The organism is Nocardia carnea, assembly GCF_029868855.1.
GTDB classification, from domain to species: Bacteria; Actinomycetota; Actinomycetes; order Mycobacteriales; family Mycobacteriaceae; genus Nocardia; species Nocardia carnea_A.
In genome coordinates this window covers 57672-161461 of record NZ_JARWOV010000194.1, presented here as the reverse complement: position 1 = coordinate 161461, position 103790 = coordinate 57672, and the positions used below count along the sequence as shown (strand labels likewise).

Below are 103790 nucleotides of genomic sequence, written 5' to 3'. Positions count from 1 at the left end.
TATCCTGCTGGGGTTGCCGGGTTTTGCTTTTGTTGTGTGCGTTCCGCGGGCGGGGGGGGCGGGGGGCCCCGCCCCCCGGCCGGGTATTCGTGAGGTCGGCGGGATGTGGGATGTCCGCGACCTCTGTGGGATCCGCCGAGGCCGAACGTTGCTGCCGGGCGATTGCCGCACTCGCTTTTCGCAGATTTACTGTTGTCGGTACTGCATCGGCGGTATCAGGTCCACAGCGTCGCGATCAGCACATTGACGATCGCGAGTCCACCGGCCGCATCGGGCATCCACGCCGCATCCCTGCCGCGTTTCGCATCGGCACGTGCCATCTCCGCGAACGCGGCCACCAGTACCGAGATCACCAGTTTGATCCCGATTTTCACCATGTTCAGGTCTTTGTCCAGCGAGGACACCGATTCGGCCAGGCCGACCAGGACCACACCCGTGATCAGTTGGGCCCGTGCGCCCCAGACCATCACCTCATTGACCGCCGGGCGCCCGGCCGCGTATCCGCCGACGACGGCCGCCATCCCGAGCAGATGGGTGACGACCACAACGTTGTAGACGAGTTCCATGATCGGAACGCTACTCGATCTACGCGCGGGCTACTACGCAGAGTCGTAAATCGGTGCCGGCATCCGATTACCACGGACCGCACAGGCCCCGACGCTCCCTCGCTGTGCCCGGCCGGACAGGCCGTTACCGCACCGGCGGACGGATCAACCGACGAACTCCGCGGCCCGGCCGGCCATGTCCAGCAGCGGTTGTGGCGCGATACCCAGAACCAGTGTGACCACGCCGGCGACCGCGATCGACGCCATCGTGGCCGGCGGCCTGACCACGATCGGTGCATCGACGGGTGGGTCGGTGAAGAACATCAGCACGATCACCCGGATATAGAAGAAGGCCGCCACCGCACTGGCCAGCACACCCACGATCACGAGCAGCCCCGCATCGCCGGCGGCCGCCGCCTGGAAAACCGCGAACTTCGCGACGAACCCCGCGGTGACCGGGATCCCGGCGAACGACAGCAGCAGCAGGGCGAACACCGACGCGAGCCACGGCGCACGCCGGCCGAGGCCGGCCCAGCGCGACAGTGCGGTGGCTTCGGTCCCGTCGGGTTCGCGCACCATACTCACGACCGCGAACGCGCCGAGCGTGCCCAATCCGTACACGAACAGGTAGAACAGCGTCGACGAGATACCGCGGTCGTTGGCCGCGACCAGCGCGGTCAGCAGGAAACCGGTATGCGCGATCGAGGAATACGCGAGCATACGTTTCATATCGGTCTGGGTGATCGCCAGTACTGCACCGACCACCATCGTTGCCACGGCAACGGCGGCCAGCACCGGCCGCCAATCATCGGCGATCTCGGCGACACCGACGTGCAGCACCCGCAGCAGGGCGCCGATCGCCGCGATCTTGGTGGCCGCCGCCATGAAGGCGGTGATCGGTGTGGGCGCGCCCTGGTACACATCGGGCACCCAGGCCTGGAACGGGACCGCACCGATCTTGAACAGCAGACCCACCGCCAGCATGGCGACACCGAGCAATGCGAGCGTGGGCGCACCGGATTCGGCCGCGAGCGCCTCGGCGATACCGGTCAGCCGGACGGTTCCGGCCTGTCCGTAGAGCAGCGCCACTCCGTACAGGAAGAACGCCGACGAGAACGCGCCGAGCAGGAAGTATTTCAGCGCTGCTTCCTGCGAGAGCAACCGGCGCCGCCGCGCCAGCCCGCACAGCAGGTACAGCGGCAGCGAGAGCACCTCGAGCGCGACGAACATGGTGAGTAGATCGTTGGCCGCCGGGAACAGCAGCAATCCGCCCAGCGCCAGGAGCAGCAGCGGGAACACTTCGGTGGGTGTGAGACCCGCTGTTGCCGCGGACCGTTCGGCGCCGCTCCCGGGCACCGCGGACGCCTGCGGGGTGAACGCGTCCATTCCGTAGTCGGGTACGGCGGCGGCCCGGCTCCACGTACCGGGGCCCGAGCGCGGGCGGGGCAGCGGTCCGCGTTCGGCGACGAAAAGCACCGCCAGGATTCCGACGACCAGCAGCGTGCCCTGGAGGAACAGGGTCACCCCGTCGACGGCGACCGCGTCGGCGACGGCGGTCATCCTGGTTCCGGACAGGAGCACCACCGCGATCAACGCGGCGACCAGAGCGGTGAGGGTGAGCACCAACTGGGCGGGATACCGGCGGGACCGCGGGACGAAGGCGTCCATCAGGACGCCCAGGACAGCGGCCCCGAAAACGATCAGAATCGGTGCCAGTGCGTGGTATTCGATACTCGGCGTGGGTATCGAGGCGGCCAGGATTCCACTGCCGTGCGGATCAGCGCTCATGGGGCACACCTCCGGTATTCGCCGCTTCCGGTTGTACCGGGACCGGCGGTGGGGGATCGACACTGCCGATGGTGGTGAGGGTCTGATGTACCGCGGGATCGATGAAATCGAGAACCGGCTTCGGATACACCCCGAGGAAGATCAGGGCACCGACCAGCGGCACCACCACGACCAGTTCTCGAGGCACCAGATCGCGGATACCCTCGTTGCCCTCGGCCACGGGCCCGGTCATCATCCGCTGGTAGAGCCACAGCACATAGATCGCGGCCAACACCAGGGCCCCGGTGGCGAGGATCGCGGCCACCTGGTAGCGGCTGAATGTGCCGACGAGAACCAGGAATTCGCTGACGAACGGCGCGAGACCGGGTAGCGACAGCGTGGCCAGGCCGGCGACGAAGAACGTTCCGGCCAGGACCGGCGCCACCTTCTGCACCCCGCCGTAGTCGGCGATGAGCCGGCTGCCCCGGCGCGACACCAGGAACCCGGCCACGAGGAACAACGCCGCCGTGGAAATTCCGTGGTTCACCATGTACAGGGTCGCCCCGGTCTGGCTCTGGCTGGTCATCGCGAAGATGCCGAGCACGATGAAACCGAAATGCGAGATCGACGTGTAGGCGATCAGTCGCATGACATCGGTCTGCCCGATGGCCAGCAGCGCACCATAGAGGATGCCGATGACGGCGAGGGCGATCACCAACGGTGCGTAGGTATCCGAGGCGGCCGGGAACAGCAGCAGGCAGTAGCGCAGCATGCCGAAGGTACCGACCTTGTCCACCACGGCCATCATCAGCACCGCGCTGGCCGGTGTCGCGGAGACCGCGGCATCCGGCAGCCAGGTGTGCAGTGGCCACAGCGGCGCCTTCACGGCGAACGCGAACATGAAGCCCAGGAACAGGGCATTGAGCACCGCCGGTCCGGCGCCGAGCTCGCCGGCGTTCGCGGCTGCCACCACCGCGCGCAGATCGAAAGTACCCGCCCCGTCCACGCCGAGATCCTGCTGGACGGTGAGTACGTATAGACCGACCACCGCCGCCAGCATGATCAACCCACCGAGCAGGTTGTACAGCAGGAATTTCACCGCGGCACGCGAACGCTGCTGCCGGACGGCCGCGCTGTCGGTGCGCGGCCCGAATCCGCCGATGAGGAAATACATCGGAATGAGCATGGCCTCGAAGAACACGTAGAACAGCAAGATATCGAGGGCCAGGAACGAGACCAGCACCATTCCCTCGACGAGCAGGGTGAGGGCGATATAGATATGTGCCACGCGTTTCCCGGAGCCCACCTCGCGGTCGTCGTGCCAGCCCGCGACGATCAGCAGCGGCACCAGTCCGGCGGTGAGCAGCGTCAGCACCAGCGCGATCCCGTCGACGCCGAGGGTGTAGCCCGCGCCGAACGCCGGTATCCAGGTGTGCGATTCGACGAACTGGAATTGTTCCCCGCCCGGCTGGAAGGCCATGGCGACGCCGAGTGCCACGGTCAGTGTCGCCACCGCGAACACAAGCCCGGTCCAGCGGGCCACGTTCGGCCGGGTGGTGGGCAGTAGAAGCACGACTGCCGCACCCACCACGGGAAGCAGCCAGAGCACGGTCAACCAGGGCACGGCGCTCACCAGATCCTTACGGCCAGCAGGGCGGCGGCCACCAGGGCCGCGCCGGTGAACATGGACAGGGCATACGAACGGACGAACCCGGTCTGCACCCGGCGCGCCCGCGCGGACAGTCCGCCGATGAAGGCGGCGCAACCGTTGACGAGTCCGTCGATACCGCGGTTGTCGAGGAAAACCAGGGCCCGGGTGAGATGCCGGCCGGGCCGCATGAACGCCGCCTCGTTGACCGCGTCCCCGTAGAGGTCACGGCGAGCGGCCACGGTCAAGGCAGACACTGGCGCCGGCGCGGTGGCGGGAACCGTCGCGCGGCCGTACTGCCGGTAGGCGAGCCCGAAACCGATCGCGACCACCCCGAGCGCGAGTGCGGTGATCACGGGCACCGGCAAGGCGGGTTCGCCGTGGTGTTCGCCGACGACCGGGGCCAGCCAGTGCTGCAGAGAGGAGCCCCAGACGAATACCGCACCGGCGCCGACGGAACCGAGCGCCAGCAGAATCATCGGGCCGGTCATCACGCCGGGGGATTCGTGCGGGTGGGTATCGGGTTTCCAGCGGCGCTCACCGAAGAACGTGAGCAGCATGACCCGGGTCATGTAGAAGGCAGTGAGTCCGGCGCCGATCAGGGTGACAGTGCCCAGAATCGGCCCCGCGATACCCTCTGCGGCGAACGCGGCCTCGATGATGCGGTCCTTGGAGAAGAACCCGGCGAACGGCGGTACGCCGATGATCGCGAGATACCCCAGTCCGAAGGTGACATAGGTGATCGGCAGCAGGGTGCGCAGACCGCCGTAGCGGCGCATATCGGTTTCGTCGTCCATGGCGTGCATCACCGACCCGGCGCCCAGGAACAGGCCGGCTTTGAAGAAGCCGTGGGTCAGCAGATGCATGATGGCCACCGCGTAACCGGCGGGTCCGAGGCCGACGGCCAGGACCATATAGCCGATCTGGCTCATGGTCGACGCGGCGAGCGCCTTCTTGATGTCGTCCTTTGCGCAGCCGATGATCGCGCCGAACAGCAGGGTCACCGCACCGACCAGCACCACCGCGACCTGCGCGGTGGGTGCGAGATTGTAGATCGGATTGGACCGGGCGATCAGGTACACACCGGCGGTGACCATGGTCGCCGCGTGGATGAGCGCCGACACCGGGGTGGGGCCCTCCATCGCATCCCCGAGCCAGGACTGCAGCGGAACCTGCGCGGATTTACCACAGGCGGCCAGCAGCAGGAGCAGCCCGATCACGGTGAGGGTGCCATCGCTCGCGGCGGAGGCCGACCCGAACACCGCGTCGAAATCGACCGAGCCGAAGGTGGCGAACATGACCATCATGGCCAGCGCCAGCCCCATGTCGCCGACCCGGTTCACCACGAATGCCTTCTTGGCCGCCGTCGCCGCGGTCGGTTTGTGATACCAGAAGCCGATCAGCAGGTACGAGGCGAGACCGACGCCTTCCCAGCCCAGGTACAGCACCAGGTAGTTGTTCGCCAGCACCAGCAGCAGCATGGCCGCGAGGAACAGGTTGAGATAGGCGAAGAAGCGCCGACGGCCGGGGTCTTCGCTCATATAACCGACCGAGTAGATGTGGATCAGCGAGCCGACGCCGGTGATGAGCAGGGCGAAACAGATCGACAACTGGTCCAGTGCCAGCCCGAAATCGACCTGCAGCCCGGCCACCGGAACCCAGCTGAACAGATCCGCCGCCACCGCGCGGTCCGGATCGGCGCGGCCCAGCATCCCCACGAAGCCCACGATCGCGACGGCGAAGGAGGCGAGCGCGGCGAAGGTCGCGAGCAGATGGCCCCAGGTATCGGCGCGACGGCCGGCGAGCAGCAGTACGGCGGCGCCGGCGAGAGGCAGGGCGGGCAGCAGCCACAGCGTTGCGGTATCCACGTCAGTGTCCTTTCGACCTGTTCGGGAGCGCTGCGTGGTGACACTGCGCTACCGCCTGCGCGTTCGATCCGAACATGTCAGAACTTCAGGAGGTTGGCGTCGTCGACCGAGGTCGAGCGGCGGGCGCGGAAAATGGTGATGATGATGGCCAGCCCGACCACGACCTCGGCCGCGGCCACCACCATCGTGAAGAACGCGAAAACCTGACCGTCGAGATTCGCGTGCATCCGGGCGAAGGTCACGAACGCGAGATTGACCGCGTTGAGCATGAGCTCGATGCACATGAACACGATGATGGCGTTGCTACGCAACAACACTCCCGCGGCGCCGATCGTGAACAACAGCGCGGACAGGAACAGATAGTTCTCGGGATTCACCGGGTACCTTCCTCGTCGGCCGGGCGAGCGGTGGAGTGGCCCGCGCCGGGCGGCGCGGTACCCCCGGCGCCGGGGGGCGCGGTATCACCGATGGTGCTGTCCGTCGCCGGGGTCCCGACGGACAGGACGGCCGCATCGGTGAGCGCCCGGGTGCGGCGATGCCGCAGGATGGTGGAAACGGATAATTCCTCGAAAGAGCCGTCCGGGAGCCGGGCGGGGATATCGACGGCATTGTGCCGGGCGTAGACACCGGGCGTCGGTAGCGGTGTCGGCCGGTGCCCGGCGTCGCGGAACCGCCGCCGGGACAGTTCGCGCTGGCCGAGTTTCGGGCCGAACTGTTCGCGGTGCGCCAGCAGCATGGCGCCGATGGTGGCGGCGATGAGCAGGGCTCCGGTGAGCTCGAACGCCCACACATAACGCACGAAGATCAACTCCGCGAGCGCGCCGATCACATCCTGTCCCGGGAAACCAGTGGCGGGGAAGGCGATATCGGAACGCCGGATACCGTGCGCGATCCCGGTGCACAGCAGGATGCCGAATCCGATTCCCACCACGGCGGCGGCGATCCGCTGCCCCCGCAGGGGCTCCCGCAGGGATTCCGCGGAATCGACACCTACCAGCATGAGCACGAACAGGAACAGCATCATGACGGCACCGGTGTACACGACGATCTGGACGACACCGAGGAACAGTGCGTCCTGGGCGATATAGAAAACCGCCAGGCTGATCATGGTGGCGGCCAGGCAGATCGCCGAATGTACGGCCTTGGCGGCGAAGACCATACCGAGTGCGCCGAGTACTGCCAGCGGCGCCAGGATCCAGAACTGTACGGCCTCGCCGGTTCCCGTCTCGGTCAGAGGTGCGGCGGCCAGGAGTGCGGTCGCGGGGCTCATCGGGTGCCTCCCTGCCCCGCTCCGGCGACAGGTCGTGCGGTGTCGCCGTGTACCCGGCCGAGGTAGTAGTCCGCCTCCGTGGTGCCCGGTTGCATGGCGTGCGGCGGGGCCTGCATATCGGGTGCCAAGGGCGCGAGGAGCCGGTCTTTCTCGTAGATGAGATCGGCCCGGTTGTCGTCGGTGAGCTCGTAGTCGTTGGTCATCGTCAGGGCCCGGGTGGGGCAGGCCTCGATGCACAGACCGCATCCGATACAGCGCAGATAGTTGATCTGATACACGCGGCCGTAGCGTTCACCGGGAGAGAAGCGTTCCTCCTCGGTGTTGTCGGCGCCCTCGACGTAGATCGCGTCGGCCGGGCAGGCCCAGGCGCACAGTTCGCAGCCGATACATTTCTCCAGCCCGTCCGGGTGCCGGTTGAGCTGGTGCCGGCCGTGATATCGCGGCGCGGTGGGCACCTTCTCCTCGGGATAGAACTCGGTATTCGGCTTCTTGAACATGGTGCCGGCGGTGACCGCGAAACCCGCCAGCGGTTCGAAGAGCCCGGGGGAGGAGGTGATGGTGGAGGTCCGCGCCGGAAGTGGCGGGGTCGGGAAGCCGAGGAAAACTTCGGAACCGCTCGGCCGCCCCGCGGCCGATGCGGCGATATCGTCCTCCGGCGGAAATTCCGGAGCCGGCGCGGGAGTACGGCCGGCGCGGAGGAACAACCCGACCAACAGCGCGGTGACCAGCAGTCCGGCGATCACCAGGATCGGCGTGGCCGCCGAATAACCTTCCAGATCGAGGACGCGGGCGGTGGCCACGACCATCACCCACGCCAGCGAGGTCGGAATCAGCAGCTTCCAGCCGAGGTTCATGAACTGGTCGTAGCGCAGCCGCGGGAGGGTGCCGCGCAACCAGATGAAGACGAACAGGAACATCCACACCTTGGCGGTGAACCAGAGCAGCGGCCACCAGCCCGAATTCGCGCCCTCCCAGAGGTTGATCGGGAACGGCGCGCGCCAGCCACCCAGGAACATGGTGGTCGCCAGCGCGGAGACCGTCGCCATGTTCACGTACTCGGCGAGCATGAACATGGCGAACTTCAGCGACGAGTACTCGGTGTGGAAGCCGCCGACGAGCTCGCCTTCCGCTTCGGGAAGGTCGAACGGCGCACGGTTGGTCTCGCCGACCATGGAGATGCAGTAGATCAGGAACGACGGCAGCAGCAGGAACACATACCAGGTGGGCTGCTGGGCGGCGATGATCCCCGAGGTCGCCATGGTGCCGCCGAGCAGGAACACGGCCGCGAAACACAGTGCCATGGCGATCTCGTAGGAGATCACCTGAGCAGTGGAGCGCAGGCCGCCGAGCAGCGGGTAGGTCGAACCGGAGGCCCAGCCGGCCAGCACGATTCCGTATACCCCGATCGAGGTGATCGCCAGGATATAGAGCACGCCCACAGGCAGGTCGGTGAGCTGGAGGGCGGTGTTGTTCCCGAGGATCGATACCTCCGGTCCGAACGGGATCACCGCGAATGCCATGACCGCGGCGATCACCGAGATTATCGGGGCGAGCACGAAAATGGGTTTGTCGACGATCGCGGGGACGATGTCTTCCTTGAACGCCATCTTCACCCCGTCGGCCGCGCTCTGCAGCAGGCCCTTGGGGCCGACCCGGTTGGGTCCCACCCGCATCTGCATCCAGGCGACGACCTTGCGTTCGACCAGCACCCCGAACAGGACGGTCAGCAGCAGGAACACGAAAATGGCGACGGCTTTGGCGGCGACCAGCCACAGCGGGTCGAGGCCGAAGAGAGAAAGATCAGTCATGGTCGGAGGCCTCCGTCCGTTCGGCGCGCCGCACGGTGACGACACTGCCCGGTCCGGCGCCCAGATCGGTGTGAACCGAACAGCCGGGTGAATTCATCGGCAGCCACACCACCCGGTCGGGCATGGGCGTGACCACCAATGGCAGGGTGACGGCGCCCTGTTCGGTGGCGACCGTCACCGGGTCACCGTCGGCCGCGCCCGCTTCCGCGGCGGTGGCCGCCGACATGCGGGCGACCGGTGCCCGGGCGATACCCGCGAGATTCGGCTCACCGTCCTGTAACCGGCCGCGGTCGAGCAACATCCGCCAGCCGGCCAGCACCGCGGTCCCGGCCGCGGGTTCGGTCACCCGGCCGGCCGGATACGCGGGCGCGGTGAGGGTGGTTCCGGACCAGCCCGCGAACCGGTCGAGCTCGGCGCGGGCGGCGGCGGTATCGGGCAGGCCCAGCGCTACACCGAGTTCCGCGGCGAGGCTGTGCAGTACCCGCAGGTCCGACATCGGCGCCGCGGTGCGCCGCACCGTACTGTCGGTCAGTGCCGCGGTGAACGGCCGCGGGCGCCCCTCCCAGGTGCGGTAGGTTCCGGATTTCTCCATCGCCGTCGCCACCGGGAACACCACATCGGCGTATGCGGTCACCTCGCTGTGCCGTTGCTCCAGGGAGATCACGAAATCCGCGCGCGCGAGCGCGGCCCGGGCCGTGGCCGGATCGGGAAGGTCGGCGAGTTCGACACCGCCGACGACGAGGCTGCCGACCTCGCCGGTGCCGTCGAGAACCGAACCCGTATCGCGTCCCGGAGTCTTCGGCAGTTCGTCGATATTCCAGACCTCGCAGACCTGCCGCCGCGCTTCCGCGTCGGTGACCGGACGACCGCCCGGGAGCAGACCGGGCAGGGCACCCGCTTCCACGGCGCCGCGTTCCCCGGCCCGCCGTGGCACCCACGCCAGCGCGGCACCGGTATCGGCGGCCAGCCGGAGCACCGCCGACAGCGCGCCGGGGGCGGCGGCCAATCGTTCGCCCGCCAGGATCACCGCGCCGGGTTCACGCAGCAGCCGGGCCAGGTTCGCCGAAACAGGCTCCGGTACAGCCGAGGGTGCCGGCCCGCCGACTTCGCCGAGCGCGGCGAGGGCCTGTGCTTCGGCACCCGGCACCGTCGGAAGCAGGGTGCCCGACATCCGTTCCAGACCGCGGGAGGAGTACGCGGCGACGGAGTAGACGGGCAGGGCGCGAGTGCGCGCCTGCTTGCGCAGCCGCAGGTAGACGATGGGCGATTCCTCTTCCGGCTCGAAACCCGCGAGCAGCACCACCGGCGCCGTGTCCAGGCTGTCGTAGGTGACGGAGTCGGGATGGCCGGCGACCCACGCGCCGAGGAACTCGGCTTCCTCCGCGGAATGGGCGCGGGCGCGGAAATCGATATCGTTCGTGCCCAGCACCACCCGAGCGAACTTGGCGTAGGCGTAGGCCTCCTCCTCGGTGATCCGCCCGCCCGGCAGTACCGCCGTGTTCCCCGCTCCGGTGCGCAGCCCACGCGCGGCGGCGGCCAGTGCCTCCGACCACGAACACGGCGCCAGTTCGCCGTCGGAACCACGCAGTAGCGGGCTGGTGATCCGGTCCCGTTCGGTGGCGTAGGCAAAGGCCCAGCGGCCCTTGTCGCAGTTCCATTCCTCGTTGACCTGCGGGTCGTCACCCGCCAGCCGGCGCATCACCTTCCCGCGCCGGTGATCGGTGCGTTGTGCGCACCCCGAGGCGCAGTGTTCGCAGACACTGGGGCTGGACACCAGATCGAAGGGACGGGCCCGGAAGCGGTAGCTGGTCCCGGTGAGGGCGCCGACCGGGCAGATCTGCACCGTGTTGCCGGAGAAGTACGAATCGAGCGGTTCGTGCTCGGCGGTGCCGACCTGTTGCAACGCACCGCGGTCGAGTAGTTCGATGAACGGATCCCCGGCGATCTGCTGCGAGAAACGGGTGCAGCGTGCGCACAGCACACAGCGTTCCCGATCCAGCAGTACCGCGCTCGACAGCGGAATCGGTTTGGGGAAGGTACGTTTCACGCCTTCGAATCGGGTTTCGGTACGCCCGGTGGACATGGCCTGGTTCTGCAGCGGGCATTCGCCGCCCTTATCGCACACCGGGCAGTCCAGCGGATGGTTGATCAGCAGCAGTTCCATCACACCCTGCTGTGCCTTCTCCGCGGCCGGTGAACTCAACTGGGTGCGGGCCACCATGCCCTCGGTGACCGCCATGGTGCAGGACGCCACCGGTTTGCGCTGGCCCTCCACTTCCACCAGGCATTGCCGGCAGGCGCCCACGGGCGCGAGCAACGGGTGGTCGCAGAATCGCGGGATCTGGACGCCGATCAGTTCGGCGGCCCGGATGAGCAGCGTCCCGGCCGGGACGCTCACGGTGGTGCCGTCGATGGTGAGGGTGACCAGGTCGGCGTGCTGCAGATCGGCGGAATCGGAACGGACGGTAGCTGTCATCGGATTACCTCTCCGGCCGCGGTCGGGGCCCAGGCGGTGGCGCGCGCGGGGTCGAAGGGGCAGCCACCTCGTTCCAGATGGGCGATGTACTCGTCGCGGAAGTACTTCATGGAGGACACGATCGGGCTGGCAGCACCGTCGCCGAGCGCGCAGAACGACTTACCGTTGATGTTGTCGGCGATATCCAGGAGTTTGTCCAGATCGGCGGGTGTGCCGAGACCGGCTTCGAGCCGGGTGAGCAGCTGCACCAGCCAGTAGGTGCCTTCCCGGCACGGCGTGCATTTGCCGCATGATTCGTGCGCATAGAACTCCGTCCAGCGCAGCACGGCCCGCACCACACAGGTGGTGTCGTCGAAGATCTGCAGGGCTTTCGTGCCCAGCATCGACCCGTGCGCCATCACATTCTCGTAATCCAGTGGTACATCGAGATGTTCGGCGGTGAACAGTGGGGTCGAGGAGCCGCCCGGTGTCCAGAACTTCAGCTGATGGCCCGCCCGGACGCCATCCGCGTAGCCGAGTAGCTCCCGCAGGGTCACGCCGAGCGGCGCTTCGTACTGACCCGGCCGGGTGACGTGTCCGGACAGCGAGTACAGCGTGAAGCCCGGCGATTTCTCGGTGCCCATGGCGCGGAACCAGCCCGGCCCGTTGCGGAGTATCGGCGGCACGCTGGCGATCGACTCGACATTGTTGACCACGGTCGGGCTGGCGTAGAGCCCGGCGACCGCGGGAAACGGCGGCCGCAGCCGGGGCTGGCCGCGGCGGCCCTCCAGTGAATCCAGAAGCGCGGTTTCCTCACCACAGATATAGGCGCCGGCGCCCGCGTGGACGGTGAGTTCGAGGTCGTATCCCGACCCCAGGATATCGGATCCCAGCAGCCCGGCGGCATAGGCCTCGGTGACGGCGGCCTGTAGTCGGCGCAGCACCGGCACCACTTCACCGCGTAGGTAGATGAACGCATGCGCGGCCCGGATGGCATAGGCCGCGATGATCACACCTTCGACGAGCGAATGCGGGGACGCGAGCATCAAGGGGATGTCCTTGCAGGTGCCCGGTTCGGATTCGTCGGCGTTGACCACCAGATAGTGCGGTTTCACCGTGCCGTCGGGTTCCGGCCCCTGCGGGATGAATCCCCATTTCATCCCGGTGGGGAAGCCCGCTCCGCCACGACCGCGCAGCCCGGCGTCCTTGACCGTGGCGATGACGTCGTCGGGCGTCATGGCGAACGCGATCGACAGTGCTTCGTATCCCTGGTGCGCGCGGTAGGTGTCGAGAGTCCAGGAGTTCGGCAGATTCCAATACCTGCTCAGTACCGGAGTCAAGCTCATCGGGCACCGTCCTCACCGGTTTCCGGGATCTCGGGGGCACGCATTCCCTGTTCGCGTGCGAGATCCAGACCTGCCAGCGTGGGACCGCCCGGGTCGCCGTCGAGCACGCCGGGGCGGGTATCGGGGAATCCGGCCAGTACGCGTGCGGTCTCGCGGAAGGTGCACAGTGGCGCTCCCCGGGTCGGCCGGACCGATTGCCCGTCGCGGAGGTCGTCGACCAGGGTCTTCGCCGATTCGGGCGTCTGATTGTCGAAGAATTCCCAGTTCACCATGACGACCGGCGCGTAATCACAGGCCGCGTTGCATTCGATGTGCTCGAGGGTGATCTTGCCGTCGGCGGTGGTCTCCCCGTGCGCGATGCCCAGATGCTCGCGCAGTGTCGCGAGGATGGAGTCGCCGCCCAGAACCGCGCACAGCGTGTTCGTGCAGACACCGACGTGGTAATCCCCGGTCGGGGTGCGCCGGTACATGGAGTAGAAGGTCGCCACCGCCGTCACCTCGGCACCGGTGAGGCCCAGCAGTTCGGCGCAGAACTCGATACCGGTACTGCTCACGAAGCCCTCTTCCGACTGCACCAGATGCAGCAGCGGCAGCAGGGCCGACCGCGGCTGCGGGTACCGGCCGATGATCTCCTTCGCATCCGGTTCCAGCCGGGCCCGGACCTCGTCCGGATAGGGTTGTGGCCGGGTACTCAGGCGCAGCAGGATCTCGGTCATGGAGCCTCCTTCGAAGCCGTGGCACGCCGTCGGCGGCCGGCGAGCCGGCAGGGGGATCGCATCATCGGTCCACCCCGCCCATCACCGGGTCGATACTGGCCACGGCGGCGATCACATCGGCGACCATGCCGCCCTCGCACATCGCGGCCACCGCCTGCAGATTGGTGAACGACGGATCGCGGTAGTGCACGCGATACGGCCGGGTACCGCCGTCGCTGACCATATGCACGCCCAGTTCCCCGCGCGGTGATTCCACTGCGGCGTAGACCTGTCCCGGCGGCACCCGGATACCCTCGGTGACCAGTTTGAAATGGTGGATGAGACCCTCCATGGAGGTGCCCATGATCTTGCCGATATGCCGCGGCGAGTTTCCGAGGCCGTCCTCCCCGAGGGTGAGATCAGCGGGCCAGGCGATCTTCTTGTCCGAGATCATCACAGGGCCGGGACGCAGCCGGTCCAGGCACTGTTCCACGATCTTCAGCGACTCCTTCATCTCCTCGATCCGGATGAGGTAGCGGCCGTAGCAGTCACACGTATCGGTGGTGGGGATATCGAATTCGTAGTTCTCGTATCCGCAGTAGGGCATGGCCTTGCGCAGATCGTGCGGGAGCCCGGTGGAGCGCAGCACCGGGCCGGTGACACCGAGGGCGATACATCCGGTGAGGTCCAGATAGCCGATGCCCTGGGTGCGGGCCTTGAAGATCGGATTGTGGGTGAGCAGATGCTCCATATCGCGGAGCCGTTTCGGCATCAGCTCGAGCAGTTCCCGCACCTTCGTGACCCCGTCGTCGGGCAGGTCCTGGGCGATACCGCCGGGCCGGATATAGGCGTGGTTCATCCGCAGGCCGGTGATGGCTTCGAAAACATCCAGAATCAGTTCCCGTTCCCGGAAACCGAACAGCATGGGAGTGAGCGCACCGAGCTCCATACCTCCGGTGGCGAGAGCCACAAGGTGCGAGGAGATGCGGTTGAGTTCCATGAGCAGTACCCGGATCACGGTGGCGCGCTCGGGGATATCGTCGGTGATCCCGAGGAGCCGTTCCACGCCGAGGCAGAAGGCCGTCTCGTTGTAGAACGGAGCCAGATAGTCCATCCGGGTGACGAAGGTGACGCCCTGGGCCCAGGTCCGGAACTCCAGATTCTTCTCGATCCCGGTGTGCAGGTAGCCGATTCCGCAGCGGGCCTCCACCACGGTTTCGCCCTCGATCTCCAGAATGAGCCGAAGCACGCCGTGCGTGGAGGGATGCTGCGGCCCCATATTGACGACGATGCGTTCCTCGCCGGCGCCGCGCAGCGCATCGGCGACTTCGTCCCAGTCCTGACCCGCGACCGTCACCACCTGCTGACCGGAATCCGTACCCGGTGCGGCCGGGGTGGTACCGGTACCGGAGTCGTCGTGGTCCGGCCCGCCGGAAACGCCGGGCCGGATATCGATTTCACTCATCAGCTGTAGGCCCTCCGCTCATCGGGCGGCGGGATGCGCGCGCCCTTGTATTCGACCGGTATCCCGCCGAGCGGGTAGTCCTTGCGCTGTGGGTGACCGCGCCAGTCGTCGGGCATGGTGATACGGGTCAGCGAGGGATGCCCGTCGAACCGGATACCGAAGAAGTCGTAGGTTTCCCGTTCGTGCCAGTCGCAGGTGGGGTACACGCGGTACAGCGACGGGATATGCGGATCCGCATCGGGTGCCGCCACCTCGAGCCGCAGCCGCCGGCCGTGCGTGATCGAGTTCAGGTGGTAGACGGTGTGCAATTCGCGTCCGGTCTCGTCGGGGTAGTGCACGCCGCTCACTCCGAGGCACAGTTCGAAACGCAGGGCGGGATCGTCACGTAAGGCCCGCGCCACTGCCACCAGATGGTCCCGGCGCACATGCAGGGTGAGTTCGTCGCGGTCCACGACCACTTTCTCGATCGCCGCGTCGAATCCGGCGCCGGTGCTCAGGGCGGTGCGCAGCAGGTCGACCACCGTATCGAAATAACCCCCATAGGGCGGGGGAGTGCCGCCGGGCAGGGCGATCTCGTGGACGAGGCGCCCGTACCCGGAGGTGTCACCGCTGCCGGAGATGCCGAACATGCCGCGGCGTCGGCCGATCACCTCGTCGTGGGGCCCGATGGGCTGTTCCGGTTCGACGGCTCGGCTGTCGGTGGATTCGGGACGATCGGTGCTCATCGCAGCAATCCCTCCATCCGGATCGTCGGGGTGGCGGCGAGGGCGGCTTGCTCCGCCGCCCGGATCGCCTCGGCGCGATTCACGCCCATCGGGGTGTGCTGGATCTTGTCGTGCAGGGCGATGATCGCGTTCAGCAGCATTTCCGGTCGCGGGGGGCAGCCGGGCAGGTAGATATCGACCGGCACCACATGGTCCACGCCCTGCACGATCGCGTAGTTGTTGAACATTCCGCCCGACGACGCGCAGACCCCCATGGCCAGTACCCATTTCGGCTCGGTCATCTGGTCGTAGACCTGCCGCAGCACCGGCGCCATCTTCTGGCTGACCCGTCCGGCGACGATCATCAGATCGGCCTGCCGTGGTGAGGCGCGGAAGACCTCCATACCGAAACGGGCCGAATCGAATCGGCCGCCGCCGGTGGCCATCATCTCGATGGCGCAGCAGGCCAGGCCGAAGGTGGCCGGCCACAGCGACCCCTTGCGCATGTACCCCGCCATGGCCTCGACCGTGCTGAGCACGAAACCGCTGGGCAGTTTCTCTTCCAAACCCATATCCGACTACTCCCTGGGCTATGGGCCCGCGCCGGAGCGCGGGCCGCGGCTGATCGGAGGTGCGCGACTCAGTCCCAGCCGAGGCCGCCGCGCCGCCATTCGTAGGCGTAGGCGACCGAGACATTGACGATGAACAGTGCCATCGCGACCAGGCCGAACACCCCGAGCGCATCGATATGGACCGCCCACGGGTAGAGGAACACGATCTCGATATCGAAAATGATGAACAGCATCGCGGTGAGGTAGTACTTCACCGGAAAACGTTGCCCGGTAGTGCTTCCCGCGCCTCCGGCCACCGCGTGCGGGGTCGGTTCGATACCGCATTCGTAGGCTTGTAGTTTCGCGCGGTTGTAGCGTTTCGGGCCGATGAGGCCGGCGATCAGGATCGAGATGATCGCGAACGCGGCGGCAACCGCGCCGAGGACCAGTATCGGCAATTCGGTGTTCACGACTGCGCTTCCCCTCCTTGCGAACTCCGGACCCGGCGGTTGTGCCGCCGGGCCCGCGAACGGGGTCGGGCGGTCGATGGGTACGGCCCGCGCCGCCGGCTCGCCCCCGGAATCGAGAATGGGCTGGGAGGCGGATTTCGGCGTCGCGGGTTATATATCATCTCCCGCGCTCATGTGAGCTAAAGCACAGCCTACAACTGTCGCGGCAGCATGAACGCGGATTCACAGACCGGTTTGATCGAATTCGGGACTGAGATTTATGAGCGAATGAACCTAATCAGCTCGAGGCTGTTCCCATCCCGCCTGAGTGCGAGTCCTACCGTGGTCACGCTGCGCTACCGCCTTCGGGCCGGACGCGCTCAGGCGGCCGGGCGGCGCCGCAGCAGATCGACCACGATCTCGGTGAGCCGCAGCGGGTCGATCGGGTGCGCAGCGACGGCCTCGGCCCGTGACCAGTTCGCCAGCCACGCATCATCGGCACGGCCGGTGAGCACGATCAGCGGCGGGCATTCGGCGAGCTCGTCCTTGAGCTGCTTGGCCAGGCCCATACCGCCGACGGGGGCGGATTCACCGTCCAGAACAGCGAGATCGGCCGCGCCGGCGTCCATCCGCTCCAGTACCACCGGTGCGGTCGCGACCTCGAGGTACTCGAGCGGCGGTAGGTCCGGATGCGGGCGGCGCCCGAGCGCAAGCATCACCTGACTCCGGGTGTCGGCGTCGTTGCTGTAGACCAGGACCCGCAGCACGGCGGGAGGATTCGCATCGGCCACGTCCGCATGGTACGTCCGCGACCGCGCGGTTGGGGGCAGCTTGGCCGAGATGGTCCGCGCGCGGTGCTGGTCTAAGCTGCCGGCGTGACGGACGAAATGGTCGGCGAACTCATCGATACGGTCGCCTGGGTGCTGATCGTGGACGGGCGGATCCTGTGTGCCCGCCCGGCGGGTAAGGAGATCTTCTACATCCCGGGCGGCAAACGCGAAGCGGGCGAATCCGATGAACAGACCCTGGTGCGCGAGATCGCCGAAGAGCTCACCGTCGCGCTGATCACCGAAACCGTCGAACCGGTCGGCGTCTACGAGGCCGTCGACGGTACGGCCCGGGTCCGGATGAGCTGTTACCGCGCCGACTACCGCGGGCAGCTGACCGCGAGCAGTGAAATCGCCGAACTGGCCTGGTTCGGCTACGCCGACCGCCCGCACGTACCCCCGGTGGACCAGCTGCTGTTCGACGAACTGCATACCGCGGGCGCCCTGCGCTGAGTAGCGGCTGTGTCTGTTGCGCCTGAGCGCGGGCCCTGCGTGGTTACGCTGCGCTACCGCCTCCGGGCCTGACGCGCTCAGGCGGAGCCGGCGAGCGGCTCCGCCCGGCGGATCAGCCGGGGTTGGCCGTCAGGTCGGTCCGGGTCGCCCGGTCGATCAGATACTCGATCAAACTGAGCAGCACATTCTTCGCCGAAACCCGATCACGAGCATCGCACAGCATCACCGGCATCGAGCCGTCGAGATCGAGGGCGTCCCGGACCTCGTCGACGGTGTAGCGGGGTGCGCCGTCGAAACAGTTGACCGCCACGAGGAACGGCAGTCCGCGGCGTTCGAAATAGTCGATGGCGGCGAACGAGTTGCCGAGCCTGCGGGTATCGGCCAGGACCACCGCCCCCAGTGCACCCCGCGCCAATTCGTCCCACAGGAACCAGAAACGGTCCTGTCCGGGCGTGCCGAAGAGATACAGGACCAGGTCCTTGTCGATGGTGATCCGGCCGAAGTCCAGGGCCACCGTCGTCGTGGTCTTCGATTCGACACCGGACAGATCGTCGATCCCCGTACTGAGTTCGGTGATCATCTCCTCGGTCCGCAGCGGCGGAATCTCACTGATCGAGGCCACCATGGTGGTTTTGCCGACGCCGAAGCCGCCGGCGATGAGGACCTTGACCGACGCGGCCAGGGCCGGCGCCGCGGGGTCCATCCGGGCAGGGTCAAATTTTTCGGATTCCATCCAGTACCGCTCGCAATATGTTGAAGTCGCCGGGTCCGGACTCCATCTGCACCGGAGTCCGGAAGATCAGATGGCTGTCACCGATCAGATCTCCGACGAGAATCTTGGTCACCGCCAGCGGCAGTTTCAAGGCGGCTGCCACCTCCGCCACTGTCTGTGGTTCCGTGCACAACTGCACGATATCGAGATATTCGGGTTCGGTACGACGTAGTGGCGGGGCTCCGCGGGCTCTGACCACGATCGTGAGCATATCCAGATCGTGTCCGGCACCGACGGTCCGGCCCCGGGTGATCGCATACGGCCGCACCAGTGGCCCGGCGTCGTCGTCGAACCAGGAATCCCGTGTACCGGTCATCGCCGTATCGCTGTTCTCACGGTTGCTGTGGTCGGTCCCCGGTTCCGCTGCGGGAACTGGTCGAGAGATGGGTACCGACCCGCTGCACGGTCAGATTCATCTCGTAGGCCACCATGCCGAGGTTGGCGTCCGCGGCGGCCTGGACCGCGATACAAGCGTTGTCGCCGGCGGAGGTCACGAACAGCACGGCCCGATCGAGTTCGATCACCGCCTGCCGGACGTTACCGCCCTCGAACCGTGCGCCCGCGCTACGGGCCAAGCCGTGCAGGGTCGACGACATGGCCGCGAAATGCTCGGCCTCGGTGCGGTCCATTTTCGAGGAGTGGCCGAGCAGCATTCCGTCGGTGGACAGCACGACCGCCAGCCGGACCCCCGCGAGTCGCTCGACGAGATCATCGAGCAGCCAGTTCAGGTCACCTTGAGTGGAAGTTGACACTTAGCCTTCCTGTTCATCCGGGGATGCGCCGTCCGGCGCCGGGTTCGCGGCGCCGGAATCCGTGGCGGGCAGAGGCCTGCGGCCCTGCCGGGTACCGTTCTCGATCGCCGCCATCAGATCTCGGGCTTGTTCGGCCGAGCGCGGCCGCGCCGTTGCGGCCTGCTGGGCGCCCGAATCTTCCGGTCGCGGTGCGACTTTAGCCTGCCTGGTACGGCGTGGTAAAGCCGGACGACCGTCGGGCAGGACCTCCGGTTCGGCGGCGGTCGCGCCGGTCTCCGCCGCCTGGGTGTCCGGCGGCGCCGGATCGGGGTGTCCGGCGGGCCGCGGGCGGTCCTCGACGAGGGTGGCCGCCGGAGCTTCGGCGCGCTCTTCGGTCGCCGGGACCGGTACCGGCGCCGCCGGGCGCGTCAACCCGGTCAGCGGCGCGGTCTCCTCCGCGGGGTCGGTGAGCAGGGCAGACGGAATGATCACCACCGCGCGCACGCCGCCGTACTCCGATTCCCACAGGCGTACCGAGATGCCGTGCCGGTGGGCCAGCTGCGCGACCACGAAGATTCCCAGCCGCGAATCCCGCTGCAGCGAAGCGACCTCGAAGTCGGGCGGATTCTGCAGGATCTCGTTGAGCCGGTCGCGGCTGTCCGCCGGGATCCCCATGCCCTGATCGGTGATCTCGACGGCCACCCCCTTGCCGATGACCGACCCGGTCACCTGGACCCGCGACTGCGGCGGTGAGAACGAGGTCGCGTTGTCGACGAGTTCGGCGAGCAGATGGATGAGATCACCGACCGCGCTACCCGCCACCCGCAACTCGGGCAGCCGGGCCAGCCGCACCCGCGGATAGTCCTGGGTTTCGCCGACGGCGCTGCGCACCAGGTCCACCAGCGGTACCGGGGTGCGCCACTGACGTCCCGGTTTGCCACCGCCGAGCACGATGAGGTTCTCCGCGTTACGGCGTTCGCGGGTGGCCAGATGGTCGAGTTTGAACAACACGTCCAGCATCGCCGGATCCTCTTCGCGCCGCTCGGCCTCGTCGAGGATCTCCAGCTGTTTGTGGACTACGATCTGGCTTCGGTGCGCAATGTTCAGGAAGATCGATTTGACGCCTTCCCGGTTGCGCGCCTCGGTGACCGCGGCCGTGACGGCCACCGCGTGTGCATGCTCGAAGGCCGTGGCCACCGCGCCGAGTTCGTCGTGGCCGAAGTCGAGTTTCGCCGCGGCCGCGGTGTCGTCGATGTCCTCCCCGGCGCGGAGCCGGTCGAGCATATCCGGCAACCGCTCGTCGGCCAGGGCGAGCGTATGGTCGCGCAACCGCACCAGGCGGTGGATGAACCGGTTGGCCAATACCAGGGAGATACCGAACGCTGCCGCGGAGATCACCAGGACGGCGAGGCCGATCAGCAGGGACTGCGTTGTGGTGCGGGCCGCGGCGTCGAGCGAGGCCTGCTGCATGACCACGTTCTGCTCGTCCCATAGTTCGAGCATTTCGTGATCGAGATGGTCGGCCGCGTCCTGCCAGGCGGCGAGCTGGGCGGGCGGCAGCGCCGAGGAGTCGTCGCCGTCCGTGCCCGGGAGGCTGCGGGCGATGAGGGTGCTCTCGGTGCGGGTCAGCAGCTGCCACTGCGGACTGCTGAGCAGATTGTTCAGCCGCTCGCCGAGCTCGGGGTCGAGCTCGCGCGCCAGCAGCGCTGTTTCGGTGTGGTAGAAGCCGGTCTGCTGGATGTACTCGTCGGGCAGCGCCACCGGCCGGCCGGACCGCAACGCCGCTCCGGCCAGCGCATGGCTGCGGGAGGTGGACTCCAGCATGTGCATGATGCGGGTGGCGAGGGTGAGCTGGGTGGCCGAATGCGCATCCGGGGCGAAAGACTGCGAGACCTGCGCACCGATCGCCAGTGCGTCGAGCAGACGGGCGTAGAACGTGTAGGCGTCGCCCGCGGAGACCGAGCGGCTGTCCACCGCCCCTCGGATATTGCCCAGCTGCTGAGTGAGCGTGGCGAACGAGCCGACATCATCGGTGATCTGATCGGGTTGCAGGCTGCGCAGCTCCTGGGAGGCGTCGAGGAGTCCGCGTAGCGCCTGTTCACTGTCGGGCCGCACGGCGGCCAGCGCATCGGCCGCGGCCGAATCACCGGCGAGGTAGGCGAGAGTGAGCCGGCGCTCGTTCTGCACGATTTCGTATACCGTGCGGGTAGGGCCGGCCGCCGCTCGCATCGCCTCGGTCACCTGGCGGTCGTGCTGGCCCTGGTCGATCAGATAGCCGGTCGCGCCCACACCGACCACCAACAGGGTCAAACTCGGGATGAGCGCGATCGCCAGGATCCGGGCGCGGACACCGAGCCTCGCTCTGAACATCGCCACAAAGTAACCTTTCGACCCGCTTCCGGCACATCGGATCCCATTGAACAGGACTCCCTTCGACCTCGCGACCGGCGGCGGTATCGGCCGCATGCCCGCATCGAGGGCGCCGAGTGGGTAGATTCGTCCACATCGTGTGGAATACCGACCAGGTAGGAGGCACCGATGCCCGCCCCGGATACCGCGGTCTTCGACCGCTTGAGCGCATTGGCCGCGATCGACGACACCGAGGTACGCGCTCGGCGCACGATCGATGAGGTTTTCACGGGGAACCCGTTGGGCTCGGTGCCGGTGGGGACAGCAACGGATGTGGAAACCGCGGTAACGCGGGCCCGGGCCGCGCAAACCCACTGGGCGGCCCGCCCGGCCGCGGAACGTGCCCGGGTGCTGCACCGTTTCCGGGAACTGGTCGTCGCACAGCGAGCGGCGCTGATGGACGTCATCCAGGCAGAAACCGGTAAGGCCCGGTGGGCTGCGCAGGAAGAGGTCATGGGGCTGATGTTCGCGGCCCGCTATTTCGCGCGAATCGCGCCCCGGTTGCTGGACGAGCAGCAGGTGGCCGGCGCTTTTCCGATCCTCAACCGGGCCCGGGTCGGTGTTCGGCCCACCGGGGTCGTCGCGGTGATCTCACCGTGGAACTACCCGCTCGTGTTATCGCTCGGCGATGCGATACCGGCACTGCTGGCCGGTAACGCGGTGCTACTGAAACCGGACAGCCGGACGCCGTTCTCCGCGCTCGCGGGAGCCGAACTGCTCTACCGCGCGGGCCTGCCCCGGGACCTGCTGGCGATCGTTCCCGGTCCCGGCCCGGTGGTGGGCGAGGCCATGGTGGCCCGCTGCGACTACCTGATGTTCACCGGCTCCACGGAGACCGGCCGGGCACTCGCGCAGCAGTGCGGTGCGCGGTTGATCGGATTCTCCGCGGAACTGGGCGGTAAGAATCCGATGATCGTCACCGCGGGGGCGAATATCGGCCGTGCCGCCCGCGCGGCGGTGCGGGCGTGCTTCTCCAACGCCGGGCAGCTGTGTATCTCCATCGAACGGATCTATGTCGAGAAAGCCGTTGCCGACGAGTTCACCGAGAAGTTCACGGCCGCCGCCGAGGCAGCGAAACTGGGTGCCGCCTACGATAATTCGGCCGATATCGGTTCGCTCATCTCGAAGCCGCAGCTGGAAACCGTCACCGCCCATCTCACCGATGCCGTCGCCCGGGGCGCGCGGGTACTCACCGGTGGCAATCCCCGGCCCGATATCGGGCCGCTGTTCTTCGAACCGACCGTGCTCGCGGGGGTCACCGACGAGATGATCTGTGGCCGCAACGAAACCTTCGGACCACTGGTGGCCGTCTACCCCGTCGAATCCGTGGGCGAGGCGGTCGCGGCGGCCAACGATACCGACTACGGGCTCAACGCCAGTGTGTGGGCCGCCACGCCGGCCGAGGGCGAGCGAATCGCCCGCCGGCTGCGGACCGGCACGGTCTGCGTGAACGAGGGCTACGCCCCGGCCTGGGGGACCACCGCCGCCCCGATGGGCGGTATGGGAGCGTCCGGGGTCGGCCGCCGGCACGGTCCCGGCGGACTGTTGAAATTCACCGAGCCACAGTCGGTGGTGACCACCCGGTTCCTGAATCTGGATGCGCCGCCGCTGATCCAGCAGGAGCTGTGGCAGCGGATCCTGATGACCATCGCGCGCGGGCTGAAATACCTGCCCGGCCGGTGAGCGCGAAGATCGAGCGGTTCAGCCCCGGCTGCGTCTGCGGGTTTCGAACGCAGCGGCCTCGGCGGCGCTGAGCCGGCGGGCGCGCAGCAGGAAAACCGCGGTATCCGCGTCCGGTTCGTCACCGCGCGCCGGTGGCCCGGCGTCGGCGGGGACGTCCACGGTCAGGTGGTCGCGTTCGAAATGTTTGTACGCCTGCTCACTCATCCACAGTTCGGTATGCCAGGCCAGCCGCCCGAAGAGGGTATCGCCCTCGGCCGCGCGGAAATCGCGGATGGGCAGCCAGTCGGGCGCCGGTTCGCCCGTCTCGTGATGGGGCAGGTAGAGCAGGATGGGGCCGTGCTGTTCGATCAATTCGCGTAGTGCGTTGCGGGCCCTGTCGGTCACCGCCACCCGGTCGCTGCGATACGCCATCAGGAACTCCGCGCCACGCCGGGGCACCGCGTCGCTACCGATCCGATCCGATGAAACATTGCGCGCTCCTTGCACCTAGTTTCCGGCGCCGGCACCGGCCGGGCACACCGATTCCGGCTCGCCGTAGCCCGGTATCCGGATTGCTACTTCGCCAGCACTTTTGCGAACACATTCTTGCGTATCGCGTTTTCCGGGGCGAGGGGGTGTCGATGGCCCGGCGAAAACGCTTGTGGTATAAGGGCATATGCTCGCGCAGGAGCGATCGGCGACCCGCTCTTCCGGCGCCGGCGAGGGCAGTCGCGGCGGCCGGTTATTTCCGGATGAAGATGCCCGCCAGATCGGCCCGCTCGATGGGGGTATCGGCGTTGGCCTGCACGGTGCACAGGCCGTCGACGGCGGCCATGGACAGATCCACATTCGTACCGGTCGGCGCCTGTCCGTGCTGTTCTTCCAGGAACTTGGTGATGGTGACGCGTTTGGTTTTCGGATCCTGCGCGATGTACTCGCGGCAGGGTGTATCCCCGCCCTTGTTCAGTGCCTGCTCGATCTCGGTGCACCCGGCCAGTGCGAGCGCGGCGGCCGCGATCAACAGGCCGTACCGGGCTTTCGTGGCGTTCATCGACAATCCTCCTGGTGGCTCGGACCGGCGCCGCGCCTGCCCGGAACGAGTACCCACCCTATGTCCGGTGACTCGCCGGTGCCGAGGCGGCGCGGGGAAGTCGTGCGGAGTATGCAGAAGGTATGAGCTCACCGACGGAATTCCGGTTCGGCGTCAACATGGTGGTGCCGCATTCGCGCGACGAATGGGTACGCAAATGCCGGCGGGCCGAAGAACTGGGGTACGACGTGATCGGCGTAGCGGACCATCTCGGCCTCGCGCCGCCGTTCCCGGCGCTGGTACTGGCGGCCGAGAACACCGAACGGGTGCGCCTGAACACGTTCGTCCTCAATGTGCCCTTCTACAATCCGGTGTTGCTGGCCAGGGAGATCGCCGGGACGGACCGATTCGTCGAGGGCCGGTTGGAACTGGGCCTGGGCGCGGGCTATGTCCGCGACGAATTCGACAGCGCCGGTATCCCGTTCGGTACCGGGGCGAGCCGGGTGGCGTATGTCGAGCAGACCGTGCGGACGCTGCGTGATCTGTTCGCCGACCCCGGCTATCGGCCGCAGCCCGCGCGGCCGGGCGGCCCGCCGCTGCTCATCGGCGGATGGGGTGATCGGATGCTCACCCTGGCCGCCCGCCATGCCTCCGTCGTGGCGCTGACGGGTGCCGCCGCCACCACTGCGGGCCGGCTGCGGTTGGCCGGGCCGGCGGAAATCGATGAGCGGGTCCGGTTCGTCCGCGCTGCGCTGGGGGAGCGTGCCCCGGAGGTGGAGTTGAACATTCTGGTCCAGTCGGTGGTGCCCTCCGGGCAGCGGGCCGAATTCCTCGACAGGTACGGCTCGGCCGTCGAGCCCGAGGTGCTGGCCGCAGTGGACGAACTGCCCACCGTGCTGCTGGGCAGTTCCCGGGAGATCGCCGACCGGCTGCGGCTGAACCGGGAACGGTTCGGCTTCGGCTACATCACCGTGCTCGAACCCGATCTGGAGGCTTTCGCGCCGGTCATCGCCGAATTCCGGTGATCATTGCCGGGGATTGCGCGGCGCCGGTGGCGGACCTTTATAGAAAGAAGGAAAAATTGAGGTAAATATCACGGTGATCGAGGTGATGGCCGGGTGGACAGGACGTGCTTCCCGGTCGGATGCGTGGGGTGTGCCCCGGCTCGCACTGATGTCAGATACTCTCGGTTACAGGTAAAAGGTGCGTCTGTCATGATCGACGACGAACCCGGCACGAGCAGACGAGGAACGCAATGACGCGGCATGTCGACGTACTGATCATCGGAGCCGGTCTGTCCGGTATCGATGTGGCCTGTCACCTGGAGAAGGAGAACACCGGGCGCAGCTACGCGATCCTGGAGCGGCGGACCGCCATCGGCGGAACCTGGGACCTCTTCCGGTATCCGGGGATCCGATCGGATTCCGATATGTACTCCTTCGGCTACGGTTTCCGGCCCTGGCGCGGAACGAAGATGCTCGCCGACGGCGCGGGTATCCGCCGCTATATCGAGGAGACCGCCGACGAGTACGGGGTCACCCCGCATATCCACTTCGGCCGGAAGGTGGTCTCGGCGAGCTGGTCCAGCCCGGACAACCGGTGGACCGTCCGGGTCGTCGAGGAAGCGAGCGGCGCCGAGGAAGTGTGGACCGCCGGCTTCCTGGTCGGCTGTACCGGCTATTACGACTACGACAAGGGCTACCGGCCGTCGTTCCCGGGGGAAGAGAACTTCACCGGGCAGATCGTCCACCCCCAGCACTGGCCCGAGGACCTCGACTACCGGGGGAAGAAGGTCGTGGTGATCGGCAGCGGGGCCACCGCGATCACCCTGGTGCCGTCGATGGTCGCCGATGCCGGACACGTGACGATGCTGCAGCGTTCGCCTACCTATATCGCCTCGATCCCGGCCGATGACCCGGTCGCGATCGGCCTGACGAAGGTCAAGTCCCCGGCCGGCCTCACCTATCACGTCGGTCGCGCGCGCAATATCGCCGTCCAGCAGGCCAGCTATCAGCTCTCGCGCAAACAACCGGCCCTGGCGCGGAAATTGTTCCTGAACTGGGTCCGGATGGCGGTCGGATCCGGTATCGATATGCGGCATTTCAGCCCGGACTACGCACCCTGGGACCAGCGGCTGTGCGTGGTGCCCGACGGCGACCTGTTCAAGGCGCTGCGCCGCGGGCAGGCAACGATCGTCACCGACACCATCGACACATTCACCGAGAACGGTATCCGCCTCTCCTCGGGTACCGAGATCGAAGCCGATATCGTCGTTACCGCCACCGGCCTGACCATCCAGATCCTGGGCGGCGCCGAACTGGAAGTCGACGGGGAACCGGTGGTGACCCGAGAGCGGGTCATGTACAAGGGCTCGCTGCTCGACGGCGTACCGAACGCGCTGATGGTTCTCGGATACACCAACGCCTCGTGGACCCTGAAAGCCGACCTCGCCGCGGAGTACTTCTGCAAGGTGCTGAATCGGATGCGGGACCGCGGCTACACGCGGTTCGTGGTGAACGCGCGTGACAGCGACCGCTCCGAGGTGTCGGTGATGGGCGGGGCGCTCAGCTCCGGCTATATCCAGCGCGGCGACGCGGTGATGCCGCGACAGGGCACCGGCGGCCCGTGGAAGGTGGTCAACAGCTATTTCCGCGACCGTGCCTATCTGCGTAAGAGCCCGATCGAAGACGGCATCCTGACCTTCACCGACAGTGAAGGCCGGCCGACCACCGGCTCACCCCGCCCCACCCGCACGGCCATGGACAGGCTCCCGCTGATCGGTTCACGCACCGCCTGACGCGCTGTGCCACCGGATATCCGGCAGCGGGTGAGTGGCGCGACGGTCCATGCCCGGTGGTACGGGGCGCGGGGGTTGCCGGTCGTATCGTGGGGAACCACCGCCGACTGGGTAGGTTGATCATATGACCGAGCGGTTGGTGATCGTCGGCGGTGACGCGGCCGGCATGTCGGCGGCCGCGCAGGCACGCCGGTACCGGGAGGCCGGCGACCTCGAGATCGTGGTGTTCGAACGCGGGCATTTCACCTCGTATTCCGCCTGCGGGATCCCGTACTGGGTCGGCGGGCAGGTCGGCGACAGAGACCAGTTGATCGCGCGCACACCGGCCGAGCACCGGGCGCGGGCGATCGACGTGCGGTTGCGCAGCGAGGTCGTCGAACTCGATATCGCGGGCGGCCGCGTGCGCAGCCGCGATCTCGCGACGGGTGTCGAAACCTGGACCGGTTACGACCAGCTCGTGCTCGCGACCGGCGCCCGGCCGATCCGTCCGCCGCTGCCCGGTATCGACGCACCCGGTGTGCACGGGGTACAGACCCTGGACGACGGCGAAGCGCTCATCGCGGCCCTGGCCGCCACCGGCGGTCGCCGCGCCGTGGTGGTCGGTGCGGGATATATCGGGGTCGAAATGGCGGAGGCCTTGATCCGCCGGGGTTTCGAGGTCACCATCGTGCACCGCGGGGCCGAGCCGATGTCGACGCTGGACCCCGATATGGGCGCCCTGGTTCGTGACGCACTGGGCGGGCTGGACGTCGTAGTGGCCGGCGACCGGGAGGTCACCGGGATTCGGACCGGAGCCGACGGCCGCGCCCGCGCAGTGGTCTCGGGTAGCGGCGAATACCCCGCCGATATCGTGGTGCTCGGGATCGGTGTCGCCCCCGAGACCGAGCTGGCCCGCGCGGCGGGATTACCGATCGGCGGACACGGGGGGATCCTGACCGATACCGCCCTGCGGGTACTCGGGTACGACAACATCTGGGCCGGTGGCGATTGCGTGGAGGTGCTCGATCTCGTCTCCGGGATGCGCCGCCATATTCCCCTGGGCACCCATGCCAACAAACACGGCCAGATCATCGGCGCCAATATCGGTGGGGGTTACGCGACCTTTCCCGGTGTGGTCGGCACCGCGGTCAGCAAGGTGTGCGATCTCGAGGTGGCGCGAACCGGGCTACGGGAGAAGGACGCCCGCACCGCCGGGCTGCAGTACGTCACGGCGACGATCGAATCCACCAGTCGTGCCGGTTATTATCCGGACCCCGCCCCGATGACGGTCAAGATGCTGGCCGAACGTCTCACCGGACGCCTCCTCGGTGTGCAGATCGTCGGCCGGGAAGGTGCCGGTAAACGGGTCGATATCGCGGCGGTCGCGCTGACCGCGGGAATGACCGTGGCGCAGATGACCACACTCGATCTGGGATACGCCCCACCGTTCTCGCCGGTCTGGGATCCGGTGCTGGTGGCGGCCCGCAAAGCCGTTCGCGCGGTTGGGGAGCGCGGATGAACGCGCCCACCCGGCCACCGCGTACTATCTTCGATCGTCAGAACGGAACGGGTCCAACGAAGGGGGGCGGTGTGCGGACTCGCGGTATCCGGGTCGGGGGGCGCCGGGAACTACTCGAGAGTGTGGTGGCCGGATGAACGCGGAGACCAACGCCGGGGGCGCCGAACCGGGCGACATCCTGGACGCGGTGACCGAACCCATGCCGGCGGTCCGCGATACCTTGGACACTCGCCGCCGGGCCGCGGCCGCGGAACGGACAGTTCCGCGCCAGGCGGTCACCCCGGGAATCCACCGCGTCGCGCTGCCGGACGACGGTCTGGCGGAAGTGGTCTGCGTGCACTGCGGGACCCAGGGTCATGGCCCGCGTTGCCCCGCCTGTGATCATCCGCATCGGCTGCAGGATCGGTTCGAGGCCGATCTCGGGGTGGCCGGGCTGGTCACCGATCGCGGAATCGTGCACGCGCGCAACGAGGACGCGGTGGCCGCGGCGGTGGTACCCGACGACAGCGGGCAACCGGAAACCCTTGTGCTGGTGGTGTGCGACGGTGTTTCCTCCTCGCCGGACCCGCAGGCCGCCTCCGGGACCGCCGTCCGCACCGGCGTGGATGCCTGCCTTGCCGCGCTCGCCGAGAACCGGACGGCCGAGGAGGCCACGGCCGCGGGTATGGCGGCCGCGTCGGAGGCGGTGCGCAATCTGGTCGGGCCGGACGGGGACGCACCGTCGTGCACCTATGTTTCGGCGATCGTGCGCACCGAGGCCGACGGCCGGGTTTCGGTCACCGTATCGAATATCGGTGACAGCCGTGCCTACTGGCTGGCCGCCGGGGACCGGGTTTCCGAGCACCCGGCGCGTCCGGGCCATCCCGGTCCGCTCACCGGGCCGCAGAAACTGACGGTCGACGATTCGTGGGCGCAGACGCTGGTCGAAGCGGGTGCGATGGACGAGCAGGCGGCCATGGCCGATCCCCGGGCGCATACGCTGATGCGCTGGCTGGGCGCGGACGCCGGTCAGCAGCCTTGGTCGGGCGACAGTATCCGATCCTATTACGTGGAGGGCCCGGGTTCGCTGCTGCTGTGCACCGACGGCCTGTGGAATTATCTGCCCGGGCCGGTCGAGCTGTCGCAACGGGCACTCGGGATGCCGACGAGCGACGGCGCGCGGGCGCTCGTCGACTACGCGGTCGTCTGCGGGGGCAGCGATAACATCACGGTGGCTCTGGCTCCGATTTCCGGCGGTAGGTGACCGTTTTCCCATCTCGGCGAACCCCCGGCAAACCCGAGGTACCGCTGGAGCCGGGGTTTTCGGCCGCCGGTTCGGCGGTGCGGACACGCAGGACATCTGCCTGTCCGGTGTGTTTGCAAGAGTGCGAAGTCGGGTACAAGTCCGGAAAGCCGGTGTGACCACCGAGGGTTGCACGGTGAGCACGTACGCACCTACCGCAAGGAGGTTCGTCATGAAGGGTGGCCTTTCCGCCGCTCCCGGAACAACCATGGTCACCACGAATCATGAGATCATCCGCCAGTGGGCTCAGCGGCGCGGTGCTAATCCGGCGACGACGCCCGGCAGTCAGTACGACGGCGAGGTGGGGGTCCTGCGCCTGGACTTCCCGCACTACGGCGGCGCGGTACTCCAGCCCGTCAGCTGGGCCGACTGGTTCGCAACCTTCGACGCACGCAAACTGAGCTTCCGTTATCAGGAACTCCGCGCCGACGGCACCCCGAGCAATTTCTTTCGTTTGGAGCATGCGCGCGACATCTGACAGTGAGGCATTTCACTTCGGGGGTTTACTTCGCAGGCATTGCGGCTACTCGTATAACCGGAAGGTTGCTCGAGTAAAACTGAGTAGCGGGCTGTCGCGTCGGTTTGGGGATGCGAAACCCGCGCCGCGGCACGCCACGTGCGTCTGCAAGGGATTGAAAATTGAGCGCGAACCTGATGATCGTGGAAGACGACGACCGGGTCCGGGGTGCGTTACGCCTGGCCATGGAGGACGAAGGCTACGACGTCGCAGAGGCCGAGGAAGCCGAGGCCGCGCTCACCCATCTGCGCACGATCGGCGTACCCGATGTGATGATCGTCGATCTGATGCTGGGCGGAATGGACGGATTCACCTGTATCCGGGAGATCCGCCGCGAGCACGATGTGCCGATCATCGTGGTGAGCGCACGTGACGATACCCATGATGTGGTGGCAGCCCTGGAGGCCGGCGCCGACGATTTCGTCACCAAACCGTTCGAAATCAAGGAGATCACCGCGCGGATGCGTGCGCTGCGGCGCCGTGCGCGGCTGTCGGTGGAACGCGAGACGGCGCCCATCGAGGTCGTCCTGGACGCCGACCCCGCCGCGCCACTGATCCTCTCGCCGGAAGGTGGCGCCGTCCGCCGCGGCGAGGAGCCGATCAACCTCACCATCACCGAATTCCGGCTGCTGTGCGAACTCGCCGATGCGCCGGGCCGGGTCTTGAGCCGTGATGTCCTGCTGGAGCGCGTCTGGGATCGGGGGTTCTTCGGTGACGAGCGAATTGTGGATGTGCATATGCGCAGGTTGCGCACCAAAATCGAGCGCGACCCCTCCGATCCGCAGATCGTGGTCACCGTCCGTGGCCTCGGTTACCGGCTGGACGTGCAGCGCTGAACGATGGTCGGTATAACGAACGCGGTCCGGGTCGAACGCGACGCGGGGCGCTGGAGTCTGCGCAGCCGGGTGACGACCGCGTTCGCGGCGTCCTCCGGATTGATGGCGCTGGTCCTCGTCTTGGCGGTGTTCGCCGTGGTCAGCGAAGAAAGCCGCACTTTCAGCGAACGGCTGCATCACCGTCCGGCACTGCTGGTGGGGTGTGCCCTCGCCGCGGCGCTTGTCGGCGCCGCTGTCGGGGTCGGGGTGAGCCGGCGGATGCTCAAGCCGCTACGCGACGTCGCCGAGGCGGCGGCTCTCATCGCCTCCGGCGAACTGGGTACCCGCCTGCCGGACAGCAACGACCAGGACCTCTCGAGTACGGTCGCGTCGTTCAACCGGATGGTCGATTCGCTACAGCGCCGGATCGATCGCGAACACCGGCTCTTCGGTGATGTGAGCCATGAACTGCGCACCCCGATGACCACCTTGACGACGGCGGTGGGCGTGCTGGAGCGCTCACGTGCGGAACTTCCGCCGCGGTCGCAGCAAGCTCTGGACCTGGTGAGCGCCGAGGTGGCCCATCTGCGCCGGCTGCTCGACGATCTACTCGCCCTGGCGCGGGTGGAGGCAGGTATGCATCACGGTGATGCGGATCCCGTTTCGGTGGGAGATCTGCTGGTACACACCTTGCGCGACAGTCACCGGCCTGCCGAACTTCTCACAGTGGCCGACCCCGTCACGGTGCTGGGCCGTAAACTGGAGCTGGAGCGCGCCCTGCTGAATGTGCTGAAGAATGCCGACCGGCACGGCGGGGGAGCGGTGGCGGTGACAGTGCGCCGCGACGGCGCGGATGCCGTCATCGAGGTGGACGACGCCGGCCCCGGGGGCGCGGCGGCCGACCGCGACCGAATTTTCGAACGTTTCGCGACTTCCCGTAACAGCCGCCGGTCCACCACCGGTGGCACCGGAATCGGTCTGGCGCTCGTCGCGGAGACCGTGGCCACCCACCGTGGCCGGGTCGAATGTACGGAACGCCCCGGTGGGGGCGCCCGGTTCGTCATCCGGCTTCCTGCTATCGATCGAGAGGGGCGTCATCAGCCTGTAACACAATCGTAAAGAACTCGACCAGGCCACCTCAAAGTTGATTCGTAAGCCTGGGAAAGTACTGCAAGCAGACATCGGAGTTGTATGTCTTTACACACTGAGTCCACGCAGATTGCCGGTTCGACCGGCACGCAGACCGCCGGTCCGACCGGCACCGGCTCGACCACTTCGTCCACCGCGACCGATGCGGAGCCCGCCAGTACCGGCGTGCGCTTGCGCGCACCGCGGATCACGGATGCCGCGCGATTGTGGCAGATCGCCGACGAGTCGCAGGTCCTGGACGTCAATTCGAGCTATGCCTATCTTCTGTGGTGCCGAGATTTCGCCGCCACCTCGGTGGTGGCCGAGAGCGACGGCCGCGTCGTCGGTTTCGTCACCGGCTACCTGAGACCCGATGCGCCCGGCACCCTGTTCGTCTGGCAGGTTGCCGTGGACGCCGACCAGCGTGGTCGCGGAACCGGGGTCGCCATGCTGGACTGGTTGGTCGCCACCGTCACCGCGCCGGACCATCCGGCCGGCGGTGCCGTCGATGCGCTGGAGACCACCGTGTCCCCCGATAATCCCGCCTCGATTGCCATGTTCGCCTCGCTGGCTCGCCGCCGCGGTGCCGAAATGGTGCGCAGCGAACTGTTCGAACCGGACGTGTTCCCGGACAGTCACGCCGCCGAGGACCTCTACACCATCTCCCCGATCGCCCGTAAAAACGAAAGGGATCACTGATGATTACCCCTGAAACGACGATCTTCGACGATCTGGAATCCAATGTCCGCGGCTACTGCCGCTCCTGGCCCGCGGTGTTCGAGACCGCCCAGGGCGCCTGGCTCCGCGACGAGAACGGCCGGGATTTCCTCGATTTCTTCGCCGGAGCGGGCGCGCTGAACTACGGCCACAACAACCCGCTGCTCAAGACGGCGCTGATCGACTATCTGTCCGGTGACGGGATAACCCATGGTCTGGACATGTCCACTGTCGCCAAGCGCAAACTGCTGGAGACCATCCGGGATACCCTGCTGGCGCCGCGCGGCCTGGACTACAAGGTCCAGTTCCCCGGCCCGACCGGCGCGAACGCGGTGGAAGCCGCGCTGAAGCTGGCCCGCAAGGTCACCGGTCGTCAGACCATTCTCAGCTTCACCAACGCATTCCACGGGATGACCCTGGGCGCGCTGTCGGTGACCGGTAACGCCATGAAGCGCGCCGGTGCCGGTGTTCCGCTCAATCACGCGACACCGATGCCCTACGACGGCTACTTCGACGGCACCACCGCGGACTTCCAGTGGATGGAGCGGGTGCTCGACGATTCCTCGTCCGGCCTGGACCGGCCGGCCGCCGTGATCGTGGAAACCGTGCAGGGTGAGGGCGGGGTGAACCTGGCCCGCGCCGAATGGCTGCGGCACCTGGCCTCGCTGTGCTCCGCTCGCGGCATCCTGCTCATCGTCGACGACGTGCAGATGGGCTGCGGTCGCACCGGCCCGTTCTTCTCCTTCGAGGCGGCCGGAATCACTCCCGATATCGTCACCCTGTCGAAGTCGATCGGCGGTTACGGCCTGCCGATGGCGCTGGTGCTGTTCAAGCCGGAGCACGATGTGTGGTCACCGGGTGAACACAACGGCACCTTCCGGGGTAACAATCCGTCCTTCGTGACCGCGCAGGTGGCGCTCGAGCATTATTGGTCCGATGATGTATTGGAGAAGTCCACCGGCGCCAAGGGTAAGCGGGTGGCCGCGGCGTTGAACGATATCGCCGTGGCCGCACCGGGAATCTCGACCCGGGGCCGCGGCTTGGTGCACGGCCTGGTCTTCGACGACGCCTCGCAGGCCGGAAAGGTTTGCCAGGTCGCGTTCGAACGTGGCCTGCTGGCCGAGACCTCCGGAGCGTCGGATGAAGTTGTAAAACTGCTGCCGCCGTTGACCATCGCCGACGACGAACTGGACCACGGTCTTCGCATCCTGGGCGATGCCGTCGAAACCGTCTGCAGCTGAGAGGAACTACAGAATGATCGTGCGCACCACCGACGAGATCACCGGCACCCACCGCGATGTCGGTGCGGAGGGCTGGCGTAGCAAACGGATCGTGCTGGGCGGTGATGGGGTGGGGTTCTCGTTCCACGAGACCACCATCGAGGCCGGCACCACCCACGTCTTCCACTATCAGAACCATGTGGAAGCGGTCTGGTTGGTCGAGGGTGAAGGCACCCTCACCGATCTGACGAACGACCGCACCTACGATCTCGCGCCGGGCACCATGTACCTGCTCGACGGGCACGAGAAGCACGAGGTGCGGACACGGACACGGATGCGGATGCTGTGCGTGTTCAACCCTCCTGTCACGGGGCAGGAGGTGCACGACGAGAACGGCGTTTATCCGTTGATCGCCGTTCCGGCCGACTGAGAGGAAGGACGAACGACGTTGTTTGACAATCGGATCGATCGCTATCCGACCAGAACCGCCGAGCGGTTGCCGCTGCAGGAGCGACACGACGCGACGGTGTGGGGCCGGATCGACAACGCGGAGCTGGCTGCGTTCGATACCGACGGTTACGCGATTCTGGATCGTTTGCTCAGCCCCGAGGAGGTGGCCGAGTTCGCCGCCGAGATCGATCGGCTGGCAAACGATCCGGATTTGCGGGGTGACGACCGGCTCATCGTGGAGAAGACGTCGCAGCAGGTGCGCTCGGTTTTCGATGTGCATTCGCTGAGCCCGGCAGTGAAAGAGCTGGTGCGCGAATCCCGGGTCGTGGAGCTGGCCCGACAGGTTCTGGGTTCGGATGTGTACATCCACCAGAGCCGGGTCAATTACCTTCCCGGATTCGGTACCGGTTTCTACTGGCATTCCGATTTCGAGACCTGGCACGCCGAAGACGGAATGCCGACGCCGCGGGCGGTGAGTCTGTCCATCGCGTTGACGGACAACTATCCGTACAACGGCAGTCTGATGGTAATGCCCGGATCGCATCGAACTTTCGTCCCCTGCGTGGGCGAAACACCGGCGGATCACTACCGCGAATCACTGCGTGAGCAGGAGATCGGGGTACCGAGCCAGGCCGATATCACCGAACTGGCCCATAAGTACGGAATCGAGCAGTTCACCGGTCCGGCCGGGTCGGCGCTGCTGTTCGATTCGAACATCATGCACGCGTCGGCGAACAACATCACGCCGTTCCCGCGGTCGAATATCTTCCTCGTGTTCAACAGTGTGGAGAACACTCTGGAAGAGCCGTTCGCCGCACCGGCGCGCCGACCGGCATATATCGCGAGTCGCGACTTCACGGCGGTGTAGAAGGGACATCTCGCCCATGGCGACGGGGACGAATCCCGGCGGGTTCGTCCCCGTCGTCGTGTCCGGGTCAGCGGCGTCGGCGGGTAGCGGGCCGGTCGAGTTCCGGGGAGGCTGCTCCGTACAGCCGCTGGTACAGGGTGAGCCATGCGGCCGGCGGAACCAGCCCCACCGGCAGGTCGGTCGCGATACCGGCCGCCGCGCAAGCCCGGATCACCGCCCGAGCCGAATGTGTGCGCCGGAGTGAGGCGGCCAGTGATCCGCCGACTCCCGAGAAGCCCAGGTCCACCATTCGCCGGTAGTCGTCGCGGGCATCGGCCGGTAGAAGCGGGACCGGCCGGCGCACGATCCGCAGTATCGCGCCGTCGACCCGGGGGACGGGGAAGAATTCCTCGCGGCCGATCCGGTCTCCCATAGCCGGTACCCAATCCGGCCAGTGGATAATGGTCGATTTTGTCCAGCGGCCGTAATCGCCGCTGTATTTACGGGCGAATTCGTATTGGGTGAGCAAGGTGGCCGCGGTGAGCCGGTGCGCGGTCAGACACCAGCGCAGGATCTCGGTGCTCGCACCGAACGGGATATTGCCGACAACGGCGAACGGCTGCTCCGGCGGTTCGGTGAAACGGAAATCCTTGTGTACGACGCGGACTCGTTCGTCAGCGGCATAACGTACGGCGAGCCGGTGGGCATAATGCCGATCTTTTTCGTAGGCCACCACCCGCCCCGCGTGACGGATCAGATGACGGGTGAGCATCCCGTCGCCGGGCCCGATCTCCAGGACGAGATCGGCTCGGCCGACGCCGGCGGCCGCCACGATGCGGTGGGCGGTGGCGGGCTCGGTCAGGAAATTCTGGGACAGCCTTTTACGGGTCGCGGACATACGGGTACGCGAGCGGGCCATGGGGGTCCTCCGGAGGAGTGGGCCGAATCGATGTGCGCAGATTCGCCCGGACCCATGCCGGTGCTGTACGCGGCGCCGAAGCGCCGGATGATCGCGACGGGATATCGGTCGGGGGGGACCGGTATCACCTACGGCCGGGTGCTCCCGTCGGTGGGACGACCCGGCGGCGTCAGCGGAGTGTGGGGTGCGCCGGCAGAGTCCGAGCTGCCGTGCGCAGGCGGATGTAGTACGCGCCCGCGCACACTCCGCTGGTGCACAAAGTTCCCATGCCGGCCACCTTAGGTCGATCCGTCGAAATCCGTCCAACGATTTTCCGGATATGACACGAGGTCACCGGCCGTCGATCGGGTGACGCCCCGTTCCGGGGTTTCACCGCACCCCGGCGGTTTCGCATCCCGTCGGGTCACACCGTTCGCCCGGGATCAGGGCGGAGAGTTCGGCATCGAGATCGGCCCGGTCGGCAAGCGGTATGCCGGTTCCGGCGGAGTTCGCGGCGTCCTCGAGGACAGCGAACTCCGGATCGTCCACCTCCGGAACCGGCACCGGATCCTCGACGCTCGGGCCGTTCGTACGGTAGCTGCGGCTCAGGTGCCGGTAATGCTTGCTGCCGAGTGCGTAACCGGTGAACAGCACGCCGAGCACACCGAGCAGGACGAACACCAGCGCCATACCGCGGGCCTCCCCGGTGCCGAACCAGCCGCCGATCCAGCGGGCGCCCGACCCGTCGGTCATGAACGGGATGAAGAAGAACTGCGCCAGCGGGCTGATCAAGAAAGCCGTCAGCGGAGAGGCGGCCTGTTCCACGCTCTGTGCGAAACCGAAGACCCGGCCTTGCCTTTCGTACGGGACGACCTTCTGCAGGACGGTCTGTTCGGCGGCCTCCGCGAACGGCATCAGCACCATGAACACTGCCATGCCGCCCACCAGCAGCAGCACCGAATCCCGTAGCGGGAATACCAGCATCACCGCCCACAGCGCCAGGTTGATCAACAGGATCAACCGCACCGGATTCGACGAGGTACCGGTTCTGGCCACGAGCAGGCCCCCGACGATCATCACCGCGCTCAACGCGCCCCAGATGATGCCCCAGGCCTGTACCGACATCATCGACAGTGCATAGGGGTCCATCAGCGCCATCAACCCGCCGAAAAGCAGATTGTTCAACGCCGCGAAGGCGATCAGCGGGATCATGCCCGGAATCCCGCGGATGATCCGCACCGTCCCGCGCAGGTCGACCCGTTTGGGTTCGCCCGCGGCCGCGGCCCGGGACAGCGTGTCCGGGAGAGCGAGCCGCCGCAGGTGCAGGACGGCTCCCGCGAGGACGATGACGGCCATCACCAGCACACCGAGCATCCCGTTCCAGCCGACGAGCAGCGCACTGGCAACCGATGTCGCCAGTTGCGATATACCGGTGGTCGTGCCGACCAGGCCGTTGGCCCTATCCCGGACCCGGGCGTCGAACATGGCGGTGACGACGGTCGGCAGCGCGATCGTACGCAGCCCGCCGGCGATCACGCCGGCCATCACCAGCAAAATGAGCACCCACAGGCGGATACCGGCCGGATCGCGCCATTCCTCGGCCGGAGTGACCAGGTAGAACGCCAGCGCGATCGCGTAGATCGCGAGGGACACCAGCGCCGACGCCTGCATCACGGACTTCTTGCGGTGGTGGTCGACGATACTGCCGAACCAGACGCCGGTGCCGGCCATTGCGACCAGGAAGATCCCGGCGATCATTCCGGTGGCGAAAACGGACCGGGTCTCCAGGTAGACGAAGAACGTGATGCCGAACCAGACCGTGAAATTGATGAACGAGACGAGCAGCACGTTCACCAGCAGCTGCGCGAACATCCGGACGGTGGGGTCGGCGAGGTCGAGGCGGGTACCGGTCGCGCCGGCAGGCCGATTCGGGGCTTCCATACTCATGAACTCAACAACCTCGACAATGGTTCAGGTCAAGTGGCGACCGGTGGGCATATCACCACCTTGGACCGCCGCCGAGCCCGAAACTCATCGGAGCCGGTGCCGCGTGTCACCGCACGACAACCTCGCCGGGGTTGCGGCGGCCATCGTGTCCGTCGCTGCCGCGGTGGGTGGACGGTCGTCGAACGGTGACGAGGTCGACCGGCGACTTGGACGCCAATCCTGTTCCGGAGCGGCCGGGCCGACGGCGGGATCCGTCGCGGGAGATCGACAGTGGTGGTCCTGCCGTCGGCCGGTGCCGGGCCGCTACGCACCGGTCGGCCGGCGTCGCGCGATCCGGCGGATGTATCCATGATGGTCGCGATATCGTCGTCGAAGCTCGGCTGCCGTTTCAAATGATTTTCCGGCCGGAACGGTCCCCGTCTTCCCTCAGCGCATACCGGTGAGTGTTTCGCCACCGGCCGGGCGTCGGGTCGCGGTGGCGATCACCTCTTCGGCAACGGCCTGGGTACGCCACATCCGGGCCTCCGCCAGGGCACCGCGTTGTTCCAGGAGCGTTGCCAGTTCGGCCATGGCGGGGATCATCCGCCGGCCGGCCGCGGCCCGCCACCACCGCTCCGCGGCCCCGGGATCGTCGCGGCGCAACGACAGCGCGCCGAGATCGTAGATGGCGCCGAGATGCCCGGCCCGGGCGGCGCGGGTCCACAGCAGGTGTGCGCGATCGTCGTCACCCTGGGCGTGCGCTACCGCACCGAGCGAATGGAGCCGTGCGGGGTCCACCTCGTCGTCCACGGGCAGTTGATCGACCGGCCGCACGGGCGCGAGCGAATCGTCGGCGAGGGTGTCGACGAGCGAATGGTCGTCGCGCGTCGTGAATTCCGGGGCCGCTGCGTCTCCGGCGAGGAGCGGCGTGCGGTAACGGGAGGTGGTAGCGGCGGCATCGGTCGCTGCCGGCCGGGGCGGCTCCGGACCGTAGTCGGTGAACCCGGCATCGCGGATGACCGGCACGAGGCCGGTCAGTTCCGGACTCTCGGCCCATCCGTGCCGCCCGATGGCCGGATACGATTCTCCGGCCGTGTCATCCGGGACTCGGCGATCCGCGCCCGTCCCGGTGAGCGGGTCGTCGTAGCCGTCGAAATCATCCACCGGAATGCGATGCGGTGCGGTGGCTTCCAGGGCCCCGCTGTCGTCCGATTCGTCTTCGTACGCTGGTGCGGAGAGCTGAATATCGGCGAAACTGCAGGGATAGCCTTGTATCTCGGCATCGTCTCCGGCGGATTTCGGCACGGAATCCGGTGCGGCGGCTGCCATCGTAGTTCCGCTTTCGCGGGATTCGGCCGGGTGGCCGGCGGTGGCGGGTGCTGTCGCGTCATCGCCCGAGTTCGCCGCCAGAGGAGATTTGTGCGTCGTCGTTGCCGACTGCGCGCCGCGGGTGGTTACAGCGAGGGAACCCTGATCTGTGGGCATGGTGGTGGCCACCGCAGTGCACACAGGCCGAACCTCGGCCGGGATGGGGTCCGGTGCGAGTTCGTGTGCCGGAGGTTCGCCCGTGGTGGGTGATGTCGCAGAGTCGGCTGTGGTCAGCGCCGGCGGGGAGTCGTAGCCAGTGGGTTCGCTGGTGAAGGTGTACGTGGTCGGCGGCCGGATGGTGGGTACGGACAGGGCGCCGGCTGCGGTAGGCGCGAGTGCGGGTTCGTGTGCGACCGTTGCGGATTCGCGTGTGGCGGATGCCGTTACGGGGTCGTCTGTGACCGGTGCCGAGGTGGAGTCGTCTGCAACCGGTGGCGTGCGGGATTCGATTGCGGTCGGCTCCGCCGCGGGTTCGTCGAGGTGTGGTGTCTCCGGGGAGTCGTCCACGGCGCGTTCGTAATGCGCTGTCCACGGGTCGAGTTCGAGGGCATCGTCCGGGGCGGGCTCATCGGGTTCCACCCAGTGGTGCCGATTGCCCCGGCGCTGCGAGGGTGTGGGCGTGGAGATGGTGGGGATGGTCCCGGACGTGAAGAGGTGCGGGTGCGGATCCAGCGGAGTGCTCCGCACCTCGATCACCAGGTCGGCGAAATGGGGTGGGCCTTCGCCCATACTGCACCACAGGACGGTGCGGCCCATCTCCGTGCGCTCGACGACGATTCCGTAATTGCCGGACCACGATTGGGGCTCTCCCGCCGCGTTCGACCAGACCGGTGTGAGCGCGAACAGAGCGTCCGGTGAGTCCGCGGCCAGATCGAAGGTGATTCCGCGTTCGAGTGCGTCGCGCCAGATATCGACCCCGGCCAGGTGCCGGTCGTCGAGATCGATATAGCCGTCGATCACCGACAGGCCGATACCGACGGCGGCCAGCCCCGCCGGCGGCGTCGCCGAGAGCAGGGTCATGGTCAGTGCCGACGCCGGGGTCGGCAACTGCTCGCTGTACATGGGATATACCGTGGCGCCGTCGAGATCGATGGGATCGGCGCTGCGATATCGGGCGGCGAGCGTGCGGCGCTGCGGTGCCGGTTCGGCGCTGTGCCGCGGTCCGGATGACGGTCGTGGTACACCCGTCAGCAACGGTGTGGCATCGCGGTATCCGCCGCGTAGATACCTGGGCAGCTGACCGGCTCCCGAAACCGGTGCGGACCTGTCGGCCTGCGACGGAATGAATCCGATACCCGGCGATCCCGGATCGTGCATATCCTGTGCCCCGCCTTTCCCACCGCTTCGATTCACCCCGCAGCAATGCGGTGGCTATACCGTACTCGCCGAATCCACGGCGTGTGGGGCGATTCCGTGGGCCACCACACGTTCGAGTGCGGCGATATCGCTTTCGAGGGTCCGGAAGAGCAGATATACGACCGCGAACGCGAGTGCGCTGCCCAGCAGCAGCACCCGCAATGCCGGCAGGACCTCCACCACATCGGCGGCCGGCAGGAACGTCGCACCGGCCGCACCGAGCAACGGGACCGCCGCGGCGAGCAGGAGAAAGTAGGTACTGCGCCGATCCAGTGCGCGCAACTGTTCCACATCGCTGCCGAACGCACCACCCAGCGGCAGGAACGCCGGATACAGCGATCGCACCGCATAGCTTCCGACCAGGAAGTACGGATAGGCCATTGCCATCGCGCCACAAATGATCTGGGTCCCGAAGAAATGCGCCGAGGCCGCGGCCCCCAGCGTGCTGCCGGACGCCTGCACCGTGACCGGGACCGCGATTCCGGTGATCGCCCAGAGCAGGAAACAGGCCAGCACGGTACGACTGCTCAGCAACAGGGTGTCGCGGCGGGCACGGGCCAGCGTGGCGGTCTCGTAGCCGCGACCGTCCCGACCGCTCCCGCCGCGGCGGAGCCCGCGCAGCACCGATCCCAGATGTGCGGTGAGCACGGTGGTGACGACGAAGCCGGCGAGGAACGCGAGGCCGTAGGTGATCGGCGCGACTCGCTGGAAGATCTCGTGCGCTCCGGTATCGAGGCCGTCGATGATGAGGACCCGGTTGTGGTAGTAGCTGTACCAGATGGCGAGGGCGTTCGGCACCGCGATGGACAGGAACATGATCGGATGCAGCAGGGCACGGGCCCGCCGCCGGAGACTGCTCCGTGGCGGGTCCACCAGATCTCGTGCGCGGGGGTCGAGGCAGATCCGCAGCTGTCGCGCCATATCGGCTCCGTGGGCCCAGCGCCGGTCCGGATCCGGATCGAGGGCGCGCACCAGCGTGCGGCGCAGAGCGTCGGGACAGTCCGGCGGTAGATCGCGATAGGGGAGAGCCCGGGCGCCACGGCGGCGCAGCGAGAGCATGGCCTCCAGGGTGGTCCGGTCTCCGGGTGCCGGCTGTGGTGGTTCCGTGGTCACGGAGGCGGCCGGTGTGTGCGGCGGTCCGGCCGCGGTGTCGTCGCGGGTGGCCGAGATCGGTGGTCGTGTGTCGGGTTTTGCCGCGGCGTCGGCGGTGACTTCCGGGCGGCCTGTTGCGGGACCGGTGGCGGTGGCGGTGTCGTCGAACGGCCGGCGCCCGGTGAGCAGTTCCCACAGCACCACCGCGAGCGCGTAGAGATCGCTGCGGGTGTCCAGATCGGCGGCGGTACCCGGTAGGCCGGGGTGGATGACGGCGAGTTGTTCGGGCGACATGTAGGCAAGGGACCCGCCGAAATACGCCACCGGGCTCGAACCGGCGACGTTCGCCCCGAAACTGATGTTGAAGTCCGCGAGTTTCGGTACCGCGTCCGCCGTGAGCAGGACATTTGCCGGTTTCACGTCGCGATGCAGTACCCCCGCCCGGTCGGCGTGATCCAGCGCCCGGGCCAGCCGGGTACCCAGCCAGGCAACGGTTTCCGGCCAGGTCAGCGCCGAGATCGTGGTGCGGGCAGCCGATTCGGCGGGGCGGATCTCACCCTTGTCGTCGAGGACCTCGTCGATCGATTCGAGTAGCAGTGCGCCGGTGCGTTCCGTCGGCCGGGTGTCGCGGACCTTGTCGAGTACGGTGAGCAGGGTTCCACCGGGGACGTACTGCATGTACAGGAGTCGCAGGCGTGGCTCTGGCAGAATGTGCCGGTCGAAGACCCGCACGATGTAATCGTGGTCGAGTTGGGCGAGTGTCTGCGGTTCGGTGCCGGAGTCGGCGGAGATCTTCACCGCGACCAGTCGCTGCATCGTGCGTTGCCGGGCCAGGAAGACTTTGGCGAAAGCACCGCGTCCGAGCAGAGTGAGCAGATCGAAATCGTCGATACGGGTACCCGCATCGATATCGTCCACGGTGGCCGGTTTCTCATCGGCCCGGTTCCCGAACAGCGTGCTCCGGTACTCGCCGGTGGCCAGGAGTTCGGACAGTTCTGCGGCCTGACCGGGGAACTCGGCCGTGTATTCGCCGGGATCGACCGGCTGGCCGGCGCGACGCCGCTGGTGGTATTCCTCGTAGATCAGGTCCGGGGGCAGTGGCCGATCGCCCAGTTCCGGGAACTCGGCCACATAATCGGCGAGTCGTTTGCTCTGCCCCGTATATCGTCGGCGGTGGACGAGATCGATCTTGATCAGCTCGATGAGCGCCACCCGCCGGAGCGCGGCCGACCCGGGCAGATACCGGGAGAGATCAGGTGGCGGGGGCGAATCCTGCCACGCCGCGGTGAACAGGCGCAGGGTTTCCGCGAGCTGATCGCCGTGCGATCGCCCGAGGGTGTCCGCGCGTGGTGTGGCGGGTTGCCCCATCTGCGCATGGTAACGCCGCGCGGTGTCGAGAAACGACCGGATTGCCGAGGGCTCCGGCTTTCCAATTTATCTGTAACCGCCGGTTACAGATAAATCGGTTCTGTGGGAAGAGTTCGCCGAACGGCAATTGGCGTCAGCGTACACCACGCAACCTCGGCCGGTCGAACGTGGCTACCTACCTGATGACCATGCAGCCTTCGCCCGACGACAGAGAGCACAGCAGCCGGTTCAACTCCATGAGCAGGGCCTGCACCGGGTTGGACGGGACAACGGCCGGAGTGATCATCGGTAACCTCCGCGGTCGGATCGGTGAACTGGTCTACCGGGATGATCGGCCACGCGGTGCCGGGCGTTAGGGGACCGGCGTCCCGGCCCCACCGGCAATGCTCGTCCGATGGCCATCACGGTGTCATCCGGCGGCCACGGGGTTGTCAGCCGGGTGCGGGATCCCTTGATGATGGACACCACGCGCAGGCGATTCCTCGGACGGGGCGCCGCGGCGGCTGCGGCGCTGCTCGTGGGCACCGGCGCGGCGGCCGCAGGACGGTTCCGGGCACCGCGCTGTCTGGATGATCCCTTCACCCTGGGGGTCGCCTCGGGCGACCCCACCTCGGACGGAGTGGTGTTGTGGACCAGGCTTGCGCCGGATCCGCTCGCTCCGGACGGGTTCGGCGGGATGGGCCGGGATCCGGTCACCGTGGACTACGAGGTCGCCGCCGACTCCGCATTCCGCCGGGTGGTGCGGCGCGGGTCGGCGGTTGCCGATCGAGCGCTCGGCCATTCGGTCCATCCGGAAGTACGCGGACTGGAACCGGATCGCTGGTACTTCTACCGCTTCCGGGCGGGGACGGCGATCTCACCGACCGGGCGCACCCGCACGGCTCCGGCGCCCGGCGTTTCCGTGCGCCGGCTCCGGTTCGCGTTCGCTTCGTGCCAGAACTGGAGCGACGGCTGGTACACCGCCTACGACCATATCTGTAACGAGGATCTGGACCTGCTCGTTCATCTCGGCGACTATCTGTACGAGTACCCGGTCACCGGCGCGGTGCGGGGAGTGCGGGCGGATTCGTGGCTGCGGCACGAACCGCGTGACCTCAACGGGTACCGCGTGCATTACGGCTGGTACAAGTCGGATCCGGAATTGCGGCGGGCACACGCGTCCTTCCCGTGGCTGGTCACCATGGACGATCACGAACTCGCCGACGACTGGGCGGGCGATCGTGCCCAGAACCGGGCCGACCTCGATCTGCTCGCGCCGATGTTCCGGGCCCGGCGGGCGGCGGCCTTCCAGGCGATGTACGAACACCAGCCGTTACGCCTGGCGCAGCTGCCGGCGGGTCCGCGGATACGCCTGCACCGCCGCTACCGCTTCGGTGCACTCGCCGATATCACCATGCTGGATACGCGGCAGTACCGCCGTGGGGGTTCGATTCTGGGTGCGCGGCAACGGGAATGGCTGGTGGACGGATTCGCGACATCATCGGCGCGCTGGCAGATCATCGGCAATCAGGTGGTGCTCGGCCGGACGGATCACGACGCCGGGGCCGGTGCGGCGCTGTCCGCCGATGCGTGGGACGGCTTTCCCGCCGAGCGGGCCGCCGTACTGTCCGCCGCCGCTGCGCGTGCCGTGCCGAACCTCGTGGTGATCACCGGTGATCGGCACGAGAACTACGCCGCCGACCTGCGCGCGGATCCGGCGGACCCGAGTAGCCCGGTGGTGGCCGCGGAATTCACCGGTACCTCCCTCACCAGCGGCGGCGACGGCGTGGACACCTACGCGCGCGGCGCCGAACTGCTGGCAGCCAACCCGGACCTGAAATTCTTCAACGCGCAACGCGGCTACGTCCGGGTCGAAGTGGATCGGCAGCTCTGGCGCACGGATTTCCGGGTGGTGCCCTATGTGAGCCGTCCCGGTGCCCCGGTGTTCACCCGTGCGTCGTATGTAGTCGCGCACGGCGTGCCGGGGGTCGTCCCGGCCGGGGAGGATCGGATCCGCCGGGACGACTCGCCACCGCCTTCGACCCTGGGTGCGGCCCCTGGCGGGGAGATCGGTGCGGTGGGCTGAACCCTGTGCGGTGTCGCAGGGTTCGTTACCGCTGATCAGCCGACGGGCATTCCCGGTGTGGGCGGGAATCGGACCGGGAGCGCGATGAGTGCGCGATGGAACGGACCCGGCCGCCAGATCGTTCGATCCGGGTCGAATGCGGGAGTCAGATCGGGTAGCGCGTCGAGCAACTGATCGACGGCTTCCTCGGCGAGCAGACGGGATATCGTCCGGGCATGCGCCGGGCACGCGTGTGGTCCGCGGCCCCAGGCCAGGTTCCGGTCCTCAGGAGAAACAGGTGTAGTCGACCGGTCCAGGTCCCCGTGGCAGGCGGCCGCGCCGATGAGTACCGGCTGATCTGAGGGCAGCAGGACATCGCCGACCATGACGGGAAGCGGGGGATAGCTGATGCTGTGATTCGCCAGCGGCGGGTCGCCGGCCAGCACTTCGTCGAGTGCGTCGCGGGCCGGTGGCGCGAACCCGGTCTGATTACTGGTGAACCGCGGATCGGTGAGGATCAGCAGCAGCGTGTTGGCGATCAGGTTGCGCGGCGGTTCGACCCCGGTCCAGTACAGGCCCAGCAGTTGGTGAACGAGCTCCTCGTCGGACAGGTCCGCCGGATGCCGGATCAGCCGGCTGGTGACATCGTCGCCGGGTTCGGCTCGTTTACGGTCGATCAGCTCGGCGAGCAGCCGCTGGATCCGGGCCTCGGAATCGTCGTCGCCGGCCCCGTCGATTATTTCGGTGAGCCCGATACGCAGCAGGTCACCGAGTTCGGGCGGACAACCGAGAATATGGTCCATCGTCCGGAACACCAGCGGCACCACATACCGGTCGAGCAGATCGGCGGCACCCTCGGAGCAGAAGCCGTTGATGAGCCCCATGGCGATTCGCGAAATGATGGTGTGCAACGAATTCGGGTCCACACCGGCCAGCGCCTCCACGGTGGCGGCGCGGTAGCGATCGTGGTCGGGGCCGTGGCTGCGCAGTGGGTTGGGCCGCCACTGCATCATCGGCACGATCGGCAGTCCGGCCGGTGCCTTCTGCTGCCAGGCGCGGGGGTCGGCGGGGAAATGGGCGGGGTCGTCCAGGATTCGCCGTGCCGTCCGGTCATCCACCACGAGGGTGGCGGGGATACCGGGCGCGAGATCCACCGGGACCAGCGCGCCGAATCGCCGTCGCATCCATTGATAGAACCCGTGGGGGTCGGTCGCGAATTCGCGAGAGTAGAGCGGGATGCGGGAGCCGGTGGAATCCGCCGGTGTGACGGTACTATCGCTACGGCGAGTGGACGCCGGCCGGGACTGCCCTGGCACTGGTACCCCCTGCGGTCGTGCGCCGGGACACTCCGGGCGCAGTCCGGAACGGCCGGAACGACCTGCTCGAAAGGGTTCGGCCGGTACACGTTTCGTGTACGGCCGGAAATGATACCCACGCGCGAGGCAGTCGTGCGGGACCCCGTCGCATTGTGGGGCGCCGCGGGAGCTCAGCGTTCCCGGCGTACCGGGGCCGGTGCCTGCCGGAGTTCGATTGCGACGAGTAGTTCGACGAGATCGGTGACGGTGCGGATGTTGCGGCCGGTCAGCTGCTGGATCCGGCGCAGCCGGTACTTGGCGGTGTTGTGGTGGATCCGCAGGGCGTCGGCGGCTTCGCGCAGGTTCGTATCGGCGGCGATGAACGCCCGGATGGTGTCGGCGAGTACCCCGCCCTTGGCCTGGTCGTCGGCGAGTGTGCGGGCGATCCGCGGGTCGACGAGGCTGCGCGCCGTCTCGTCCGAGCTCAGGACCAGATACCGGAACGGGGTGAGCTCGGGGAGCGCCAGGACGCCACCGCCGTCGGGCAGCAGGTCCAGCGCCGAGAGTGCTTCCTGCCGGCCGCGCGGGAGCCGGCCGACCCCGGTGATCACCGTGCTGATCCCGAACGCGGTGGTGATTCCCTCTGTGAGGAGGGCCTCGCGGGTACGTCGCAGCCGGGTGCACAGCTCGCCGGCGGTGGCGCGGCCGAGCCCGGCGACGGCGACGATATCGGTATCGCGGACGACGGCCGGAGTGCGGTGCCCGTTGACCCCGGTGCGTGCCAGCGCGGAGGAAACGATATGCGGCGCGTCGATCTCGGAATGTCCGCCGGTATCGCGCTCGCTGCTGCTGTCCAGGACGGTGGCCGCGATGACGACGAGGCGTTCCCCGGGGGCGGGACCGATACCGTGGGCGGCCGCGGCCGCCAGGAGTGGTCCACGGTCGGGGAGCGTGCCGCCGAGCAGCGCTTCGATCAGATCGTGGTCGTCGCGACCGGCTTCGGCCGATTGATGCTGCTGGAAATCCAGATACGCGTGGGTGGCCTGGGTGCTGATCAGATCGCAGTAGCGGGTGAGCGGCAGCACCATCGACAGTGTCGCCTCCCGGGCGGTGGGCGAATCGTCGGCATGCACCATCAGGTTCTTCCAGAAAGTTTGCTGGCCGAGCCGGAACGCGGTGATGTAGTCGGCCAGCGGTAGCCCGGATCGGGCCCGCCGCACCGCCGCCCGGCGGGTGTGGGCGAGATCCGCCGCGGAGACCCGGCGCTGGGCCAACAGCGCACCCAGGCCGGTGCGGCAGAGGCGGGCCACCTGATCGTGGACATCCGCACGGAATTCGCTGTCGCGGCCGGCGTAGCCGGGGACCTGGGCGAGGATGGCGGCGCTGCCCTGTTCGGCGATCTCCTCGGTGCGGTCGTAGACGACACCGGCGATCCTGGTGCGCGCGAGTTGTACCGGTTCGGAGAGTGACGCGGTGACCGTATGTGATCCAGCGGACATAGTCGGATGGTCCACGCACTCCGAGGCAAAGTCAACATTCGCCCGCTTATGTATCAAATTATGCCCTGCTCGCTTGTCCTTCGAGGACAAATCCGGCGCCGATAATTGGGACGAAAGGGCTGATGTGTTTCAATCCTATCGCTCTTACGCTGGCCTGACCCATAGCCGATGTGACGGACTGTGTGCTGTCCCACAGTGTTTCGCCGCAACCCCCGACCCGGAGGATTCATGCTCGAGATATCCGGTCTGACCGTCCGATTCGGCGGTATCACGGCCCTCGACGATGTCGGATTCGCCGTGCCGTCCGGCGAAATGACGGGTCTCATCGGCCCCAACGGGGCGGGTAAGACCACGCTGTTCAACTGTCTGACGAGGCGGTGCGCCCCCACCGCCGGCACACTGCGCTATCTCGGAACCGACCTGCTGGCCGTACGGCCCGATCTCATGGCCCGGCTCGGTATCGCGCGGACATTCCAGAATCTCGGCCTGTTCACCCGTATGTCCGTCCGGGACAACGTACTCGTCGGTGCCCACCACCGGGCGCGCGCAGGGTTTCTCGCTGCAAGTCTTTTCCTGCCGCCGGTCCACGCCGAGGAACGCCGGCTCCGTACGCAGGTCGACGGCTTGCTCGAACGCCTCGAGCTGGCCGATATCGCCGACCACCCGGCGGCCGGCCTGCCGTTCGGGACGCTGAAACGGATCGAACTGGCGCGGGCACTGGCCTCCGGTCCACGGCTGCTGCTGCTCGACGAGCCGGTCAACGGGCTCAGCCACGGGGAAGTCGGCGAATTCGCGGAACTCCTCGCCGGCCTGCGGGTGGATTTCGATCTGACCGTGGTCGTGGTCGAACACCATATGGGCTTCGTCATGAGCCTCTGCGACCGCGTGATCTGCCTGGAATTCGGCCGGGTCATCGCCGATGGAGCACCCGAAGAAGTCCAGCGCGACCCCGCCGTCGTCGAGGCCTATCTGGGGACGCCGGCATGACCCGCCACCTACCCAGCGGCGAACCCCTTCTCGCCGTATCCGGTCTCACCGCGGGTTACGGCGCGGGTGAGGTGCTGCACGGGATCGATTTCTCCGTGGCCACCGGTGAGATATGCGCCGTGCTCGGCCCCAATGGTGCCGGTAAGACGACACTGCTGCGGGCGCTCAGCGGTCTGATCCGGGTACGCGGATCGGTCACTCTGGCCGGCGCCGGAATCGGCGGGCGCTCACCGGAGAAGATCGCCCGGAGAGGGGTCGCGCATGTTCCGGAGGGACGCGGCACCTTCGCGCCGCTGACCGTCGAGGAGAACCTCCGCCTGGGCGCCTACTCCCGCGGCCGTGCGGAGTTCCGGCGCGGCGGTCTCGATACCGACCTGCGTCGCGTCTACGGCTACTTCCCGGTCCTGCGGGACAAACTGCACGAAAAGGCGGGCCGCCTCTCCGGCGGGCAGCAGCAGATGCTGGCGCTGGGCCGGGCGCTCATGTCCCGGCCGCGACTGCTGCTCCTGGACGAACCGTCCTTGGGCCTCGCACCGCTGGTCACCCGGGAACTCTTCCGCATCGTGCACACCATCAACTCGGAGGAACGCACCACCGTGATCGTTGTCGAGCAGAACGCTCAGCTGGCGTTGCGCACCGCGCATCGGGCGCATGTTCTGGAAAGCGGGCGGATCGTCCTGTCCGGCGCCGCGGCCGATATCGCCGCCGACGAACAGGTCGCCCGGTCCTATCTCGGATACCGGGTGTGACCGTGTCCGGATTCGCGCAGCAGATCATCGAAGGCCTCAGCGCCGGCGCGCTCTACGCGGGTATGGCACTAGCCCTCGTCCTCATCTACCGGTTCACCGGGATCGTCAACTTCGCGCAGGGTGAGCTGGCCATGTTCTCGGCGTTCCTGGCCTGGCAGCTGGTACAGAGCGGGACACCGTTCTGGCTGGCACTTCCGGTCACCCTCGCCATCTCCTTCGCGGGCGGCATGCTGATCGAACGGATCGTGATCCGGCCGGTCGAAGGGGCCCCGGAACTCACGCTGGTCATCGTCACCGTGGGATTGTTCTTCTTCGTCAACGCCGCCGCGGGCTGGATCTGGTCGTATCAGCTGAAGAGTTTCCCCAACCCGTTCCCGGAAGGTGCGTTGCGGGCCGGTGGCGTCACCGCCGGATACGGCAATCTGGGCATCCTCGCCGTGGTGACGGTGGTGATGGCGCTTTTGTATCTGCTGTTCCGTTACACCCGGACGGGTTTGGCGATGCGCGCGGTCGCCGCGAACCCGCAGTCGGCCCGGTTGGTGGGTATCGGTGTCGGCACCGTGCTCGCCCTCGGCTGGGGACTTGCCGCCGCCGTCGGTGCCGTCTCCGGGGTGCTGTCGGCGCCGCTGCTGTTCCTGGAACCCAACATGATGGGCGGCGTTCTCATCTACGCCTTCGCGGCGGCCACCCTGGGCGGTTTCGACAGTCCCGGCGGGGCGGTGGCCGGGGGGCTGATCGTCGGCGTCACGGAAACCCTGGCCGGGGCGTATCTCGATGTCATCGGCACCGAACTGAAGATCGGTGTGCCACTGGTGATCATCCTCGGCGTACTGCTGATCCGGCCGCAGGGCCTCTTCGGCACGCCGGCGGTGGAAAGGGTATGAGCGATATGGGAATCCCGAACACCGCGGTGGCCCCGGAGGACTACCTTCCCGCGGCCGAATCGACCCGGCCGCGGGCCAGGTTCCGGCGGATCGGCAGGCCGTGGGTCGCGGTGGCCGCGCTGCTGGTGGTGGCCTGCTGGGCGCCGTTCGAACTGGCCCCTTTCCACACCTTTCAGCTGTCGCTGGCGATGATCTACGCGGTCGCACTGCTCGGACTGAACCTGCTGGTGGGGCATACCGGGCAGATATCTCTCGGACACGGGGCCTTCTTCGCGGTGGGTGCCTACACCACGGCGATCATGATGGACCGCTGGGAGGCGCCCTACCCGGTGACCCTGCCGGTCGCGGCGGCGGTCGCGTTCGTGCTCGGAATCGGCCTGGGCATCCCGGCACTGCGATTACGCGGACTCTATCTCGCACTGGTCACCTTGGCCATCGCGATATTCCTGGTGCCCTTGCTGAAACGCTTCGAATCGGTCACCGGTGGCTCGATGGGCCTGACCCTGGACAAACCGCAGCCACCGGCGTGGACCGGGCTGGCCGAAGACCAGTGGTTGTACTTCCTGGTTCTCGCGGTCACCGCGGTGAGCTATCTGCTCGTCGCCGGGCTGCTGCGGTCGCGGGTGGGGCGGGCGCTGCACGCGGTGCGGGACAACGAGACCGCCGCCGAGGTCACCGGAGTGCGGCCGGCGTTCTACAAGACACTGGCGTTCGCCTGGGGCGCCATGTTCGCCGGAGCCGCCGGCTGCGTCTACATCTGGGTGATCGGGTACGTATCCCCGGACTCCTTCACGCTCACCTTCTCCATAACCCTGCTGGCCGGACTGGTCGTCGGAGGACTCGGCGGGCAGTGGGGCCCGCTGCTGGGGGGTCTGTTCGTCATGTACGTGCCGACCGTCGCCCAGGACATCAATCAAGCCGCGCCGGGGGTCGTCTTCGGGCTCCTCATCATCGCGGTCATGTACCTCGCGCCGAATGGATTGGCCGGACTCGTCGGCCGGGCGGCGCACTGGCTCGGACACCGGGCCCGGAAAGGAAGAACCGATGCGCACTAGAGCGATACAGGCGGCGCTCGCCGCCGCGATCGTCATCGCCGTCGCCGGCTGCGGGGGTCGTGACGACACCACCGGCGAGACGGCCTCCGGCGACTGCCAAGGCCAGCAGACGACGGGACTCACCGACAGCACCGTGAAACTGGGCGGTGTATTCCCGCTGTCCGGCCCGGCCTCCGCCTATGCCGAACTCCCGAAGGGCATCCAGGCCTACTTCGAGTACGTGAACAACGAACAGGGCGGTATCGACGGCCGCAAGGTCGAATACCTGCTGCGCGACGACGGCTATCAGCCCCCGAAAACCGTGGAGGAGACCCGGCGGCTGGTCGAACAGGACCAGGTCTTCGCTGTCCTGTCCACGCTCGGTACCCCCACCTCGGCGGCGGTCTGGGACTACCTGAATCAGCGCGAGGTGCCACAGATCTTCGTCGCCGGCGGGGCGACCCAGTGGGGTGTCGGCGACGGGCATCCGTGGACCATCGGCTGGCAGCCCAGCTACCGGGCCGAGGGCCAGGTGTTCGCCCGGTACGTCACCGAGCAGAAGCCCGACGCGACCGTCGCGGTCCTGTACCAGAACGACGATTTCGGCAAGGATCTGCTGGCCAGTTTCACCGAGGCCACCGCGGGCAGCGGGGTGCGGGTGATCGCCGAACAGAGCTACGAGGTCACCGACCCGACCGTAGACCCCCAGCTGCGTAACCTGGCGAACTCGAAAGCCGATGTGCTGCTGAACTTCGCCACCCCGAAGTTCGCGGCGCAGACCCTCGCGGCGGACGCGCGCAACCCCGAATGGAATCCGCTGCACATCCTCACCCAGGTCTCCAGCACCATGAGCGTGCTCGCGCCGGTCGGGTTCCCGAATGTGCAGAACGTCGTCACCTCGGTCTTCGTGAAGGACCCGGCCGATCCGCAGTGGGCCGAGGACCCCGGGATGAAGCTCTACCGCGACAAACTCGCCCAGTACGTACCCGGTGCCGATCCTGCCGACGGATACACCCTCGTGGGCTGGGCCATGGCCCAGAGTTTCCACAGAACCTTCGCCGCGGCGGCGTGCAAAACCCGTGAGGGCCTCCGTGATTCGATGCGCTCGCTCGACGATGTCGAGATCGATCTGCTATTGCCCGGGATCACCCTGCAGACCGGCGAAGGCGACGGCTTTCCGATGGAGGCCATGCAGATTCAGCGCTTCCAAGGCGACCGCTGGGTGCTGGCCGGTGACCTGATCGACACATCCGGCCGGTGACCACCCCGAAAAAACGTCCGTGGCGCATTCCGGCGCCGACGGCCGCCTCGATATCAACCGATGAGGACACAACCATGAAACTCCGAACCAGTGTCGCCGCCGCGGCTCTCGCGGTAGCGGCCCTCGGCGCCACCGCCGCCCCGGTCTCCGCGCAACCCGCGCCTGCCCCGCGGGAACTCACCTACGAGATCACGCACTCCGGTGCCGGCGCCGTGGTGAAGACGAACGGGAAATGGCAGGTGGCGGGCGATCAGCTCATCCTGCAGGCCATCGACGACACCCTGCTCACCACGGTGCCGCTCACCTACCGCAAGGACAATATCGCCTTCCCCATCGCCGCGAAGATCGACGGCGGCACGGCAGTGCTCACCCCACAGCGCGAAGGTGGTGTGCCGGTCGCACCGGTGAGCGCACCTGTGGTCACGCCCGAACAGGCGGGCAAGGAGGTGGCCGAACAATTCACGCCCCGCGATATGCAGGCGTTGGGTGTGTTCACCCAGCGGGCGACGATGAGTGCGGCGATCGCCGGTGCGATCGGCGCCGTGATCGGCGGCAGCCTGGGCTGTGTGCTCGGCGCGGCGACCGGTGCGCTCGTCTCCAGCCCCATCGCCCTGTTGCTGGTGCCGTTCGTCGGCGCCACGATCGGCGGCTGTGTCGCCGGTGCCGCGACGCTGGGTGCGGCGGGCGGCATCATCGGCGCGTTCCTGATCGGTGGCCCGGTCGCAGTTTTCGCAGCCTTCCAGTACTTCTCGACCATCTTGTCCCCGTGCCCGCCGGAACATCCGGCGTGCCGGCCGACGACCCCGTAGTCCGAACGACACTCCGCCCGTCCCGGCCCGCCGGGACGGGCAGAGCTTTGTGCGAAGGTTCGATCCGGCGAAAGGTGTCGACAGGCCGTGCCCCCGGGGCGCATCCAGGTAGGAAGCGATCCGATCGGGCGGACTGTCCGGGACACACGTGGCATGCTGTCGGCTATGTCCGATATTCGCCTCGCTGTTTCCGGTTCCGTTGCCACCATCACCCTTGATCGCCCGGCTCAGCTCAATGCTTTCACCACCGCTATGGGTGAGGAGTTGATCGAGGCATTCGACACCTGCGATCGCGACGACCGGGTGCGCGCGGTCGTCGTCACCGGCGCCGGCCGGGCCTTCTGTGCCGGCGCGGACCTGTCCGCCGGCGCGGACACCTTCGCCGCGCCCGAGGACGGGGAACCGGAATCCTTCCGCGACGGCGGTGGCGAGGTCGTGCTGCGCATGTTCGAATCGCGTAAACCCATCATTGCCGCCATCAACGGTCCGGCCGTGGGGGTCGGTATCACCATGACCCTCGCCGCCGATTTCCGGCTGGCGGTGGAGGGCGCCCGGATCGGGTTCGTCTTCAACCGGCGCGGTATCGTCCCCGAATCCTGTTCCAGCTGGTTCCTGCCGCGGCTGGTGTCGATGCAGAAGGCGCTGGACTGGGTGTACTCCGGCCGGCTCGTGGAGGCGTCCGAAGCGTACGAGGCGGGGTTGTTCTACGGGGTGTATCCACCGGAAAGCCTGCTGGACGAGGCCGATGCGCTGGCTCGGCGGCTCACCGAGCATTCGGCGCCGGTGTCGGTGGGGTTGTCGCGGCAGATGCTGTGGCGCGGGCTGGGCGCGGATCATCCGATGATCGCGCACCGGGTCGAATCGCGGGGTATCCGCATCCGTGGGGCCGGCGCCGATGCGCAAGAAGGTGTTTCGTCGTTTCTGGAGAAGCGGCCCGCGCAGTTCCCCGGCAGTGTGCTGCGCGATACCCCGGATATCTTCGGCGCGGATCTGCCGGTACCGCCGTTCCGGGAATGACCGGAAATGCCAGGGCGAGTGTACTTTCGGTACCAGTTAACTCCGGAATAGTGAGTTCGCAAAAGTGCGCGGACCCGGTGTCTGTTGTCTAGGATCTGTGGCACAACGATTTTCGGAGGTGCTGCATGCCGGACGACGTCCTGGCGCCCAATATCGAGCTCTTCTCCCGCAACGGTTTCGCAGGCCCGAACACCACCATCGTCCGGGCCCAGTACCGGCCTCGGTTCCTGCGGGCCCGCGGCGAATACCTACCGCGTCGTTTCCACACCTGGGATCTACCGGACCAGGTGTTCGCCGAACCGAAAGCCCTTCCGGTAGCGATCCTGGAGGGCGAGGGTATCGGTTTCGAACTGAGCCGCCGCACCGCCGCCATGACCTTCGGCTACGTCAACGTCTGGGCCGACGAACTGCACTACATCGTCTCCGGTCGCGGCCGGCTCGATACCGAAGTCGGCACACTCGACGTCCGCGCGGGCGATTTCGTGCTCATCCCGCGTGCCGTCACCTACCGGTGGGGCGAAATCGCCGAAGAGATCAACGAATTCATCGTGGTCACCACCAGCGAGCTACGCCTGGACCCCGAGGGCGCACCCGCGACCTTCAATCCCGACCTCCACCTGGATCGCCCGGTCCCGCACGGCCGGCCGGGGGACCCCGTGGACGACGAGTACGAGATCGTGGTCCGCACCGGCGACAAGTTCACGTCCTACTTCTACGATGTCGACCCGATCCCGTGCCTCGATGTCATCGGCGCTCCGCTGGTGGTTCGGTTCAATATCGAGAATGTGCAGGGGCTCGGTGTCGCCGCGGGGGGATTGGCGCCCGCCCAGCTGATGAGCAGCACCTCCGGCCGCGATTTCGTGTTCGGCGTCGGCAGCCGGCACAGCGCCCGGCCCCCGGTACATCACAACGCCGATTTCGACGAGGTCATCTGCTACGGCATGGGCCCCTCGCCGTGGGGTTCCGTCGATACGCCCGGAACGATCACCTGGACCCCGAAGGGCATCCTGCACCAGGGACCGGAAGAGAACGTCCAGCCCGGCTACCGGGCCTGGCTGCTGGAAACCCGGTCCTCGCTGACGATGACCCCGGCCGGCCGGGATATCGCGCATCTGATGGAAACCGACCAATACGGGGTTCATCCGGCCGAAGGGCAACCGGCCGCCGCACGCTGACTTCGGTTTCCGCCGGGCGAAGTCGCGGTATCTCCGGGCCGGGCGCCGCGTTCCCGGTAGTGCGCACCTAGCCGTTGCGCGCCGTCCGGTCGAGCCAGTCGAGCAGCGAGTCGATCCCGGCCCGGAAACCGGGCGAATCGGGTCGGTCGAGGAAACCGTGCCGGGTACCGGCGACGACGCGGTGTTCGGCCGGCACCCCGGCCTCGGTGAGTTCACCGGCGAAGGCGGTACTCGACGCGCTCAGGGTGTCGTAGGCGGCATCGAGCAGCAGTACCGGCGGCAGCCCGGCGAGTTTACCGCCGCCCGGGAAGACCTCCGGATCCGTGAGCAGTTCCGGCGACCCCACATAGTTGGTGTTCATCCGGCGGATCATCTGCGGCGTGTAGGTGGCGATCCGGCGCCGCCCCCGCACCCGGGCCCGGACGGAATCGGGCAGCGGCGGCAGTTCGGCGTGCAGGGTCGCGTAGGCGAGGATCATGCCGACCGGCACCTCCGCGGACCGGTCCCGCAGGCGCAGCGCGGCAGAGGCAGCGAGGCAGGCCCCCGCGCTGGCGCCGCCGATCACGATCCGCTGCCCCTCCGCCATGAGGTCGGTGGCGGCGGTGAGAACATCGTCCAACGGCGCCGGGTAGCGGTTGTCCGACGGCCGCAGTACCGGCGGACCCCAGATCCGGAACCGCGGAACCAGCGCATAGTCCACGGTGCGTACCCGCCGGCCGGCCGCGGCCACCCGCAACGCCACCGCATGTGACTCGTGCTGATCGAGCCCGCCGGAGACGAACGCGCCACCGTGGATCCACAGCAGTGGTTCTGCGGCCGGATCGGGGTCCGGGGGCAGGTACTCCCGGATCTGGACCGCGCCGCGGCGTCCGTCGAGGGTCCGGTCCCGGACCTGTGGGTCGTTCATCCGCCGTCCTCATCTGTGGCGTGCCGCTCGAGCTTCGGGTGGTACGGAAGTCCCCCGGCTGTTCGCCGACGGGAGCGCCGGAACTTCATTGGCCACGGCGATCGTATCGTCCGGACCGCCGGGCCGAATGCCAGGTCGGTGGGCGAACTCACAGCGCGGATGAGGAAACCTGCCCGCGGACCACCTGTTGCACCGAAGCGTGACTTCTACCGCTACCGGCACAGCCACGACCCCGGGACCCACGGCTCGCACCAGCTGGCATATCCCGGCGATGCTGGCGCTGGCGCTGGGCGGATTCGGGATCGGTACCACCGAATTCGTGACGATGGGGCTGCTGCCCGATATCGCGGACGCGTTCACCGTGTCCGAGCCCACCGCCGGGCACGCCGTCTCGGCCTATGCGCTCGGGGTGGTGGTCGGGGCGCCGGTGATCGCGGCGGCCTGCGCGTCGGTGGCGCGCAAACGTCTCCTGATCGTCCTCATGGTGGCGTTCACGGTCGGCAATCTGGCCTCGGCTTTCGCGCCGAATTTCGCGACCCTCGTCGCGGCGCGTTTCGTGGCCGGTCTGCCGCACGGCGCGTACTTCGGCGTCGCGTCGCTGGCCGCGGCCACGCTGGCGCCGGCGGGGCAGCGGGCCAAGGCGGTCGCGGCGGTGATGCTCGGGCTGAGCACCGCGAATGTCGTCGGGGTCCCGGCCGCGACCTGGCTGGGGCAACATCTCGGCTGGCGCAGTGCCTTCGTCCTGGTCGGGGCGATCGGAGCGGCCACTGTCGCGGCCCTGTTGCGCTATGTACCGGCGTTGACGGGGATCGCCATCACCAACCCGCTCACCGAATTGGGGGCACTGCGCCGCCCGCAGGTGCTGCTCACCCTCGCGGTGGGCGCCATCGGGTTCGGTGGCATGTTCGCGGTCTACACGTATGTGAGCACGACGCTCACCGATGTGGCCGGGATGAGCACGGGCCTGGTGCCGTTGGTGCTGATGCTGTTCGGGGTGGGCATGGTGCTGGGCAATATCGTCGGTGGTGTCCTCGCCGATCGCGGGGTGGATCGGTCGATCTTCCTGGCCATGGGCGCGATGATGGTGATCTTGACGGTGTTCGTGGCGGCTGCGCACCATCCGGTCACCGCCGGGATCGGTGCCCTGCTGGTCGGGGCGGCGGGGGCCGCTCTCGCGCCCGGTCTGCAGACCCGGCTCATGGATGTGGCCGCCGACGCGCAGACTCTGGCTGCGGCGCTCAACCACGCCGCCCTGAACATCGCGAACGCGGCCGGTGCCTGGCTCGGCGGGCTGGTGATCGCCGCGGGCTACGGCTATACGGCGCCCGCAGTGGTCGGGGCAGGACTCGCTCTCCTGGGTGTTCTGCTCTTCACCGTCACAGTGTGGGCGGCGCGGCGCGCCTGACGGCGGACCGGTCGACCAGTCCCGGGACCGGTGGGCGGTTCGGTCGGTGCTCGTCGTCCCCTGTGCCGTCGCGGCTGCGGCAATCAGGGAAGGCCGGCATATGTGATGCCCGGCCGGTCATCGTGTCCGTTCGTACGGCACGCCCGCACAACCGCTCCGGTTGGCCCGCGAATCCATACCTGTACGGCATCATCGGTCATGAGCGTCGGCGAATGATCTGCGGTGTCACTCGGTAACGGGTAAGCGGAGAGGTCGTGTGGATGGCCCAGCAACAAGCGCCGGTACGAGCGGCGAAGGTTACGGTTCTCACTCTCACGGCGATGGTCGTCGGGTCGATGGTGGGCGCCGGCGTGTTCTCGTTGCCGCGGCGGTTCGCGCAGGAAACCGGTGTCGGTGGTGCACTCATCGCCTGGACGATCGCCGGTACCGGCATGCTCATGCTGGCGCTGGTGTTCCAGCGGCTCGCCGTCCGCAAGCCCGGCCTGGATGCCGGTGTCTACGCCTATGCCAAGGCCGGGTTCGGCGAATTCACCGGATTCTTCTCGGCCGCCGGCTACTGGGCCAGCGCCTGCGTCGGAAACGTCACCTACTGGGTGCTGATCATGAGCACGCTGGGCGAATGGATTCCAGCGCTCGGCAAAGGGGACACGCTGATCGCGGTCATCCTTTCCTCGTTCGGTCTATGGGGTTTCTTCTTCCTGATCCGGCGTGGCACGAAAGAGGCCGCCGCCATAAACCGGATCGTCACCGTCGCCAAACTCGTCCCGATCCTGGTGTTCGTACTGCTCGCCGTTTTCCTGCTGGATCCGGCGGTTTTCGCGGACAATTTCCGCGGCGCGGACTACGCGGGTTCACTGTTCGAGCAGGTGAGCGACACCATGCTGGTGACGGTATTCGTATTCCTCGGGGTCGAGGGTGCGAGCGTGTACTCCCGGCACGCCCGGCGCCGCGAGGACGTCGGACGGGCCACGATCCTCGGATTTCTCGGTGTGCTCGCGATCTTCGCCTCGGTGACCGTGGTGTCCTACGGCATCATGCCCAGCGCGCAGATCGCCGAACTGCGCCAGCCGTCGATGGCGGGGGTGCTGGACACGGCGGTCGGTTCCTGGGGTACCGCATTCGTCAGCGCGGGGTTGATCGTGTCGGTGCTCGGCGCCTATCTGGCCTGGGCGCTGATGGCCGCGGAAGTGCTGTTCGTGGCGGCCGGGGATGCCGATATGCCGGCGTTCCTGGCGCGCTCCACCGACAGCGATGTCCCGATCAACGCGTTGCTGCTGAGTACCTCGCTGTCGCAGCTGGTCCTGATCATCACCATGTTCTCGCAGGACGCCTTCGATTTCGCACTCGATCTGACCGCCTCCCTCACGCTGATCCCGTTCCTGCTCGCCGCGCTCTACGCGGTGAAACTCTGCCTGACCCGCGAAACCTATGCCGATGCCCGGCCCGCGACCTGGCGCGGTGATCTCACGATCGCGATCCTGGCCACTCTCTACACCGCATTCCTGTTGTACGCGGCGGGCCCGAAGTTCGTGCTCGTCTCGCTGATCTTCTACGCGCCCGCGACCGTACTGTTCGTCCTCGCCCGCCGCGAACAGGGCCGCCGGGTCTTTGCGCCCCCCGAGGCCGCGCTGTTCGGGCTGGTGACCGTGGGAGCGGCGATCGGCATCGTCGCCCTCGCGGCGGGCTGGGTGACCTTGTGACCGCGTCCCACTCGCCCCGGAACCCCGGTTCAGAGACGGAAGGTAGCGCAATGACCGTGAACGCTCCCCGCATCCGGCACGGCGTCCATTCGGAGGTCGGGCAGTTACGCAAAGTGCTCGTCTGCTCACCCGGTCTGGCACACGAACGGCTGACCCCCACCAATTCCGACGAACTGCTGTTCGACGATGTGATGTGGATCGAGGCCGCCCAGCGCGATCACCTCGATTTCGTCAACAAACTGACCAACCGTGGGGTAGAGGTGGTCGAACTACACGATCTGCTGGCCGAAACCATGGCCGTTCCCGAGGCCCGCACCTGGCTGCTGGACCGCAAGATCATCGCGAACCGGGTCGGGCTGGGGCTGCTCGACGCCACTCGGGACTATCTCGATTCCCTGACACCGCGCGAGTTGTCCCGATTCCTCATCGGCGGTCTGTCGACCAGGGACCTGCCTGCCGACTATCGCAGCCCCTACCTCGCGCTGGTCCGCGAATCGCTCGGCACCCCCGAATATCTGATGCCGCCCCTGCCCAATACCCTCTACACCCGGGACACCACCTGCTGGGTCTACGGTGGCCTGACCCTCAATCCGCTGTACTGGCCGGCCCGCCACGACGAAACGCTGTTGATGAAAGCGATCTACCGGTTCCATCCCGGCTACTCCGATTCCACCGTGTGGTGGGGTGATCCCGAAAACGACTGGGGGCAAGCCACTCTCGAAGGTGGCGATGTGATGCCCGTCGGTAACGGCGCGGTGCTGGTGGGAATGAGCGAACGGACCTCCCGTCAGGCGATCACTCAGTTCGCGAAGGCATTGTTCGAGGCCCAGGCCGCCGACACCGTAGTCGTGGCCGGTATGCCCAAGCTGCGGGCCGCGATGCACCTGGATACGGTGTTCACCTTCGCCGACCGCGACCTCGTCACCGTCCATCCCGGAATCGTCGACGGTATCCACCCGTTCACTCTCCGGCCGGCCGACAAGGCGCCGGGCGTGGAAGTCACCGACGAACAAGGGACGCCGTTCGTGGATGTGGTCGCCCGGGCGCTCGGGTTCCCGGCGCTGCGGGTCGTCGAAACCGCCGGCGATATCTACGCCTCCGAACGTCAACAGTGGGATTCGGGTAACAACGCGGTCGCGCTCGCCCCCGGGGTGGTGTTCACCTACGACCGCAACACCCAGACCAATGCCGCACTACGCCGCGCGGGGGTCGAGGTCATCACGATCGTGGGCGCCGAACTCGGCCGCGGCCGCGGAGGTGGTCACTGTATGACCTGCCCGATCGCCCGCGACCCCATCGACTGAGGCCCACGTGCACGCGCCCTGGACCACGCCGGTCCGGGGCGGCCTGCGTCGGCGGACGTATCCTTCGTGAGTCCGCGAGAGGCGGTCAGTCTGTGGCTACGGCTTGTTCTTCCAGGCGCTGCAGAAGCTGCCGGGCGCCTTCGATCGCATGGAAGTCCTCGACATGCTTGCGTTTGTCTTCCGCGGAGGAAAAGAACGACCGCAGGGTGACTCGTGTCCGGTCGCCGAGTGCCTCGAGGTCGACGATGGATTGAAAAGCGGCCAGACCGAATTGTTTCGAACCGATATTGGTGTACACGAGTTGTGTGGGCGGCACGACGCGATCGAAGAGATAGATATTCGGGTAGTCGGTTCCATCGGGCCCGTGCATGACCACATCGAATCGTCCACCGGCGCGCACATCCAATTCATTCACAGTGCTGTGAAAATCGCTTGGACCCCACCATTTCGCCATCTTCCGGGGATCGTGCCACGCGTCCCATACCCGCGCTATCGGTGCGCCGATGACCCGGGTTGTTTCCAGGGCGAGGGAATCACTCATTCAGTTGCTCCAGGACTCGAGGGTTTCCGATGGGTGTTCCTACTCGTTATTACCAGTGATCCCGTCCGTCTCGGCTACCGCTGTCTCCTGCAGGGCCAGCCAGTGAAAGGAACGCCCCGGATTCACTCGGAGAACCGCGGTCGTACGCCGGTACTCCGGCTCGCCATTGCCGCGCTGGCACTCGACGAAGCGGACCACGGCGGTATCCCCGGTGGCACATAAAGTTTCGACTTCGGATATTTCGATCACCAGACCGGGCCGGCCGTTGCGCGCGCGGTGCAACCCGGACAGCAGTTCACGTTTGCGGATCACCGTGCCCGCGGTCGTCACCATCGAGAAATCCTCGTCGTGGGCGGCGGCGAAGGCGTCCAGCACCCGTGGCGACGCGGCCGAACCCAGCCAGGCCGCCAGCAGATCGTGGACCCGCTCGATTTCGGCCGCGATATCGATATCACCGGTGCGGCCGGGTGACCGGGGAGATTCCGTCATCCGAGCAGGATAGTGCTGCGACGGCCGGGTACGGACCACCGAGCCGGTTTCCGCGCGGCGGTCGGCGGGTGGGGCTTGCCCCGGAGGGCCGCGGCGGCACACGGTCGCCGCCGCAGGTGACACCAACTGCTTGCGCTGGACCGCCCCGCACCGGCGGCCCAGCGCAGCGAGCGCCTACCGCAGGTTCGCTGTCGGCGTGCTCGAAGCGACCGTCCGGGGCTCGGTCGCGGCATCGGCGGCGGCCAAGCCGAAGACGAGTGCGGGGGCGATCCCGCCGGCATAGGCATGGTCGTAGAGACCGCCGGTATCGGACCCCGCTGCGAAAAGCCCGGGAATCGTGCCGCCGGCCGCGGACAGGACCCGTGCGGTGGCGTCGATGCGGATGCCGTGGAACGGGAAGGTCAGCGCCGGGCAGGTTTCGATGAGGTAGTACGGGCCGGTGTCCAGCAGCTGGGAATCGTGCGTCCTGGTGGGCCGGACCGCGGCACCGGCGGCATCGACCTGCCGGATCTGCTCGGCGACGGCCGCCCCGTCGTAACCCCACTCCGGCGGCAGATAGGCGAAGTCCTCGAGGGTTTCCGCGACACCGCAGCGGCCCCCGCGGCGCTGGGTGAGCTCGAACTTGTCCACCGCGACCGCTCCCTCGACATAGCTGCCGAGAACCCATTCCCGGTACACCCGTTCGTCGGCTACCAGCAATCCGCGGGATTCCGGCTGGTCGAGCAGATACATGGCGGTGAGGTGATCACCCTGGGTTTCATCGGTGAATCGGCGGTTGTCGAGGTTGAACAGCAGCGCGTGCTCGCTGTAGTACAGCGACAGGGCCACGAAGTCGGCAGGGTCACGGAACGAAACCTGCGTCGGCACCAGATGCCCGTAGAAGCCGGAGCGCGAGGTCCCGGTCGCGGCGCCCACGCTTTCGGCCAGGCGCAGCCCGGCCCCCGCGCTCACCGGGTTGGAGCGCACCTGCATCTCGGTGGCGCGGGGATGGATGTGCTCGGCGACGAGCGCACTGTCGGCCTGGAAACCGCCGGTGGCCAGGACTACCGCAGTACTGGATACCTCGATTTCGGTGCCGTCGGGTAAGCGCACTCGGGCACCGGTCACCGCACCGTCGGCGGTGCGCAGGGCCAGAGTGTCGGTGCCGGTGAACAGCTGTCCGCCGACGCTCACCCGGCGCCGGCATTCGTCGATGTACTGGTTGGTGTCGAATTGGTGGCCGCGGCCGTAGCGCAGGATCGGCACCGCATCGGCGCAGTGCACGCCGAGCGCCCGGATCCATGCGATACCGTCGGCGAAACCGTCGACGAGGGCGTTGCGCAGCGCCGGGTCGCCGTTCGGATTCACCTCGTCCATCACCGCCCGATCGGGTGCGGTCCAGGCGTAGCCGGCGAAGCGCGCCGACCCTCCGACGGTATCGGCCTTCTCGACCACCACGACCGAAGCGCCGCGGTCGAGCGAGCGAACCGCCGCGGTGAGGCCGGCCATACCCGCGCCGATCACCAGGACGTCGGTTTCTATCCTCTGCATTCTTGCTCCTTTGTTGCTCGATCCGGCGGTTCAGACCGTGAACCGGCCACCGTTGCTCAACAGCACGGCGCCCACGACATTGGCGGCGGCCGGTGCGGCGAGGTACAGGATGTTGTCGGCCAGCTCCTCGGCGGTGGCGTAACCGCGGGTGGTGCCTTCGGCCATGGCCGCCCGCAGATGCGGCGGAGTACGCCGGGCCATCCCCGTATCGACCGGCCCCGGTGCGACGGTGTTCACCCGGATCCCGAATTGAGCTACTTCTTTCGCCACCGACTGGCTGAGTGCGTGCACACCGGCTTTGGACGCGGCGTAGTGCGGATAGCCGGCCAGGGTGTCGAATGCCGCGGACGACCCCACAGTGACGATCGCACCGCCGCCGGTTCCTTTCATCGCGCGTACCGCGGCGCGCAGGACATGGAAGGTGCCGTCCAGGTTGATCGAGAGAATGCGCCGCCAGTCGGTGTCCTCCAGATGGGCGAGCACGTCCGGTGGGCGGTGTTCGGCGGCGGCTTCGTAGATGCGCTGTTTACTGCGCGGATCGTCGACACCGGCCGCGTGGACGACGATATCGACGCGACCGTGTTCGGCGAGCACAGTGGCGAAGGCCCGGTCGACCTGCGCCGAATCGGCCACATCCAGTTCCACCGCGGTGCCGCCCGTGATGTCCGCCGCCACCTGAGCAGCGGCCTGCCGATCGATATCGCAGATGTGGACCGCCGTAGCACCGCGCTGCGCGAGCAGTCGCGCGGTGGCGGCCCCGATGCCCGACCCGGCGCCGGTCACCAGCGCCACCTTCCCGGTGAACTGCTGTGCCGGCGCGACTGTTTCCTCCTGTGGTGTGGGTGTCTCGGTGCTCACTGGAAGATGTCCTCCCAGTCGTTGCGGTACTTCTCGGCGCCTTCGCCGATGGTCACCGCGAGGTTCTGGCCGGGAACGTCCTGCGCCACCGCCAGCGCGCCTTCGATACCGGGCAGGACCGACCCGTAACCCGGCGAGGTCGCCCGTTGGCCGGGGCGGCTCACCATGAAATCGGCGAGCACCTGCGCTGCATTGGGGTGGGGTGCGGAGCCGAGCGCCAGCCCGTACCAGCGCGCGCCCCATACGTGCGGTCCCGCGGTCCAGTCGACAGGTGCACCCGCGGAGCGTTCCGGCAGCATCGGGTTGCACATCAGCGCGGCCACGATCTCCCCGGAGGCGAGTGCCTGCCCGAGTGGTTGTGAGCTCGGGTAGATGCGCGGTTCGTTCTGCGCGAGCTTTTCGAGGAATCCGCGGCCGCCGTAATGCTCCTCGATATGGTCGTAGTAGTCGATATAGGTCGGCGAGGTGGCCGGTGTGACGATGCCGATCCTGCCTTTCAGTGCGGGGTCGAGCAGATCCGCGGCCGTCCGGATGCCCTGGGGGTATGTGCCGGTGTTCCAGCCGAAACCGAGGATCACCGCGCCCTCGAGAAAGAACCTCCCGCCGACGATGCTGTCGGCGCGCCGGTATTCGGGCGCGTCGAACGCGGGGCCGATCACCTCCACTGCCCGGTCGGTGTCCGCGGCCGTCTGCATCCAGGCGACATCGGTGATCACCGCGATATCGCCGGCGCCCTTGCCCGTCCGGGCCTCGGCGTCGATCCGGGACAGCAGATCGGCATCCACGCCCCGGACCACGTTCAGGTCGATTCGTGGATAGGCCGTTTCGAAGGCATTCTCCAGATCCGCGAGCACCGGTTGCGCCTGAGTGGAATAGATCGTGACGGCACCTTCTTTGTTCGCCGCCGCCACCACCCCGTCCCAAGACCCCGAAACCGGCCGGGAGACCGCGGTGGAACCACCGCATCCGGCCAGCGTCAGGGTGAGCGCACCCAGCACCGCTGCCGTTCCGAGAGCCTTCGTTCGAAGGGTTTTCCGCATGTGTACCTCATTCTTTTCCATGGCGTGCGGGGCCGGGCCCGATACCTCCGCGGCCCGGGCTGCTCGCCTGTCACGCCGGTACCGGCGCGGTTTTGTGGCGTCCCCTCACTCCACCGCCGCGGGCATCGGCCGCGCGCTGCCGATAATCGTTTCGGCGGCCGCGTATCCCTCGGCGACGGCGTGCGATACCCGCCGGGGGACGAGGGCGTCGCCGATGATCTGCACCCTCGCCCGCGGCAGCCGCTCCGGAAATGACCGCCACTCGGTGGCAACCCGCTCACCGGCGACCACCACGCGGTCGCAGGCCAGCTCACGCGACTGCCCGGACAACACGTTTCGGTAGCTCACGCCGGTGTCAGGTCCGTCGCCGCGTATCTCGACCGGCGCGGCCTGGACGACGAAATCCACCGGGCGGCCGGCCAGCCGGCGCAGCAACTGCACCCGGCTCTCCGCCGGGATCCCCGCCGCGATCGCCGGGGCCGGGGTGAGCACGGTGACCAGGCCGGCGCCTCCGGTGAGCGCCGCTTCCACGGCGCCGAGTGCGGGCCAGTAGCCGAACCCGTCGTCGACCACCACCACGCGATGGCCGGGCCAGATCTGCCGCGGATCGGTCAGGACCGAGGTGGCGGTCAGGGCGCCGGGGGTTTCGGATTCGGTGGCCCCGGTCGCCACGACGACCTCGGCGAAATCGGTGAGATCCGCCGGTGATACCCGGTGTCCGAGTTCTGTCCGGACGCCGTCCAGGTTGTCCTGGTAGAAGCGGAGCAGCGCCGGCCAGCCCGAACGGTTCGGTGCCTGCGCGGCGGTGCGCAGCTGGCCACCGATCCAGGAACTCGCGTCGAAGAGGGTGACGTCGTGCGACGGTGCCAGCCGGAAGGCGGCTTCCAGGCCCGCTGGTCCGGCGCCGACGACGGCAACCCGCCCCGTTCGGTAGCGGGACCGGCCGAAGCGCAAAGGCCGCGCCGGACGGGCCGAGTGGCCGGGCGGCGCCAAAGCCGGATTCACCGAGCACAGCAGCACCGGGGTGAACGAACGGCAGTCCTCGTTGCAGGACACGCACGGCCGGATCCGGGAATCGGCGCCGCGGAGCAGTTTCGCCGCGATATCCGGGTCGGCGATGAAGGGCCGTGCCATCCCGATCAGATCGGCACCGGCGGCGAGGGCGCCCTCGATATCCGGCCGCGACCGGAACGCCTGGGAAACCAGCAACGGGCGGGTGGTCGCTGCGCGCAGCCGGCCGAGCAGGGGGAGCAATGGAGGACCGGCAGTCGCCATATCGCGGACGTAGGTGGTGCGCACACCGGCCGTGACGTTGAGGTAGTCGAACATGTCCAGCAGTGGCAGCAGTTCGCACAAACCTTCGGCGTCCAGTCCGGCTTCCTCCGCTCCGTCGAGCGAAACCCGCACTCCGACAACCAGTCCGGGGCAGGCCGCGGTGATTGCGGTGTGCAGCCGGTGCAGGATCGCCACCCGCCCGGCGGGGGTTGCGGCATCGGCTCGGGTGTTCGTGACGGGGGACAGGAACTGCGCCAGCAGGTATCCGTGGGCGGCGTGTAGTTCCACGGCGGCGAAACCCGCTTCGGCGGCGTGGCGGGAACTGAGTACGAAATCGGCGATCACCCGGTCGATATCGGGGTCCGACATCACCCGCGCGCGGACCGGTTCGCGCGGGGACCGGACGGCCGACGGTGCGATCGGATGTTCCCAGATCTCGGCGCCCAGGGTCTCGCGCCCGAGATGCACGAGCTGGCAGACCGGTACGGCGCCGCCCTCGCTGATCGCCCGGGCGCGCCGGCGCAGTCCGGGAACCGCATCGGGCAGGGAGGCATCGGTGATGTTTCCTGTCCGGTTGCCGGAGTCCGATCCGACCACCGTCCCGCCCGCGATCACCATGGCTGCGCCCCCGGCGGCGCAGCGTCGCCAGTAGTCGTCGTCGCCGGGCTGGGCGGTGCCTTTGCTGACCACACCGGAGCCGTGTGCGGTCGCGACCAGGCGATTACGCAGCTCGAGGCCGCCTATCCGTAGTGGTGACGACAGGAGCGGGGAGACCAAAGTTCCTCCTTGAACTGGATTCACTTCATATTATTGCCACAAGGTGATTGACACCACAATGGGTATGGCATAGTTTCAAACTGACATCAGTTCAGTTCTGCGGGATGTGGGTATTCGCACTATGAAGTTGCTGTTCCAGGCCACGGCGGCCGCCGCGGCCCTCGCTGTCACTTCGGTCCTCGCCGCCTGTGGGGCGAGCCCCGGAACGACGGCGCCGGTATCGGGCACATGGGACGACGTGGTCGCCGCCGCCGAAAACGAAGGCAGCGTTCTGCTCTACTCGAGCCAGAAACCGGCCAATCTCGAGCGGCTGGAAAAGGCGTTCGAATCGTCGTATCCCCGCATCGATCTGGAATTCGTCCGGGGCACCGACGCCGATATCAATCCGCGCGTGGAGACCGAGAACCGTACCGGTCGCGGTACCGCGGACGTCCATATGCTCACCGATGCCACCTGGATCGGCAATGCGGCTCAATCGGGGAACTATTCGACCGAGCTCGCCGGCCCCAATGTGCGGGCACCGGAATACCGGCCGGAGACCAGCGTGCTGGAAAACCGGTTCGCACTCAGCAGCGCGGCCGTCTTCGCTCTGGGCTGGAACACCGAGGCAGTGCCCGGCGGCCTGAGTTCACCGCGCGACATCCTCGACCCCAAGTACACCGGCAAGATCGGCATCGTCAACCCGACCGGTATCGCCTCGTATGTCGATCTCTACCGCTACTACGCCGCGACTTACGGCGCCGACTACTGGGACCGGATGGCCGAGCTGAAACCCCGCATATATCCGAGCGCACTCGGTATCGCGCAGGCACTCACCTCGGGCGAGATCGCGGTGACCCCCTCGGTACAACCGCTGGTTACCGAAGTTGCCGCGGGCGCCCCGGTCGACTGGGCTCTCCCGCCACAACCATGGGGAACACCCTGGTACAGCCACGTGGTGAGTGTGGCGCCGCATCCGAACGCGGCTCAGCTACTGGTCGATTTCATGGCGACCCGTGAAGGGCAGACGGCGCTCAACGACGGCTACGCAGCGGCGCTGCCCGATATCCCCGGCGCGGTGGTCCAGGCGCAGGATATTGCCGCACCGGACACCCGCGATCTGACACCGGACAAGGTCGCGCAGTACTCCCAGGAATGGGCCAGGCGTTTCCAGAGCTGATCCGGCTCCACCGTTCCCTATACATCGACGAAGGACAGGTATGGACGAGACGGCCGAGCCCTGGCACGGCACCCACGTACTGGTGACCGGGGCATCCGGGGGGATTGGCGGGGCGACCGCCGAACTGTTCGTCGCGAAGGGCGCGACGGTCTACCTCACCGATATCGACGATATCGCCGGCCGGAAACGGGCGCTGGCGCTGGGCCCGCGCGCCCACTACCACTCTCTCGATGTCACCGACGAAGCCGGCTGGCATGCCGTGGCCACCGCGATGGAGCAGTCCGGTCATCGGATGAACGTACTGGTCAACAGTGCTGGAACCGCAATGAAAGCGACGCTGGCGCAGACCACGCTCGACGACTTCCGCCGGATGGTCGACCAGCATCTGGTCGGGACGTTCCTCGGATTGCGGACCGCGGCAGCGGCGATGACCGATGGCGGGTCGGTCGTGAACATCTCGTCGCTGCGCGGTGTGCTCGCCACCGCCGAACTCGGCGCCTACGGTGCCGCGAAATCCGGCGTGCGGGCGCTGACCAAGGTCGCCGCGCTGGAACTGGCCGAACAGGGTGTCCGGGTGAATTCGGTATGCCCCGGCAGTATCACCACCGAGATCACCGCGGCACCGGGTTTCGCCGCCGACGATGTAGCGGCGTATGTCCGCAGCATTCCGATGCAGCGCCGGGGCGCCCCCGCCGAAGTGGCGTCGGTGATCGCATTCCTGGCGGGTGCCGAGAGCAGCTATGTCACCGGAACCGATCTCCTCGTCGACGGCGGAATCGCCGCCGGCGTACGCACTCCGAAACTTTCGACCCAGAAGGCATGAGATGACGTCGCAATTCACCGTTTCCGGCCTGACCAAGACCTATGGCAGCAACGTTGTGGTCGACCGGCTCGACCTCACCATCGAGGAGGGGGAATTCCTGGTTCTGCTCGGGCCGAGCGGGTGCGGGAAGACGACGACATTGCGCTGTCTGGCCGGGCTGGAAACACCCCAGGGCGGTGCGATCGCGTTCAAGGACCGGCCCGTTTTCGACGCCGACGCCCGCCTGAACGTGCCTGCTCACAAACGCAATATCGGGATGGTGTTCCAGTCGTACGCGCTGTGGCCGCATATGACCGTCCGCAACAATATCCGCTACCCGCTGAAGGTGCGGAAGATGAAAGAGGCCGTTGCCGAGGGCGCGGTGGAAGCCGCCGCCGAAATGGTCGATTGCGGACAGTTGCTCGACCGGTATCCCGCACAGCTCAGCGGTGGGCAGCAACAGCGGGTCGCGGTCGCCCGCGGTCTGGTGGCACGTCCCGATCTGGTGCTGTTCGACGAACCGTTGAGCAATCTCGATGCCAGGTTGCGTGATCAGGTGCGCACCCAGATCCACCAGTTGCACCAGAAACTCGGATTCACGGCCGTATTCGTCACCCACGACCAGTCCGAGGCCTTCGCGCTGGGCGACCGGCTGGCCATCATGAAGGCGGGCAAGATCGAACAGTACGACGCCCCCGAAGAGGTCTTCGAGAACCCGGTATCGGACTATGTCGCCGCCTTCATCGGGATGAGCAACCGCCTGTCGCTGCGGCGCGGACACGACGGCTGGGAGACCTCCGCCGGCGACCCGATCGACCTCACCCACGCCGTGGTACGCGATTCCGCCGACCGGCACACCGCCGCGATCGCCCGGTTGCGCCCCGACGATGTGCTGCTGCACGCCACGGCCGACGAGGTGCCGCTGGGCAATGTGGCCGTGCACGCCGAACTGGTGACCTACGAATACGGTGGCCGGTACTTCGATGTCACCGTCGAAACCGGCGGTGAACAACTGATCCTGCGGGCACCGGCCGCGCAGCACAGTGCGGCGCTGCGCGGCAGCCGGCCCGGTGCGCCGCTGGTCGTGAGTTTCTCCCCGGCGAGCCTGCGTGTTTTCGCGGTGCACGGGGACGATACCGCCGCCCCGGCGCCGGTCGCCGTCGCTGCGGGAGGGCACGCCTGATGGCCACCGTAACCACCGCCGTGAACCGCTCTTTCGCGATGCCGGCGCAATGGCGGACCCGGCTCGGGTACTTCGCCCTGCTGGCCGTGCTGGCCTATCTCGTGGTGCTGCCGATGGTGCAGTTGCAGTCGCTGGCCTTCGAAGACGGCGCCCGCGGCTACCGGGCGCAGTACACCCGCTTCGATATCGCCGAAACCATCCGGACCACCGTCGCGCTCGCGCTGGGTTCGCTGGTGATCGCCATGGTGCTCGGTACGCTGCTCGCTTTCGCGGCGAGCCGGCTACCGCAACGCTTCGGGTTCCTGCGGATCATCCCGATCCTGCCGATCGTGATGCCCGCGGTCGCCAATGTCGTGGGCTGGGCGTTCCTGCTCTCACCCGGGCCGGGCTACCTGAATGTGCTGCTCCGGAAGCTGCCCTGGTGGAGTGGTTCGGATTCCGGGCCGATCGATGTGTACACGGTTCCGTGGATCATCATCCTCACCGGTTTCGGGCTCACCTCGTTCGTGTACCTGTTCGTCAGCGCCGGAATGCAGAACATCGGCGCCGAACATATCGAGGCCGCGCAGATCAGCGGATCCTCCACCGTCGGGGTGTTCTTCCGGGTCGTGCTACCGCTGCTGCGGCCGTCACTGATCTACGGCGGCGGTATCGCACTACTGCTGGGGCTGGGCCAGTTCACGGGTCCGTTGCTGCTCGGCCAGAACTACGGCGTGAAAGTACTGACGACCGAAATGTATCGCCGGGTCTCGGAATCGCCGTCGGATTTCGCCGCGGCGGCCGCCGCCGGTTCGCCGCTGGTGATCTTCGGACTGGTGCTGGTACTGATCCAGAAAGGACTGCTGGGCAACCAATCCCGTTTCGTCACCCACGGCGGGAAGTCCTTCGCGCCGGCGGCGGGCCGTTCGCTGTGGGCCACGGTGACCATCGTCGTCTACGCCCTGTTCGCACTGATCATCCCGCTGCTCGGGCTGGTCATCGTCGCCCTGACCCCGTACTGGTCCGGGTCGCTGTCCTGGGATCTGCTCACCCTGGACAACTTCCGTACCCTGGCCGCCGACAGCGCCATCGTGAGTTCTGTGCTCACCAGTGTGTCGACCTCGCTGGCCGCCGTGCTGATCTGCGTACCGCTGGGCTATCTGATGGCCACCTTGCTGGTCCGCGGCCGGCAGTTCAAGATCATGGCGTTACTGGCCGATCTGATCACCGCGCTGCCCCTGGGCATTCCGGCGGTCATCTTCGGCGTCGGCTTCCTGCTCACCTATACCGAGCCGCCGCTCATCCTGTACGGGACCAAGACCGTGATCATCCTGGTCTACATCGTGCTGATGCTGCCGTACGCGACCCGGATGCAGATGACCGCCATGCTTTCGCTCGGTAACACCTACAGCGAGGCGTCGGCCACCAGCGGTGCGTCGCCGCTGGTGACGAATCTGCGGGTCATGCTGCCGCTGATGCGGCCCACGATTCTCAGCGCCGTCGCGCTGATGTTCATCCTGCTGACCCATGAATTCGCCGCGTCCCTGCTGGTGCGCGCCTCGACCACCCAGGTGATGGGCACCTTGCTGTTCGATCTCTGGCAGAACGGCTCGTATCCGCTGGTTGCGGCGATGGCGCTGCTGATGACCGCGGTCACCACCGCAGGTGTCGGTGTCGCGATGCTCGTCGGCGGCCGGAACGTGCTGAACAAGCTGTGAACCGCGGCCCGTCCGCAGTTCTTCCCTCGAATCAGAAAGGCCTGCCATGTCTACGGGTCCGTCGCGGTTGACCGGCAAAGTTGTCCTGGTGACCGGTTCGGCCGGCGGTATCGGGGTCGAGATCGTGCGCCGGTTCGCAGCGGAAGGCGCGGTGCTCGTGGTGACCGACCTCGGCGAGGCGGCCTGCGCCGAACTCGTCGCCACCCTGGACCACCCGGACCGGCACCTCGTCCGCGCCCTCGATATCGCCCGGGAAGAGGAATGGGGTGCCACGGTGAGCGCGGTGCGCGACCGGTACGGACGCTTGGACGCCCTGGTCAACAACGGCGCGATCGGCAGCCTGGCTTCGGTGGTCGACGAAGACCTCGACCGCTACAACCGGGTGATCGAGGTGAGCCAGACCGGAACCTGGCTGGGTATGAAACATGCCGGCGCCCTGATCGAGCAGAGCGGTGGTGGTGCGATCGTCAACCTCTGCTCGATTCTCGGCACCGTCGGGGGATTGGGGAACAGCCTCGCCTACGCCGCCGCCAAGGGCGCGGTGCGGACGATGACGAAGAATGCCGCCCTGCATTGGGCGGCGAAAGGTGTGCGGGTCAACTCGATCCACCCGGGCTTCATCGAAACCGAACAGCTTCTCGAACGCTACGAAGGCACGGAACGGCATCGCGCGATGCTCGCGAACACTCCGATGGACCGGCTCGGCCGCGCCGAAGAAGTAGCCGCCGCGGTGGCGTTCCTGGCCGGGGACGACTCGACATTCGTCACCGGTACCGAACTCTATGTGGACGGCGGCTGGACCTGCGCCTGACGGCGTGGAAACGGGGCTGTCTACACCGGATGAGGGTGGAGACAGCCCCGTTCGCCGGACAGCCGGCGATTGCCGGCCCGGTCGGCCGGTACGGACACCACCGCGATTCGCGCGGGCTCCTGCTGAGGAAGGTGCGGCGCCGGACGAGGGGTGGACTACTCGACACCCCGACACCGGTCGAGCCGGGCGAGGAGGTCCGCGTACAACAGACTTCGCCGAAACCCATGGGATGCGCATCAAAATCGCATACAGCCAGGATGGGGCGTGCATCGAGTACGCATGCATACAGCGGCCCAGCGATCGGGGCTGACTCGATCTAGGGGCTGATCCCACGGACCGTCTCGAGCCAAGGTTTCGAGACGGCATCCGGCGCGCTCGGCCTCTGTGGCAAGTCGCAGGTCGCGCCGAGCCGAGTCGGGTGGGCCGGGTCAGCGCCTGGATATTCCTGTGATCAGCGTTTTCCCGTGTTGGGTGGTGGTGGTGATCTTTTGTCCGTAGCGGATCGGTTCGGGGTCGTCGGGCCATTGCTCCTGCAGCTCGACGTCCCATACCGTGTTGCTCTTGTCTGCTGCGGTGATGTACACGCAGTACCGGACACCGTCGGGTTGGGAGTCGATCCCGGCTTGGATCGTCGCCCGGTCGGGCACCTTCGCATCGGGTGTGGTGAAGGTGCGGGCCAGGGCTGCGTCGCGTTCGACGTAGTAGCTCCATTCGAACCCGAGGATCGCTTGCTGCGGGCTGCTGTGGTCACCGGGGTCGGCTCCGATAGTGATCGAGCCTGATCTGGTGCGGGTACACCCTGCGGTGGCGTGTGCCCAGCTCGCCGGCAATGCCGTGGTGCTCGCCGGGGCCGCTGCCGTCGGTGCGGAACCTGCAGTGCCGGCGGCGGGAGGTGAATCGCGCGTGGTTGCCCGGAAATTCAAGGCGACTACTGCACCGATCGCGGCGACGGAGGCGGCGACGGTTGTGGTCCAGACAGCGGTCCGCCACCACCATCGCCGGCTGATGGAATCTCGATCGTCCGGGTCCGGGTGTGGTCGCACGCCGAGGCCACCGCGCTGCTCCCGCAGTGTGGGTGGTGCGGGTTCGTCGTCGATATAGGCCGGCAGCTCGTCCTCGGATATCTCGTCGTCTGCGTCGGTTTCTGCTGACCCTGAGCGGGCCGCGCGGCGATGGGGGGAATCGAGCCATTGCGACCATTCGCCGGAGTAGCGGCTGCGGCGGCGTTTATCGCGGCCGGTTTCCTCGGGCGCTGCGGGTGGGGCCAGGCTCGCGTAGGCGGGCAGACCGGCCAGCACGAACGGATTGCCTGCGGGCTGGGGGTCTGCAGGGCGGTCCTCGGCACCGGCGTCGACTTCGGCAGCACCGGCGTCGTGTTCGGTCATGACGTTTCCAGGACCACCCCGGCCTGTCCTGGTCGCCGGGGTCGAGGGTTCTCCTGGTCCTGCCCGGCACCTGGCCGGGTCGCCGGCGGAACCAGTGCGCCCGTCGTCCCCGGCTGGTCACCCGGTCCGGTCTGGGACGGCGTACCGGGTTCCGGGGTGGGCGGTTCCGGTTCTTGTTGCGGTTCAGGGAAAGCGATCACGGGTGGGGCTGTACCGCCGTTTGTGGTGCCGTCGTCTTTCTTGGTGGCCGGTGGATTTTGGGTGGGTGCGCCGCCGTGCCCACCGAACAGCAGGGTCCCCGGACCCGGTTTGTCGCCGGTGCCCGCGGGTGCGGTGGTGGTACCGCCGGGCGATCCCGGCGGGGTGCCCTGGTCACCGGACCCGTCGGCGCCGGCTGCCAGGGTCGATATGGCCTGTTCGGCCAGCTTCGCTCCGGTGTCGATACCGTGTGTGGCTACCTGCACCACTCCGTCGATGACTTTCGATCCGACCTCGACTCCGGCGTCGAGCGCGACCGTACCCAGTTGTATGCCGGCGGCCAGCGCGGCCTGCTGCAGTGCGAGCTGCGCGACCTGATGCGGATCCAAGCCTGCCGGGATCCCGGTGCCGCCGCCGAGCGCGGCCCGCACCGAGGGGTCCGCGGCGAAACCGTCGGGCACGGTCACCGTCGCCGCGCCGGGGCCCCGGTCCAGCGCCCGGGTGCGGCGGGTGTGATCGTCCATCTCGTCGCGGGCGTAGCCGACCTCGGTCACACCGTCGCGGATGGTCTGCGCGGCGAGGTCGAGTACCGCGTCGATGTCGCTTTGTGATTGCGCGGCGGCCAGCATCGGCCCTGCTTTCGCGCGGAAGTCCTCGATCACCGAGTCGAGGCGGCTCGCAGCGGTATCGCGGGTGGCGTAGGCGTCGTTCAGCAGCGTCGCCAACGCCGAGTGGTGATCGGCCAGCGCAACGGTCTCGCCCTCGGTGCGTGCGGCTACCGGCACCGCGGCCGGGGCAGTATTCGTGGATTCCAGCAGATACCGACCACTACGACCCGGCGCTTCGGCTGCCGCAGTGTTGTCGGCTGCCGCCGACAACGCCGCCAACACCTCGGTCGGGGGGCTGCCGTCACCGAGTGCGGCGCGTAGATCCAGCAGTGGTGCCAGCAACACCTTCAACAGCGGATGTTCGGTGGCTTCCCCGGTTTTCGTGGCCGGCCGCATCACTGCTCCCCGGTGTCGCCGGCCACCGCAACCGCGGCCGCGTTCTCGGTATCGGTGGCAGTCAGCGCTTGCCCCTGCGCGACCACGGTCTGCCCGTATGCGCCGAAAAGAGCGCCGGCGGTCCGGATCGTCGCTGCCTGGGTCTGCGCAGCCGCGGCGAACGCCGCCGCGAATTCCGCGCCGAACACACCCAAACCACTCAGCGGTGTCGCCGCGGCGGTATCGGCGTGCCCGGCCGCGGCATCGAGCAGGCCGGCCACCGCCGCGGCGGCATCCGCGAACCCCGCCGCAGCTTCCGAATCATGAGAAATAGCTTCAGGCATCAGCACAACCCCTGGTCTCGACGCAAGTGCAGCTCACACATTACGGCCGCATCGCCAGCGCTGCGAACCACAGCCGTCAGGCGGCGTCGCAGGTCCGCGGCTCGCAGGCCAACCTCCCGGGGTGCCCCGTTCAGCGATGGGTCCAACAACTACGTTCCAGTGCTCCGGGCCAATACCTGCCCACGACCCCAACGAGCGAGCGGAAGAGCCGGTGTCGTAAAACGATCTTGGGCTCAATCGGTCAGTGCATCACCGCGTGGATGATCATGTCGGCGTGGAGGGTTCGGTGCGGGGTTACGGGTTGTCACCTGCTGGTCAGGACGAGTTGTGGGGACGGTGGCGGGCAGGTGAGTCGCTCAGTTCGATGTCACGGTCGCTCGGGATGCCGCTGCAGCACGTGCGCCGGTTCCTGGCGCAGACCGGAGGAGTCCGAAGACCGCCTCGAGCTCGGCAGAGTCGGCATGTGACACTCACCGAGCGTGAGGAGATCTCGCGGGGCCGACCATGGGCTGCTCAGCGCGAATGATCGCGGTGTCGCTGGGTCGCTCACCATCGACGATCTCACGTGAGATCGCCCGCAACGGCGGCCACGCCACCTGCCGAGCCGCGGCCGCTGACCAGCTGGCCTATCAGCGAGCGCGGCGACCGAAACCAGCCGAGCTCGCGGCCTGCCCACCCTTGCGGGCGATGGTGGAGGACAAGCTCAAATCTTTGTGGTCGCCCGAGCAGATCGCCGGGTGGCTGCGTCAGCACTTCCCCGACGACCCGGCCATGCGGGTCTCGCACGAAGCGATCTATCTGGCGCTGTTCGACCCGCGACGTAAGGCGGATCGATCGCACCTTGACGCAGCGGTTGCGCACCGGACGCCCGATGCGAAGCCCGAAACGGGCCCGCAAACCTGACGGGCGAGGCGTGATCCGGGAACTCGTGCCGATCAGTGAGCGTCCGGTCGAGGTCGAATCCCGGCAGATCGCCGGCCATTGGGAGGGTGATCTGGTGATGGGCTCGCGGCCGTCGGCGATCGCCACGCTGGTGGAGCGGCCCAGCCGGTTCACGGCCCTGGTGGCATTGCCCGACGGGATCAAAGCCGAGCAGGTGACACCGCACCTGACACGTTTCCTGCTCGGATTGCCCGCGCCGATGCGCCGGACGCTGACTTGGGATCGGGGCCGCGAGATCGCCGGCCACCAAGCCACCACCGCGGCAACGCAGACACCGATCTACCTCTGCAAACCCCGCAGCCCCTGGCAACGCGGCACCAACGAGAACACCAACAGGCTGCTGCGCCAATATCTACCCAAGAGCGCCGACCTGCGTCGATTCCATCAGGCCGACCTCGACGCCATCGCCTGCGAACTCAACCACCGCCCCCGCAGGATCCACGGATACCGTAGCGCTGCTGAGGTTTACGCTGAACACCTGAACACCTGAACAGCGGTGATGCACTTACCCTTTGAGATCGCCATCGTTACCTTGACGCGCCCGGACGGCTCGATCTGCAGTCGAGCACGCCCCTGTCCCAAGGTGAACTGGCCCAAGAGGGGGTGGCCTGGTTCAGGCGAAACCCACGCAGCCGCTCTTGGATACGGCAATGATCGTCACCACGACTGCGAGGCCGACCAGGACCAGCGTCAGCCGAGTGCGCCGTAGCACGGCGGCGACGATGAAGGGGGCAACCCAGATAAGTCCGATGACGATGATCCCGGTGGCATGGTCGGCCGTTTTGGAGCTGGTCCATGTCGCCCTGACGTCGCAGCCCGCGGAAAACGCGTTGATCGTGACGAGGACCAAGCCGGCAAAGCCCCACACGATGGTAATCGCGACAGCGGCGATCGCCTTCAGCGCCCGTTTCCAGCCGGGCCGCCACCGAGGTGGTTGAGTAGTTGTCATATGCCGATCATCGCCGAGTGCGGCGGCCATCTCGTCATCGGCGCGAGAACGCCGACACTTCCCACCGCGAGTCACAGGCATGGGAACGCCCAGGTCGGCCGAAACCGGCGACTGTTCAAAGAACATGTCGTAATGTCCATTTGTTCAACAACAGACGATCACCCATTTATGTACGATTGCCGGGTGGCGGACACCGATGTGCTCGAACCGCTTTCCCTCGACGGCGATGCCCTGGACCCGATCGGAGGAGGAGCGCTGATCGGGTACGCCCGCGTCTCGACGCGCGACCGGAATCTGGACCGGCAGACCCGGGCGCTGAAGGCGGCCGGGTGCAAGAAGACCTTCACCGACAAGAAATCTGGGAAGAACGTCGAACGGGAGCAGTTGTCGGCATGCCTGGACTACATGCGCGCCGGCGACACCCTCGTGGTCGCCTCCCTCGACCGGCTCGGCCGGTCCCTGCAGGACCTGATCTCGATCGTGGCCGACCTGCGGCGCCGCGGTATCGGATTCCGGTCCCTGCACGAAGCGCTCGACACCACCACCCCCGGCGGGCGGCTGGTGTTCCATGTCTTCGCCGCGCTGGCCGAGTTCATCCGCGAGCTCATCGTCGACGGTACCCACGAGGGCCTCGCCGCCGCACGAGCCCGCGGGCAGCGCCTCGGCCGGCCACCGGCCATGAGCGACGAACAAGTCCGCCAGGCTCGTGCCCTGCTGACCCGGCCGGATGAGTCGGTGTCCTCGATCGCGCGGCTGCTGGGGGTCTCGCGGACCACGCTGTATAAATACGTTCCGGAGTTGACCAGCAAGCAGTAGTGATCGGTATTCGCTCTTCCGCACGCGCACAACGGCTTTGCGTACCGCCAGGTCTTCACCTGCCCGCAGTTCGCCACGACCCGAGCACTACCGAACGGGGGCCGGTGTGCGCCTACGAGTTCGCCGATTCCACTGCGACGACGCTGTCACCGGTCCTGACCGATATGGCGCCCGGAGCCGCCCACGGATCCGAACTGGCCCATCTGTTCGGACTGCGTTCCGGCGGGCCGTGGGTCCGGGAATGACACCGCAGCCGTTGTCCGCGGCACAACGGCAGCTGTCCGGCGAAATGATCCGTGTGTGGACGGAATTCGTGCGTTTCCGGTCGGCCGAATTCGGAGATCTGGCCGGAATTCACCAGTGCCCGCCCGCACCTCCACACATCCGGCGGACCTGCCGAGCCTGATGTGTATGCGGCGCACCACTGCGACCTGTGGGATCGGCTCGCCCGCCGATGGGCGCGGCAACGGTGGCCGAGACGCGGTGGATCAGCGAGCGGGCACGAAAATGTCCACGCCGGAATCGTTGTCGGCGGCCAGTACATCCCGGGCGGTCAGAACGTCGAGGTGCGCCATTGTTTCGCAGGTGGCGACCATCTGGTTGAACGTATCGAGGGTCGTGAACGGGCGGTCGCGGCGGGTCCAGGTCAGTGCCTGGGCGACCTCGAGACCGGTGCAGGGTGCGAGTTCGGTGACGGCGGCGCGGATCTGCTCGAAACGCCGGTCGTGATGATCCAGCAGGTCCCGGGCGCGCCGGCCGGCGGTGCCGCCGTCGGGACCGTGGGCGGGCAGCATGGTGTGATCGTCGTCGTCGCGGAGCAGAACGAGCGAATTCAGGAAGTTGTCGAGCGGTAGTTCCCAGGTGCCGAGTTCGAAGCCGATGGAGGGTGTGATGGTCGGCAGCAGATGGTCGCCGGTGAACAGCAGGCGCCGGGCACGATCCTGGAAGACCAGATGGCCCTTGGTATGCCCGGGTGTCGCGCGGACCTCGAGCTCGCACCCGCCGAGGGTGAGTGTTCCGGGCTCCAGCCACCGATCGGGGTCCGCCCAGTCGGCGACGTCGAAGGGTTCGCCGAAACTGTCGGCGTATACGCGCGCAGCGATACCGGTGGCTCCGGCGCGGCGCAGCTCGCGCAGGGAACTGGTGGGCACATTGTTGCCGAGTTCGCGGATCGCCGTGAGCCCGGCGGATTCGCCGGCGCCGAGGTGGACGCGGCAGCCGTGGCGGCGCCGCAGTTCCACCGCGAACGTGTAGTGGTCGCGGTGGATATGGGTGACCAGGACATCGTGGATATCGTCAGGGGAGCGGCCGATCCGCGCGAGCCCGGCGGTGAGCTCGCGGTAGGTATCCGGGCGATGCCAGCCGCCGTCGATCAGGACGAGCCCGGTATCGGTTTCCAGCGCATAGACGTTCACCGCGCGCAGGCCGTCCTGCGGTAGTTGCAGCGGAATACGGTGGATGCCGTCGGCAACCGGATAGCAGCCGGGCTCGGCCCACTGCGTGCTCATTCGCCGCTGCCGGCGCGGGGCACCATGATCTGTTCTTCGCCGAACCAGATCATGCGGCGGCCGCGCATCGCGCCCACATGCTGGACGGCGGTTTTCCATTCAGGGCTCGCCAGGGCAGCGTCGAGCGCCTCCCGGGATTCGAAACTGAGGATCGACAGGCCGTCCCAGCCGGCGGATTTGTCGTCGAAGGTGTCGAGGAGTTCGGTGTGCTGCCAGCGCAGCAGGCCGGGCAGCGGGTAGGTCACCTCGGCATGCTCGCCGCGCCACCACTCGATGAACTGTTCGTGTGACCACTCGCTGGGCCGGGATGCCAGCACGATGAGGTTGTACACGCCATCTCCTAACTGAATTCTGTTCTGTTTCGTAGGGCAGTCGCCGGGGCCGGTCGGTCGAGCCGCCCCGGAGGTCAGGGGTAGTCGCGCCCTCGTCCCGGGCCGTACGGAATCTGCGGCCCGGCGTCGTGGGGGTGTCACCGTCAGGCGCGCACCATCCGCACCGCGGTATCGGTGACGGTTTCGGTGATCTCGGCCAAGGTCAGCGTTCCGTCCGGGCGATACCAGCGCCAGACGCTGATCACCACGGCCAGCACCATCCGGCCGAGGATCTTGGGATCACCGCCGGTGAATACGCCCGATTCGATACCCCGCTCGATCAGTTCGGTCCAGTTCTGTTCGATTTCCTGGACCAGTTCGCGCGACCGCAGCCGTTCGGCTTCCTCTTTCTCCGATTGGCGTGGCTGGGCCAACAGGTCCATATGGTTCTGCAGAATGCGGCGCTGCAGGGCATCGATCGGTTCGGCGCGCAGCGCGGCGGCCACGGCGGCACGCAGGGCTTTCTCGGGATCCGGCTCGTTCTCTGTCGCCGAGACGAAGCGGTCGACGGAATCGGCGAGTTCCAGGCGCATGATCGTCAGCAGGCAGTGTGCCTTCGATTCGAAGTAGTGATAGAGGGCGGTCTGGCCGATCCCGACCTCGTCGGCGATGGAGGCCCATTTCGTATGCTCGTAACCGATTCGCCCGAACTGTTCGATGGCGGCCGTCAGAATGCTGCCGCGTTTCGACCGCGGGCTTTCCCGCCGGGCTCCGGTGTCAACGGTCATGAGTTGCGTGCCCCCAAATATCGACTGTGTGTGGATCGGTCAACTCTACTACCCAACCTGAGATGAATTCGAGTCAGCTGCGGCGAGTCGGGTGGCGAGTTCGATCGCGTCCGGGCGGGACAGTTTCCCGACCCGGTTCTGCGGTAGGTCGGCGACCGGGAAAAGGTATTCCGGCCATTTGAACTTGGGAAAGCCCGCCGCGGCAAGTCGGTCGGTGATGCCGGCGAGTGAGGGTTCGGCGCCGTCTGCGACGACCAGGGCGGCCGCCCGCTCACCCAGCAGTTCGTCGGGAACCGGCACCACGCAGACCTGCACGATCCCGGGCAGCGCCGCGATCGCCGACTCCATCTCGTTGATATCGATATTGCGACCGCCCCGGATGATGATCTGTTTCTGCCGCCCCATCACCCGGATGGAACCGTCCGCGGCCACCTCTACGAGATCCCCGGTGGGCAGGAACCCGTCCGCGGTGAGATCGGGCTGGATCGGGACCCCACCACGGGCGTAGCCGACGAACATCGAAGGCCCCTTCACCTGGGCGTCGCCGATCGCGCCGGCGGGTAGCCGGGTGCCCGATTCGTCGACCGCGCGGACAACGGTGCCCGGGAAGGGCCGGCCGTCGCGGCCCAGCCGGATTTCCGGAGGGTCGTCCGGCCGCGGGGTGGTATGTCCGAGACATTCCGACATCCCGAAGACCCGGAGAAAGGTGGTGCCCAGCTTGGTCTCGGCCTCGGCCAGGGCGCGCTGGTTCATCGGGCCGCCACCCACGGTCATGGCCCGCATCCCGGCCAGTCGCCCGGCGCTGTCGCCGGTGACCGAGAGCTGCAGGGCCATGGTCGGCACCAGCATCGTCCACGCGACCCGATGCTCGGCCATGGCGTCGAGCGCCGCCGCCGGAGTCCATCTGCCGATGGTGACCATGGTGCCGCCCAGAAAGGCCGGGAGATACATACCGAAGCAGAACGCGGCCACCGACGACAGCGGTACGAACGCCCCGACCGATTCGCCCGGCCGCAGGCCGACGGCCTCGATGGTGCTTCGGCAGGCGTAGCGGATGGCGTCCTCGGATTGGACCACGCATTTGGGCCGTCCGGTCGAGCCGGAGGTCATGGCGATGGCACTGCCGCCGCGCCACCGCTGCACCGGGCCGAACGGCGCGGTGCGCGACCGCAGCAGGTGGTCGCCGAAGGCGGTGACCACCGCGGGGAACTCCGTCGCGGACACGTCCCATCGAGTCAGCGCCGCGGGTTCGCCGATCACCAGATCGGGGTCGATATCCTCGAGCGCGAGCCGGAATTCCGTTTCGGTGGCGTGCGGGCTGAACACGGCCACCACTCCGCCCCGCAGGCCGACGGCCAGTGCCGCGGCCAGTGTGCGCCAGGTGTTGTCGGCCTGGATGATCACCGTCGGGCCTCGTTCGTCGATGGCCGCGATACGTTCGGCGAGCGCGTCGGCCGTCGCCATGATCTCGCCGAGAGTGTGCTGTCCGAGCTCGTCGATCACGGCGATCTCCGCCGGAGCCCGCCGGGCCCGCTCGAGCATCTCCTGCGCCAGTGCTTTCATCTACCCGTTCCTCGTGCCGGTGTGCTCTCTGTTTACTCGTTGCCGGGGTTCCGCGGGGAGGTTTGCGCCGGTCACGGCGGCGGAACCAGAACCGCGCGGCCGGTGATCGCGCCCGACCGCAGCTGCCGGTAGACCTCGACCGCCGCGGTGAGCGGGTAGGTCTGCGCGGTGACGTGCAGCGCGCCCCGCCGCGCCATATCGACGACCGCCGCCAGATCCGCATGGGGGCCCCAGAACGGGGCCGTGATCCCCCAACCGGCCGCCAGCCCTACGTCCTTACCGGCCTCGATACGTCCACCGGCGCTGCCGACCACCGACAACCGCCCGCCGGGGGCCAGCGCGGCGGCGGCCGGCGCGACCGTATCCGGTGCACCGGCGAAATCCAGGATCAGATCCGCGCCCTCGCCCAACGCTCCGGTTGCCGAACCGATATCGCCGAACACGGCATCGGCTCCCAACTGCCGAGCCATATCGCGCGCTTCCGAGCGGGTGTCGACCGCGACGATGCGCCCGGCGCCGAACTCGCGCAGGACCTGAATCGCCAGATGACCCAGGCCACCGACCCCGATCACGACGCAGATGGTCTCCGAGTCGAGGAGATCGCGGTGTTCGCGGACCGCGTGGTAGGCGGTCAGACCGGCATCGGCGAGCGGTGCGCAGAACACCGGATCGACCCCGGTCGAACGCACCAGGAAACGGGCCGCGGGCACGATCACTGCTTCGGCCAGCCCGCCCGGGTATCCGAGCCCGTTGCCGATCGGTGCGCCGCGGCCGTCGCGCGGGCGCAGGCGCAGGCAGTAGTTCTCCCGGCCCCGCAGGCAGTTACGGCAGCCGCCGCAGCCCCAGATGCCGTGCACCACAACCTGTTCCCCCAGCCAAGCCCGGTCAGCCGCCGGGCCCGCGTCCATCACGGTCCCGGCCACTTCGTGGCCGAGGGTGAGTGGCAGGGGATAGTCGAAACTGCCCGCCGCGGCATCCATGACGTGGAGGTCCGAACGGCACAGACCGGCCGCCGTCACCCGGACCAGCAATTCCTCGCCGCGTGGCCGGGGCGTGGGGATTTCGCGGAGCTCGGGTTCGGCGCCCCAGGCGGTGAGTTGAACGGCCAGCATCAGCGTGCGGTCCAGCCGCCGTCGACAACGAGCGTCTGCCCGGTCATATACGAGGAGGCGTCGGAAGCGAGGAAGACCACGGCCCCGTCCACCTCCCCGGCCCGGCCGCCCCGGCCCAGCATGGTGTTACGCCGCACCCAGCCTGCCGATTTCTCGTTGGTGAACAACCCGTCGGTCATCTCGGTATCGAACCAGCCGGGCACCACGGCGTTCACCCGGATACCCCGGCGGCCCCACTGACCGGCCAGCTCGCGGGTCAATCCCAGGAGTCCGGCTTTGGACGCGGCATAGCTCGCGCCACCGATCGGCGCGGTCGACACGAGGCCGATCACCGAGGAGATATTGATATACGACGCGCGTTCCCCTTCGGGGAGCCGGGACGCCGCACAGGTCGCGAGGTGGAAACCGGAGAGCAGGTTCAGGTCCAGGATGGCACGGAACTCCGCGTCGGTTTCCTGCTCCGCGTTCGGCGGTCCGGGCCGGCCCGCATTGTTGACCAGGACGTCGAGGCGTCCGCACTGCTCGTAGCAGCGGTCCACCAGTTCGGCGCGGTCGCCGGGGTCGGTGACATCGCAGCGTACCGGGACGATCCGCGGTTCGTCCGCGGCGAGTTGCTGTAGCCGGTCCACCCGGCGGGCGGCCGCGTAGACGGTCGCTCCTGCCCCGGCGAGCGCCCGCGCGAAACCGGACCCGAGGCCGGAGGACGCTCCGGTGACAACGGCGACCCGGCCGTCCAGCCCGAACAGATCCCGCAATTCCGGTGTATTCATCTGCGCCGCCTCTCAGTACACCGCGGTACGGCCGCCGTCGACCGGGATCAGTGCACCTGTCGTATAGCCGGCCGCGTCGCTCGCGAGATGGGTCACCAGGCCGGCGATCTCGGCCGGATCGCCGAGCCGTCCGGCGGGCAGCCGGTCGATGATCTTGCCGACGAATTCGTCGTCCCAGTGCTCGGACATATCGGTGGCGAATCCGCCCGGCAGCACACAGTTCACCCGGACCGACGGTGCGTATTCCTGGGCGAAGGCCATGGTCAGCGCGTTGAGTCCGTTCTTGGCCGCGGCGTACATCGCCTCCGGCGGGCTCGGCCGCACCGCGCCGATACTGGAGATATTGATGATCGAGCCGCCGCCGCCGGCGGCCATCCTGGCCCCGGCCACCGCCATGAGGCGGAACGGGCCCTTCAGATTCACTTCGATCGTCTTGTCCCACAGGCCCTCGGTGACCGACTCCAGATTGTCGGCCAGTGGGGCGATACCGGCGTTGTTGACCAGGATGTCGAGACTGCCGAAGCGGTCGATGATTGCGTCGACCGCGGGTTCGAGGGTGTCCCATCGGCCCACGTGCAACTCCAGCGGGTGGGCGCTGCCGGGGCCGTCGCCGAGCGTGGCGATCGCCGCTTCGCAGGCCGCGAGTTTGCGGCTGGAGACGATCACGGTGGCGCCGGCGTCGCGCAGTCCGCGCGCGATGGCCAGGCCCAGTCCGCGGCTGGCGCCGGTCACCAGCGCGATCTTGCCGCTCAAATCCGTTGTGCTCATTTGTATTTCTTCACCTCGAGGCGCGCGATGGTGCGCAGATGTACTTCGTTGGGGCCGTCGGCGATCTGCAGTGCCCGGGTGATGGCGTGCATCCGCGCAAGGACCGTGTCGTTGCTGACCCCCGCCGCGCCGAAGGTCTGGACCGCGCGGTCGACCACTGTATGGGCGACCTCCATCGCCGCGACCTTGATGGCCGCGACCTCCGAGCGTGCCGCGGCGTTGCCCTTCGTATCCATCAGCCAGGATGCCTGCAGGGTCAGCAGCCGGATCTGATCGATCTCCATCCGGCTGCGCGCGATCCATTCCCGCACCACCCCGCGGTCGGCCAGTGGCCCGCCGAACGCGGTCCGTTCCAGCGACCTCCGGCACATGAGTTCCAGTGCGCGCTCGGCCATTCCGATGGCGCGCATGGCGTAATGCATCCGCCCCGGCCCGAGCCGGCCCTGGGCGATCGCGAAACCGTCGCCCTCGGCGCCGAGCATATTCTCCGCCGGGACGCATACATCGGTGAACTGCACCTCACCGTGACCCAGCCGGTCGTGGAAACCGAACATCGGCAGATCCCGCAGCACCTCGACACCCGGTGCGTCGGCCGGTACCAGGATCATGCTCTGCCGGCGGTAGGAGGGGGCGTCCGGATCGGATTTGCCCATGAAGATGATCAGTTTGCAGTCCGGATCGAGGATGCCGGAGATGTACCATTTGCGGCCGTTGAGGACGTAGTGTTCTCCGTCGCGGCGGATGGTCGAGGTGATGTTCGTGGCGTCGGAGCTGGCGACGGCGGGTTCGGTCATGGCGAAGGCCGAGCGGATCTCGCAGTTCAGCAGCGGTTTCAGCCACCGCTCTTTCTGCTGTTCGGTGCCGAACATGGCGAGGATTTCCATATTGCCGGTATCGGGCGCCGAACAGTTGATCGTCTCGTTGCCGATGATCGACCGGCCGACGAGTTCGGCCAGCGGGGCGTATTCGAGATTGGTGAGCCCGGCGCCGAGACCGTCGTGGGTCATGAACAGATTCCACAGGCCCTGCCGGCGCGCCTCGGCCTGCAGTTCCCGCATGATCGGCGGCTGTTCGTGCGGGTTGTCCGCGGCGGCGATCTGTTCGTCGTAGACCCGCTCGGCGGGATAGACGTGGTGCTCCATGAACTGTTCGAGCCGGACGAGCAGCTCTCGGGTGCGGGTGGAGTAGGAGAAATCCACGGTGCGGCTCCTGGATCGGGGGAGAGGACCTCAACCGGCGAACAGCGCGGTTCCGGTCTCGATGAGTCGGTGGATGGTGGCGGGCAGCTTTTCCTGGTCCGGGTCGTGGTGCCGGCCTTCCCGGTGCCGCCGCAGGTTGTGGCCCATGATGGCGGCCATCTTGAGCCGTCCGAGTGCGTCGAACCAGGACAGCTCGGGCAGCTCCGGCCCGCCCGCGCGGTAGCGGTCCACGACTTCGGCGGAATCGGGCAGGCCCGGGACCGTGCGGCCAACTTCCGGGAAGTTGGTGCCGTCGGCGAACACCAGGAACCAGCCGAGTTCCACGCGCGGGTCGCCCGCGCTCCAGATCTCCCAGTCGATCAGCGCGACCGGTTCGGTACCGGCGGCGATGATATTGCCGAGCCGATAGTCACCGTGCACGAGCGTGGGCGTGACGGGGTCGGGGATCCGCCGGCCCAGCAGGTCGAGCAGCCGGTCTCCGCCCGCGACCAGCTCGGGCGGCACCGCGCCCAGCGTGCGGGCCCAGCGTGCGAGCTCATCGGCCGGTGTCAGGGCTGTTTCGGCGCCCGGCACCGAGTCCGGGTCGATCGCGTGCAGTCTGGGCAGCACCTCGGCGGCCCGCCGCATCCGCGCCGCCGCCAGGCCGGGTTCGACGGCCGGGTCGTCGAGGACCGGCTCGAGTGATTCGCCGGTCACGAATTCCATGGCGAACCAGGCCGGTTCGTCCCCGTCGACGGCCACGATCCGGGGCACCGGCACATCGGTATCGGCCAATGCCCGCATCACCCGGGCCTGCCGCAGCATATCGTGGCGGCCGATCGGCTTGCGGCCCTCGGGCACCGCCTTCACCACGAACGCGGGGCCGGTGGTGGTGACCCGGTAGGTGAGTCCCGAGTGGCCACCGGGAAGTCGTTCGAATCCGGTGACCTCGATATCCAGGCCGGTGCGCAACCGGTCGCGCACACGCTGTTCCAGCGTCATGGCCGCGGCTCCTTGGGTAGGCCGAGCACCCGCTCGGCGATGATGTTGTGCTGGATCTCGTCGGTACCGCCGGCGATCCGGTACCCGGGCGCGCCGAGGACGTGTTCGGTCCAGGCGTAGGCGCCCCAGCGTCCGGAATCCGCCGTGAGTTCCCGCCCGAGCAGTAGCCGCGCAACCTCGGAGGTCCGGGCCATGGTGTCGGTGGCGAGTAATTTGCCGACCGACGCCTCCGGTCCGGGATCGCTGCCCGCGACCACCGCCGCGGCCACCCGCATCCCCGCGATCCGCTGTACATAACTGCGGGTCACCAGATCCGCGACCCGGTCGCGTTCGAGCTCGGTCAGCTCGCGGCCCAGGTTGTGGGCCAGTACCACCGCCCGGTCCGCATTCGCCAGTCCGAGCCCGGCGCCGTCGAGCCGTTCGGCGGCGAGCACGGTGAGCGCCACCGGCCAGCCCTTGCCGACCGGTCCGAGTCGCAACCCGTCGTCGAGCACCACACCGTCGAGGTACACCTCGTTGAACGAACTGCCGCCGGTCATCTGCCGGATCGGCCGGACGGTCACCCCCGGTGCATCCATCGGTACGAGAAAAACGGTGAGTCCCGCGTGTTTCGGCGCCGCGGGGTCGGTGCGGCAGACCGCTACCCCGAGATCGGCGACCCGGGCCCCGGAGGTCCACACCTTGTGACCGTCGAGCGTCCACGTGCCGTCGGAGTTGCGGGTGGCCCGGGTGCGCACCGCGGCCAGATCCGATCCGGCCTCCGTTTCGGAGAAGAGCTGACAGGCGATGAGATCGGTGCGCAGCATCGCCCGCACATAGCGTTCCCGTTGCGCCTCGGTACCCCACTGCTCGATCGTCGGGGCCACCAATTGCTGGGTGACCGAGAACATTTCGGTCCGCCGCGGTACCTCGAACTCTTCCTCGGCGCGGCGGAAGGCCAGCGCGTAGGACATCGGCAGCCCCCGGCCGCCGTACTCGGGCGGCCAGGTCAGCGCACCCCAGCCCGCGTCGAATTTGTCCTGTTCGTAGGCGCGGATGAGGTCGGTGTGCCGCCGTTCTTCCGTGGCGGTCCAGTTCTCGAAGACCGCGACCGAATCGTCGCCGTGGCCCCAGGCGGATTCGGTTCGTGGTGCCGCCCGCCCGGCGAGCCAGGCACGGGCCTGCGCGGTGAATTCGGCAAGGTCGGGATGCTGCTGTGTGCTCACTGTGTCCACCTCAGACCGACAGAATCGTGCAGGCGCTGATACCGGGGGCGCCGTAGACATGGGTGAAACCGGTTTTCGGCGCACCCGGGACCTGACGGCCGCCGGCCTCGCCGCGCAGCTGGGTCACGATCTCGTGCACCTGCCGCAGGCCCGACGCCCCGATGGGTTCGCCGTTGGCGATACAGCCGCCGTCGGTGTTGATCGGCAGTCGGCCGTCGATCTCGGTGACGCCCGCCGCGATCATCTCCTCCTGCGCACCGGGTGCACAGAACCCGCATTCGGCCATATGCATGATCTCCGCGCCGCTTTCGGTGTCCTGAAGTTGCGCGACCCCGATCTCGTCCGGCCCGATCCCGGCCTGCTCGAACGCCGCCGAGGCGGCATCCGCACTGACACTGGTCGGCTCACCGGCACCTTGGACAGCGGGGCTGAACACCTCGAAGGACCCGAATCGGCGGGTGCGGTGGGTGATCGCACGCAACCGCACCGGCCGGCCGCCGAGGCGGCGCACGGCGGCCTCGCCCGCGACGACCACGGCCGCACCGCCCTCGCCCGGCGAGCAGAACATGAACTTGGTGAGCGGGTCGTTCACCATATCGGCCGCCAGAATCTGCTCGGCCGAAATGGCTTCGCGGCGCCAGGCATTCGGGTTGCGACTGCCGTTGCGGTAGGCCTTCTCGGCGACCTTGGCCAGCGTGGCCGTGGAGATCCCGTGCTCACGCATATAGCGGCCGATCTTGGCGCCGAAGAACTGCGTCGTCACCATCAGTCCGGCCGAACCGTAGCCCGCGGGCAGGCCCCAGTCGGCCGGGTCCGGATCGAACGCGCCCCGCGGGTGTTTGTCGAAACCGACGGCCAGCGCGATCTCCGCGGCGCCGGAGCGGACCGCGTTGACCGCCGAGAACAGCGCACTGCCGCCCGTGGCGCACCCGTTCTTGACATTGGTGAACGGGATTCCGGTGAAACCGAGTTCGGCCACCAGGGTGTCGGCCAATCCCGACCCGTCGCTGCCGCCGTAGGCGACCTGGATATCGGGCCAGGTCAAACCCGCGTCGGCGAGTGCGTTACCGATCGCCTGTAGTGCGAGCTGGCGCCCGCTGACCCCGGGCTGCCGGCCGAAGCGGGACAGCCCGCTGCCGATGATCGAAACCTGCTGGGTCACCGGACCTCACTCTGCTGACGGGTCGGGATGGCGAAGCGTGGCACCGGCGTCACGGCGACGAGGTGCACCGGTGCCCGGTCCAGATCGGCGAAATCGTCGCAATCGAGAATCGCCTCGACCTTGATTCCCTCGGGCAGTTCGACATAGCCGACCGCGTAGGGCGTGAATCCCTCGGCAGGAACGACATACGGCGGCGATTTCGGTGCGAACCGTTGCACGGTGTGCGCCCACACCACGCCTTCGGTGCTCAGCGCCAGCGGTTCGGCGGTCGGTGCGGCACAGCGCGCGCAGTTCGCGCTCACCGGATAACCGACCGTGCCGCATACCGTGCACCTACTGCCTTCCAGTACCGGTCTCACCTGCTCACCCATGTCGTCCCTTCCGATTCGTTCGCCGCTATCCGGAATTCAGCGCCCCACCCACTTCGGTTCACGCTTCTCGAGGAAGGCGTTCACGCCCTCGCGCGCGTCCTCGGACTGCAGGGCATTGCCGACGGCGAGGTGCTCCATCACCATCAGGGATTGGATATCGGCGTCCAGGCCGCGGTCGATGGTCATCTTGGTGAGCTTCATGGCGAACGGGCTCTTGTCCACGATCGGCGCGATGAAATCGGCGACGAGCCGGTCCAGTTCCGCGGCGGGGGCGGAGGCGTTGATCAGATCGAAGTCGGCGGCTTCGCGGCCGCTGAGCAGTTTGCCGGTGAGCATCAGTTCCTTGGTCTTGCGGATGCCGATCATCCGGGGGAGCCGGTAGATCGGGCCGGCGCCGCCGAACAGGGCTCGCCGGATGTGGAAGTCGCCGATCTTGGCGTCGTCGGCGGCGACCGCGAAATCGCAGGAGATCATGAGTTCGAACCCGCCCGCGGTGACGTAACCCTCGAGTACCGCGACCGACGGGGTGTTCATCGAGTACAGCCGGTCGCAGACCTTCGCGGAGAGCACCGCGACATCCATGGCGTTGGTTTTGCCGACGTAGTTCTCGCGCAGTTCGTCGAGGTCGAAACCGGAGCAGAAGGTGTTGTCGCGTCCGCGCAGCACCAGAACCTTCAGTTCGGGATCATTGTCGACCTCGACGATGATCTCGTCGAGCCGGTGCAGCAGCTCCACGGTGACCGCGTTCTTCTTGTGCGGGCGGTTGAGCCAGACGCGGGCGATCTCGCCGTCTTTCTCCAGGACGATGTGGTCGGTGTCGATCATCGGAGCCTCTTTCGCTATGGTTCCTGAACTGGATTCAATTCAGTTTTACTCGACGCGGCGGGGCGCGTCAATACGGATTTCCGGGAAGCGTCGCGGCCGGTCACACGCCGATCAGTGCCGCGATCCGGGCGCGGTGGGAACGTGCATCACCCTGTGCGGCTTCGTTTCCCAGCGCCCGGCGGAAATAGGAATGCGCCGGATGTTCCCAGGTGAACCCCACCCCGCCGTGCAGCTGCACGGCTTCGGCGGCCGCCTGTACAGCGGCGTCGGTGCATACCGCGCCCGCCACAGCGACGGCCAGCCGGGCCGAGTCGGGGTCCTCGGCATAGAGTGCGGCCGCGTACCGCGACGCCGAACGTGCGCGCTCCAGTGATACCAGCAGATCGGCCAGTCGATGTTTGACCGCCTGGAACGAGCCGATCGTCCGGCCGAACTGCTGCCGGGTGCCGACGTAGTCCACGGTCATTTCCAGGAGGCGCTCGACGATTCCGGTGTTCTCGCACGCGAGGGCGAGAGTCGCCAGGTCGCGCAGCCGTGTGCACGCCGTGTCGGTGGTATCCGGTGCGGTCAGTGCGACGGCCGGGCAGTCGCGGACGGTCAGAGTGGCCTGTCGCCGGGTAGGGTCGAGTACGGGGAGTTCCCGGCGCACCGCGTCCTTCGGTGGGCGCAGCGCGAACAGTATCGGGCCACTGGCAGTTTCGGCCGGGGCGATGACGATATCGGCGCTTCCCCCGCCGATCAGGTGGCTGATCGTACCGCCGACCCGCCATCCCTGCGGACCCGGCGTGGACCGGAGGTCGTCGGTGGCCGGATCGAGCGAACTCACCGTGGCAACGAGGTTCCCGGCGAGTACTTCCGGAAGTGGGTTGCCCTCGGCTTCCGGCGCCACCAGCAGTGCGTATGTGCCGAGGACTGCCGAGCTGTAGACGGGTTCGCAGACCAGTGCCCGTCCGCATTCTTCGAGGACGACAGCCAGTTCGGCCGTTCCGTAGCCGAGGCCGCCGTAGTGCTCCGGTACGGCCAGGCTGGTCACCGACATATCGTCGACGAGTATCCGCCACAGTCGCGGTGAGTAGCCGGGGCCGGTGGCCGCGGCTGTCCGGACCTGTTCGATATCGCTGTACTTGCCCAGCAAACCCCGAAGCGATTCGCGCAGCTGAACCTGTTCGGGATCTGGGGTGAGTCCCGGCGGTTCCGAGCGCGGCCAGGGGTGTTCGGCGACGGCTGCCGAGGTCGGAGACATTTTCTCCCCTTGAGTTGAGTTCAATTCGATAATATCGAGCCTAGCGGCTGCCGCCCTCGACAAGAAGAGGTTGGCTGAACTAAGTTCATTTCATGACCCACGTGATCGAGGACTACTACGCGACGGTGGACAGCGGGAGACTGCGCGATGCGACGGCCATGCTGGCCGAGGACGTCGAATTCGCGATGGTCCTGCCGACGGGAGTCAACCGGGACCGCGGTCGCGCGGCCATGTACGACTACCTGAACGGCCGGCCGAAGGTGAACCGCAAACACCGGCTACTGCGGGTCGCCGTCGACGGCGATATGCAGTTCGCGCACGGTGCGGTCACCGAGAACGATTCCGTGACCACCGGCTGGTTCGTTGCCGCCGTGCATATCGGTGCCGACGGTCGCATCGACCGGTATCAGGTTTCGTTCAGCGCGGATTTCGCGCTTCTACCGGCAGAGTCCTCGACCGAAGGAGCGCGCGCATGACCACGGCGGTACCGGTACTCACCCGTTGGTTCGGCTACATGGATTCCGACGACCCGGACCGGGTGCTCGGCATGATCGCCGACGATTTCACCATGTCCGTGCAGTTCTCCAAAGGATCCGGGCAGAGTGCCGAATTCGTCGGTGACCGAGCAGGCTTGGTCGCCTACCTGGCGCAGCGGGAAAAGAGCACGCTGATCCACCACATCGATGTCGGTGCGGTGGCCGGGGACTACGAGCTGGTCGTCGGCCGCACCACCCGCACCGGGGCGTTCGAGGCGTCCTTCAACGCGACAGCTCAACTCGACTCCACCGGGGCCGTCCGCCGCCTGCTCATCGCCCGGACCCCCGAGGTCGCGTTCGTCCGCTGAAGCCCGCCAACCGCAGCGGAAAGGAACCAACCGTTGAATCGTCACGTGCGGCTGGCACGTCGCCCGGCCGGGAAACTGACCGCCGAAGACCTCGAGCTGGTCGAGGCCCCGATCCCGGAGCCGGATCCGGGCGAGGTACTGGTCCGCAACACCTGGTTGTCGATAGACCCGTCGATTCGGATCCGGCTCGCCGAAACCACTCCGAACGGATATCTGCCATCCTTGCGGCCCGGCGACGAGCTGTCCGGACTCGCCCTCGGCACCGTGGTCGAATCCCGGCATCCGGATTTCGCTATCGGTGACCTGGTCTCCCATACGCTCGGTTACCGGGAGTACGCGCTGATCGGAGCCCGGGCGCAAACCATCGGCGGTTACGGCGCCGCATCCAGGATCGACGCCGCCGGCCTTCCGGACCAGTGGTTTCTCGGTCCGCTCGGTAGCGCCGGACTCACCGCCTATACCGGACTGTTCGAGATCCTGGACCTCGATACGGCCGATACGCTGTGGGTATCGTCCGCCGCGGGCGCCGTCGGGGTGCTGGCCGCGCAACTCGCGAAGATCCGCGGCGCCACGGTGATCGGTTCCGCCGGTAGTCCGGCGAAGGTCGCGTTCCTGCGGGACGAACTCGGTATCCCCGCCTTCGATTACCACGACGGCCCGCTGCCGGAATCGCTGGCCGAGCTCGCGCCGAGCGGTATCGACGCATACTTCGACAATGTCGGCGGCGACCACCTCACCGCGGCGCTGGACGCCCTCCGCCCGTCCGGCCGGATCGCGCTGTGCGGAGCGGTCTCCGGTTATGACGGTGCCGCACCGCCGGGACCGCCGAACCTGTTCACCATGGTGTCGAAAGGTTTGCGTATGCGCGGTTTCCGCGCCGGATCGTTCCTGCACCTCCAGGAATCGATGCGCCGGGAAGTGGGTGGCTACCTCGCGGACGGGCGGTTGGTCTATCGGGAAACCGTTTTCGACGGAATCGAGTCGGCGAGCGCGGCGCTGCCGGCCATGCTGTCCGGTCGCACCATGGGGAAAACTCTCTGCCGGCTCGCCTTCTGACGATTTCGCGGTCCGGTATTCAGTGGCCGCGTTCCGCGCGATCCGCCTTGCGTTCACGTTCCCGCTCGGCGGCGGTGGCGAGATAGTCACCGAGTTCGCGTGCGAGAGTCGCGTCGAGTGAACGTGCCAGGCTGCTGTGCACGGCGGCGACGCCGAGCTCGCGCATGGTGTTGAGCATACGGGTGGTTTCGGCGATTTCCGCATTGGTGTCGGGCAGCCATCCGGGCCCGTGTTCGTCGACGATATGTTTCTTCGCGGCGCGGATGAGAATACCGCTGATATCGTCGATCCGGGTCGCTACCTCGGCGTACACCGAGATCAGCGTGCCCAGATCGATCCCGTATTCGTGCAGCTCGGTGAACGAGGTGAGCAGCTGGGTATCGGTGATCGTCACGGTATCGCCGTCGATGCGGACCAGGTCCATCCGGCGCAGTTTCTCCACCAGCTCCTCGGACCGGGCGCCCAAAATGGTGGTGAGCAGTTCCCGGGAGACCTCGAACGGTTCCTCCTGCGACCAATTGGCGGTGACCGCGTGCTGTAGACCGAGTACTTCGGTGAGGTCCTTACCCGTTTCCCAGCTGGTGATGAAATCGGAGATATGCGCGGTGGTGAAACCGCGTTGCAGCAGCGCGTCGATGAGCCGCAGTCGTTCGAGGTGGGAATCGTCGTAGATACTGGCGCGACCGTCCTTGGCCGCGGGCGGCGGGAGCAGGCCGCGCTCCTGGTAGGCGCGGACATTGCGGGAGGTGGTGCCCGCGGCGCGGGCGAGATCGTCGATCCGATATCTCGGCATAGTCGCCGCACCTCCTCGCCCGCCTGCCGCCCGGTTGCCCCCGGCTCGAGAGATCGAGTCTAGCCGCCGCTCAGGACGCCGGGACCCACGTCGGCCGAATGCCCGATCCGGGCGGTCGTCAGCGTGTAGTCGTCCAGATCGACGTCGCGTAACTGGTGGCGGTACTGGGTGGCGAACCCCGGGTACATGGTCGGATTGAAACCGTCCTCGGTGAGGTACCAGCTGCGGCAGCCCGAATTCCAGGTGGTCGCGCCCAGTCGGCGCTGGATCTCCGCGTTGTAGCGTTCCTGACGGTCCGGGCGCACATCGAGCATTGTCAGGTCGCGGTCCAGGATGATCCGGACGGCGCGGACCAGATAGTCGATCTGCGATTCCATGTACACCAGCGCCGAATTGTGACCAGGACCGGAATTGGGACCGAAGGTGAGGAACAGATTCGGGTAGCCCGATACCGTCACGCTGCGGTACGCGAACGCGCCGCGCCGCCATTCGTCGGCGAGGACCCGGCCGTCGCGTCCCGTGACCGGGATCGGCGTGCCTTTTTTGGAGACGTCGAAACCGGTGGCGAACACGATGCAGTCGGCCCGGTGCTCGATGCCCTCGGCCGTGCGGATACCGCCCGGGGCTATCCGCGCGATCGGCCAGGTGATCAGCTTGCAGTTGTCGCGTTGCAGCGCCGGATAGTAGTCGTCGGACATGAGCAGGCGTTTGCAGCCGGCCCGGAATTCCGGGGTGAGCTGGCGGCGCAGCCAGGGATCGCGCACCTGGCGCCGCAACTGCGCCCGCCCGACCAGTTCGACCACGCGAGTGAGGGGTGTATTCCAGACAACACCCAGCGCCACCGATTCGTGGCCGTAGAACCAGGCCTGCCGGGCCAGCGTTTCCGCGCCGGGAACCTGCCGGTAGATCTCCTTCGCCAGCGTGCCGGTGCGGCGGTTGACCCGGGGCAGCACCCAGCCCGGCGTGCGCTGGAAAACCTTGACCGCCTCGGCCTTCCGAACCAATTCGGGAATGATCTGGACCGCGCTCGCGCCGGTACCGATCACCGCGACCCGTTTGCCGGTGAAGTCGTAGTCGTGGTCCCACCGCGCGCTGTGGATCTTGTGACCGGTGAAGGTGTCGATCCCCGGAATATCGGGGAAGCCGGGTTCGGTGAGCGGGCCCGATGCCAGCACCACCGCGCGCGCCCGGACCGGCTCGCGGCCCTCGAACGCGATATCCCACAACCCGGCGTCTTCGTCGAACGACATGCCGGTGACGTTGTGCTGCAGGCGAATTTTCCGGGTAATCCCGGACTTCGCCGCGATCGACTCGATATACCCGAGTATTTCGGCGCTACCGGAGTAGGTGTGCGACCACTCCGGATTGGGCGCGAAACTGTAGGAGTACAGTCGCGACGGAATATCGCAGGCAGCGCCGGGGTAGGTGTTGTCGCGCCAGGTACCGCCGATCGCGGATCCTCGTTCGAAGACGGCGAAATTTCCGATACCGCGCTGGCGTAGCCGAATCGCGGTGCCGATTCCGGCGAATCCGGCCCCGATCACGGCGACGTCGAGTGGCGCCGCATTGTCAGTGGTCATGGTGTCCTCGTTCACGCGGCGGGGGTGTAGGTCAGTTCTTTCGACCAGGTCGGGTCCTTGCGCAGCAGTTGCCGCGGGATGGCCCCGGTGATCTTCACCAGCGCGTCGGCGAGGAGATGGTACGGGTGGCCGCGGTCGACGACCCAGTTCGCCTGCAGTTTCACGATCTGGTACATCGGGAGTCGGCGCACGAATTCGCTACGCTCGCCTACCTTGCGGTAGCGCTCCATGGCCGTGTAGAGCTTTTGCTCGTCCACACCCATCGCGACGATATTGTCGCGCATCTTGTTCAGCAACGGCACATAGCTGAGCACCCCGACGAGGAAGGTCGGTTTCACCCAGCCGCCGACCAATTCGATGAGAAGTTTGCGCAGTTCTGCGTGTCCGAGCACATCCATCACCGCGAAATCCACGGCGAGATGGCGGGATTCGTCGGCATTGATACGACGGAACGTTTCCTGGCACACCGGGTCGTCTATTTCATCCATGATGAACTTGACCAGGGCGCCGTCCAACGCGACCTCGAGCATCGGGATCACGGTGCCCAGGAACGACAGCGACATATCGTCGGAGTATTTGTCCAGGAAGTCGATCACGAGTTTGACGTTGATATTCGGCTGCGGGATCTCGTCACCGTCGAGCATCCCCCAGCGTCGCATCAGGGCGAGTTCGGCATTGGCGTGCCGCTGCTCCTCGGCGTGGAACCAGCGGTAGATCTCCCGGAGGGTTTCGGTGGGCGCTTTTTTCGCCATCGCCGCGAAACCGCGTGCACCCACGTTCTCGATCCACATCAGATCCGCCATGAACGGCTTCAGGCGGGCGTGCTGTTCGGGGGTGAGGGTCTCCGCGCCCGGTGCGTCCCAATCGATATCGGCCAGCGCCCACTGCCGGTCCTTGATTTTGCCGAGCATATCCTCGAAGTCCATGGTCGCCATCTCAGACTCCTGTTCTTTCCGGGGTGGTGGACGCTGCCGCTTCCTCGTCGGGCAGCAGTCGCGCGAGCAGTCCGGCCACGGCGGTGTACTGGCCGGGGAACAGCCGTTTCAGCAACCAGAGGAGCTGTGCGTCGGGCTGGGGGACGACGTGTAACCGGCCGCGGTCGTGTGCGTCGAGGGTGGTGCGGGCGATATTCTCCGGGGAGAAGCCCGTCCAGCGCATGAGGGTGTCGGCGAGTTCGCGCGGCCCCGCGGGGACCGGGGCGTCGCGCGCGATATTCGTGCGGACGAAGGTCGGGCACAGCACGGTCACCGCGATATCGGTACCGCCGAATTCCGCGGCCAACGTCTCCGAGAGCGCGAGCACCCCGGCTTTACCGGTGTTGTACGCGGCCATCCGCGGTGCGGTGCCGAACGCGGCGGCCGAGGCGACATTGATGATTCCGCCGTGGCCGGCCTCCCGCAGCCGCGGCGCGAAGATTTCGCATCCGTGGATCACACCCCACAGGTTGATGCCCAGGGTGCGCTCCCATTCGGCGAAGCCGATCTCGCCGACGGGCAGTCCACCCGACCCGACCCCGGCATTGTTGATCACCATGGTCGCGGGCCCGTCGAAAACGGATTCCGCATAGCGAGCCAGCACCTCGACATCGTCGCGTTTCGCGACATCGCAGCGGAACGGGTACGCGACGCCTGGATACGCCCGTCCGATCGAGGCCACCGTTTCGGCCGCGCGCTCCTCGTCGATATCGGCGCAGACGATCCGGCCGCCACGAGCGGCCAGTTCATGGGCGAACGCCCGGCCGATACCGCTGCCGGCGCCGGTGACCACGGCCCTGGCGCCGCGGCTGCGCGGGGGCGGGCCGAACGGCCGGAAGAAATCGAGTCCCAGCATGTCAGCCCACCTTCCGTGGCGTGGACACCGGCGGTGAGGTCTTCGTCGACCTGTTCATACGTGTAAGAATCATTCATGAATGTGCCATTTGTCAATGGCGGATTATGGGCGTCAGCGACTCCAGTTGCCGGGCCGGTCGCTCCAACGACACGACGATTGAGCAAGCCTGAGCCCCCGGATCTGCGGCACCGCACGGTCGATGCAGGTCAGTTCATGGCCGAACAGGATCCAGCGCTGGTCGCCACGGAGATCCGCGCCGATCACTCGCTGATCGATTGCGGTAACACGGCCGCGCGACTGGGAGTGGTGCCGAACAGACGACGGTACTCCCGGCTGAACTGTGAGGGGCCGTCGTAGCCGACACGATGGGCCAGGTCGTCGACACGAAACGGCTGGTAGCGCTCCCGAATCCAGCGCACCTCCCGGCCGATGGTGTCCAGGCCGCTCTCGGCCGGCCCGAGCTGACGCACACGCACAGCATGGCTGCGCAGAATGCTGATCGGGGCGTGAGGAGCAGTGGCGCGGGGTTCGTGGGAGGCGGCTGTTGGCAGAAATCAGCGGTGGGGAAGGGCTCGGGGGAGCCCGAACCGCGGGAATACGCTGTTGTCGAAACGGGTCACGGCACTGATCCCTTCGCCGGCAAGCGTGAGGACGAGAAGTCCGGTACCGCGCCGGATACCGTCGGTTGCCGAGCGCAAATAGGTCCCGAATGCCGGTTGGCCGTTGGCCCGCGTCGGCACCATGTGGTACGTCCGGTCGGCGGTCATGAGCGCGGCGTAGAAGCCGGCGACGGCGTCGCGGCCGACATATTCGAGCGGCATAGGCGGCATGGAGATGTGAACGTCGTCGGTGAGTAGGGCGACCAAGGCACCTATATCACCGGATTCGTAGGCCCGGGCGAACCTCGCTACGAGTGCCTGTTCGGCGGGTGAGGCGGGCGCGGGCGGCGAATCGGCATCCGTACTCGACGGGAGTCGCCGTTGCAGCGTGGCGCGTGCTCGTTTGAGGGCGCTGTTGACCGATTCGACCGTCGCGTCGAGCATATCCGCGACCTCGGCTGCCGGGTATCCGAGCACCTCGCGCAGGATCAACACGGCGCGCTGGCGCGCGGGGAGGATCTGCAGCGCGGTGATGAAAGCCAACGAGATGGACTCGGCCTGCTCATAGCGGGCTTCCGGGCCGAGCGGCATGGCGATCGCAGGAGCGAGGAGCGCGTCGGGATACGGCTCGAGCCACACCACCTCGCCACGCCGGGTCGGCTCCGGGGGTTCGATCTCGGGCACATCCCACTCCTTCACCGGGCGCCGGGCGGCCGAGCGGAGCGCGTTGAGACATTGATTGGTGGCGATCCGATACAGCCAGGTGCGGATCGAGGAACGCCCTTGGAACCGGTCGAGACCGCGCCACGCCGCGAGCAGCGTGTCCTGGAGCACGTCCTCGGCGTCCTGGAACGAGCCGAGCATCCGATAGCAGTGTCGGTGCAGCTCCCGGCGGTGCGGCTCGGTCAGCTGCCGGAACGCCTCGTCGTCCCCGGCCCGCGCCCTTGCGATCAGGTCGCTCACGGTCACGTGTCATCACCCCTACCTGGTCAGGCTCGCCGCTGTCGGTCTTCTCTGTGTGGTGACACTGCCCGGGCCGCAAACTGGGCGCTCCATGCCCGCCCATTCTCTCGGGGTCGGAGGGTCTGCACCATCGACGGTTCATATTCGCCCGATAGGAGCACACATGACTCTCGCGGACAAAACGGTTCTGGTGACCGGAGCCAACCGAGGCCTCGGACGGGCTTTGGTCGACGAAGCCCTGAGCAGGGGCGCCACACGGGTCTACGCAGGCACACGGCAGCCCCTGACTCACCCCGACGAGCGCGTCACGCCCCTGATCCTGGACGTGACCGACGCCGAACAGATCGCGGCCGCCGGCGAGGCCGTTGCTTCGCTCGATGTCCTCGTAAACAATGCGGGCCTGGGCGGCTACGAAGACCTCGCTGATCGCGCCGCCCTGGAGCAGTATCTCGCGGTCAACCTCTTCGGCCCGTACGGCGTCACACAGGCCTTCCTGCCCCGGCTCATCGAGTCGCGGGGCGCGATCGTCAACGTGGTGTCGATGGCGGCGTTGGCGGCACTGCCGGTCAGTCCCGGCTACTCGATCTCCAAGGCCGCCGCGTTCTCCATGACACAGTCCCTGCGTGCCACCCTCGCCGGTCAGGGCGTACATGTCCACGCCGTGCCGGCCGGCCCCGTGGACACCGATATGGTGCGCGATCTCCCGATCCCGAAGGCCTCACCATCGTCAGTTGCCCGAGCCATCTTCGACGGAGTGGAGAAGGGGCACGACGAAATCTTCCCCGACCCCTTCTCGCAGGCGTTCGCCGACGGCTGGAACGGCGGCACGGTCAAGGCGCTCGAACACGAGAACGCGGCGCTGATTTCCGCGGCACAGAACCCGTAACGGAAAGGGCGGACACATGAGCACGAATTTGCTGCTCGAGAACAAGAACGCCGTCATCTACGGAGCCGGCGGCGCCGTTGGCCACGCCGTCGCCCGTACGTTCGCGCGCGAGGGGGCCCGGGTCTTTCTCGCCGGACGTACCGCCTCGAGGGTGGAGACAGTGGCCGAGGAGATCGCCGCCGGAGGCGGCGCGGCCGAGGCGACGCAGGTCGACGCTCTCGACGAGACGGCTGTGGCAGAACACCTCGACGCGGTGATCGAGAAGGCGGGCGGTGTGGACATCTCGTTCAACGCCGTCGGGCTGCGCAACACCACGCTGCAGGGCGTACCGCTCGCCGATCTCGCGGTCGAGGACTTCATGCGGCCCATCACCGAGCACGTGCGCGCCAACTTCCTGACCGCGCGCCTTGCCGGCCGGCACATGACGGCCAAAGGCTCGGGCGTGATCATGACGGTGACCTCGATCCCCTCGCGCATCGCCAATCCCCTTATGGGCGGTGTGGCCGTGGCCATGGCGGCCGAGGAGGCACTGATCAGGGACCTCTCGGTCGAGTTTGCGCCGCACGGCGTCCGCGTGGCGGGCGTCCGGACGCAGGGCATGCCCGACAGCGGCACGATCGAAGAGGTCTTCGGCATTCATGCCGAGGCGCATGGCATCACCCGCGAGCAGTTCCAGCACATGGTCGCGGAGCGAACTCACCGCAAGCGCCTGCCAACTCTCCAGGAGATGGCCGAGGTCGTGGCGTTCATCGCCTCGGATCGGGCAAGCGGCATCGCCGGGACCATAGCCAACATGAGTCTCGGAGCCATTCCTGACTAGCCCGACCAGAAAGAAGCGGAACACCGAAAGCCGCAGCCCGTGCCTGCGCAACCCCAGCGCTGTCGCCGCGCGGCCGACCCGTCGTCTCGACGATCAGCGCCGACCGAGACATTCGCTATTCGTGTACAGCGATGCGGTCGGGGGCAGTGGCCGATGCGTTCACGGAGCGGGCCAGCAGCTCGAGACTGTCCGCTGCGCCGGATCCCGCGGAGGTGGTGACGATCACCAGGGACTGCTCCGGCGAGCGCGCCGGGGTGAGGACCTGCTGGGTGACGGTGAGCGTGCCCACCAGTGGATGCCGCAGATCGTAGCCGTCCGCCTCACACGGTTTGACCCGGTGGTCGCTCCAGAGTTCTACGAACTCCCGGCTCTTCATCGACAGTTCCCCGATGAGGGCGGCGAGCTGCGCGTCGTCGGGATGACGTCCGGCGACGAGGCGTAGCTGACCGACGACTGCGCGGGCCTTTCGCCGCCAGTCCACATACAGTTCGCGGGTATGTGGGTCGAGGAACAGCATCCGGGCCTGATTCGGCCGGTCCGCGGCGCGATCCGGCGCGGTGGAATCGATATGCCCGGCGAGCAGCGCGTGGCCCAGCCGATTCCAGGCCAGGATGTCGGTTCGGCGACCGAGTACCAGCGCCGGCACGTCCGGCAGCGCCCGCAGTAGATCGCCCGTCATGGGGTGGAGCTGTTCGGGCGGTGGCCTGCGCCGGGGTTGCCGGGGTTGCGCGGCGAGCCGGTGCAGATGCGCGCGCTCGTGCGCGTCGAGCTGTAACGCATCGGCAAGCGCGTCGAGGACGGAATCGGAGGCACGGCGTGACTGACCCTGTTCCAGCCGGGTGTAGTACGACGCGCTGACCCCCGCCAATTGTGCCAGTTCCTCCCGGCGCAACCCGGTCACCCGTCGCCGTTCGGAGAACTCCGGCAGGCCGACGTCCGACGGCCGCAGCCGCGCCCGCCGCGCCCGCAGAAATTCACCCAACCGGCCGGAATCACTCATATGACCAGTGTCCACTGCGCTCGGCAGGTG

At 67.4% G+C, this 103790-nt stretch carries 98 protein-coding genes; 39 read left to right on the top strand and 59 right to left on the bottom strand.

Going from position 1 to position 103790, the window contains the following annotated elements; genetic code table 11:
- Positions 1–215 precede the first annotated feature (215 nt).
- The 15 genes from QH195_RS18455 to QH195_RS18380 all read right to left on the bottom strand — a co-directional run bounded on the left by QH195_RS18455 (position 216) and on the right by QH195_RS18380 (position 17287).
- Entirely contained in the window at positions 216–566 is a 351-nt protein-coding gene (locus QH195_RS18455) for a hypothetical protein (RefSeq protein WP_280423289.1), read from the bottom strand.
- A 144-nt stretch (positions 567–710) separates the two neighbouring features.
- Entirely contained in the window at positions 711–2333 is a 1623-nt protein-coding gene (nuoN, locus tag QH195_RS18450; RefSeq protein WP_280436312.1) for an NADH-quinone oxidoreductase subunit NuoN, read from the bottom strand.
- Entirely contained in the window at positions 2323–3945 is a 1623-nt protein-coding gene (locus tag QH195_RS18445) for an NADH-quinone oxidoreductase subunit M (protein WP_280436311.1), read from the bottom strand. The genes nuoN and QH195_RS18445 overlap by 11 nt, the downstream gene beginning before the upstream one ends.
- Positions 3942–5828, bottom strand: a complete 1887-nt coding sequence (nuoL, locus tag QH195_RS18440) for an NADH-quinone oxidoreductase subunit L (RefSeq protein WP_280436310.1) — start codon at positions 5826–5828, stop codon at positions 3942–3944. The genes QH195_RS18445 and nuoL overlap by 4 nt, the downstream gene beginning before the upstream one ends.
- A 77-nt stretch (positions 5829–5905) precedes the next feature.
- Complete coding sequence (gene nuoK / locus QH195_RS18435) at positions 5906–6205, bottom strand: NADH-quinone oxidoreductase subunit NuoK (RefSeq protein WP_033241823.1); 300 nt, start codon at positions 6203–6205, stop codon at positions 5906–5908.
- On the bottom strand, positions 6202–7098 hold the full coding sequence (locus QH195_RS18430) for an NADH-quinone oxidoreductase subunit J (RefSeq protein ID WP_280436309.1): 897 nt from the start codon (positions 7096–7098) through the stop codon (positions 6202–6204). The genes nuoK and QH195_RS18430 overlap by 4 nt, the downstream gene beginning before the upstream one ends.
- Entirely contained in the window at positions 7095–8906 is a 1812-nt protein-coding gene (nuoH, locus tag QH195_RS18420; protein ID WP_432278367.1) for an NADH-quinone oxidoreductase subunit NuoH, read from the bottom strand. Before nuoH ends, QH195_RS18430 begins: the two co-directional genes overlap by 4 nt.
- A complete protein-coding gene (locus QH195_RS18415) occupies positions 8899–11382 on the bottom strand; it encodes an NADH-quinone oxidoreductase subunit G (RefSeq protein ID WP_280436308.1) in 2484 nt (827 codons plus the stop codon). The genes nuoH and QH195_RS18415 overlap by 8 nt, the downstream gene beginning before the upstream one ends.
- Positions 11379–12707, bottom strand: coding sequence for an NADH-quinone oxidoreductase subunit NuoF (nuoF, locus tag QH195_RS18410; RefSeq protein ID WP_280436307.1), 1329 nt, complete (start codon positions 12705–12707; stop codon positions 11379–11381). The genes QH195_RS18415 and nuoF overlap by 4 nt, the downstream gene beginning before the upstream one ends.
- Positions 12704–13423 carry an NADH-quinone oxidoreductase subunit NuoE gene (nuoE, locus tag QH195_RS18405; protein ID WP_280436306.1) on the bottom strand — a complete coding sequence of 240 codons (720 nt, stop codon included), beginning with the start codon at positions 13421–13423 and terminating at the stop codon, positions 12704–12706. The genes nuoF and nuoE overlap by 4 nt, the downstream gene beginning before the upstream one ends.
- Positions 13424–13484: 61 nt before the next feature.
- Positions 13485–14867: an NADH dehydrogenase (quinone) subunit D gene (nuoD, locus tag QH195_RS18400; RefSeq protein WP_280436305.1), complete on the bottom strand. Its 1383-nt coding sequence runs from the start codon at positions 14865–14867 to the stop codon at positions 13485–13487.
- Positions 14867–15592 carry an NADH-quinone oxidoreductase subunit C gene (locus QH195_RS18395; RefSeq protein WP_280436304.1) on the bottom strand — a complete coding sequence of 242 codons (726 nt, stop codon included), beginning with the start codon at positions 15590–15592 and terminating at the stop codon, positions 14867–14869. Before QH195_RS18395 ends, nuoD begins: the two co-directional genes overlap by 1 nt.
- Positions 15589–16143 (bottom strand): NuoB/complex I 20 kDa subunit family protein, encoded by a 555-nt coding sequence (locus tag QH195_RS18390; RefSeq protein ID WP_062978395.1) that lies wholly within the window; start codon positions 16141–16143, stop codon positions 15589–15591. The genes QH195_RS18395 and QH195_RS18390 overlap by 4 nt, the downstream gene beginning before the upstream one ends.
- 68 nt (positions 16144–16211) lie before the next feature.
- Positions 16212–16592: an NADH-quinone oxidoreductase subunit A gene (locus tag QH195_RS18385; RefSeq protein WP_068036529.1), complete on the bottom strand. Its 381-nt coding sequence runs from the start codon at positions 16590–16592 to the stop codon at positions 16212–16214.
- A 359-nt stretch (positions 16593–16951) separates the two neighbouring features.
- The gene (locus QH195_RS18380) at positions 16952–17287 is read right to left on the bottom strand and encodes a hypothetical protein (RefSeq protein ID WP_280423291.1); all 336 of its coding nucleotides are present in this window, start codon (positions 17285–17287) and stop codon (positions 16952–16954) included.
- Positions 17288–17446: 159 nt separating this feature from the next.
- On the opposite strand from QH195_RS18380, the gene QH195_RS18375 reads away from it, so the two are divergent.
- Positions 17447–17851 (top strand): NUDIX hydrolase, encoded by a 405-nt coding sequence (locus tag QH195_RS18375; protein ID WP_280423279.1) that lies wholly within the window; start codon positions 17447–17449, stop codon positions 17849–17851.
- A gap of 112 nt (positions 17852–17963) precedes the next feature.
- On the opposite strand, the gene QH195_RS18370 is transcribed toward QH195_RS18375, so the two are convergent.
- The 4 genes from QH195_RS18370 to QH195_RS18355 are packed head-to-tail and all read right to left on the bottom strand — an operon-like array spanning position 17964 to position 21724.
- Positions 17964–18554 carry a GTP-binding protein gene (locus QH195_RS18370; protein ID WP_280423278.1) on the bottom strand — a complete coding sequence of 197 codons (591 nt, stop codon included), beginning with the start codon at positions 18552–18554 and terminating at the stop codon, positions 17964–17966.
- Positions 18555–18564: 10 nt separating this feature from the next.
- The gene (locus tag QH195_RS18365) at positions 18565–18939 is read right to left on the bottom strand and encodes a DUF742 domain-containing protein (RefSeq protein ID WP_033241831.1); all 375 of its coding nucleotides are present in this window, start codon (positions 18937–18939) and stop codon (positions 18565–18567) included.
- A 16-nt stretch (positions 18940–18955) separates the two neighbouring features.
- Entirely contained in the window at positions 18956–19375 is a 420-nt protein-coding gene (locus tag QH195_RS18360; RefSeq protein WP_033241832.1) for a roadblock/LC7 domain-containing protein, read from the bottom strand.
- Positions 19376–21724 carry a sensor histidine kinase gene (locus QH195_RS18355; RefSeq protein ID WP_280436303.1) on the bottom strand — a complete coding sequence of 783 codons (2349 nt, stop codon included), beginning with the start codon at positions 21722–21724 and terminating at the stop codon, positions 19376–19378.
- A gap of 168 nt (positions 21725–21892) precedes the next feature.
- Here QH195_RS18355 and QH195_RS18350 point away from each other — a divergent pair, with 168 nt between their 5' ends.
- Positions 21893–23446: a succinic semialdehyde dehydrogenase gene (locus QH195_RS18350; RefSeq protein WP_280436302.1), complete on the top strand. Its 1554-nt coding sequence runs from the start codon at positions 21893–21895 to the stop codon at positions 23444–23446.
- A gap of 18 nt (positions 23447–23464) precedes the next feature.
- On the opposite strand, the gene QH195_RS18345 is transcribed toward QH195_RS18350, so the two are convergent.
- On the bottom strand, positions 23465–23857 hold the full coding sequence (locus tag QH195_RS18345; RefSeq protein ID WP_280423275.1) for a DUF779 domain-containing protein: 393 nt from the start codon (positions 23855–23857) through the stop codon (positions 23465–23467).
- A 310-nt stretch (positions 23858–24167) separates the two neighbouring features.
- Positions 24168–24476: a hypothetical protein gene (locus QH195_RS18340; RefSeq protein WP_280423274.1), complete on the bottom strand. Its 309-nt coding sequence runs from the start codon at positions 24474–24476 to the stop codon at positions 24168–24170.
- A gap of 122 nt (positions 24477–24598) precedes the next feature.
- On the opposite strand from QH195_RS18340, the gene QH195_RS18335 reads away from it, so the two are divergent.
- The 11 genes from QH195_RS18335 to thpD all read left to right on the top strand — a co-directional run bounded on the left by QH195_RS18335 (position 24599) and on the right by thpD (position 35747).
- Complete coding sequence (locus QH195_RS18335; protein ID WP_280436301.1) at positions 24599–25480, top strand: TIGR03621 family F420-dependent LLM class oxidoreductase; 882 nt, start codon at positions 24599–24601, stop codon at positions 25478–25480.
- 230 nt (positions 25481–25710) lie between these two features.
- A complete protein-coding gene (locus QH195_RS18330; protein WP_280436300.1) occupies positions 25711–27252 on the top strand; it encodes a flavin-containing monooxygenase in 1542 nt (513 codons plus the stop codon).
- A 124-nt stretch (positions 27253–27376) separates the two neighbouring features.
- Positions 27377–28750, top strand: coding sequence for an FAD-dependent oxidoreductase (locus tag QH195_RS18325; RefSeq protein ID WP_280436299.1), 1374 nt, complete (start codon positions 27377–27379; stop codon positions 28748–28750).
- Positions 28751–28883: 133 nt separating this feature from the next.
- A complete protein-coding gene (locus QH195_RS18320; RefSeq protein WP_280423270.1) occupies positions 28884–29993 on the top strand; it encodes a PP2C family protein-serine/threonine phosphatase in 1110 nt (369 codons plus the stop codon).
- A 211-nt stretch (positions 29994–30204) separates the two neighbouring features.
- Positions 30205–30510, top strand: a complete 306-nt coding sequence (locus QH195_RS18315; protein ID WP_280423269.1) for a hypothetical protein — start codon at positions 30205–30207, stop codon at positions 30508–30510.
- A gap of 161 nt (positions 30511–30671) precedes the next feature.
- The gene (locus tag QH195_RS18310) at positions 30672–31385 is read left to right on the top strand and encodes a response regulator transcription factor (RefSeq protein ID WP_280423268.1); all 714 of its coding nucleotides are present in this window, start codon (positions 30672–30674) and stop codon (positions 31383–31385) included.
- A 3-nt stretch (positions 31386–31388) separates the two neighbouring features.
- Positions 31389–32483 (top strand): sensor histidine kinase, encoded by a 1095-nt coding sequence (locus QH195_RS18305; protein WP_280436298.1) that lies wholly within the window; start codon positions 31389–31391, stop codon positions 32481–32483.
- A 72-nt stretch (positions 32484–32555) separates the two neighbouring features.
- Positions 32556–33191: a diaminobutyrate acetyltransferase gene (gene ectA, locus QH195_RS18300; protein WP_280423266.1), complete on the top strand. Its 636-nt coding sequence runs from the start codon at positions 32556–32558 to the stop codon at positions 33189–33191.
- Positions 33191–34450: a diaminobutyrate--2-oxoglutarate transaminase gene (ectB, locus tag QH195_RS18295; protein ID WP_280423265.1), complete on the top strand. Its 1260-nt coding sequence runs from the start codon at positions 33191–33193 to the stop codon at positions 34448–34450. The genes ectA and ectB overlap by 1 nt, the downstream gene beginning before the upstream one ends.
- 13 nt (positions 34451–34463) lie before the next feature.
- Positions 34464–34859 (top strand): ectoine synthase, encoded by a 396-nt coding sequence (locus tag QH195_RS18290; RefSeq protein ID WP_062978384.1) that lies wholly within the window; start codon positions 34464–34466, stop codon positions 34857–34859.
- Between the two features lie 18 nt (positions 34860–34877).
- On the top strand, positions 34878–35747 hold the full coding sequence (gene thpD, locus QH195_RS18285; protein ID WP_432278366.1) for an ectoine hydroxylase: 870 nt from the start codon (positions 34878–34880) through the stop codon (positions 35745–35747).
- Positions 35748–35814: 67 nt separating this feature from the next.
- Here the strand turns inward: thpD and erm are convergent, their stop codons facing one another.
- The 4 genes from erm to QH195_RS18265 all read right to left on the bottom strand — a co-directional run bounded on the left by erm (position 35815) and on the right by QH195_RS18265 (position 43734).
- Complete coding sequence (gene erm, locus QH195_RS18280; RefSeq protein ID WP_432278286.1) at positions 35815–36645, bottom strand: 23S ribosomal RNA methyltransferase Erm; 831 nt, start codon at positions 36643–36645, stop codon at positions 35815–35817.
- Between the two features lie 369 nt (positions 36646–37014).
- Positions 37015–38571 carry an MFS transporter gene (locus QH195_RS18275; RefSeq protein ID WP_280436296.1) on the bottom strand — a complete coding sequence of 519 codons (1557 nt, stop codon included), beginning with the start codon at positions 38569–38571 and terminating at the stop codon, positions 37015–37017.
- Between the two features lie 426 nt (positions 38572–38997).
- The gene (locus tag QH195_RS18270) at positions 38998–41235 is read right to left on the bottom strand and encodes a hypothetical protein (protein WP_280436295.1); all 2238 of its coding nucleotides are present in this window, start codon (positions 41233–41235) and stop codon (positions 38998–39000) included.
- A gap of 54 nt (positions 41236–41289) precedes the next feature.
- A complete protein-coding gene (locus tag QH195_RS18265; RefSeq protein ID WP_280436294.1) occupies positions 41290–43734 on the bottom strand; it encodes a serine/threonine-protein kinase in 2445 nt (814 codons plus the stop codon).
- Between the two features lie 457 nt (positions 43735–44191).
- Between QH195_RS18265 and QH195_RS18260 the strand changes: the two genes are divergently transcribed.
- Positions 44192–45799, top strand: coding sequence for an alkaline phosphatase D family protein (locus QH195_RS18260; protein WP_280436317.1), 1608 nt, complete (start codon positions 44192–44194; stop codon positions 45797–45799).
- 35 nt (positions 45800–45834) lie between these two features.
- Here the strand turns inward: QH195_RS18260 and QH195_RS18255 are convergent, their stop codons facing one another.
- Together QH195_RS18255 and QH195_RS18250 are read right to left on the bottom strand one after the other, a co-directional pair.
- Entirely contained in the window at positions 45835–46962 is a 1128-nt protein-coding gene (locus QH195_RS18255; protein WP_280436293.1) for a cytochrome P450, read from the bottom strand.
- 302 nt (positions 46963–47264) lie between these two features.
- Positions 47265–48572 (bottom strand): PucR family transcriptional regulator, encoded by a 1308-nt coding sequence (locus QH195_RS18250; protein WP_280436292.1) that lies wholly within the window; start codon positions 48570–48572, stop codon positions 47265–47267.
- A 228-nt stretch (positions 48573–48800) separates the two neighbouring features.
- On the opposite strand from QH195_RS18250, the gene QH195_RS18245 reads away from it, so the two are divergent.
- From QH195_RS18245 to QH195_RS18210, 8 genes are all read left to right on the top strand, one after another.
- Positions 48801–49559, top strand: coding sequence for an ABC transporter ATP-binding protein (locus tag QH195_RS18245; protein WP_280425576.1), 759 nt, complete (start codon positions 48801–48803; stop codon positions 49557–49559).
- On the top strand, positions 49556–50308 hold the full coding sequence (locus QH195_RS18240) for an ABC transporter ATP-binding protein (protein ID WP_280425577.1): 753 nt from the start codon (positions 49556–49558) through the stop codon (positions 50306–50308). Before QH195_RS18245 ends, QH195_RS18240 begins: the two co-directional genes overlap by 4 nt.
- Positions 50305–51192: a branched-chain amino acid ABC transporter permease gene (locus tag QH195_RS18235; protein ID WP_280436291.1), complete on the top strand. Its 888-nt coding sequence runs from the start codon at positions 50305–50307 to the stop codon at positions 51190–51192. Before QH195_RS18240 ends, QH195_RS18235 begins: the two co-directional genes overlap by 4 nt.
- The gene (locus QH195_RS18230; RefSeq protein WP_280436290.1) at positions 51189–52247 is read left to right on the top strand and encodes a branched-chain amino acid ABC transporter permease; all 1059 of its coding nucleotides are present in this window, start codon (positions 51189–51191) and stop codon (positions 52245–52247) included. The genes QH195_RS18235 and QH195_RS18230 overlap by 4 nt, the downstream gene beginning before the upstream one ends.
- Complete coding sequence (locus QH195_RS18225) at positions 52237–53487, top strand: ABC transporter substrate-binding protein (RefSeq protein WP_280436289.1); 1251 nt, start codon at positions 52237–52239, stop codon at positions 53485–53487. Before QH195_RS18230 ends, QH195_RS18225 begins: the two co-directional genes overlap by 11 nt.
- 74 nt (positions 53488–53561) lie before the next feature.
- Positions 53562–54296, top strand: coding sequence for a hypothetical protein (locus QH195_RS18220; RefSeq protein ID WP_280436288.1), 735 nt, complete (start codon positions 53562–53564; stop codon positions 54294–54296).
- A gap of 165 nt (positions 54297–54461) precedes the next feature.
- The gene (locus tag QH195_RS18215) at positions 54462–55313 is read left to right on the top strand and encodes a crotonase/enoyl-CoA hydratase family protein (protein WP_280425582.1); all 852 of its coding nucleotides are present in this window, start codon (positions 54462–54464) and stop codon (positions 55311–55313) included.
- 125 nt (positions 55314–55438) lie between these two features.
- On the top strand, positions 55439–56488 hold the full coding sequence (locus QH195_RS18210) for a homogentisate 1,2-dioxygenase (RefSeq protein WP_280436287.1): 1050 nt from the start codon (positions 55439–55441) through the stop codon (positions 56486–56488).
- A gap of 67 nt (positions 56489–56555) precedes the next feature.
- Here the strand turns inward: QH195_RS18210 and QH195_RS18205 are convergent, their stop codons facing one another.
- Entirely contained in the window at positions 56556–57395 is an 840-nt protein-coding gene (locus QH195_RS18205) for an alpha/beta hydrolase (protein ID WP_280425584.1), read from the bottom strand.
- A 271-nt stretch (positions 57396–57666) separates the two neighbouring features.
- On the opposite strand from QH195_RS18205, the gene QH195_RS18200 reads away from it, so the two are divergent.
- From QH195_RS18200 to QH195_RS18190, 3 genes are all read left to right on the top strand, one after another.
- On the top strand, positions 57667–58800 hold the full coding sequence (locus QH195_RS18200) for an MFS transporter (protein ID WP_280436316.1): 1134 nt from the start codon (positions 57667–57669) through the stop codon (positions 58798–58800).
- 260 nt (positions 58801–59060) lie between these two features.
- On the top strand, positions 59061–60500 hold the full coding sequence (locus tag QH195_RS18195) for a basic amino acid/polyamine antiporter (protein WP_280436286.1): 1440 nt from the start codon (positions 59061–59063) through the stop codon (positions 60498–60500).
- A gap of 50 nt (positions 60501–60550) precedes the next feature.
- Positions 60551–61804, top strand: coding sequence for an arginine deiminase (locus QH195_RS18190; protein ID WP_280436285.1), 1254 nt, complete (start codon positions 60551–60553; stop codon positions 61802–61804).
- A gap of 85 nt (positions 61805–61889) precedes the next feature.
- On the opposite strand, the gene QH195_RS18185 is transcribed toward QH195_RS18190, so the two are convergent.
- From QH195_RS18185 to QH195_RS18160, 6 genes are all read right to left on the bottom strand, one after another.
- Complete coding sequence (locus tag QH195_RS18185) at positions 61890–62345, bottom strand: SRPBCC domain-containing protein (protein ID WP_280436284.1); 456 nt, start codon at positions 62343–62345, stop codon at positions 61890–61892.
- 39 nt (positions 62346–62384) lie between these two features.
- Positions 62385–62834, bottom strand: a complete 450-nt coding sequence (locus QH195_RS18180; RefSeq protein ID WP_280436283.1) for a nuclear transport factor 2 family protein — start codon at positions 62832–62834, stop codon at positions 62385–62387.
- Between the two features lie 174 nt (positions 62835–63008).
- Complete coding sequence (locus QH195_RS18175; RefSeq protein WP_280436282.1) at positions 63009–64364, bottom strand: FAD-dependent oxidoreductase; 1356 nt, start codon at positions 64362–64364, stop codon at positions 63009–63011.
- A 30-nt stretch (positions 64365–64394) separates the two neighbouring features.
- The gene (locus QH195_RS18170) at positions 64395–65222 is read right to left on the bottom strand and encodes an SDR family NAD(P)-dependent oxidoreductase (RefSeq protein WP_280436281.1); all 828 of its coding nucleotides are present in this window, start codon (positions 65220–65222) and stop codon (positions 64395–64397) included.
- A complete protein-coding gene (locus tag QH195_RS18165; protein WP_280436280.1) occupies positions 65219–66262 on the bottom strand; it encodes an extracellular solute-binding protein in 1044 nt (347 codons plus the stop codon). Before QH195_RS18165 ends, QH195_RS18170 begins: the two co-directional genes overlap by 4 nt.
- Positions 66263–66367: 105 nt before the next feature.
- On the bottom strand, positions 66368–68314 hold the full coding sequence (locus tag QH195_RS18160) for an FAD-dependent oxidoreductase (RefSeq protein ID WP_280436279.1): 1947 nt from the start codon (positions 68312–68314) through the stop codon (positions 66368–66370).
- 121 nt (positions 68315–68435) lie between these two features.
- Between QH195_RS18160 and QH195_RS18155 the strand changes: the two genes are divergently transcribed.
- Genes QH195_RS18155 through QH195_RS18135 form a run of 5 tightly spaced genes read left to right on the top strand, consistent with a single transcriptional unit; the run spans position 68436 to position 73966 of the window.
- A complete protein-coding gene (locus QH195_RS18155) occupies positions 68436–69473 on the top strand; it encodes an ABC transporter substrate-binding protein (RefSeq protein WP_280436278.1) in 1038 nt (345 codons plus the stop codon).
- Positions 69474–69513: 40 nt separating this feature from the next.
- Positions 69514–70296: an SDR family NAD(P)-dependent oxidoreductase gene (locus tag QH195_RS18150; RefSeq protein ID WP_280425593.1), complete on the top strand. Its 783-nt coding sequence runs from the start codon at positions 69514–69516 to the stop codon at positions 70294–70296.
- Position 70297: 1 nt separating this feature from the next.
- A complete protein-coding gene (locus QH195_RS18145; RefSeq protein WP_280436277.1) occupies positions 70298–71458 on the top strand; it encodes an ABC transporter ATP-binding protein in 1161 nt (386 codons plus the stop codon).
- A complete protein-coding gene (locus QH195_RS18140; RefSeq protein ID WP_280436276.1) occupies positions 71458–73155 on the top strand; it encodes an ABC transporter permease in 1698 nt (565 codons plus the stop codon). Before QH195_RS18145 ends, QH195_RS18140 begins: the two co-directional genes overlap by 1 nt.
- 46 nt (positions 73156–73201) lie before the next feature.
- Complete coding sequence (locus QH195_RS18135) at positions 73202–73966, top strand: SDR family NAD(P)-dependent oxidoreductase (protein WP_280425596.1); 765 nt, start codon at positions 73202–73204, stop codon at positions 73964–73966.
- 428 nt (positions 73967–74394) lie between these two features.
- Here the strand turns inward: QH195_RS18135 and QH195_RS18130 are convergent, their stop codons facing one another.
- Genes QH195_RS18130 through QH195_RS18120 form a run of 3 tightly spaced genes read right to left on the bottom strand, consistent with a single transcriptional unit; the run spans position 74395 to position 76876 of the window.
- On the bottom strand, positions 74395–75351 hold the full coding sequence (locus QH195_RS18130; protein ID WP_280436275.1) for a hypothetical protein: 957 nt from the start codon (positions 75349–75351) through the stop codon (positions 74395–74397).
- The gene (locus QH195_RS18125; protein WP_280436274.1) at positions 75348–76553 is read right to left on the bottom strand and encodes a hypothetical protein; all 1206 of its coding nucleotides are present in this window, start codon (positions 76551–76553) and stop codon (positions 75348–75350) included. Before QH195_RS18125 ends, QH195_RS18130 begins: the two co-directional genes overlap by 4 nt.
- On the bottom strand, positions 76553–76876 hold the full coding sequence (locus QH195_RS18120; protein ID WP_280436273.1) for a hypothetical protein: 324 nt from the start codon (positions 76874–76876) through the stop codon (positions 76553–76555). The genes QH195_RS18125 and QH195_RS18120 overlap by 1 nt, the downstream gene beginning before the upstream one ends.
- 522 nt (positions 76877–77398) lie before the next feature.
- Here QH195_RS18120 and QH195_RS18115 point away from each other — a divergent pair.
- Complete coding sequence (locus QH195_RS18115; RefSeq protein ID WP_280436272.1) at positions 77399–77779, top strand: helix-turn-helix domain-containing protein; 381 nt, start codon at positions 77399–77401, stop codon at positions 77777–77779.
- On the top strand, positions 77673–78308 hold the full coding sequence (locus tag QH195_RS18110; protein ID WP_280436315.1) for an IS30 family transposase: 636 nt from the start codon (positions 77673–77675) through the stop codon (positions 78306–78308). Before QH195_RS18115 ends, QH195_RS18110 begins: the two co-directional genes overlap by 107 nt.
- A gap of 123 nt (positions 78309–78431) precedes the next feature.
- On the opposite strand, the gene QH195_RS18105 is transcribed toward QH195_RS18110, so the two are convergent.
- The gene (locus tag QH195_RS18105) at positions 78432–78767 is read right to left on the bottom strand and encodes a hypothetical protein (RefSeq protein ID WP_280436271.1); all 336 of its coding nucleotides are present in this window, start codon (positions 78765–78767) and stop codon (positions 78432–78434) included.
- A gap of 183 nt (positions 78768–78950) precedes the next feature.
- Here QH195_RS18105 and QH195_RS18100 point away from each other — a divergent pair, with 183 nt between their 5' ends.
- Both QH195_RS18100 and QH195_RS18095 read left to right on the top strand, forming a co-directional pair.
- The gene (locus QH195_RS18100; RefSeq protein ID WP_432278285.1) at positions 78951–79583 is read left to right on the top strand and encodes a recombinase family protein; all 633 of its coding nucleotides are present in this window, start codon (positions 78951–78953) and stop codon (positions 79581–79583) included.
- 104 nt (positions 79584–79687) lie between these two features.
- Positions 79688–79828 (top strand): hypothetical protein, encoded by a 141-nt coding sequence (locus tag QH195_RS18095; RefSeq protein WP_280436270.1) that lies wholly within the window; start codon positions 79688–79690, stop codon positions 79826–79828.
- Positions 79829–80071: 243 nt separating this feature from the next.
- On the opposite strand, the gene QH195_RS18090 is transcribed toward QH195_RS18095, so the two are convergent.
- From QH195_RS18090 to QH195_RS18025, 14 genes are all read right to left on the bottom strand, one after another.
- Positions 80072–81091 carry an MBL fold metallo-hydrolase gene (locus tag QH195_RS18090; RefSeq protein WP_280436269.1) on the bottom strand — a complete coding sequence of 340 codons (1020 nt, stop codon included), beginning with the start codon at positions 81089–81091 and terminating at the stop codon, positions 80072–80074.
- Positions 81088–81423, bottom strand: coding sequence for an EthD domain-containing protein (locus tag QH195_RS18085; protein ID WP_280436268.1), 336 nt, complete (start codon positions 81421–81423; stop codon positions 81088–81090). Before QH195_RS18085 ends, QH195_RS18090 begins: the two co-directional genes overlap by 4 nt.
- Positions 81424–81566: 143 nt before the next feature.
- Positions 81567–82190, bottom strand: a complete 624-nt coding sequence (locus tag QH195_RS18080; protein ID WP_280436267.1) for a TetR/AcrR family transcriptional regulator — start codon at positions 82188–82190, stop codon at positions 81567–81569.
- A gap of 48 nt (positions 82191–82238) precedes the next feature.
- Entirely contained in the window at positions 82239–83753 is a 1515-nt protein-coding gene (locus QH195_RS18075) for a class I adenylate-forming enzyme family protein (RefSeq protein WP_280436266.1), read from the bottom strand.
- Positions 83754–83824: 71 nt separating this feature from the next.
- The gene (locus tag QH195_RS18070; protein WP_280436265.1) at positions 83825–84865 is read right to left on the bottom strand and encodes an NAD(P)-dependent alcohol dehydrogenase; all 1041 of its coding nucleotides are present in this window, start codon (positions 84863–84865) and stop codon (positions 83825–83827) included.
- Positions 84865–85635, bottom strand: coding sequence for an SDR family NAD(P)-dependent oxidoreductase (locus QH195_RS18065; protein ID WP_280425606.1), 771 nt, complete (start codon positions 85633–85635; stop codon positions 84865–84867). Before QH195_RS18065 ends, QH195_RS18070 begins: the two co-directional genes overlap by 1 nt.
- A gap of 12 nt (positions 85636–85647) precedes the next feature.
- On the bottom strand, positions 85648–86403 hold the full coding sequence (locus QH195_RS18060; RefSeq protein ID WP_280425607.1) for an SDR family NAD(P)-dependent oxidoreductase: 756 nt from the start codon (positions 86401–86403) through the stop codon (positions 85648–85650).
- Complete coding sequence (locus tag QH195_RS18055) at positions 86400–87602, bottom strand: acyl-CoA dehydrogenase family protein (protein ID WP_280436264.1); 1203 nt, start codon at positions 87600–87602, stop codon at positions 86400–86402. The genes QH195_RS18060 and QH195_RS18055 overlap by 4 nt, the downstream gene beginning before the upstream one ends.
- Before the next feature lie 30 nt (positions 87603–87632).
- Positions 87633–88583, bottom strand: a complete 951-nt coding sequence (locus QH195_RS18050) for a phosphotransferase family protein (RefSeq protein ID WP_280436263.1) — start codon at positions 88581–88583, stop codon at positions 87633–87635.
- Complete coding sequence (locus tag QH195_RS18045) at positions 88580–89788, bottom strand: acyl-CoA dehydrogenase family protein (RefSeq protein WP_280436262.1); 1209 nt, start codon at positions 89786–89788, stop codon at positions 88580–88582. The genes QH195_RS18050 and QH195_RS18045 overlap by 4 nt, the downstream gene beginning before the upstream one ends.
- A gap of 10 nt (positions 89789–89798) precedes the next feature.
- Positions 89799–90950: a thiolase family protein gene (locus QH195_RS18040; protein ID WP_280436261.1), complete on the bottom strand. Its 1152-nt coding sequence runs from the start codon at positions 90948–90950 to the stop codon at positions 89799–89801.
- Positions 90947–91321: a Zn-ribbon domain-containing OB-fold protein gene (locus tag QH195_RS18035; RefSeq protein WP_280425612.1), complete on the bottom strand. Its 375-nt coding sequence runs from the start codon at positions 91319–91321 to the stop codon at positions 90947–90949. Before QH195_RS18035 ends, QH195_RS18040 begins: the two co-directional genes overlap by 4 nt.
- A 36-nt stretch (positions 91322–91357) precedes the next feature.
- A complete protein-coding gene (locus QH195_RS18030; RefSeq protein ID WP_280425613.1) occupies positions 91358–92146 on the bottom strand; it encodes an enoyl-CoA hydratase/isomerase family protein in 789 nt (262 codons plus the stop codon).
- A gap of 100 nt (positions 92147–92246) precedes the next feature.
- The gene (locus QH195_RS18025) at positions 92247–93389 is read right to left on the bottom strand and encodes an acyl-CoA dehydrogenase family protein (RefSeq protein ID WP_280436260.1); all 1143 of its coding nucleotides are present in this window, start codon (positions 93387–93389) and stop codon (positions 92247–92249) included.
- 92 nt (positions 93390–93481) lie between these two features.
- Between QH195_RS18025 and QH195_RS18020 the strand changes: the two genes are divergently transcribed.
- Genes QH195_RS18020 through QH195_RS18010 form a run of 3 tightly spaced genes read left to right on the top strand, consistent with a single transcriptional unit; the run spans position 93482 to position 95289 of the window.
- Positions 93482–93865 (top strand): nuclear transport factor 2 family protein, encoded by a 384-nt coding sequence (locus tag QH195_RS18020; RefSeq protein ID WP_280425615.1) that lies wholly within the window; start codon positions 93482–93484, stop codon positions 93863–93865.
- Complete coding sequence (locus tag QH195_RS18015) at positions 93862–94233, top strand: hypothetical protein (protein WP_280436259.1); 372 nt, start codon at positions 93862–93864, stop codon at positions 94231–94233. Before QH195_RS18020 ends, QH195_RS18015 begins: the two co-directional genes overlap by 4 nt.
- A 33-nt stretch (positions 94234–94266) precedes the next feature.
- Positions 94267–95289 (top strand): NADP-dependent oxidoreductase, encoded by a 1023-nt coding sequence (locus QH195_RS18010; RefSeq protein WP_280436258.1) that lies wholly within the window; start codon positions 94267–94269, stop codon positions 95287–95289.
- 19 nt (positions 95290–95308) lie between these two features.
- On the opposite strand, the gene QH195_RS18005 is transcribed toward QH195_RS18010, so the two are convergent.
- The 6 genes from QH195_RS18005 to QH195_RS17980 form a co-directional block, all read right to left on the bottom strand.
- Positions 95309–96082 carry a MerR family transcriptional regulator gene (locus QH195_RS18005; RefSeq protein ID WP_280436257.1) on the bottom strand — a complete coding sequence of 258 codons (774 nt, stop codon included), beginning with the start codon at positions 96080–96082 and terminating at the stop codon, positions 95309–95311.
- Positions 96083–96141: 59 nt separating this feature from the next.
- Positions 96142–97662, bottom strand: coding sequence for a flavin-containing monooxygenase (locus tag QH195_RS18000; RefSeq protein ID WP_280436256.1), 1521 nt, complete (start codon positions 97660–97662; stop codon positions 96142–96144).
- Positions 97663–97673: 11 nt separating this feature from the next.
- Positions 97674–98597 carry a ferritin-like domain-containing protein gene (locus tag QH195_RS17995; protein ID WP_280425620.1) on the bottom strand — a complete coding sequence of 308 codons (924 nt, stop codon included), beginning with the start codon at positions 98595–98597 and terminating at the stop codon, positions 97674–97676.
- Between the two features lies 1 nt (position 98598).
- Positions 98599–99492: an SDR family NAD(P)-dependent oxidoreductase gene (locus QH195_RS17990; protein ID WP_280425621.1), complete on the bottom strand. Its 894-nt coding sequence runs from the start codon at positions 99490–99492 to the stop codon at positions 98599–98601.
- Positions 99493–99752: 260 nt separating this feature from the next.
- Positions 99753–99962 (bottom strand): AraC family transcriptional regulator, encoded by a 210-nt coding sequence (locus QH195_RS17985; RefSeq protein ID WP_280436255.1) that lies wholly within the window; start codon positions 99960–99962, stop codon positions 99753–99755.
- 84 nt (positions 99963–100046) lie between these two features.
- Entirely contained in the window at positions 100047–101060 is a 1014-nt protein-coding gene (locus QH195_RS17980; RefSeq protein ID WP_280436254.1) for a sigma-70 family RNA polymerase sigma factor, read from the bottom strand.
- A 157-nt stretch (positions 101061–101217) separates the two neighbouring features.
- Here QH195_RS17980 and QH195_RS17975 point away from each other — a divergent pair, with 157 nt between their 5' ends.
- Both QH195_RS17975 and QH195_RS17970 read left to right on the top strand, forming a co-directional pair.
- Positions 101218–101940 carry an SDR family NAD(P)-dependent oxidoreductase gene (locus QH195_RS17975; RefSeq protein WP_280425624.1) on the top strand — a complete coding sequence of 241 codons (723 nt, stop codon included), beginning with the start codon at positions 101218–101220 and terminating at the stop codon, positions 101938–101940.
- 16 nt (positions 101941–101956) lie between these two features.
- Positions 101957–102760, top strand: coding sequence for an SDR family NAD(P)-dependent oxidoreductase (locus QH195_RS17970; protein WP_280436253.1), 804 nt, complete (start codon positions 101957–101959; stop codon positions 102758–102760).
- Between the two features lie 115 nt (positions 102761–102875).
- Here QH195_RS17970 and QH195_RS17965 read toward each other — a convergent pair whose 3' ends face one another.
- A complete protein-coding gene (locus tag QH195_RS17965) occupies positions 102876–103760 on the bottom strand; it encodes a helix-turn-helix transcriptional regulator (RefSeq protein WP_280425626.1) in 885 nt (294 codons plus the stop codon).
- Between the last annotated feature and the right edge of the window lie 30 nt (positions 103761–103790).

Bases quoted from the DNA above. Each gene is read 5' to 3' on its own strand.
- QH195_RS18455 (WP_280423289.1), bottom strand. From the start codon at position 566: ATGGAACTCGTCTACAACGTTGTGGTCGTCACCCATCTGCTCGGGATG.
- nuoN (WP_280436312.1), bottom strand. From the start codon at position 2,333: ATGAGCGCTGATCCGCACGGCAGTGGAATCCTGGCCGCCTCGATACCC.
- QH195_RS18430 (WP_280436309.1), bottom strand. From the start codon at position 7,098: ATGAGCCCCGCGACCGCACTCCTGGCCGCCGCACCTCTGACCGAGACG.
- nuoH (WP_432278367.1), bottom strand. From the start codon at position 8,906: ATGACTGATCTTTCTCTCTTCGGCCTCGACCCGCTGTGGCTGGTCGCC.
- QH195_RS18415 (WP_280436308.1), bottom strand. From the start codon at position 11,382: ATGACAGCTACCGTCCGTTCCGATTCCGCCGATCTGCAGCACGCCGAC.
- nuoF (WP_280436307.1), bottom strand. From the start codon at position 12,707: ATGAGCTTGACTCCGGTACTGAGCAGGTATTGGAATCTGCCGAACTCC.
- nuoE (WP_280436306.1), bottom strand. From the start codon at position 13,423: ATGACCGAGATCCTGCTGCGCCTGAGTACCCGGCCACAACCCTATCCG.
- nuoD (WP_280436305.1), bottom strand. From the start codon at position 14,867: ATGAGTGAAATCGATATCCGGCCCGGCGTTTCCGGCGGGCCGGACCAC.
- QH195_RS18395 (WP_280436304.1), bottom strand. From the start codon at position 15,592: ATGAGCACCGATCGTCCCGAATCCACCGACAGCCGAGCCGTCGAACCG.
- QH195_RS18390 (WP_062978395.1), bottom strand. From the start codon at position 16,143: ATGGGTTTGGAAGAGAAACTGCCCAGCGGTTTCGTGCTCAGCACGGTC.
- QH195_RS18380 (WP_280423291.1), bottom strand. From the start codon at position 17,287: ATGCTTGCGCTCGGGCGCCGCCCGCATCCGGACCTACCGCCGCTCGAG.
- QH195_RS18370 (WP_280423278.1), bottom strand. From the start codon at position 18,554: ATGGACCCCGCGGCGCCGGCCCTGGCCGCGTCGGTCAAGGTCCTCATC.
- QH195_RS18365 (WP_033241831.1), bottom strand. From the start codon at position 18,939: ATGACCGGTACACGGGATTCCTGGTTCGACGACGACGCCGGGCCACTG.
- QH195_RS18355 (WP_280436303.1), bottom strand. From the start codon at position 21,724: ATGTTCAGAGCGAGGCTCGGTGTCCGCGCCCGGATCCTGGCGATCGCG.
- QH195_RS18350 (WP_280436302.1), top strand. From the start codon at position 21,893: ATGCCCGCCCCGGATACCGCGGTCTTCGACCGCTTGAGCGCATTGGCC.
- QH195_RS18345 (WP_280423275.1), bottom strand. From the start codon at position 23,857: ATGGCGTATCGCAGCGACCGGGTGGCGGTGACCGACAGGGCCCGCAAC.
- QH195_RS18340 (WP_280423274.1), bottom strand. From the start codon at position 24,476: ATGAACGCCACGAAAGCCCGGTACGGCCTGTTGATCGCGGCCGCCGCG.
- QH195_RS18335 (WP_280436301.1), top strand. From the start codon at position 24,599: ATGAGCTCACCGACGGAATTCCGGTTCGGCGTCAACATGGTGGTGCCG.
- QH195_RS18330 (WP_280436300.1), top strand. From the start codon at position 25,711: ATGACGCGGCATGTCGACGTACTGATCATCGGAGCCGGTCTGTCCGGT.
- QH195_RS18325 (WP_280436299.1), top strand. From the start codon at position 27,377: ATGACCGAGCGGTTGGTGATCGTCGGCGGTGACGCGGCCGGCATGTCG.
- QH195_RS18320 (WP_280423270.1), top strand. From the start codon at position 28,884: ATGAACGCGGAGACCAACGCCGGGGGCGCCGAACCGGGCGACATCCTG.
- QH195_RS18315 (WP_280423269.1), top strand. From the start codon at position 30,205: ATGAAGGGTGGCCTTTCCGCCGCTCCCGGAACAACCATGGTCACCACG.
- QH195_RS18305 (WP_280436298.1), top strand. From the start codon at position 31,389: ATGGTCGGTATAACGAACGCGGTCCGGGTCGAACGCGACGCGGGGCGC.
- ectA (WP_280423266.1), top strand. From the start codon at position 32,556: ATGTCTTTACACACTGAGTCCACGCAGATTGCCGGTTCGACCGGCACG.
- ectB (WP_280423265.1), top strand. From the start codon at position 33,191: ATGATTACCCCTGAAACGACGATCTTCGACGATCTGGAATCCAATGTC.
- QH195_RS18290 (WP_062978384.1), top strand. From the start codon at position 34,464: ATGATCGTGCGCACCACCGACGAGATCACCGGCACCCACCGCGATGTC.
- erm (WP_432278286.1), bottom strand. From the start codon at position 36,645: ATGGCCCGCTCGCGTACCCGTATGTCCGCGACCCGTAAAAGGCTGTCC.
- QH195_RS18275 (WP_280436296.1), bottom strand. From the start codon at position 38,571: ATGAGTATGGAAGCCCCGAATCGGCCTGCCGGCGCGACCGGTACCCGC.
- QH195_RS18270 (WP_280436295.1), bottom strand. From the start codon at position 41,235: ATGCACGATCCGGGATCGCCGGGTATCGGATTCATTCCGTCGCAGGCC.
- QH195_RS18265 (WP_280436294.1), bottom strand. From the start codon at position 43,734: ATGGGGCAACCCGCCACACCACGCGCGGACACCCTCGGGCGATCGCAC.
- QH195_RS18260 (WP_280436317.1), top strand. From the start codon at position 44,192: ATGGACACCACGCGCAGGCGATTCCTCGGACGGGGCGCCGCGGCGGCT.
- QH195_RS18255 (WP_280436293.1), bottom strand. From the start codon at position 46,962: ATGCGACGGCGATTCGGCGCGCTGGTCCCGGTGGATCTCGCGCCCGGT.
- QH195_RS18250 (WP_280436292.1), bottom strand. From the start codon at position 48,572: ATGTCCGCTGGATCACATACGGTCACCGCGTCACTCTCCGAACCGGTA.
- QH195_RS18245 (WP_280425576.1), top strand. From the start codon at position 48,801: ATGCTCGAGATATCCGGTCTGACCGTCCGATTCGGCGGTATCACGGCC.
- QH195_RS18240 (WP_280425577.1), top strand. From the start codon at position 49,556: ATGACCCGCCACCTACCCAGCGGCGAACCCCTTCTCGCCGTATCCGGT.
- QH195_RS18230 (WP_280436290.1), top strand. From the start codon at position 51,189: ATGAGCGATATGGGAATCCCGAACACCGCGGTGGCCCCGGAGGACTAC.
- QH195_RS18225 (WP_280436289.1), top strand. From the start codon at position 52,237: ATGCGCACTAGAGCGATACAGGCGGCGCTCGCCGCCGCGATCGTCATC.
- QH195_RS18220 (WP_280436288.1), top strand. From the start codon at position 53,562: ATGAAACTCCGAACCAGTGTCGCCGCCGCGGCTCTCGCGGTAGCGGCC.
- QH195_RS18215 (WP_280425582.1), top strand. From the start codon at position 54,462: ATGTCCGATATTCGCCTCGCTGTTTCCGGTTCCGTTGCCACCATCACC.
- QH195_RS18210 (WP_280436287.1), top strand. From the start codon at position 55,439: ATGCCGGACGACGTCCTGGCGCCCAATATCGAGCTCTTCTCCCGCAAC.
- QH195_RS18205 (WP_280425584.1), bottom strand. From the start codon at position 57,395: ATGAACGACCCACAGGTCCGGGACCGGACCCTCGACGGACGCCGCGGC.
- QH195_RS18200 (WP_280436316.1), top strand. From the start codon at position 57,667: ATGCTGGCGCTGGCGCTGGGCGGATTCGGGATCGGTACCACCGAATTC.
- QH195_RS18195 (WP_280436286.1), top strand. From the start codon at position 59,061: ATGGCCCAGCAACAAGCGCCGGTACGAGCGGCGAAGGTTACGGTTCTC.
- QH195_RS18190 (WP_280436285.1), top strand. From the start codon at position 60,551: ATGACCGTGAACGCTCCCCGCATCCGGCACGGCGTCCATTCGGAGGTC.
- QH195_RS18185 (WP_280436284.1), bottom strand. From the start codon at position 62,345: ATGAGTGATTCCCTCGCCCTGGAAACAACCCGGGTCATCGGCGCACCG.
- QH195_RS18180 (WP_280436283.1), bottom strand. From the start codon at position 62,834: ATGACGGAATCTCCCCGGTCACCCGGCCGCACCGGTGATATCGATATC.
- QH195_RS18175 (WP_280436282.1), bottom strand. From the start codon at position 64,364: ATGCAGAGGATAGAAACCGACGTCCTGGTGATCGGCGCGGGTATGGCC.
- QH195_RS18165 (WP_280436280.1), bottom strand. From the start codon at position 66,262: ATGCGGAAAACCCTTCGAACGAAGGCTCTCGGAACGGCAGCGGTGCTG.
- QH195_RS18155 (WP_280436278.1), top strand. From the start codon at position 68,436: ATGAAGTTGCTGTTCCAGGCCACGGCGGCCGCCGCGGCCCTCGCTGTC.
- QH195_RS18150 (WP_280425593.1), top strand. From the start codon at position 69,514: ATGGACGAGACGGCCGAGCCCTGGCACGGCACCCACGTACTGGTGACC.
- QH195_RS18145 (WP_280436277.1), top strand. From the start codon at position 70,298: ATGACGTCGCAATTCACCGTTTCCGGCCTGACCAAGACCTATGGCAGC.
- QH195_RS18140 (WP_280436276.1), top strand. From the start codon at position 71,458: ATGGCCACCGTAACCACCGCCGTGAACCGCTCTTTCGCGATGCCGGCG.
- QH195_RS18135 (WP_280425596.1), top strand. From the start codon at position 73,202: ATGTCTACGGGTCCGTCGCGGTTGACCGGCAAAGTTGTCCTGGTGACC.
- QH195_RS18130 (WP_280436275.1), bottom strand. From the start codon at position 75,351: ATGACCGAACACGACGCCGGTGCTGCCGAAGTCGACGCCGGTGCCGAG.
- QH195_RS18125 (WP_280436274.1), bottom strand. From the start codon at position 76,553: ATGCGGCCGGCCACGAAAACCGGGGAAGCCACCGAACATCCGCTGTTG.
- QH195_RS18120 (WP_280436273.1), bottom strand. From the start codon at position 76,876: ATGCCTGAAGCTATTTCTCATGATTCGGAAGCTGCGGCGGGGTTCGCG.
- QH195_RS18115 (WP_280436272.1), top strand. From the start codon at position 77,399: ATGATCGCGGTGTCGCTGGGTCGCTCACCATCGACGATCTCACGTGAG.
- QH195_RS18105 (WP_280436271.1), bottom strand. From the start codon at position 78,767: ATGACAACTACTCAACCACCTCGGTGGCGGCCCGGCTGGAAACGGGCG.
- QH195_RS18090 (WP_280436269.1), bottom strand. From the start codon at position 81,091: ATGAGCACGCAGTGGGCCGAGCCCGGCTGCTATCCGGTTGCCGACGGC.
- QH195_RS18080 (WP_280436267.1), bottom strand. From the start codon at position 82,190: ATGACCGTTGACACCGGAGCCCGGCGGGAAAGCCCGCGGTCGAAACGC.
- QH195_RS18075 (WP_280436266.1), bottom strand. From the start codon at position 83,753: ATGAAAGCACTGGCGCAGGAGATGCTCGAGCGGGCCCGGCGGGCTCCG.
- QH195_RS18070 (WP_280436265.1), bottom strand. From the start codon at position 84,865: ATGCTGGCCGTTCAACTCACCGCCTGGGGCGCCGAACCCGAGCTCCGC.
- QH195_RS18065 (WP_280425606.1), bottom strand. From the start codon at position 85,635: ATGAATACACCGGAATTGCGGGATCTGTTCGGGCTGGACGGCCGGGTC.
- QH195_RS18060 (WP_280425607.1), bottom strand. From the start codon at position 86,403: ATGAGCACAACGGATTTGAGCGGCAAGATCGCGCTGGTGACCGGCGCC.
- QH195_RS18050 (WP_280436263.1), bottom strand. From the start codon at position 88,583: ATGACGCTGGAACAGCGTGTGCGCGACCGGTTGCGCACCGGCCTGGAT.
- QH195_RS18035 (WP_280425612.1), bottom strand. From the start codon at position 91,321: ATGGGTGAGCAGGTGAGACCGGTACTGGAAGGCAGTAGGTGCACGGTA.
- QH195_RS18030 (WP_280425613.1), bottom strand. From the start codon at position 92,146: ATGATCGACACCGACCACATCGTCCTGGAGAAAGACGGCGAGATCGCC.
- QH195_RS18025 (WP_280436260.1), bottom strand. From the start codon at position 93,389: ATGTCTCCGACCTCGGCAGCCGTCGCCGAACACCCCTGGCCGCGCTCG.
- QH195_RS18020 (WP_280425615.1), top strand. From the start codon at position 93,482: ATGACCCACGTGATCGAGGACTACTACGCGACGGTGGACAGCGGGAGA.
- QH195_RS18015 (WP_280436259.1), top strand. From the start codon at position 93,862: ATGACCACGGCGGTACCGGTACTCACCCGTTGGTTCGGCTACATGGAT.
- QH195_RS18005 (WP_280436257.1), bottom strand. From the start codon at position 96,082: ATGCCGAGATATCGGATCGACGATCTCGCCCGCGCCGCGGGCACCACC.
- QH195_RS18000 (WP_280436256.1), bottom strand. From the start codon at position 97,662: ATGACCACTGACAATGCGGCGCCACTCGACGTCGCCGTGATCGGGGCC.
- QH195_RS17995 (WP_280425620.1), bottom strand. From the start codon at position 98,597: ATGGCGACCATGGACTTCGAGGATATGCTCGGCAAAATCAAGGACCGG.
- QH195_RS17990 (WP_280425621.1), bottom strand. From the start codon at position 99,492: ATGCTGGGACTCGATTTCTTCCGGCCGTTCGGCCCGCCCCCGCGCAGC.
- QH195_RS17975 (WP_280425624.1), top strand. From the start codon at position 101,218: ATGACTCTCGCGGACAAAACGGTTCTGGTGACCGGAGCCAACCGAGGC.
- QH195_RS17970 (WP_280436253.1), top strand. From the start codon at position 101,957: ATGAGCACGAATTTGCTGCTCGAGAACAAGAACGCCGTCATCTACGGA.
- QH195_RS17965 (WP_280425626.1), bottom strand. From the start codon at position 103,760: ATGAGTGATTCCGGCCGGTTGGGTGAATTTCTGCGGGCGCGGCGGGCG.